Source organism: Escherichia sp. E4930 (genome assembly GCF_005845405.1).
Lineage (GTDB): Bacteria > Pseudomonadota > Gammaproteobacteria > Enterobacterales > Enterobacteriaceae > Escherichia.
In genome coordinates this window covers 1-89,578 of the sequence record NZ_VCDZ01000020.1, presented here as the reverse complement: position 1 = coordinate 89,578, position 89,578 = coordinate 1, and the positions used below count along the sequence as shown (strand labels likewise).

The 89,578-nt window shown below is 50.7% G+C and carries 72 protein-coding genes and 3 pseudogenes; 31 read left to right on the top strand and 44 right to left on the bottom strand.

Annotation, left to right across the window (positions count from 1 at the left end):
- The 5 genes and pseudogenes from FFT88_RS20005 to tusE all read left to right on the top strand — a co-directional run.
- Positions 1-340: pseudogene (locus FFT88_RS20005) on the top strand (3'-5' exonuclease); the annotation flags it as partial.
- Positions 341-406: 66 nt separating this feature from the next.
- Positions 407-658, top strand: a complete 252-nt coding sequence (locus tag FFT88_RS20000) for a DUF4224 domain-containing protein (RefSeq protein WP_135404480.1) — start codon at positions 407-409, stop codon at positions 656-658.
- Positions 627-1,646 carry a tyrosine-type recombinase/integrase gene (locus tag FFT88_RS19995; protein ID WP_001372523.1) on the top strand — a complete coding sequence of 340 codons (1,020 nt, stop codon included), beginning with the start codon at positions 627-629 and terminating at the stop codon, positions 1,644-1,646. Before FFT88_RS20000 ends, FFT88_RS19995 begins: the two co-directional genes overlap by 32 nt.
- Before the next feature lie 399 nt (positions 1,647-2,045).
- Positions 2,046-2,705, top strand: coding sequence for an FtsH protease modulator YccA (yccA, locus tag FFT88_RS19990; RefSeq protein ID WP_000375136.1), 660 nt, complete (start codon positions 2,046-2,048; stop codon positions 2,703-2,705).
- A gap of 91 nt (positions 2,706-2,796) precedes the next feature.
- Positions 2,797-3,126, top strand: a complete 330-nt coding sequence (gene tusE, locus FFT88_RS19985) for a sulfurtransferase TusE (RefSeq protein ID WP_000904443.1) — start codon at positions 2,797-2,799, stop codon at positions 3,124-3,126.
- Here the strand turns inward: tusE and yccX are convergent.
- Positions 3,123-3,401: an acylphosphatase gene (yccX, locus tag FFT88_RS19980; protein WP_000048252.1), complete on the bottom strand. Its 279-nt coding sequence runs from the start codon at positions 3,399-3,401 to the stop codon at positions 3,123-3,125. The two genes, tusE and yccX, sit on opposite strands and share 4 nt — an antisense overlap.
- Before the next feature lie 93 nt (positions 3,402-3,494).
- On the opposite strand from yccX, the gene rlmI reads away from it, so the two are divergent.
- On the top strand, positions 3,495-4,685 hold the full coding sequence (gene rlmI / locus FFT88_RS19975) for a 23S rRNA (cytosine(1962)-C(5))-methyltransferase RlmI (RefSeq protein WP_064528417.1): 1,191 nt from the start codon (positions 3,495-3,497) through the stop codon (positions 4,683-4,685).
- Positions 4,686-4,742: 57 nt separating this feature from the next.
- On the top strand, positions 4,743-5,060 hold the full coding sequence (gene hspQ / locus FFT88_RS19970; RefSeq protein WP_001295356.1) for a heat shock protein HspQ: 318 nt from the start codon (positions 4,743-4,745) through the stop codon (positions 5,058-5,060).
- 45 nt (positions 5,061-5,105) lie between these two features.
- Here the strand turns inward: hspQ and FFT88_RS19965 are convergent, their stop codons facing one another.
- Entirely contained in the window at positions 5,106-5,519 is a 414-nt protein-coding gene (locus FFT88_RS19965; protein ID WP_130258316.1) for a CoA-binding protein, read from the bottom strand.
- A gap of 172 nt (positions 5,520-5,691) precedes the next feature.
- On the opposite strand from FFT88_RS19965, the gene FFT88_RS19960 reads away from it, so the two are divergent.
- Together FFT88_RS19960 and mgsA are read left to right on the top strand one after the other, a co-directional pair.
- The gene (locus FFT88_RS19960; protein WP_130205387.1) at positions 5,692-6,354 is read left to right on the top strand and encodes a DUF2057 family protein; all 663 of its coding nucleotides are present in this window, start codon (positions 5,692-5,694) and stop codon (positions 6,352-6,354) included.
- A gap of 95 nt (positions 6,355-6,449) precedes the next feature.
- Positions 6,450-6,908: a methylglyoxal synthase gene (gene mgsA, locus FFT88_RS19955; protein WP_064528411.1), complete on the top strand. Its 459-nt coding sequence runs from the start codon at positions 6,450-6,452 to the stop codon at positions 6,906-6,908.
- Positions 6,909-6,939: 31 nt separating this feature from the next.
- On the opposite strand, the gene helD is transcribed toward mgsA, so the two are convergent.
- Positions 6,940-8,994, bottom strand: coding sequence for a DNA helicase IV (helD, locus tag FFT88_RS19950; RefSeq protein WP_135404500.1), 2,055 nt, complete (start codon positions 8,992-8,994; stop codon positions 6,940-6,942).
- A gap of 122 nt (positions 8,995-9,116) precedes the next feature.
- Here helD and FFT88_RS19945 point away from each other — a divergent pair, with 122 nt between their 5' ends.
- Positions 9,117-9,563: a YccF domain-containing protein gene (locus FFT88_RS19945; RefSeq protein WP_032161476.1), complete on the top strand. Its 447-nt coding sequence runs from the start codon at positions 9,117-9,119 to the stop codon at positions 9,561-9,563.
- Between the two features lie 9 nt (positions 9,564-9,572).
- On the top strand, positions 9,573-11,735 hold the full coding sequence (yccS, locus tag FFT88_RS19940) for a YccS family putative transporter (protein WP_135404481.1): 2,163 nt from the start codon (positions 9,573-9,575) through the stop codon (positions 11,733-11,735).
- Here the strand turns inward: yccS and sxy are convergent.
- On the bottom strand, positions 11,698-12,327 hold the full coding sequence (gene sxy / locus FFT88_RS19935) for a CRP-S regulon transcriptional coactivator Sxy (RefSeq protein ID WP_130222097.1): 630 nt from the start codon (positions 12,325-12,327) through the stop codon (positions 11,698-11,700). The genes yccS and sxy overlap by 38 nt on opposite strands.
- A 217-nt stretch (positions 12,328-12,544) precedes the next feature.
- Here sxy and sulA point away from each other — a divergent pair, with 217 nt between their 5' ends.
- Entirely contained in the window at positions 12,545-13,054 is a 510-nt protein-coding gene (sulA, locus tag FFT88_RS19930; protein WP_064528402.1) for an SOS-induced cell division inhibitor SulA, read from the top strand.
- 356 nt (positions 13,055-13,410) lie between these two features.
- Positions 13,411-14,463, top strand: coding sequence for a porin OmpA (ompA, locus tag FFT88_RS19925; protein ID WP_064528817.1), 1,053 nt, complete (start codon positions 13,411-13,413; stop codon positions 14,461-14,463).
- Between the two features lie 73 nt (positions 14,464-14,536).
- Here ompA and matP read toward each other — a convergent pair whose 3' ends face one another.
- Positions 14,537-14,989: a macrodomain Ter protein MatP gene (gene matP / locus FFT88_RS19920; RefSeq protein WP_064528401.1), complete on the bottom strand. Its 453-nt coding sequence runs from the start codon at positions 14,987-14,989 to the stop codon at positions 14,537-14,539.
- Positions 14,990-15,174: 185 nt separating this feature from the next.
- On the opposite strand from matP, the gene FFT88_RS19915 reads away from it, so the two are divergent.
- A complete protein-coding gene (locus FFT88_RS19915) occupies positions 15,175-16,935 on the top strand; it encodes a Lon protease family protein (protein ID WP_135404482.1) in 1,761 nt (586 codons plus the stop codon).
- A gap of 68 nt (positions 16,936-17,003) precedes the next feature.
- Positions 17,004-17,522, top strand: a complete 519-nt coding sequence (gene fabA, locus FFT88_RS19910) for a bifunctional 3-hydroxydecanoyl-ACP dehydratase/trans-2-decenoyl-ACP isomerase (protein WP_000227926.1) — start codon at positions 17,004-17,006, stop codon at positions 17,520-17,522.
- 69 nt (positions 17,523-17,591) lie between these two features.
- On the opposite strand, the gene rmf is transcribed toward fabA, so the two are convergent.
- The 6 genes from rmf to rlmKL all read right to left on the bottom strand — a co-directional run bounded on the left by rmf (position 17,592) and on the right by rlmKL (position 25,700).
- Entirely contained in the window at positions 17,592-17,759 is a 168-nt protein-coding gene (gene rmf / locus FFT88_RS19905) for a ribosome modulation factor (RefSeq protein WP_000828648.1), read from the bottom strand.
- Positions 17,760-18,014: 255 nt separating this feature from the next.
- The gene (pqiC, locus tag FFT88_RS19900; protein ID WP_064528397.1) at positions 18,015-18,578 is read right to left on the bottom strand and encodes a membrane integrity-associated transporter subunit PqiC; all 564 of its coding nucleotides are present in this window, start codon (positions 18,576-18,578) and stop codon (positions 18,015-18,017) included.
- Entirely contained in the window at positions 18,575-20,215 is a 1,641-nt protein-coding gene (gene pqiB, locus FFT88_RS19895; RefSeq protein ID WP_130205377.1) for an intermembrane transport protein PqiB, read from the bottom strand. The genes pqiC and pqiB overlap by 4 nt, the downstream gene beginning before the upstream one ends.
- Positions 20,216-20,219: 4 nt before the next feature.
- The gene (gene pqiA / locus FFT88_RS19890) at positions 20,220-21,473 is read right to left on the bottom strand and encodes a membrane integrity-associated transporter subunit PqiA (protein ID WP_130222101.1); all 1,254 of its coding nucleotides are present in this window, start codon (positions 21,471-21,473) and stop codon (positions 20,220-20,222) included.
- A gap of 199 nt (positions 21,474-21,672) precedes the next feature.
- Entirely contained in the window at positions 21,673-23,580 is a 1,908-nt protein-coding gene (locus FFT88_RS19885) for an ABC transporter ATP-binding protein (protein ID WP_135404483.1), read from the bottom strand.
- Positions 23,581-23,591: 11 nt separating this feature from the next.
- The gene (gene rlmKL / locus FFT88_RS19880) at positions 23,592-25,700 is read right to left on the bottom strand and encodes a bifunctional 23S rRNA (guanine(2069)-N(7))-methyltransferase RlmK/23S rRNA (guanine(2445)-N(2))-methyltransferase RlmL (protein ID WP_135404484.1); all 2,109 of its coding nucleotides are present in this window, start codon (positions 25,698-25,700) and stop codon (positions 23,592-23,594) included.
- A 242-nt stretch (positions 25,701-25,942) separates the two neighbouring features.
- On the opposite strand from rlmKL, the gene ycbX reads away from it, so the two are divergent.
- Complete coding sequence (gene ycbX / locus FFT88_RS19875; RefSeq protein WP_135404485.1) at positions 25,943-27,052, top strand: 6-N-hydroxylaminopurine resistance protein YcbX; 1,110 nt, start codon at positions 25,943-25,945, stop codon at positions 27,050-27,052.
- On the opposite strand, the gene zapC is transcribed toward ycbX, so the two are convergent.
- Together zapC and pyrD are read right to left on the bottom strand one after the other, a co-directional pair.
- Positions 27,049-27,591 (bottom strand): cell division protein ZapC, encoded by a 543-nt coding sequence (gene zapC, locus FFT88_RS19870; protein WP_064528385.1) that lies wholly within the window; start codon positions 27,589-27,591, stop codon positions 27,049-27,051. The genes ycbX and zapC overlap by 4 nt on opposite strands.
- A gap of 172 nt (positions 27,592-27,763) precedes the next feature.
- On the bottom strand, positions 27,764-28,774 hold the full coding sequence (pyrD, locus tag FFT88_RS19865) for a quinone-dependent dihydroorotate dehydrogenase (protein ID WP_130205367.1): 1,011 nt from the start codon (positions 28,772-28,774) through the stop codon (positions 27,764-27,766).
- Between the two features lie 235 nt (positions 28,775-29,009).
- Between pyrD and ssuE the strand changes: the two genes are divergently transcribed.
- Genes ssuE through ssuB form a run of 5 tightly spaced genes read left to right on the top strand, consistent with a single transcriptional unit; the run spans position 29,010 to position 33,246 of the window.
- Positions 29,010-29,585, top strand: coding sequence for an NADPH-dependent FMN reductase (ssuE, locus tag FFT88_RS19855; RefSeq protein ID WP_135404486.1), 576 nt, complete (start codon positions 29,010-29,012; stop codon positions 29,583-29,585).
- A complete protein-coding gene (gene ssuA / locus FFT88_RS19850; RefSeq protein ID WP_135404487.1) occupies positions 29,578-30,537 on the top strand; it encodes an aliphatic sulfonate ABC transporter substrate-binding protein SsuA in 960 nt (319 codons plus the stop codon). Before ssuE ends, ssuA begins: the two co-directional genes overlap by 8 nt.
- The gene (ssuD, locus tag FFT88_RS19845) at positions 30,534-31,679 is read left to right on the top strand and encodes an FMNH2-dependent alkanesulfonate monooxygenase (protein WP_135404488.1); all 1,146 of its coding nucleotides are present in this window, start codon (positions 30,534-30,536) and stop codon (positions 31,677-31,679) included. The genes ssuA and ssuD overlap by 4 nt, the downstream gene beginning before the upstream one ends.
- Positions 31,680-31,690: 11 nt before the next feature.
- Positions 31,691-32,482 carry an aliphatic sulfonate ABC transporter permease SsuC gene (gene ssuC, locus FFT88_RS19840; RefSeq protein ID WP_135404501.1) on the top strand — a complete coding sequence of 264 codons (792 nt, stop codon included), beginning with the start codon at positions 31,691-31,693 and terminating at the stop codon, positions 32,480-32,482.
- On the top strand, positions 32,479-33,246 hold the full coding sequence (ssuB, locus tag FFT88_RS19835) for an aliphatic sulfonates ABC transporter ATP-binding protein (RefSeq protein WP_135404489.1): 768 nt from the start codon (positions 32,479-32,481) through the stop codon (positions 33,244-33,246). Before ssuC ends, ssuB begins: the two co-directional genes overlap by 4 nt.
- Positions 33,247-33,551: 305 nt before the next feature.
- Here ssuB and pepN read toward each other — a convergent pair whose 3' ends face one another.
- Complete coding sequence (gene pepN / locus FFT88_RS19830; RefSeq protein WP_135404490.1) at positions 33,552-36,164, bottom strand: aminopeptidase N; 2,613 nt, start codon at positions 36,162-36,164, stop codon at positions 33,552-33,554.
- A 265-nt stretch (positions 36,165-36,429) separates the two neighbouring features.
- Here pepN and pncB point away from each other — a divergent pair, with 265 nt between their 5' ends.
- The 4 genes from pncB to aspC all read left to right on the top strand — a co-directional run bounded on the left by pncB (position 36,430) and on the right by aspC (position 42,249).
- Positions 36,430-37,632, top strand: coding sequence for a nicotinate phosphoribosyltransferase (gene pncB, locus FFT88_RS19825; protein WP_130215769.1), 1,203 nt, complete (start codon positions 36,430-36,432; stop codon positions 37,630-37,632).
- 168 nt (positions 37,633-37,800) lie between these two features.
- Positions 37,801-39,201 carry an asparagine--tRNA ligase gene (gene asnS, locus FFT88_RS19820; protein WP_130215767.1) on the top strand — a complete coding sequence of 467 codons (1,401 nt, stop codon included), beginning with the start codon at positions 37,801-37,803 and terminating at the stop codon, positions 39,199-39,201.
- Between the two features lie 603 nt (positions 39,202-39,804).
- The gene (ompF, locus tag FFT88_RS19815) at positions 39,805-40,875 is read left to right on the top strand and encodes a porin OmpF (RefSeq protein ID WP_130205353.1); all 1,071 of its coding nucleotides are present in this window, start codon (positions 39,805-39,807) and stop codon (positions 40,873-40,875) included.
- A 183-nt stretch (positions 40,876-41,058) separates the two neighbouring features.
- Positions 41,059-42,249, top strand: coding sequence for an aspartate transaminase (gene aspC, locus FFT88_RS19810; RefSeq protein ID WP_130205351.1), 1,191 nt, complete (start codon positions 41,059-41,061; stop codon positions 42,247-42,249).
- Between the two features lie 221 nt (positions 42,250-42,470).
- On the opposite strand, the gene gloC is transcribed toward aspC, so the two are convergent.
- The 7 genes from gloC to cmoM form a co-directional block, all read right to left on the bottom strand.
- Positions 42,471-43,118 (bottom strand): hydroxyacylglutathione hydrolase GloC, encoded by a 648-nt coding sequence (gene gloC / locus FFT88_RS19805; RefSeq protein ID WP_130205349.1) that lies wholly within the window; start codon positions 43,116-43,118, stop codon positions 42,471-42,473.
- 26 nt (positions 43,119-43,144) lie between these two features.
- Positions 43,145-43,693: a YcbK family protein gene (locus FFT88_RS19800; protein ID WP_130205347.1), complete on the bottom strand. Its 549-nt coding sequence runs from the start codon at positions 43,691-43,693 to the stop codon at positions 43,145-43,147.
- Positions 43,694-43,873: 180 nt separating this feature from the next.
- Positions 43,874-45,721 (bottom strand): L,D-transpeptidase, encoded by a 1,848-nt coding sequence (gene ldtD, locus FFT88_RS19795; protein WP_130222111.1) that lies wholly within the window; start codon positions 45,719-45,721, stop codon positions 43,874-43,876.
- 257 nt (positions 45,722-45,978) lie between these two features.
- Positions 45,979-50,439, bottom strand: a complete 4,461-nt coding sequence (gene mukB / locus FFT88_RS19790; protein ID WP_135404491.1) for a chromosome partition protein MukB — start codon at positions 50,437-50,439, stop codon at positions 45,979-45,981.
- Entirely contained in the window at positions 50,439-51,143 is a 705-nt protein-coding gene (gene mukE, locus FFT88_RS19785; RefSeq protein WP_001602111.1) for a chromosome partition protein MukE, read from the bottom strand. Before mukE ends, mukB begins: the two co-directional genes overlap by 1 nt.
- Positions 51,124-52,446 (bottom strand): chromosome partition protein MukF, encoded by a 1,323-nt coding sequence (gene mukF / locus FFT88_RS19780; RefSeq protein ID WP_130205341.1) that lies wholly within the window; start codon positions 52,444-52,446, stop codon positions 51,124-51,126. Before mukF ends, mukE begins: the two co-directional genes overlap by 20 nt.
- Entirely contained in the window at positions 52,443-53,228 is a 786-nt protein-coding gene (gene cmoM / locus FFT88_RS19775) for a tRNA uridine 5-oxyacetic acid(34) methyltransferase CmoM (RefSeq protein ID WP_130258243.1), read from the bottom strand. Before cmoM ends, mukF begins: the two co-directional genes overlap by 4 nt.
- A 135-nt stretch (positions 53,229-53,363) precedes the next feature.
- Between cmoM and elyC the strand changes: the two genes are divergently transcribed.
- On the top strand, positions 53,364-54,143 hold the full coding sequence (gene elyC / locus FFT88_RS19770; RefSeq protein ID WP_135404492.1) for an envelope biogenesis factor ElyC: 780 nt from the start codon (positions 53,364-53,366) through the stop codon (positions 54,141-54,143).
- Here the strand turns inward: elyC and FFT88_RS19765 are convergent.
- From FFT88_RS19765 to FFT88_RS19700, 14 genes and pseudogenes are all read right to left on the bottom strand, one after another.
- Entirely contained in the window at positions 54,120-55,013 is an 894-nt protein-coding gene (locus tag FFT88_RS19765) for a YcbJ family phosphotransferase (protein ID WP_130205335.1), read from the bottom strand. The genes elyC and FFT88_RS19765 overlap by 24 nt on opposite strands.
- A 154-nt stretch (positions 55,014-55,167) precedes the next feature.
- Positions 55,168-55,914, bottom strand: coding sequence for a 3-deoxy-manno-octulosonate cytidylyltransferase (gene kdsB, locus FFT88_RS19760; RefSeq protein ID WP_064528339.1), 747 nt, complete (start codon positions 55,912-55,914; stop codon positions 55,168-55,170).
- The gene (gene ycaR, locus FFT88_RS19755) at positions 55,911-56,093 is read right to left on the bottom strand and encodes a protein YcaR (RefSeq protein WP_000350058.1); all 183 of its coding nucleotides are present in this window, start codon (positions 56,091-56,093) and stop codon (positions 55,911-55,913) included. Before ycaR ends, kdsB begins: the two co-directional genes overlap by 4 nt.
- Before the next feature lie 51 nt (positions 56,094-56,144).
- Positions 56,145-57,377 carry a crosslink repair DNA glycosylase YcaQ gene (ycaQ, locus tag FFT88_RS19750; RefSeq protein ID WP_135404493.1) on the bottom strand — a complete coding sequence of 411 codons (1,233 nt, stop codon included), beginning with the start codon at positions 57,375-57,377 and terminating at the stop codon, positions 56,145-56,147.
- 36 nt (positions 57,378-57,413) lie between these two features.
- On the bottom strand, positions 57,414-58,400 hold the full coding sequence (lpxK, locus tag FFT88_RS19745) for a tetraacyldisaccharide 4'-kinase (RefSeq protein ID WP_135404494.1): 987 nt from the start codon (positions 58,398-58,400) through the stop codon (positions 57,414-57,416).
- Positions 58,397-60,145: a lipid A ABC transporter ATP-binding protein/permease MsbA gene (msbA, locus tag FFT88_RS19740; RefSeq protein ID WP_130205329.1), complete on the bottom strand. Its 1,749-nt coding sequence runs from the start codon at positions 60,143-60,145 to the stop codon at positions 58,397-58,399. The genes lpxK and msbA overlap by 4 nt, the downstream gene beginning before the upstream one ends.
- Before the next feature lie 36 nt (positions 60,146-60,181).
- Positions 60,182-62,445, bottom strand: a pseudogene (locus FFT88_RS19735) (ComEC family protein).
- A gap of 205 nt (positions 62,446-62,650) precedes the next feature.
- Positions 62,651-62,935: an integration host factor subunit beta gene (gene ihfB / locus FFT88_RS19730; protein WP_000167336.1), complete on the bottom strand. Its 285-nt coding sequence runs from the start codon at positions 62,933-62,935 to the stop codon at positions 62,651-62,653.
- 159 nt (positions 62,936-63,094) lie between these two features.
- Positions 63,095-64,768 carry a 30S ribosomal protein S1 gene (gene rpsA, locus FFT88_RS19725; RefSeq protein WP_000140327.1) on the bottom strand — a complete coding sequence of 558 codons (1,674 nt, stop codon included), beginning with the start codon at positions 64,766-64,768 and terminating at the stop codon, positions 63,095-63,097.
- A gap of 110 nt (positions 64,769-64,878) precedes the next feature.
- A complete protein-coding gene (gene cmk, locus FFT88_RS19720; RefSeq protein ID WP_000125014.1) occupies positions 64,879-65,562 on the bottom strand; it encodes a (d)CMP kinase in 684 nt (227 codons plus the stop codon).
- A 172-nt stretch (positions 65,563-65,734) separates the two neighbouring features.
- Entirely contained in the window at positions 65,735-66,499 is a 765-nt protein-coding gene (ycaL, locus tag FFT88_RS19715; RefSeq protein WP_130205325.1) for a metallopeptidase YcaL, read from the bottom strand.
- A gap of 165 nt (positions 66,500-66,664) precedes the next feature.
- A complete protein-coding gene (gene aroA / locus FFT88_RS19710; RefSeq protein WP_135404495.1) occupies positions 66,665-67,948 on the bottom strand; it encodes a 3-phosphoshikimate 1-carboxyvinyltransferase in 1,284 nt (427 codons plus the stop codon).
- Positions 67,949-68,018: 70 nt separating this feature from the next.
- A complete protein-coding gene (gene serC, locus FFT88_RS19705; RefSeq protein WP_022645462.1) occupies positions 68,019-69,107 on the bottom strand; it encodes a 3-phosphoserine/phosphohydroxythreonine transaminase in 1,089 nt (362 codons plus the stop codon).
- Positions 69,108-69,305: 198 nt separating this feature from the next.
- Complete coding sequence (locus tag FFT88_RS19700; protein ID WP_130205321.1) at positions 69,306-69,998, bottom strand: DUF421 domain-containing protein; 693 nt, start codon at positions 69,996-69,998, stop codon at positions 69,306-69,308.
- Positions 69,999-70,127: 129 nt separating this feature from the next.
- On the opposite strand from FFT88_RS19700, the gene ycaO reads away from it, so the two are divergent.
- From ycaO to pflA, 4 genes are all read left to right on the top strand, one after another.
- Entirely contained in the window at positions 70,128-71,888 is a 1,761-nt protein-coding gene (gene ycaO / locus FFT88_RS19695; protein WP_135404496.1) for a 30S ribosomal protein S12 methylthiotransferase accessory factor YcaO, read from the top strand.
- Between the two features lie 405 nt (positions 71,889-72,293).
- Positions 72,294-73,151: a formate transporter FocA gene (gene focA, locus FFT88_RS19690; protein ID WP_000642546.1), complete on the top strand. Its 858-nt coding sequence runs from the start codon at positions 72,294-72,296 to the stop codon at positions 73,149-73,151.
- 54 nt (positions 73,152-73,205) lie between these two features.
- Entirely contained in the window at positions 73,206-75,488 is a 2,283-nt protein-coding gene (gene pflB / locus FFT88_RS19685) for a formate C-acetyltransferase (RefSeq protein WP_130258236.1), read from the top strand.
- Positions 75,489-75,679: 191 nt separating this feature from the next.
- On the top strand, positions 75,680-76,420 hold the full coding sequence (gene pflA / locus FFT88_RS19680; RefSeq protein WP_000111043.1) for a pyruvate formate lyase 1-activating protein: 741 nt from the start codon (positions 75,680-75,682) through the stop codon (positions 76,418-76,420).
- Positions 76,421-76,498: 78 nt separating this feature from the next.
- On the opposite strand, the gene FFT88_RS19675 is transcribed toward pflA, so the two are convergent.
- A complete protein-coding gene (locus tag FFT88_RS19675) occupies positions 76,499-77,929 on the bottom strand; it encodes an amino acid permease (RefSeq protein ID WP_135404497.1) in 1,431 nt (476 codons plus the stop codon).
- Between the two features lie 210 nt (positions 77,930-78,139).
- Positions 78,140-79,288 carry an MFS transporter gene (locus tag FFT88_RS19670; RefSeq protein WP_135404498.1) on the bottom strand — a complete coding sequence of 383 codons (1,149 nt, stop codon included), beginning with the start codon at positions 79,286-79,288 and terminating at the stop codon, positions 78,140-78,142.
- Between the two features lie 314 nt (positions 79,289-79,602).
- Between FFT88_RS19670 and ycaC the strand changes: the two genes are divergently transcribed.
- Positions 79,603-80,229 (top strand): isochorismate family cysteine hydrolase YcaC, encoded by a 627-nt coding sequence (gene ycaC / locus FFT88_RS19665; protein ID WP_012133028.1) that lies wholly within the window; start codon positions 79,603-79,605, stop codon positions 80,227-80,229.
- A gap of 35 nt (positions 80,230-80,264) precedes the next feature.
- On the opposite strand, the gene dmsC is transcribed toward ycaC, so the two are convergent.
- From dmsC to ftsK, 7 genes and pseudogenes are all read right to left on the bottom strand, one after another.
- Positions 80,265-81,128, bottom strand: coding sequence for a dimethyl sulfoxide reductase anchor subunit DmsC (gene dmsC, locus FFT88_RS19660; RefSeq protein WP_130205291.1), 864 nt, complete (start codon positions 81,126-81,128; stop codon positions 80,265-80,267).
- 1 nt (position 81,129) lies between these two features.
- Positions 81,130-81,747 (bottom strand): dimethylsulfoxide reductase iron-sulfur subunit DmsB, encoded by a 618-nt coding sequence (gene dmsB / locus FFT88_RS19655; RefSeq protein ID WP_000213094.1) that lies wholly within the window; start codon positions 81,745-81,747, stop codon positions 81,130-81,132.
- A 10-nt stretch (positions 81,748-81,757) separates the two neighbouring features.
- On the bottom strand, positions 81,758-84,202 hold the full coding sequence (dmsA, locus tag FFT88_RS19650; protein ID WP_135404499.1) for a dimethylsulfoxide reductase subunit A: 2,445 nt from the start codon (positions 84,200-84,202) through the stop codon (positions 81,758-81,760).
- Between the two features lie 239 nt (positions 84,203-84,441).
- Positions 84,442-85,734 carry a serine--tRNA ligase gene (gene serS / locus FFT88_RS19645; RefSeq protein ID WP_000886683.1) on the bottom strand — a complete coding sequence of 431 codons (1,293 nt, stop codon included), beginning with the start codon at positions 85,732-85,734 and terminating at the stop codon, positions 84,442-84,444.
- A gap of 90 nt (positions 85,735-85,824) precedes the next feature.
- The gene (rarA, locus tag FFT88_RS19640) at positions 85,825-87,168 is read right to left on the bottom strand and encodes a replication-associated recombination protein RarA (RefSeq protein ID WP_130205287.1); all 1,344 of its coding nucleotides are present in this window, start codon (positions 87,166-87,168) and stop codon (positions 85,825-85,827) included.
- A gap of 10 nt (positions 87,169-87,178) precedes the next feature.
- The gene (gene lolA, locus FFT88_RS19635) at positions 87,179-87,790 is read right to left on the bottom strand and encodes an outer membrane lipoprotein chaperone LolA (RefSeq protein ID WP_001295343.1); all 612 of its coding nucleotides are present in this window, start codon (positions 87,788-87,790) and stop codon (positions 87,179-87,181) included.
- Positions 87,791-87,948: 158 nt separating this feature from the next.
- Positions 87,949-89,578: pseudogene (ftsK, locus tag FFT88_RS19630) on the bottom strand (DNA translocase FtsK); the annotation flags it as partial.

Below are 89,578 nucleotides of genomic sequence, written 5' to 3'. Positions count from 1 at the left end.
ACCGATGAAATCCCGTTAGATGACGCTCTACTGCAATTACGGGAATTTATCAACGAAACTCCGGCGAAAGTTTTGTCCAAATCTGGGGAAATGGAGCCAACTTCGACAATGTGATTTTACGCCGTTCATATGAACGGCAGGGACTCCCTGCCCGTGGCGTTACTACAACGATCGCGATGTGCGCACAATCGTTGAGCTGGGAAAAGCCCTGGACTTCGATGTCAGGACGGCTATTCCATTCGAAGGTGTACCTCACAATGCACTCGATGATGCACGCCACCAGGCAAAACAAGTTTCAGCAATCTGGCAAAAACTGATCCCAAATCAGGCTGATTTTTAATGTTCAACCATGACCGCCATCTCCGGATTATATTGACGGCGGTCATGCTGTAAGGCACGTGACCACATGTACGAATTAACGCTATCGCCAGCAGAGATTCAAGAGATCACGAGATACGAGCGATACACAAGACAGCAACACCAGCTAAGGCTGCACGGCATCCCGTTTGTAATCGGACCTAAAAACGAACCAATAGTTCTTCGCCGGGATGTTCCGCACGGGCTGACAGCGATGTCGAAAGTATCTGAACTGGTTTCTGCTGAACCCGATTTTGAGGCGCTGAAAAATGGGAAGACCAAGAAAAAACAAAAAAGATAATGCACTGCCACCGCGTGTTAGATCGAATGGTTACAGTTACGTATGGAAACCCGAAGGAAGTACAAGAACTATAGGGCTCGGTAGAGTGCGGGAAACCAGCGTGGCTAAAGTCTGGCAAAATTATGAACTGGAAAAAGCGAAACTTCACAACATAATGACCGTCGCTAAATTATGGCACATGTTTATGGACTCCCCTGCATTTACAGAACTGGCACCCCGAACCCAAAAAGATTATCGGCAACATCAAAGGGCGTTGCTGGCGGTATTCGGAAAAGTACTTGCTGATAATGTAAAAATTGAGCAGGTAAGAATTTTCATGGATAAACGAGGACTTGAGAGTAAGACCCAGGCAAACCATGAACTGGCAAGTCTGAGTCGTGTATACGGATGGGGGTATGAACGAGGGTATGTGAAAAATAATCCATGCAAAGGAGTCAGAAAATTCACGCTTAAAGCCCGTACTGTTTACATCACTGATGAACAGTATGCTGCGATATATGCGGAAGCAATTCCACAGTTACGAATTGCAATGGAGATATCCTATCTCTGTGCGGCAAGGCTCGGTGATGTGCTCGAGCTGAAATGGCAGGATATTATGGACAAAGGGATTTACATTGAGCAAAACAAGACCGGCACCAAACAAATCAAGGAATGGTCTCCACGATTACGTACAGCGATCCAGTTAGCCCGAAATGTATCTTCCGGTACATGCGAGTATGTGATCAACACAACCAAAGGCGGGAAGGTCATAGCTAAGACGCTGAACAACTGGTGGAATCAGGCCAAACGTGCAGCCGAGCAAAAAGCCGGCGTTCCGTTTGGGTGCAACTTCCATGACATAAAAGCCAAAGGGATTTCAGATTACGAAGGCAGCAGTCGCGACAAACAAATTTTCAGTGGACACAAAACAGAAAATCAGGTGTTGATTTACGATCGTAAAACCAAAATCACACCAACACTGGATTTGCCGCTTGTGGTCAGTAAGTAGGCAATATAGAAAATTTTCAGGCAAAAAGACTTGGTATATTAACTCTGAATAACTCCCTAATATCTTGATTTTTCTTGGTGTTAAGTCTGATTAACTTTTCAGCTATTTTGCGTATTATACTGATTTTCCTTTATTTTTCTTCGGTCTTGAAAACCGGCGACCCGAAAGGGTTCCAGAGTTCGAATCTCTGCGCTTCCGCCAAATAAGATAAGGGGTTAGCTAAATGCTAACCCCTTTTTCTTTTACCTGTCAAAATGCTATACCACACTCAGTGGCTTAACCATCCTCTGCTAAACCTGTTCCAGATCAAATGCGTAAAGATGGGTAAAACCTCTGGGTAGCTTTCGGCATTATCATTATGCTGCTTCATTAATTACATCTGTCATAGAGAGTGACTCAATGGATCGTATTGTTAGTTCTTCACATGACCGTACATCGCTGCTTAGCACCCATAAGGTGCTGCGTAATACCTATTTTCTCCTGAGCCTGACACTGGCCTTTTCGGCGATTACCGCGACGGCCAGTACGGTTCTGATGCTGCCATCTCCGGGGCTGATTCTGACGCTGGTGGGTATGTATGGTTTGATGTTCCTGACCTATAAAACGGCGAATAAGCCGACCGGGATTATCTCCGCGTTCGCGTTTACCGGTTTTCTGGGTTATATCCTCGGGCCAATTCTGAACACCTATCTGTCAGCCGGAATGGGTGACGTAATTGCCATGGCGTTGGGCGGTACGGCATTAGTGTTCTTCTGCTGCTCTGCGTATGTGCTGACCACTCGCAAAGATATGTCGTTCCTCGGCGGTATGCTGATGGCGGGTATTGTTGTTGTCCTGATCGGGATGGTAGCGAATATCTTCCTGCAACTGCCTGCTCTGCATCTGGCGATCAGCGCGGTGTTCATTCTGATCTCCTCTGGCGCAATTCTATTTGAAACCAGCAACATCATCCACGGCGGTGAAACGAACTACATTCGTGCCACTGTGAGCCTGTATGTGTCGCTGTATAACATCTTCGTTAGCCTGTTGAGCATTCTGGGCTTCGCCAGCCGCGATTAATCTCGCCCGCTATCTCTTTCTGAGCCTCGCTTTATGCGGGGCTTTGTTTTTTGTTACACTGCCGCCAGTCTGACTAAGGTAGTAAATAATTATGCTGATCTTCGAAGGTAAAGAGATAGAAACCGATACCGAAGGCTATCTCAAAGAGAGTAGCCAGTGGAGCGAACCACTGGCGGTGGTCATTGCAGAGAACGAAGGTATTACACTGTCGCCAGAACACTGGGAGGTGGTGCGTTTTGTGCGTGACTTCTACCTGGAATTTAATACCTCTCCGGCAATTCGTATGCTGGTTAAAGCGATGGCGAATAAATTTGGTGAAGAGAAAGGCAATAGCCGCTATCTGTACCGACTGTTCCCGAAAGGCCCGGCAAAGCAAGCCACCAAAATTGCTGGCCTGCCTAAACCGGTAAAATGCATTTAACGAATACGGAAATCCGTTAACTCCCCGGAGGGATGATGCGGCTCGCTAAGCACCCGTTCCACACGCGCTGAACGCGGGCCGCCGCTTTTTAACCACTGCATTAATTTTTCCACCTGCCCTTCTTCACCGCAGGCAACGACTTCCACGCTGCCATCGTCAAGATTTTTGGCGTAACCAGTTAATCCCAATCTTTTCGCTTCGTACTGGGTGGTATAGCGAAACCCTACGCCCTGAACCCGGCCGTATACCCAGGCAATTATGCAGACTTTCGACATGACTGCTCCCCTTATCCTTATGGACGCGTTGCAAATCCATGGAAAACTCCGGACAATGGCGCCCATTTCTTTGCATCGACAGAATAGTTAATTATGAGTGTACGTTTAGTGTTAGCCAAAGGGCGCGAAAAATCATTACTTCGTCGCCATCCGTGGGTCTTTTCCGGCGCCGTTGCCCGAATGGAAGGTAAAGCCAGCCTCGGAGAAACCATCGATATTGTTGATCATCAGGGAAAATGGTTAGCACGCGGCGCTTATTCGCCAGCATCGCAAATCCGTGCGCGCGTCTGGACGTTTGACCCGTCAGAATCCATCGACATTGCCTTTTTTACTCGCCGTTTACAACAGGCGCAAAAGTGGCGCGACTGGCTGGCGAAAAAAGATGGCCTCGACAGCTATCGTTTAATCGCTGGCGAATCTGATGGCCTGCCTGGCATTACTATCGACCGCTTCGGCAATTTTCTGGTGCTGCAACTGCTGAGTGCTGGCGCAGAGTATCAGCGCGCGGCATTAATTAGCGCCCTGCAAACGCTCTATCCGGAGTGCGCAATTTACGACCGCAGCGACGTCGCTGTACGTAAAAAAGAAGGTATGGAGCTGACCCAGGGTCCCGTTACCGGCGAGCTGCCGCCTGCCCTGCTGCCGATTGAAGAACACGGTATGAAGCTGCTGGTGGACATTCAACACGGCCACAAAACGGGCTACTACCTGGACCAGCGTGACAGCCGCCTGGCTACCCGCCGCTACGTTGAAAATAAACGCGTACTCAACTGTTTCTCCTATACCGGTGGTTTCGCCGTCTCGGCATTAATGGGTGGATGCAGCCAGGTAGTCAGTGTCGATACTTCGCAGGAAGCCCTGGATATCGCGCGGCAGAACGTTGAGCTGAACAAGCTGGATCTGAGCAAGGCTGAGTTTGTCCGTGATGACGTCTTTAAATTGCTGCGTACCTATCGCGATCGCGGTGAAAAATTTGACGTTATCGTGATGGACCCGCCGAAGTTTGTTGAGAATAAAAGCCAGTTGATGGGCGCATGCCGTGGCTATAAAGACATCAACATGCTGGCCATTCAGCTGTTGAATGAAGGCGGAGTTCTCCTGACTTTCTCATGTTCTGGCCTGATGACCAGCGATTTATTTCAGAAAATCATCGCTGACGCCGCAATTGATGCCGGTCGTGATGTACAATTTATAGAGCAGTTCCGTCAGGCCGCCGATCACCCGGTGATCGCTACCTACCCGGAAGGGCTATATCTGAAAGGGTTTGCCTGTCGCGTCATGTAACTTGAAAAGTGAAATTTTGCCCATATATCAAAGGTAAAGATTTCCCGGGAGGTGACTATGATTGCCAGCAAATTCGGTATCGGCCAGCAGGTCCGCCATTCCCTGTTAGGTTATCTCGGAGTGGTCGTGGATATCGACCCGGTTTACTCGCTCTCTGAACCGTCGCCTGATGAGCTGGCGGTGAATGACGAGCTTCGCGCCGCTCCGTGGTATCACGTGGTGATGGAGGATGACAACGGCCTACCGGTTCATACCTACCTGGCTGAAGCCCAGCTAAGTAGCGAATTGCAGGATGAACATCCAGAGCAACCGTCAATGGATGAGCTAGCGCAGACTATCCGCAAACAACTCCAGGCGCCGCGTCTGCGTAACTAATCCTCATAAACATGCCCGGAAGGTTTTCGCCTTCCGGGTATTTTTTTATTTCGCCAGGCCCAGACGAGGGATCTCAATCGCCGGGCAGCGATCCATCACCACGTTTAGCCCTGCATCACGCGCCAGCACTGCCGCCTGTTCATTTATAACACCCAGTTGCATCCATAAGGTTTTCGCCCCAATAGCGATCGCCTCCTGCGCCACGTCCCATGCTGCTTCTGAATTACGGAAAACATCGACCATATCCACTTTTTCCGGAACCTCCGCCAGCGTGCCGTAACCTTGCTGGCCTAACAGCGTTTTACCGGCGACCTTTGGCGAGACGGGAATAACGTGATAGCCCTGATCGAGCAGATACTTCATTACGCGATAACTTGGACGATCGGGTTTGTCACTTGCTCCCACCAGCGCAATGGTGCGAGTGGACGTTAAAATGCCTGCAATATCGGTTTCTTTCATCATTTCCTCCAGACTATTTACCAAAGTGTACGACAATCCCGACATGCCAACCATGTAGCTACTACGAATGTATGAGAGCAAAAGCAGAAAACATGTCTATATGTTAGTAAGTATGATTAAAGAAAAATTTTGATACATTATTAGTCGGGCGGTCTTTGGACAGGAGCTACCTATGAAAACCGGCATTATGACCACCTTGATTGCACTGTGTTTGCCGGTATCCGTTTTTGCCACCACACTGCGGCTATCCAGCGATGTTGATCTCCTGATACTCGACGGTAAAAAGGTTTCCAGTTCTCTGCTTCGCGGTGCTGATAGCATCGAACTGGATAATGGACCACATCAGTTAGTGTTTCGCGTTGAAAAGACAATTCATCTTTCCAGTAACGAAGAACGACTTTATATCTCCCCGCCGCTGGTCGTTAGCTTTAATACCCAGCTCATTAGTCAGGTGAATTTTCGTCTCCCTCGCCTGGAGAATGAACGAGAAGCGAACCATTTTGACGCAGCGCCGAACCTTGAATTGTTAGATGGCGATGCGACGCCGATTCCGGTGAAGCTGGATATTCTCGCCATTACCTCTGCCGGGAAAACAATCGATTATGAGCTGGAAGTCGAACGCTATAACAAATCCGCGAAACGCGCTTCGCTACCGCAATTTGCCACTATGATGGCGGACGACAGTACACTGCTCTCCGGCGTTTCGGAACTGGATGCAATTCCTCCGCAGTCACAGGTGCTCACTGAACAACGGCTGAAGTATTGGTTTAAACTGGCTGACCCACAAACGCGTAATAACTTTCTGCAATGGGCGGAAAAACAACCTTCTTCCTGAGATTTTTGTGCCTGTGCGCAGGCTTTTTCAGTCTTTATCTTGCAGCGATAAGTGCTTACAGTAGTCTGTAGGAAAGTTAACTACGGATGTAAATTATGGAACTGACAACTCGCACAATGGCGGCGCGTAAACATATTGCGCTGGTGGCACATGATCACTGCAAACAAATGCTCATGAGCTGGGTGGAAAGGCATCAACCGCTTCTGGAGCAGCACGAACTTTATGCAACGGGCACCACGGGTAACTTAATTTCCCGCGCGACAGGAATGAACGTCAACGCGATGCTGAGCGGCCCGATGGGCGGCGATCAGCAGGTTGGCGCATTGATCTCAGAAGGGAAAATTGATGTGCTGATTTTCTTCTGGGACCCGCTGAATGCTGTACCACACGACCCCGACGTGAAAGCGTTGCTGCGTCTGGCGACGGTGTGGAACATTCCGGTCGCCACCAACGTGGCAACGGCTGATTTCATCATCCAGTCACCACATTTCAACGACGCTGTAGATATTCTGATCCCGGATTATCAGCGTTATCTCGCAGAACGCCTGAAGTAAGTTCGCACAGGCGGCACTCGCCGCCTGCTTCTTACGGTTTCCTTGCTACCGGTACATCCAGTTTTTTCAGGTCGTCCACAAAGGGAGAAGGATTCTCTTTGCTGAACAGTACCCAAACCCGATGCCGTGCGCGAGTGAGCGCAACGTACATCAATCGCCGTTCTTCGGCGTCCGGGTAGTCCTCTACTGGCGGCAGTAGCGCCTCTTCCATAATGGACTCACGCGCCACAGCCGGGAAGCCATCACTCCCCTCCTGCAAACCAACGATGATGACGTAGTCGGCCTGTTGCCCTTTGCTGGCATGAATGGTCATAAAGTCGATTTGCAGCTTCGGCCAGCGCGTCGTGGCTTTATCCAGAGTAACGGGCTTCAGATGATGGTAACGCGCTAGTACCAGAATGCGCTCTTCGGGTTTGACATAACCAGATAGCTTGTCCAGTAAAGCGTCAAGCTGACTCTCATCCAACAAGGTGACGGCTTTTTTGTCACCATTCGTTAAGCTATTCAGCAGTTTTTTCAACTGATTAGGGTTCTGCTGAATAAAACGGTTTGCCACCTCTCCGATACGGCTATTGAAACGGTAAGTCGTGTTTAAATCACAGCGATCGCCTTCACCGAAGTTTTCATGGAAGGCCGTGGTGAGCGACATTTGCGCGCCGCTGAAGCGGTAAATAGCCTGCCAGTCATCGCCAACGGCAAACAACGTTGTCTGACTATTTTGTTTACGCAATGCTGCCAGCAAGGCCGCTCGCTGTGGGGAGATGTCCTGGAATTCATCAACCAGAATATGTTTCCACGGGCTGATAAACCGCCCTTTCTCAAGGATAGCAATCGCCTGATGAATCAGACCTGAAAAATCGACGGCATTTTCCGCTTTCAGCGCACCTTTCCAGGCTTTCAGCAACGGTGCCATCAATTTGATTCGTTTACTGAACAGATCCCGAATCTCTTCTGGCGCACTGGCAATCATTTCAGCCTGCGCGCCACCGTGCATCCGCATCAGACTGACCCAGCGATCGAGGCGAGATGCGAGACGACGCTGCAATTTTTCATCATCCCAGAAGTTGCCTTCTGGCACTGACCACTGCAGTTCTTCCATCAACCATTGTCGCCAGCCCTTCGCCTGTGCTTTCTTTTCACTACACTGCTTGCGCCACTCAGCAATAAAGAGTTCATGGCGGGCTGCGGTGTCATTTTCCAGGTTGCTGACTGTCGGTACTTTTTTGCTGCCTTGCTGAATAATATGCAGGGCCAGAGAATGAAACGTGCGCGCGGTAATCTCTTCGGTATGCAGCCGTTCGCGGATCCGCTCGTCCATCTCTTCCGCCGCTTTTCGGCCAAACGCCAGCAATAAAATTTGCTCGGGAGATGCTTCACCACGCGCCAGTAACCAGCCTGCGCGCGCCACCAGCACAGACGTTTTTCCGCTTCCTGCGCCAGCCAGCACTAACAGGGAATGCTCACCATTAACCACCGCCCGGGCCTGCGCCGGATTAAGCGGTGAAGACTCAACCTGACGGAAAAAATCCGCATATTCGTTAAGCATGGTTTCGGTATACGCCTGATTATGCTGCAACCGACTGCCTTCAATATCTTTCAGCCAGGCCTGACATTTGCGCCACGCCTCACGACAGTTATCAAATTCCTCCAGGCGATTAACCGGTAATGGCAACGCTGACAAAGCCTGACGAATTTGTTTCTGTACCCCAGTGGTTTGCTCCCGCGTCAGCCATTTATTTTCTCCAGTGCGGGCAGCAATAAGATCCAGTTGTTGCTGCAATACGCCAGCGGCAATTTCGCTCATTTCCTCGCTCCAGCGCCGCCAGTGAGCATCAAGATGATGGTGAAAACGCTGCGTCTCTGCCCATTCAGTGCCATGCAGACGCACGACTTTTTCATCAGGCAATACAAATTCCAGCTCACCCCATACCAAACCACGTTTGCAGTGAATAGCCAGTAATTGATTGAAAGGAATAAGGTATTCGTGGCGATCGCCGGAAACTTTTATCCCGGCATTGAGGATCACCGCCCGATCGTAAGGGTGCTGTGCCAGACGTTTGCCAAGAGTTGTCGCTTTCAGTTCCATGTCTCTGTAGATCCACACGATGTCATTTCTTATCAGTGTAACCGCCAGAGAAAACGTGCTCCAGCCCAAAAAAACGTTACAATTGCCGCCCATTACTGAAAACCACAGTAAAGCGAGGTTTTATGCGTACCGTTTTGAACATTCTGAACTTTGTGCTTGGCGGATTCGCCACCACTCTTGGCTGGCTGTTAGCGACCCTGGTCAGTATTGTGCTGATTTTCACCTTACCGCTGACACGGTCCTGCTGGGAGATAACCAAACTGTCTCTGCTGCCTTATGGCAATGAAGCTATTCATGTCGATGAACTAAACCCGGCAGGCAAAAATGTGCTGCTTAACACTGGCGGTACGGTGCTGAATATTTTCTGGCTGGTTTTCTTCGGCTGGTGGTTATGCCTGATGCATATCGCAACAGGTATCGCGCAATGCATTTCCATCATTGGTATTCCGGTTGGTATTGCGAACTTTAAAATTGCCGCTATTGCACTGTGGCCGGTCGGACGCCGCGTGGTATCGGTAGAAACAGCTCAAGCTGCGCGTGAAGCCAATGCACGTCGCCGTTTCCAATAATCCAACATTATGGCCTTTATGCTAAGTCCTTTGCTCAAACGCTATACCTGGAACAGCACCTGGCTGTATTACGCGCGCATTTTTATCGCACTTTGCGGCACTACTGCGTTTCCGTGGTGGCTGGGTGATGTAAAACTTACGATTCCGCTGACTCTCGGAATGGTGGCGGCAGCGCTGACCGATCTCGACGACCGACTGGCGGGACGTCTGCGTAATCTCATTATTACGCTGTTCTGTTTTTTTATTGCCTCGGCTTCAGTAGAGCTGTTATTTCCGTGGCCCTGGCTGTTCGCCATTGGTTTAACGCTCTCCACCAGCGGCTTCATTTTGCTCGGTGGTCTGGGTCAACGCTATGCGACCATCGCTTTCGGTGCATTGCTGATTGCCATTTACACGATGCTGGGAACCTCCCTGTATGAGCACTGGTATCAGCAGCCTATCTATCTGCTTGCTGGTGCGGTTTGGTACAACATCCTGACGCTTATTGGTCATTTGCTGTTCCCTGTCCGCCCGTTGCAGGACAACCTGGCACGTTCTTATGAACAACTGGCGCGGTATCTGGAACTCAAATCACGTATGTTTGATCCTGATATTGAGGATGAAAGCCAGGCTCCGCTGTATGATTTGGCGCTCGCCAACGGGCAACTTATGGTGACGCTGAACCAGACGAAAATCTCGTTGCTGACCCGCTTACGCGGCGACCGCGGTCAGCGGGGAACGCGTCGTACACTACATTACTATTTTGTAGCGCAGGATATCCACGAGCGAGCGAGCTCTTCACATATTCAGTATCAAACGCTGCGAGAACATTTTCGCCACAGCGACGTGCTGTTCCGCTTCCAGCGCCTGATGTCGATGCAGGGACAAGCTTGCCAACAATTGTCACGCTGTATTTTGCTGCGTCAGCCTTATCAGCACGATCCACATTTTGAACGCGCTTTTACGCATATTGACGCCGCACTTGAGCGGATGCGCGAAAACGGTGCGCCCGCCGATCTGCTAAAAATACTGGGATTCCTGCTGAACAATTTACGTGCCATAGATGCCCAACTGGCGACTATTGAATCAGAACAAGCCCAGGCGCTGCCCCACAATGCAGACGAAAATGAACTCGCCGACGACAGCCCTCGCGGGTTTAGCGATATCTGGCTGCGTCTTAAACGTAACTTAACGCCGGAGTCTGCACTCTTCCGCCATGCAGTGAGAATGTCGCTGGTATTGTGTGTTGGTTACGCCATCATTCAGATAACCGGAATGCATCACGGATATTGGATCCTGCTGACAAGTCTGTTTGTCTGCCAGCCAAACTATAACGCCACGCGCCACCGTCTGAAGTTAAGGATTATTGGTACGTTGGTGGGTATTGCGATTGGTATTCCTGTGCTGTGGTTTGTTCCGTCACTGGAAGGACAACTGGTGCTGCTGGTGATTACCGGCGTGCTCTTTTTTGCCTTCCGTAACGTGCAATACGCTCATGCAACGATGTTCATTACGCTTCTGGTGTTACTGTGCTTCAACTTGCTGGGTGAAGGTTTTGAAGTCGCGCTGCCTCGCGTAATCGATACACTGATCGGCTGTGCAATAGCATGGGCGGCGGTGAGCTACATCTGGCCCGACTGGCGGTTTCGCAATCTGCCGCGAATGCTTGAACGCGCGACGGATGCTAACTGCCGTTATCTCGATGCCATTCTTGAGCAATATCATCAGGGGCGTGACAACCGTCTGGCGTATCGTATTGCCCGTCGCGATGCTCACAACCGTGATGCTGAACTGGCGTCGGTGGTGTCGAATATGTCCAGTGAACCGAACGTCACACCGCAAATTCGCGATGACGCATTCCGTTTACTGTGCCTTAACCATACGTTTACCAGCTATATTTCTGCCCTCGGCGCACACCGCGAGCAGTTAACCAACCCTGAAATTCTGGCGTTTCTTGATGACGCAGTTTGCTATGTTGATGACGCGCTACATCATCAACCTGCCGATGAAGAACGCGTCAATCAGGCATTAGCTGGCCTGAAACAGCGGATGCAACAACTTGAACCGCGGGCAGACAGCAAAGAACCTCTGGTCGTACAGCAAATCGGGTTACTGATTGCATTACTACCAGAAATTGGCCGTCTGCAACGTCGGATTACTCAAGTTCCTCAGGAAACTCCTGTTTCGGTGTAATAGAATCTGCCCATTCTGCAAGCTCCTGGCGGCGTGCCACCGGGAGCGCAGCTTCATGAATACCGATAATTGCGCCTTCAAGCATGAACAGAATCTTTTCTGTCACCAGACTGTTATGCTGCCGTAGTCGCAACCAGCACATTTTCGCCCCAAGTATACGTAGCGCCCGAACATCCTTAATCCCCACTTCCCCGAGAATCGCTTCCAGGTGATAAGACATATTGGGCAAATCTTTCAGCCGTTGCTGGGTGTCGCGCGTACTTTTCTCTTTAAGCGCAGCGTCCAGCGAATATTTCGACAGCCGCACCAACTTCTGTTGATTCCGCCATAAGCTTTCATCAACCCGGTAGTAATTGAGAGTAACGGGACGGCCACACTTTTTGTATGTCAGCCAGACTGGTGGATGTTTTACACAGTACTGTGCGCTTTGCTCACAAGCCCGAAGATACAACTCACCATCAGAAACCATCGCAAACACTGTATCGTCAACGGTCAGACTGTAACTGCCAAACAACGATCGATATTCAATAGTGCCTAACATCGATAGATATTCTTGTGACTTATAGATCCGCTTGTAGGAGAGGCTTTTCATAAAATTCCTTTTAAAATCATAATATAAAAGAATAATTCACATTAACGGATCCGTTAAATACGAAAATAGGCAACTTATTCTCAAGGGGCAAGATTAATTTAAGTTTTCAGGTCACCAACGACAAAAATTGCGAGGCTCTTTCCGAAATTTGTGTTGATCTTTGTTGTCACTGGATGTACTGTATATTCATACAGTAACTCACAGGGCTGGATTGATTATGTACACTTCAGGCTACGCAAATCGTTCTTCGATGTTCTCCTCCACTGCAAGCAAAATTGCGCGTGTCTCTACGGAAAACACTACAGCCGGGCTAATTAGTGAAGTTGTCTATCGCGAAGATCAGCCCATGATGACGCAACTCCTGCTTTTGCCATTATTACAGCAACTCGGCCAACAATCGCGTTGGCAACTTTGGTTAACGCCGCAACAAAAACTAAGTCGTGAATGGGTGCAGGCAGCGGGACTACCCTTAACTAAGGTGATGCAGATAAGCCAGCTTTCCCCTTGTCACACCGTGGAATCAATGGTTCGTGCTTTGCGTACGGGAAATTACAGCGTAGTGATCGGTTGGTTGGCAGACGATCTGACAGAAGAAGAGCATGCTGATCTTGTCGATGCCGCCAATGAAGGTAACGCAATGGGGTTTATTATGCGTCCAGTAAGCACACACTCTCACGCCACGAGACAACTTTCTGGGCTAAAAATTCACTCAAATTTGTATCATTAAGTAAATTTAGGATTAATCCTGGAACTTTTTTTGTTAACCCGTAGACGCTTTCACTTGTCACTAATTTTACTTGTGGAGGCTTGTCTGAAGCGGTTTCCGCGATTTTATCCTGTAAAGTATCGTTAACAAAAAAGGTTAAACGTACCTTATACAAGTCTTTTTTTTCATATGCCTGACGGAGTTCACACTTGTAAGTTTTCAACTACGTTGTAGACTTTACATCGCCAGGGGTGCTCGGCATAAGCCGAATTTATCGGCAGAGTTACAATTGAGCAGATCCCCCGGTGAAGGATTTAACCGTGTTATCTCGTTGGAGATATTCATGGCGTATTTTGGATGATAACGAGGCGCAAAAAATGAAAAAGACAGCTATCGCGATTGCAGTGGCACTGGCTGGTTTCGCTACCGTAGCGCAGGCCGCTCCGAAAGATAACACCTGGTACACTGGTGCTAAACTGGGCTGGTCCCAGTACCATGACACTGGTTTCATTCCTAACAATGGTCCGACCCACGAAAACCAACTGGGTGCAGGTGCTTTTGGTGGTTACCAGGTTAACCCGTATGTTGGCTTTGAAATGGGTTACGACTGGTTAGGTCGTATGCCGTACAAAGGCGACAACATCAACGGCGCATACAAAGCTCAGGGCGTTCAGCTGACCGCTAAACTGGGTTACCCAATCACTGACGATCTGGACATCTACACTCGTCTGGGTGGTATGGTATGGCGCGCAGACACCAAGGCTAACGTACCTGGTGGCCCATCCTTTAAAGACCACGACACCGGCGTTTCTCCGGTATTCGCAGGTGGTGTTGAGTACGCGATCACTCCAGAAATCGCTACCCGTCTGGAATATCAGTGGACCAACAACATCGGTGACGCTAACACCATCGGTACTCGTCCGGACAACGGTCTGCTGAGCCTGGGTGTTTCCTACCGTTTCGGTCAGGGCGAAGCAGCTCCAGTAGTTGCTCCGGCTCCGGCTCCGGCTCCAGAAGTACAGACCAAGCACTTCACTCTGAAGTCTGACGTTCTGTTCAACTTCAACAAAGCGACCCTGAAACCGGAAGGTCAGGCTGCTCTGGATCAGCTGTACAGCCAGCTGAGCAACCTGGATCCGAAAGACGGTTCCGTAGTTGTTCTGGGTTACACTGACCGCATCGGTTCTGACGCTTACAACCAGGGTCTGTCCGAGCGTCGTGCTCAGTCCGTCGTTGATTACCTGATCTCCAAAGGTATCCCGTCTGACAAGATCTCCGCACGTGGTATGGGCGAATCCAACCCGGTTACTGGCAACACCTGTGACAACGTGAAACAGCGCGCTGCACTGATCGACTGCCTGGCTCCGGATCGTCGCGTAGAGATCGAAGTTAAAGGCATCAAAGACGTTGTAACTCAGCCGCAAGCTTAAGTTCTCGTCTAATAAAAAACCCCGCTACTGCGGGGTTTTTTTCATCTGTAGTAAAGTAAATGACCTTCGCCAGTTATTCCTTACCAAGTAATGCCTGCAAATCCTGCTTCAAAGAAGACATTTTATTCGCATACTTCTCTTTGTTTTCCGCATCTTCAATCAGCTGGACAATCGTTTCGGATAGCGTTTTACCACGACGTTGCGCAAGCCCTGCTAACCTTTGCCAGACAATAAATTCCAGATCGATAGATTTCTTGCGCGTATGCTGATGCTCCGCATTAAAGTGCCGTTTTCGTCTGGCCCGAATCGTCTGTTTCATGCGATTAAGCAGCTCTGGATTCATATGTTTTTCAATCCAGCCATTTACGAGTACAGGTTCGTTCTCCAGCGATAGCAACACATCGACGGCTTCCTGGGCGGCACTGGCCTCTATGTAACGGGTGATCAACTCACCTTCACGGTGCTTCTTCACCAGATATTTCCATTTCCAACCACTTTCAAGATTTTCAAGTTGTTGATATTTCATAGCGATCTCAATGTTACCGTGTAACTCTTTACAGAATATCAGCTTTTTACCTGTGTGATGAAAAGAATCTCTGTCCTGTGAGCTTTAACGCGCATGCCGGGACTTTTGTCGGTGCTTTCTACGTGTGCTGCAGTGCCGGTTACGGTATAATCGCGCCTTTGACAACAGACTAAAAAACATCGACTTTGACCATTACGAAACTTGCATGGCGTGACCTGATTCCTGATACCGAAAGCTATCAGGAAGTATTCGCACAGCCACATTTGATTGACGAAAACGATCCTTTATTCAGTGACACTCAACCGCGACTGCAATTTGCGCTTGAGCAGTTGCTGCACGCGCGGGCATCATCCTCTTTTATACTGGCAAAAGCGCCGGAAGAATCCGATTATCTGAATCTTATAGCCGATGCTGCACGCACGCTACAAAGCGATGCAGGCCAACTGATGGGCGCTCACTATGAGATTTCCGGCCACACCATACGCTTACGGAACGCAGTTAGCACTGACGATAATTTTGCGACCTTAACCCAGGTTGTTACTGCTGACTGGGCTGAAGCCGAACAGCTTTTTGGCTGTTTGCGCCAGTTTAATGGCGACATTACCTTGCAGCCAGGACTGGTACATCAGGCCAATGGCGGCATTTTGATTATCTCCTTGCGTACACTGCTGGCCCAGCCATTGCTGTGGATGCGTCTGAAGAACATCGTCAACCGCGAACGCTTCGATTGGGTAGCATTTGATGAGTCGCGCCCTCTCCCCGTCTCTGTACCTTCGATGCCATTGAAGCTGAAAGTCATTCTGGTAGGCGAACGCGATTCATTGGCCGATTTCCAGGAGATGGAGCCAGAACTGTCTGAACAAGCGATCTATAGCGAATTTGAAGATACTCTGCAGATAGTCGATGCCGAATCCGTACGCCAATGGTGTCGCTGGGTGACTTTTATCGCCAGACTTAACCACTTGCCAGCGCCAGATGCCGACGCCTGGCCGGTACTTGTCCGCGAAGCAGTACGCTATACCGGTGAGCAAGAAACGCTGCCACTTAGTCCGCAGTGGATCCTCCGCCAGTGTAAGGAGGTCGCTTCATTGTGCGAAGGTGATACCTTCTCCGGCGAGCAGCTAAACTTAATGTTACAGCAGCGGGAATGGCGCGAAGGTTTCCTCGCCGAGCGCATGCAGGATGAAATCCTTCAGGAGCAGATCCTGATTGAAACCGAAGGTGAACGCATCGGGCAAATTAACGCCCTTTCGGTCATTGAATTTCCAGGCCATCCACGCGCATTTGGCGAACCTTCTCGCATTAGCTGCGTTGTGCATATTGGCGATGGTGAATTCACCGACATCGAACGCAAAGCGGAGCTTGGCGGCAACATTCACGCTAAAGGGATGATGATCATGCAGGCGTTTTTGATGTCGGAACTTCAGCTTGAGCAACAGATCCCTTTCTCGGCGTCACTGACCTTTGAACAATCTTACAGTGAAGTGGATGGTGACAGCGCATCAATGGCCGAGCTCTGCGCTCTGATCAGCGCCCTTGCTGATGTCCCGGTGAATCAGAGTATCGCCATTACAGGTTCAGTGGATCAGTTTGGTCGCGCCCAGCCTGTGGGCGGTCTGAATGAGAAAATCGAGGGCTTCTTTGCTATCTGCCAGCAGCGTGAGTTAAGTGGGAAGCAAGGTGTGATTATCCCCAGCGCTAACGTTCGCCATTTAAGTCTTCACAGTGAACTGGTGAAGGCGGTAGAGGAAGGCAAATTCACCATCTGGGCAGTGGACGATGTGACTGATGCACTGCCGTTATTATTAAATCTGGTGTGGGATGGCGAAGGCCAGACGACGCTGATGCAAACTATCCAGGAACGTATCGCGCAAGCATCGCAACAGGAAGGGCGTCACCGTTTTCCGTGGCCACTACGTTGGCTGAACTGGTTTATTCCGAACTGATCGGACTTGTTCAGCGTACACGTGTTAGCTATCCTGCGTGCTTCAATAAAATAAGGCTTACAGAGAACATGGTAGATAAACGCGAATCCTATACAAAAGAAGACCTTCTTGCCTCTGGTCGCGGTGAACTGTTTGGTGCTAAAGGCCCACAATTGCCAGCACCGAACATGCTGATGATGGACCGTGTGGTCAAAATGACTGAAACGGGCGGGAACTTCGACAAAGGGTATGTAGAAGCAGAGCTGGATATTAATCCGGATCTGTGGTTCTTCGGTTGCCACTTCATCGGCGATCCGGTAATGCCGGGCTGCCTGGGCCTGGACGCGATGTGGCAGCTGGTAGGGTTCTACCTCGGCTGGCTGGGCGGCGAAGGTAAAGGCCGCGCCCTGGGCGTTGGCGAAGTGAAATTCACAGGCCAGGTGCTGCCGACGGCGAAAAAAGTGACCTATCGTATTCACTTTAAACGCATTGTTAACCGTCGTCTGATTATGGGCCTGGCGGATGGCGAAGTGCTGGTTGATGGTCGTTTGATCTATACCGCCAACGACCTGAAAGTGGGTCTGTTCCAGGATACGTCTGCATTCTGATTTTAATCAGACAGAGTATATAAAGGCGAAACCTCCGCAATGCGGAGGTTTCTTTTTAAAGAGACAGAATCAGGCCATTACTACCCTGTCCGCCATGGCTTCTCGCCAGCCTCCCAGCCATTGTGACCTTTGATTCAGCGTCTGATAGGGACACATTTCTTTTGAGCGTCCGGCGATGCCGGCCTGATAACCACGTTGATGTGCCCGTTCCAGGCGATCTCGTTTTTGTCTCTTCATGCCTCGTTTCCCTCATACTGGTTTCTGGTGGAAAAGAAAACAGTGATTACTAAATGTGCAATCACAGTTAAGCAATACCGCGAATCATAACTGCCGTCAATGCGCAAAATTCACGCCACTGCCATATTTGTGAGCTACACGGGCATGTCGGTTGTACAAAAAATGTGAAGCGGAACAAGTTTTCTCATGGCTTATAAACAAAAAAACCGCCTCAGGCTACATGCCGGAGACGGTTATATTTACAAATCTTTATAATTAAGGTAGACGCTTTATCTCTTGCGCAATAGTCGCGGCTTCCTGACTCCAGACACTGGCCAGCACTTTGACCATTTCATCGTAGCCATCCTGATTCTGCACACCTTCCACACGGAACGGACGTTTTATCAGTTGTCCCTGATGGTTTAGTAGCCATTCGCCACTCACAATCACCTTACCATCGTAACGGCCGTTAAACTCCGTCACAGTCACATTAAGCGTGTCCTGGGTACTTCCCAAAGGCTGGGAGGCTACGACCCAACCGGGCAGTTGCGCACTCAGGTTAGCGACCAGGGTATTGCGCAACTGTTGATCCAGCGGGCTGGCCCACAGGTTGTTATTGGCAATCACATACTTCACATCACTGGTCTGGTATACCACACCATTCCCTGCCAGATAATCAGGTACGGAAACCTGCTCGACCCATAGCAGGCGGTTACCCTGGCTGGCGGTACTTTGCGTACCGCTCTGCACCACAGGTAATTGGTAATAGTTTTTGTTAATTTCACCGGAGCTGCATCCGGCCAGCCACAGTGCCGCTATCGTCACTAGCCACTTTTTCATTGTTTCGCCCTCTTCGGCTCTGGATCTTTTTTATCCTTCGCTTCAAATACCAGCGCGTTGCTCTTCTCGTTGAGCGTTTTCAGAACCGGTTGCAGTTCACGCAATACCTGATCAAGACGCTGCATATCCGCCACCATCTTGTTATAAGCTGCGGAACCCGGCTGGAAGCCCTGCATGCTGCGGTTCAATTCGCGCAGTGTCGACTGCATATCCGTCGGCAACTGTTGCATCGACTGGCTGGCAAGGATCTTGTTCATACTATCCAGCGTAGTCTGCAGGTTTTTCATCGTGCGCTGACTTTCCGACAACGTACTGGTCGCCTGTTCAATCATCGGGTTCAACGGCAGTTTGTTAATCTTATCCAACGCTTCCATCAGACGTTGCTGGATTTGCGCCAGACCACCGCTAACGGTCGGGATTATTTGATAGCCATTAAACTCACGCACACCGGTAATTGCCGGAGCATTTGGATAGAAGTCCAGATCGACGTACAGCGCTCCCGTGACCAGATTCCCGGTTTTCAGTGAACCGCGTAAACCGCGCTTCAGCAATTCGGCCAGGTGTTCTACCACATCAGCATTTTCACCTAACTGCATTTTCAGTCGTTCTGGTTCAATACGCACCATGACTGGAATGCGATAATCATCGTTAAAGACCTGACGCATATTCGGCGCAAAGAATGGCACTTTGCTTACCGTACCGAGACGAATACCGCGGAATTCCACTGGCGCGCCAGGTTGCAGACCGCGTACCGAATCTTTAAAGAACATCAGATAATCAATGTGATCTGTGTACAGTGAATCCTGGATACTCTTCTGATCATCATACAAAACGAATGACGTTTTTGGCGCAACCGGCTGTCCCAAATCCAACCCTTCAGGCACGTCAAAGCTGACACCACCACTTAGCAACGTCGTCAATGACCCCATCTCTACGCGCATCCCCGCCGAGGTCAGATCCACCGCTATGCCGCTATCTTTCCAGAAGCGAACGTTGCTCGTTACCAGGCGGTCATAAGGCGCATTGATGAACAGTTGATAGCTGATATTACGCTTCTGGGTATCGAAGGTGCTGGTTTCAACCGACCCTACGCGATAACCACGAAACAGCACGGGATCTCCCGCCGTAAGTTGCCCAGCTTTGTTGCTGTCAAGAATGACACGGATCCCTTTGGCATCTGGTGGGGCCAACGGTGGAGAATCAAGCAAATCATATTTTGTTTGCTTGCTGCCGGCAGCCCCCGGTTGCAACTCGATATACACACCGGAAAGCAACGTACCAAGGCCACTAATACCTTCACGACCAATTTGTGGTTTCACTACCCAAAAGACAGTATCTTTGTGCAGCAGTTTTTCCATACCGGCGTTGAGACGCGCTTTGATTTCAACATGCGTTAAATCATCAGCCAGCGTGGCACTTTCGACCACACCGACGTCCACGCTACGACTTTTAATGGTAGTCTTGCCGCCTTCTATTCCTTCCGCATTAGCAGTGATCAGGGTAACTTCCGGCCCTTGATGACTGTAATGATAAAAAAGTACCCAGGCCCCGATGAGTGCCGTAACGATGGGAAATATCCACACAGGGGACCAGTTCTTCACTTTCTGGATTTTGGCTTCCCCACTATTAGATTCCATACTGTCAGGACTCCTCATGCTCTGGTTCAGGTTGACGATCCCACGACAAACGTGGATCAAACGTCATCGCAGAAAACATTGTCATAATGACGACTAAAGCAAACATTAATGCACCCATTGCCGGATAAATACTCATTAAGCCTCCCATACGCACCAGCGCCGAGAGCACCGCTATCACGAAAACGTCAATCATTGACCAGCGGCCTACAAACTCAACAACTTCGTAAATCAAATGCATTCTTTCACTATCACGCTTGCCGTGCCCTTTCGCATCCCAGCACAGCCAGGCTATGGCGATCATCTTTAAAGTTGGCACCATGATACTGGCTAAAAAGATGACGGCGGCAACCGGATAAGAGCCTTCGCTCCATAATAAGATAACCCCGGCGAGAATGGTCGACGGCATCTTAGAGCCTAAAAAATCGGTCACCATAATGGGTAAGATGTTCGCCGGGAGATATAACATGATCGACGTAAAAAGCAGTGCCAGCGTCCATTGCAGACTGTTTTTGCGTCGAACATATCCTTTGGTGCCACAGCGCGGACACACTGGATCATCGGCAGGAAGAATTGCCGTACAGCATGAGCAAGAGCGCAGCCCCTGGCGTATTCCCGTTATGCCCGGTTTCAGCGTCTGGTGAAGCTCTGGCATCGGGGCAATATCATCCCATAACCAGCGGCGATCAACGCACTGAAAGGCGCGTAATTGCAGCACACAAAATAAACACCAGGGAATGAAACTACTGCCCACGCCAATGCTGCCGTAAGCCATCAGTTTGACAAAACTGACCAACACACCGGCAAGGAAAATCTCCGCCATTCCCCAGGTTTTGAGCTGAAAAAGTACCCGCCCCAGTTGTTCTTTTAAACGAACTGGTATTTCCGCGCGATTAACCAACAGTAAAATAGTGATCAGGCAAAACGCAGGGACCAGTTGCACAAACAACAGGAAAAAAGTACCGAGGCTGGCATAGTCCTCGGAAAACAGTACGCCCGGGATTTCCAGCAACGTAATCTCACTGGTTACCCCTGCAACGTTCATATTGACAAAAGGGAACAGGTTGGACAGCAGCAGCATGAACAGTGCAGCCAACGCATAAGCGGTAGGACGCTGTCGAGGGGCATCCCACGCAACGGTTAACGTTGTGCCACACCGAGGACATGCCGCCTTCTGACCATGCTCAAGGTGGGGTAAAACCACCAGCATGTCACACTGCGAACACAGGATGTGCTTCGCGGCATGATGATGTTCGCACATTGGTACTCCTTAATGATGCGCTATTCTACAGAATGCTGACATAGCACTCGCTTGCCGGATGCTGAACTACCGCATTATCCGCTCAGGGAGCTCGTGGAAACGCAATAAATTGACGTTTCCACCCAGGCCAGACAAGCGTAGCGCATCAGACAATTTGGCCGTTGTCAGCAGTCTCTCTTTTCACTTAACTGATTAGCGATCAGCCACCATTTTTTAACGCTTCAAGATACTCCCAACGTTCAAAAGCCTGCTCCAGTTCCTGTTCAGCGGCAGTCAGATCAGCGAGCACTTTTTGCGTATGCTCATGGGGCTGGCTGAAGAAAGAGGCATCTGCCACCTGCGCCTGTAAGGCTTCCAGTTTTGCTTCCAAATCTTCAAGCAGTTGCGGTAGCTGTTCTAATTCGCGCTGCAATTTATAGCTTAGTTTGCTACTGCTGCGTTTTACAGTTTCTGCTTTCGGCGCAGCTACTTCTTCGTTTTTTTTCACCGCAGGCTGTTTTAACGCCACATACTGTTCTTGCTGTCCGCGCGCGTCGTGATAACCGCCGACATAACGGCCAATTTTGCCGCCACCTTCGAAGATCCAGCACTCTGTTACGGTGTTATCAACAAACTGACGATCGTGACTAACCAGCAATACTGTACCCTGGTAGCTGTCGATCAGCTCTTCAAGCAGTTCCAGCGTTTCAACATCGAGATCGTTGGTCGGTTCGTCGAGGATCAGTAAGTTACTGGGTTTCAGGAACAGACGCGCCAAAAGCAGACGGTTACGTTCCCCGCCAGAGAGCGCGCGCACCGGCGTCATCGCCCGTTTCGGATGGAACAGGAAGTCCTGTAAATAACCCAGTACATGGCGCGGTTTACCGTTAACCATCACCTCTTGCTTACCTTCAGCAAGGTTATCCATCACCGTTTTGTCGGGATCGAGTTCCGCACGGTGCTGGTCAAAATAGGCGACTTCCAGTTTAGTGCCGACATGAATGCGTCCGCTGTCCGGCTGAAGTTGACCAAGCATCAGTTTCAGCAGCGTGGTTTTGCCACAGCCATTCGGGCCAATCAGGGCAATTTTATCGCCACGTAGTACCTGGGCAGAAAAATCTTTCACCAGTTGCTTACCGTCAACCTGGTAGCAAACGTCTTCCATTTCGAAAACGATCTTACCGGAGCGACTGGCCTCTTCTACCTGCATCTTTGCGGTACCCATAACTTCGCGACGTTCACCGCGTTCGCGACGCATTGCTTTCAGCGCACGCACGCGGCCTTCATTACGGGTACGACGCGCTTTGATCCCCTGACGGATCCACACTTCTTCCTGTGCCAGTTTGCGATCGAACTCGGCATTTTGTAGTTCTTCCACGCGCAGGGCTTCTTCTTTTTCCAACAAATACTGGTCGTAATTACCCGGATAGGTGACCAGCTTGCCGCGATCGAGATCGACAATACGCGTCGCCATATTGCGAATAAATGAACGGTCGTGGGAGATGAAAATAATCGTACCGTTGAACGTTTTCAGGAAACCTTCCAGCCAGTCGATGGTTTCAATATCCAGGTGGTTAGTCGGTTCATCGAGCAGCAACACGCGCGGATTACTCACCAGCGCTCGCCCTAATGCGGCTTTACGCAACCAGCCGCCGGAAAGCGACGACAGCGCAACGTTAGGATCTAATCCCAGCTGTGCCAGCACTTCGTTGATGCGGTTTTCCAGTTGCCACAGGTTGTGGTGATCCAACTGTTCCTGAACCTTCGCCAGTTCGTTGAGATTCTTCTCGCTCGGGTCGTTCATCACCAGGCGCGAAATATCGTGATAGCGTTTCAGGTATTCCGCTTGTTCTTCAATGCCTTCGGCAACGAAATCATAAACGCTACTCTCAACGTTACGCGGCGGATCCTGCTGCAAACGCGCAACGATCAAATCTTGCTCGTAAATAATGCGACCGTCATCCAGCCCCTGTTCACGGTTGAGGATTTTCATTAACGTCGATTTGCCTGCACCGTTACGGCCCACCAGACAAACACGTTCGTTATCTTCGATATGCAGTTCTGCGTTATCGAGAAGCGGCGCGTCGCTGAACGACAGCCATGCGCCATGCATACTGATTAATGACATTACTATTCCTTTCAGGCTGCGGTAATCAGCCAGCAGTTGTGGATCTGGCGGTTACGGGCGAAATCCTGGGAGAGCGTTTTTTGCGTAATTTCTTGTGCTTTCAGTCCCAGTTTTGCCAGTCCGTCAAGATCCATACGGAAACCACGTTTGTTGTTCGAGAACATGATCGTCCCACCTGCACGCAGCAGACGTTTCAAATCTTTCATCAGCGCCAGATGATCGCGCTGAACATCAAACGCATCTTCCATTCGTTTTGAGTTAGAGAAGGTTGGCGGATCGATAAAGATCAGATCGAACTGTTCATTAGCCTCACGCAACCACGCCAGGCAGTCGGCCTGAATGAGGCGATGCGCACGACCGGTTAAGCCATTAAGGCGCAGGTTTCGTTCTGCCCACTCCAGATAGGTACGCGACATATCCACCGTAGTGGTGCTGCGCGCGCCGCCTAATCCCGCGTGCACGGTGGCGCTCCCGGTATAGGAGAACAGGTTGAGGAAATCTTTGCCTTTGCTCATCTGACCGAGCATACGACGGGCGATACGGTGATCGAGGAACAAACCAGTATCAAGATAATCCGTCAGGTTCACCCACAGGTGAGCGTTATATTCGGTGACTTCAAGAAACTCGCCCTTCTCGCCCAGTTTCTGGTACTGATTTTTGCCCTTCTGGCGTTCACGGGTTTTCAGCACCAGTTTGTTTGGCGCAATCCCGAGTACCGAAATGGTCGCCGCGATAATATCGAACAGACGTTGACGCGCTTTGTGCGCATCAATGGTTTTCGGCGGCGCATACTCCTGCACCACCACCCAATCGGCGTAGCGGTCAACGGCAACGTTGTATTCCGGTAGATCGGCGTCGTACAGGCGGTAGCATTCAATGCCTTCCTGACGCGCCCACTTCTCGAATTTTTTGAGATTCTTACGCAGGCGGTTGGCGTAGTCTTCTGCCACCATTGCCGGTTTGCTGTCTGGAGTGCTTTCGGCAACGTGGTAATTTTTCTGCACGCAGTCTAATGGACCGTTTTTCGCTTTGTACTGTTTGTCTGCACGCAACTGCAGGCAACTTAACAGATCCGGCGAGGCACTGAATAAAGAGAGATTCCAGCCACCGAACTGGTTTTTCATGATTCGGCCCAGCAGACTATGCAGCGCAATCAGCGCCGGTTCGCTGTCCAGACGTTCACCGTATGGCGGGTTGCTCAACACTGTACCGTACGGCCCTTTCGGCAGCGGATTGGTCAGTTGCGCGACATCTTTCACCTCAAAGGTGATCAGTTCACCAATCCCCGCAAGACGGGCGTTAGTGCGCGCACGTTGAATCACACGTGCGTCACTGTCCGAACCGTAGAAATGGGAGCTATACTCCGCCAGGCCTTTACGGGCACGAGTTTGCGCTTCCGCTTTCACTTCCTGCCAGATAGCTTCATCATGTTGCGCCCAGCCGCTAAAGCCCCAACGCCCGCGGTGCAAGCCCGGTGCGCGGTCGGTCGCCAGCATCGCCGCTTCAATCAACAACGTACCAGAACCACACATTGGATCGAGCAGCGGTGTTCCTGGCTGCCAACCGGAACGCATCACAATTGCCGCCGCCAGAGTTTCTTTGATCGGCGCAATACCCGCACGATCACGATAGCCGCGCAGATGCAAACCATCACCACTTAAATCGAGAGCGATGCTGGCGGTTTCTTTATTTAGCCAGACGTTCACGCGGATATCCGGCGCATCGCGATCGACATTCGGGCGCGGCAGATTCTTACGGGTGAAAGCATCAACGATCGCATCTTTGACTTTCATCGCGCCGTACTGGCTGTTGCGGATGGTGTCATTCAGACCGCTGAAGTGGACAGCAAAGGTCGCGCCAGGATTAAACATCTCTGTCCAGTTGATCGCCTGAACGCCGAGATAAAGGTCTAAGTCGCTGTAAACCTTACACTCGCCCAGCGGCAACATAATACGCGAGGCCAGGCGACTCCACATCAGGCTCTGGTAAACAAGCCGCGTGTCGCCCTTGAAATGGACCCCACCCTGAACCACCTGGCATTCAACGGCCCCCAGGTTTTCCAGTTCAGTTTTTAACAGCTCTTCCAGCCCACGGGCCGTACTGGCAAACAGAGAATTCATATCGTCACTTTTACTCTAAGGCCTACCGCAGTAGGCGTAATTGTTGCAGTCAGTTTGGACATGGACAGCACGGAGAAACCGGAACGTACACCAGTACGTGAGGATTTCGAGCACTGCCCAGGGCTAAACTGACAAATAAAATAGCCTAACGGGATAGGCACTAAGAAAATTGTTGCGCATTATAGCTAATAAGCGCGTCATGTCATAAAGTTGAGGGCTTATTTTCATTTGAGGACCGCACCGTGACGATATTAACCCGGCTTTTTATTCATCCTGTTAAATCGATGCGCGGCATCGGTCTGACACATGCTCTGGCTGATGTCAGCGGTCTGGCCTTCGATCGCATCTTCATGGTCACAGAACCTGACGGTAGGTTTATTACTGCCCGCCAGTTTCCGCAGATGGTGCGGTTTACCCCTTCGCCCGTGCATGACGGCTTACATCTCACCGCGCCAGATGGCAGCAGCGCATACATCCGTTTTGCTGATTTCGCTATGCAGGACGCGCCAACCGAAGTGTGGGGTAACCATTTTACTGCACGCATTGCGCCAGATGAGATCAACAAATGGTTAAGCGGCTTTTTCTCCCGTGAAGTGCAACTGCGCTGGGTAGGACCGCAGATGACACGGCGCGTAAGACGCCATAACACTGTACCCTTGTCGTTTGCTGATGGCTATCCGTATCTGCTCGCTAATGAAGCCTCACTGCGTGATGTGCAGCAACGCTGCCCGGCAAGTGTAAAAATGGAGCAATTTCGCCCCAATCTGGTGGTTTCCGGCGCGGCAGCCTGGGAAGAAGATACCTGGAAAGTGATTCGCATTGGCGATGTGGTGTTTGACGTGGTAAAGCCCTGCAGCCGCTGTATTTTCACCACTGTCAGCCCGGAAAAAGGACAAAAGCATCCGGCAGGCGAACCGTTAAAAACGCTGCAATCATTCCGCACTGCCCAGGATAATGGCGATGTCGATTTTGGTCAGAATTTAATTGCCCGCAATAGTGGCGTTGTTCGTGTTGGTGATGCAGTGGAAATTCTTGCAACTGCACCGGCGAAAATCTACGGCGCGGCAGCCGCAGACGATACTCTCCCGACAACGCAGCAAATGGATGCAAATGTAGATATCGACTGGCAAGGACTGGCATTTCGCGGTAATAATCAACAGGTTTTGTTGGAGCAATTAGAAAATCAAGGGATTCGGATCCCCTATTCTTGCCGCGCGGGCATATGCGGAAGTTGTCGGGTTCAGCTTCTGGAAGGCGAAGTCACCCCGCTGAAAAAATCAGCTATGAGCGACGACGGGACAATTCTTTGCTGTAGTTGTGTACCGAAGACTGCATTGAAACTGAAAGGTTAAACGGCCTGTTCAAGGCTGAAGCTGTCATAACTCATATGAGGTTTCAGTCTGTCATTCATAATTTTGATGGCGTCACCCAGTTGCATGGCGCGACCAGCGATGACAACACAAGGCTGCGCAAGGAGACACAGCGCGGCATTTTCGCCAGATTCAACAACCAGCAGGCTGACTTGTTCATTGGTATCGCTTAACCAGACACAGGCTGCATCACCCGGCACTGGCGACCACATTTCACCATGAGAAACAAAATGCCAGCTTTTCGGCATTTGCGGTTTGAGATAACGAACTGCCACCAGCGCATTAAGCACCAGTTCAGCTTTTTGTTCTTTTGATAAGTTAAGGTCGCGGCATTTTTCTTCAAACGAGAAATAGAGCGCGGCGTCATCAACGCAGAATCCCGCTGGAGAAAAGGCATCTGGTGTCAACATTTTGCGCGCAAAACGTGAGCGAAATAGCATGCCATTGGCTAAATCAAGCATCATTCGATCATGCTCTTCATCATAATACCAACGCCAGTTATCGTCTGGTTTAATTCGCATATGCGTCTCCTCTACCCTATAAATCCACTGCAACATATTCCATTGTCGCTTCGCTTAATAACCTCAACAAAAAAGTACAAAATGTCTAAATAAGTAACAGCAATGAATATAAAACAACCAGGGCTGAAAATAAAGCCCTGATTATCTTATAAAGAGAAAATGAAAGAAATAATTAGATATGGTTAACGATTTCTTTAATCAGCGGCGGACCTTTAAAAATAAAACCGGAATAAATTTGCACCAAAGAAGCTCCCGCAGCTATCTTCTCGCGAGCAGCGATTACCGAGTCAATACCACCAACACCAATAATCGGTAAGCGGCCGTTTAATTCCTGCGACAAGCGACGAATAATTTCCGTACTTTTTAATTGTAAGGGACGACCACTTAAGCCACCGGTTTGATCGCAATTTTTCATTCCCTGAACTAAAGAACGATCGAGGGTAGTATTAGTTGCAATGACGCCATCAATATTATGGCGAACTAAACTATCGGCAACCTGGATCAACTCTTCTTCAGAAAGATCCGGCGCGATCTTCACTGCTATTGGTACATATTTATGGTGGTGCGCTTGCAGATCATTTTGTTTATTTTTAATTGCCGTTAATAAATCATCCAGTGCTTCGCCATATTGCAGAGTGCGTAATCCCGGGGTATTTGGTGATGAAATATTGATGGCAATATATCCTGCATAGGCGTAGATTTTTTCCATACAAATCAGATAGTCATCTTTGCCTTGCTCAACCGGCGTATCTTTATTTTTGCCGATATTGATTCCCAGAACACCGTCGTAGTGGGCTTTTTTAACGTTCTCTACAAGGTTATCAACGCCGAGGTTATTAAAGCCCATACGGTTTATTAAACCTTCAGCATCGACCAGGCGAAAAAGACGCGGTTTGTCGTTTCCTGGTTGTGGACGCGGGGTGACAGTACCGATCTCGATCGATCCAAATCCCATTGCACCAAGGGCATCAATACACTCCCCGTCTTTATCAAGACCGGCAGCCAGGCCAAGCGGGTTTTTAAAGGTCAGTCCCATACAGTTAACCGGCTTCGCTGGAACATTTTGCCGAACAAGCGCTTCAAACGGTGTTCCGGTGATGCGGCGTAATTGTTGAAAAGTAAACTCGTGTGCGCGCTCTGGATCGAGCTGGAAAAGGGCTTTACGAACGAAGGGGTAGTACATGAACTCTCCTGGATTCCCGGTGTGCAAACCGGGGGCGTATTATGTGCGAGTTCGCAGCAAAAGGGAATTGACCTGCGGCAAAAAATAGCAAACGTTTTCTTGTTGCGCTTTTTTATGCTTTTTTTGGCTTTCCTTCTTCAGATAAATCATTTCGACTCACGAACGCCCTCTGTCAGACTGACCGAATTGTTATCAATGTTAACAAAACAAGAACAATTGGTTATAAGGAGAGAGTATGCGTGTCATCACCCTGGCGGGTAGTCCTCGCTTTCCTTCTCGCTCCAGTTCCTTACTGGAATATGCGCGGGAAAAACTGAATGGCCTGGATGTTGAGGTTTATCACTGGAATCTGCAAAACTTCGCCCCGGAAGATCTGCTCTATGCCCGTTTCGATAGTCCGGCACTCAAGACCTTCACCGAACAGCTACAACAGGCCGATGGGCTGATTGTCGCCACACCTGTGTATAAAGCCGCCTATTCCGGCGCGCTGAAAACCCTGCTCGACCTGCTACCAGAACGCGCTTTGCAAGGCAAAGTGGTACTGCCACTGGCGACGGGCGGCACGGTGGCTCATCTGCTGGCGGTCGATTACGCCCTTAAACCAGTTTTAAGTGCGCTGAAAGCCCAGGAGATCCTGCACGGCGTGTTTGCCGATGACTCCCAGGTGATTGATTACCAGCACAAGCCGCTATTCACGCCAAATCTGCAAACCCGTCTTGATACCGCCCTGGAAACTTTCTGGCAGGCGCTGCACCGTCGGGATGTTCAGGTTCCTGACCTTCATTCTCTGCGAGGTAATGCCCATGCGTAACATCATTAAACTGGCGCTGGCGGGATTACTTAGCGTCTCAACACTTGCAGTTGCTACGGAGTCGACTCCAGAAGCGTTACATATTGGCTACCAGAAAGGTAGCATTGGTATGGTGCTGGCAAAAAGCCACCAGTTACTGGAAAAACGCTATCCGCAAACAAAAATCTCCTGGGTGGAGTTTCCCGCAGGTCCGCAAATGCTGGAGGCGTTAAACGTTGGCAGTATTGATCTCGGCAGTACGGGGGATATTCCACCCATCTTTGCTCAGGCCGCCGGGGCTGATTTGGTGTACGTGGGCGTCGAGCCGCCGAAGCCAAAAGCCGAAGTGATTCTGGTTCCAGAAAACAGTCCGATCAAAACCGTAGCCGATCTTAAAGGTCACAAAATTGCCTTTCAGAAAGGTTCCAGTTCGCACAACCTTTTACTGCGCGCCCTGCAACAGGCCGGGCTTAAATTCACCGATATCCAGCCCACTTACCTGACGCCCGCCGATGCCCGCGCCGCGTTCCAGCAAGGTAACGTCGACGCCTGGGCTATCTGGGATCCCTACTACTCCGCCGCGTTATTACAGGGCGGCGTGCGGGTGTTGAAAGATGGCACTAGTCTCAATCAAACCGGATCGTTTTATCTGGCAGCTCGTCCCTATGCAGAAAAAAACGGCACCTTTATTCAGGGTGTGCTCACAACCTTTAGTGAGGCCGATTCATTAACCCGCAGCCAGCGCGAGCAAAGCATCGCTTTACTGGCAAAAACAATGGGCTTACCGGCTCCGGTAATTGCTTCGTATCTGGATCATCGTCCTCCCACCACCATCAAACCGGTTAACGCCGAGGTTGCCGCCTTACAGCAGCAAACGGCAGATCTGTTTTATGAAAACCGTCTGGTGCCGAAAAAAGTCGATATTCGCCAGCGCATCTGGCAGCCCACGCAACTGGAAGGAAAACAATTATGAGTCTGAATATGTTCTGGTTTTTACCGACCCACGGTGACGGGCATTATCTGGGAACGGAAGAAGGTTCACGCCCGGTTGATCATGGTTATCTGCAACAAATTGCGCAAGCGGCGGATCGTCTGGGCTATACCGGTGCGCTAATTCCAACGGGGCGATCGTGTGAAGATGCGTGGCTGGTGGCGGCGTCGATGATCCCGGTGACGCAGCGGCTGAAGTTTCTTGTCGCCCTGCGCCCCAGCGTAACCTCACCTACCGTTGCCGCCCGCCAGGCCGCCACGCTTGATCGTCTCTCTAACGGACGCGCGTTGTTTAACCTGGTCACAGGCAGCGATCCACAAGAGCTGGCAGGCGACGGCGTGTTCCTTGATCATAGCGAGCGCTACGAAGCCTCGGCGGAATTTACCCAGGTCTGGCGGCGCTTATTGCTGGGGGAAACCGTCGATTTCAACGGTAAACATATTCATGTGCGGGGAGCCAAACTGCTCTTTCCACCAATTCAACAGCCCTACCCCCCGCTTTACTTTGGTGGATCGTCAGACATCGCCCAGGATCTGGCCGCCGAACAGGTTGATCTTTATCTCACCTGGGGCGAACCGCCGGAACTGGTTAAAGAGAAAATCGAACAAGTGCGTGCGAAAGCTGCCGCGCATGGACGCAAAATTCGTTTCGGTATTCGTCTGCATGTGATTGTTCGTGAAACTAACGACGAAGCGTGGCAGGCCGCCGAGCGGCTAATCTCGCATCTTGATGATGAAACTATCGCCAAAGCACAGGCCGCATTCGCTCGGACGGATTCCGTAGGACAACAGCGAATGGCGGCGCTGCATAATGGCAAGCGCGACAATCTGGAGATCAGCCCCAATTTATGGGCGGGCGTTGGCTTAGTACGCGGTGGTGCCGGGACGGCGCTGGTGGGCGATGGTCCGACGGTCGCTGCGCGAATCAACGAATACGCCGCACTTGGCATCGACAGTTTTGTGCTTTCGGGCTACCCGCATCTGGAAGAAGCGTATCGGGTCGGCGAGTTACTGTTCCCGCATCTGGATATCGCCATCCCGGAAATTCCCCAGCCACAACCGCTGAATCCGCAAGGCGAAGCAGTGGCGAATGATTTTATCCCCCGTAAAGTCGCGCAAAGCTAAGGAACACGATGATGGTAACGCCAGTGAAGAAGTGGTTATTGCGCGTTGCCCCCTGGTTTTTACCGGTGGGCATCGTGGCGGTGTGGCAACTGGCCTCCTCGGTTGGCTGGCTGTCGACGCGTATTTTGCCCTCACCGGAAGGGGTGGTGATGGCGTTCTGGACGCTCTCCGCCAGCGGCGAATTGTGGCAGCATCTGGCGATCAGCTCCTGGCGGGCGCTGATTGGCTTTTCAATTGGCGGATCGCTGGGGTTGATTCTGGGGCTGATTAGCGGACTGTCGCGCTGGGGAGAAAGGCTGCTGGATACCTCAATTCAGATGTTGCGCAACGTGCCGCATCTGGCGCTGATCCCGCTGGTGATTTTGTGGTTTGGCATTGATGAATCCGCAAAAATCTTTCTGGTGGCGCTCAGCACGCTTTTCCCCATTTATATCAATACCTGGCACGGCATCCGTAATATCGATCGCGGGCTGGTGGAAATGGCGCGAAGCTATGGCTTATCCGGATTACCGCTGTTTATCCATGTGATCCTGCCTGGCGCCCTGCCCTCAATTATGGTCGGCGTGCGTTTTGCGTTGGGCCTGATGTGGCTGACGCTGATTGTTGCCGAAACCATTTCTGCCAATTCCGGTATTGGTTATCTGGCGATGAATGCGCGGGAGTTTTTGCAAACGGACGTGGTGGTAGTCGCTATTATTCTTTACGCCCTGCTCGGCAAACTTGCTGACGTCAGCGCGCAGCTGTTAGAGCGTCTCTGGTTGCGCTGGAACCCGGCTTATCATCTGAAGGAGGCCACGGTATGAATACGGCTCGTCTGAACCAGGGCACACCATTGTTGCTCAATGCAGTAAGCAAACATTACGCGGAAAATATCGTCCTGAACCAACTGGATTTACATATTCCGGCAGGTCAGTTTGTGGCGGTGGTGGGCCGCAGCGGTGGTGGCAAAAGTACCCTGCTGCGCCTGCTGGCCGGGCTGGAAACGCCAACCGCAGGCGATGTGCTGGCAGGCACAACACCGCTGGCCGAGATTCAGGATGATACGCGAATGATGTTTCAGGATGCGCGTCTGCTGCCGTGGAAATCGGTGATTGATAACGTTGGGTTAGGCCTTAAAGGCCAGTGGCGCGATGCCGCGCGTCGGGCGTTGGCTGCGGTAGGACTGGAGAATCGCGCCGGGGAATGGCCTGCCGCACTTTCAGGCGGGCAGAAACAGCGAGTGGCGCTGGCAAGAGCGTTGATTCATCGACCGGGTTTATTGTTGCTTGATGAACCGCTCGGGGCACTGGACGCCTTAACGCGACTCGAGATGCAGGATTTGATTGTGTCACTTTGGCAGGAGCACGGCTTTACCGTACTGTTGGTGACGCATGATGTGAGCGAAGCGGTAGCAATGGCTGACCGGGTGTTGTTAATTGAAGAGGGAAAAATTGGTCTGGATTTGACAGTGGATATCCCCCGTCCGCGCCGGTTAGGGTCAGTGCGATTAGCGGAGCTGGAAGCGGAAGTGTTGCAAAGGGTGATGCATCGTGGGCATTCTGAACAACCGATTCGGCGTCAAGGTTAATATGCCGGATGCGGCGCACAAAACCAGCAGTTTCAACGGGCTTGTAGGCCTGATAAGACGCGTCAAGCGTCGCATCAGGCAGTTGGACACGGTTGCCTGATGCGGCGTGAACGCTTTATCCAGCCAACAAAACCAGCAATTTCAACGAGTTTGTAGGCCTGATAAGACGCGTCAGCGTCGCATCAGGCAGTTGAACACGGTTGCCGGATGCGGCGTGAACGCTTTATCCAGCCAACAAAACCAGCAATTTCAACGAGTTTGTAGGCCTGATAAGACGCGTCAGCGTCGCATCAGGCATATTTGTATCAAGCCAGAGCTTTAGTTATCTTCTCGTACAGATCGCCAGAGAGATTTTCCAGCCCTTTCAACTGTTCCAGCGCCGCGCGCATTTTCTCCTGACGTTTGGCATCGTAACGTTTCAGGCGAATCAACGGCTCAATCAGACGTGAAGCCACCTGCGGGTTACGGCTGTTCAGGTCGGTAAGCATTTCCACCAGGAACTGGTAACCGCTGCCATCTTCGGCATGGAACGCTGCCGGGTTGCTGCCCGCAAACGCGCCGATCAACGAACGAATACGGTTCGGGTTACTCATGGTAAATGAGCGATGCTGCAACAGGCCTCGCACCGTCTCCAGCACATTCGCCGCCGGGCTGGTAGCTTGCAGGATAAACCATTTATCCATCACCAGACCGTCCTGATGCCACTTATCGTCGTATTCCTGCATCAACTTGTCACGGCATGGCAACTGCGCAGCAACCGCCGCAGAGAGCGCCGCCAGCGCATCGGTCATATTGTTCGCTTCGTGGAACTGCTTGCTCACCAGCACATCAGCCAGATGCGTTTCACCAAAAGCGAGGAAGCGCAGGCAGGCATTACGTAGCGTCCGTTTCGCAATATCTTCATGCTCAACGCGATACTCGCTCTGGTAATTCGCGTTATAGATTGCCAGCAGCTCATCCGCCAATTCAGTCGCCAGAGTACGGGTGAGTGCTTCGCGCACTTCGGCAATGGCAATCGGATCAATGATATCGAACAGTTCCGCCATTTCATTGACGGATGGCAGCGTGAGGATTTCTGCCGCCAGTGCCGGGTCAATCTTCTCATCGAGTAGCACCGCGCGGAAAGCATCAGCCACATGCACCGGCAGAGACAGCGGCTGTCCTTGCTGATGACGGGCGACGTTCAGCTTGATGTAGGTCGCCAGCAGGCTTTGCGCCGCATCCCAGCGGGAAAAATCATTACGCGCATGACGCATCAGGAAGGTCAGTTGCTGATCGCTCCACTTATATTCCAGTTTCACTGGCGCAGAGAATTCGCACAGCAGCGCAGGCACCGGCTGGAAGTAGACATTATCAAAGACAAAGGTCTGTTCTGCCTGAGTGACGTTCAGCACGGAATTGACCGGATGACCGCCTTTCTGCAACGGGATCACTTTGCCTTCGTTATCATACAGTTCGATGGCAAACGGAATATGCAGCGGCTGTTTTTCTGCCTGATCCGGTGTGGCTGGCGTGCGCTGGCTGATGGTCAGGGTGTACTGCTCAGTTTCCGGATTGTAGTCGTCTTTGACGGTCACAACTGGCGTGCCGGACTGGCTGTACCAACGGCGGAAATGGGAGAGATCGACATTCGACGCATCTTCCATTGCCTGAACAAAGTCGTCACAGGTCGCTGCACTGCCATCATGGCGCTCGAAATAGAGCTGCATCCCTTTCTGGAAGTTTTCTTCGCCCAGCAGGGTGTGGATCATACGAATCACTTCCGCGCCCTTCTCGTAAACGGTCAGGGTGTAGAAGTTGTTCATCTCAATGACCATATCCGGGCGGATTGGGTGCGCCATCGGGCTGGCATCTTCCGCAAACTGCAATCCGCGCATGGTGCGCACATTATTGATACGGTTTACCGCGCGGGAGCCGAGGTCAGAGCTGAATTCCTGATCGCGGAAGACGGTTAAACCTTCTTTCAGGCTGAGCTGGAACCAGTCGCGGCAGGTCACACGGTTACCGGTCCAGTTGTGGAAATACTCGTGACCAATAACGCGTTCAATATCGAGGTAATCTTTGTCGGTGGCGGTGTCGGTGCGCGCCAGTACATACTTGGAGTTAAAGATATTCAGACCTTTATTCTCCATTGCGCCCATATTGAAGAAATCCACCGCAACAATCATATAGATGTCGAGGTCATACTCCAGGCCGAAGCGTTCTTCATCCCACTTCATGGAATTTTTCAGCGAGGTCATCGCCCACGGCGCGCGATCAAGGTTGCCGCGATCGACATACAGTTCCAGCGCTACTTCGCGACCAGAACGCGTGGTGAAGGTGTCGCGCAGTACATCAAAGTCGCCTGCCACCAGCGCAAACAGGTAGCACGGTTTCGGGAACGGATCCTGCCACTGCACCCAGTGACGTCCATCTTCCAGCTCGCCTTGCGCAACGCGGTTACCGTTGGAAAGCAGGAATGGATATTTGGTTTTATCGGCAATAATTTTGGTGGTAAAACGCGCCAGCACGTCCGGGCGGTCAAGATAATACGTAATATGGCGGAAACCTTCGGCTTCACACTGGGTGCAAAGCGCATCGCCTGACTGATAAAGTCCTTCCAGCGCGGTATTCGCTGCCGGACTAATTTCATTAACAATCTTGAGCGTAAAACACTCCGGTAAATTACTGATGACCAGTGCGCCCTCTTCTTCTTTCCAGGCGGTCCACGGCTCATCATTAATATGAATAGAAACCAGTTTAAGATCTTCGCCATCAAGACGAAGCGGTGCATCTGATGCACCGTGACGGACAGCCTGGCTGACTGCGGTAACTACCGTCTTTTGCGCGTCCAGGTCAAAGGTCAAGTCAATATCAGTAATCTGGTAATCCGGCGCACGATAATCGTGACGGTATTTGGCTTGTGGCTGTTGAGTCATAAATAACCTTTAGCATCTTTTATAGAGTCTGGTGTTCAGTCTATTCCTGTTGCGTAAATCTCGCTACGCAGAATCTTCATCTTTTCAGGTACAAACGCTTTTATTGCTACATTTGTATAACATACACAGCGCAACGCTATCGACCATAAAGGTGGCATATGGTGTGATCGGGGTTCAATAAATTGCGAAACAAGGTATACTCCAGCAGTTTCCTAAGATGTTTATTGTACTAAACGCTCCCGTAAGAGGACGCTACTGCGCACCTATGACACAATTCGCTTCTCCTGTTCTGCACTCGTTGCTGGATACAGATGCTTATAAGTTGCATATGCAGCAAGCCGTGTTTCATCACTACTATGATGTGCATGTCGCGGCGGAATTTCGTTGCCGTGGTGACGATCTGCTGGGTATTTATGCCGATGCTATTCGTGAACAGGTTCAGGCGATGGAAAACTTGTGCCTGCGGGATGATGAATATCAGTGGCTCTCTGCCCTGCCTTTCTTTAAAGCCGACTATCTCGACTGGCTGCGTGAATTCCGCTTTAATCCGGAACAGGTCACTGTTAGCAACGATAACGGTAAGCTGGATATTCGTTTAAGCGGTCCGTGGCGTGAAGTCATCCTATGGGAAGTCCCGTTGCTGGCGGTGATTAGTGAACTGGTACATCGCTATCGCTCACCGCAGGCCGACGTTGCGCAAGCCCTCGACACTCTGGAAAGCAAATTAGTCAACTTCTCGGCGTTAACCGCCGACCTTGATATGTCGCGCTTCCATCTGATGGATTTCGGCACTCGCCGCCGTTTTTCTCGCGAAGTACAAGAAACCATCGTTAAACGTCTGCAACAGGAAAAGTGGTTCGTTGGCACCAGCAACTACGATCTGGCGCGTCGTCTTTCCCTCACGCCGATGGGAACCCAGGCACACGAATGGTTCCAGGCACATCAGCAAATCAGCCCGGATCTTGCCAACAGCCAGCGAGCTGCACTTGCTGCCTGGCTGGAAGAGTATCCCGATCAACTGGGGATTGCGTTAACCGACTGTATTACGATGGATGCATTTTTACGTGATTTCGGCGTGGAGTTTGCCAGCCGCTATCAGGGCTTGCGTCATGACTCTGGCGACCCGGTAGAATGGGGCGAAAAAGCGATTGCACATTATGAGAAACTGGGGATTGATCCGCAAAGCAAAATACTGGTTTTCTCCGACAATCTGGATTTACCTAACGCGGTTGAGCTTTATCGCCACTTCTCTTCTCGCGTGCAATTAAGTTTTGGCATTGGCACACGCCTGACTTGTGATATTCCTCAGGTAAAACCCTTGAATATCGTGATTAAACTGGTGGAGTGTAACGGTAAACCGGTGGCGAAACTTTCTGACAGCCCTGGCAAAACTATCTGCCATGACAAAGCGTTTGTCCGCGCGTTGCGTAAAGCATTCGACCTTCCGCACATTAAAAAAGCCAGTTAATATCATCAGGGAGCCATAACGGCTCCCTTTTTTGCCTTTTATTCCGAAATCTTTTGTCCCATCTGCGAATTCTGCTTGTCTGATTGCAGATGCCAGGTAACATAGGTATCCCCCCATTGACGGGTGGACAAGTGTTTATTTTTTCCGACTATTAACAGAGAGAATATTATGAGCGTTGTGCCTGTAGCCGACGTACTCCAGGGCCGCATAGCCGTTGACAGCGAAGTCACCGTGCGCGGATGGGTACGTACCCGCCGAGATTCAAAAGCTGGCATCTCCTTCCTCGCCGTTTATGACGGTTCCTGCTTTGATCCTGTACAGGCTGTCATCAATAATTCTCTGCCCAATTACAATGAAGACGTACTGCGTCTGACCACCGGTTGCTCGGTCATTGTGACGGGTAAAGTCGTGGCATCGCCGGGCCAGGGGCAACAATTTGAAATTCAGGCCAGCAACGTTGAAGTTGCCGGTTGGGTTGAAGATCCAGACACTTACCCGATGGCCGCAAAACGCCACAGCATCGAATATCTGCGTGAAGTCGCTCACCTGCGTCCGCGTACCAACCTGATTGGCGCAGTAGCGCGCGTTCGCCACACGCTGGCACAGGCGCTGCATCGCTTCTTTAACGAGCAGGGCTTCTTCTGGGTTTCTACGCCGCTGATTACCGCGTCCGATACCGAAGGCGCTGGCGAAATGTTCCGCGTTTCAACGCTGGATCTGGAAAACCTGCCGCGTAACGATCAGGGCAAAGTCGATTTCGATAAAGACTTCTTCGGTAAAGAGTCTTTCCTGACCGTATCTGGTCAGTTGAACGGCGAAACCTATGCCTGTGCGCTGTCGAAAATTTATACCTTCGGCCCGACCTTCCGTGCTGAAAACTCCAACACCAGCCGTCACCTGGCGGAATTCTGGATGCTGGAGCCAGAAGTCGCGTTTGCTAACCTGAACGATATCGCCGGTCTGGCTGAAGCCATGCTGAAATATGTCTTCAAAGCAGTTCTCGAAGAACGCGCTGACGACATGAAATTCTTCGCTGAACGCGTAGATAAAGATGCCGTTTCACGTCTGGAACGCTTCATTGAAGCAGACTTCGCCCAGGTTGATTACACCGACGCAGTCACCATCCTTGAAAACTGCGGCAGGAAGTTTGAAAACCCGGTTTACTGGGGTGTAGATCTCTCTTCCGAGCACGAGCGTTATCTGGCGGAAGAACATTTTAAAGCACCGGTAGTGGTTAAAAACTATCCGAAAGACATTAAAGCGTTCTATATGCGTCTTAACGAAGACGGTAAAACCGTTGCCGCAATGGACGTTCTGGCGCCGGGTATCGGTGAGATCATTGGTGGTTCGCAGCGTGAAGAGCGTCTGGACGTGCTGGATGAGCGTATGCTGGAGATGGGCCTGAACAAAGAAGATTACTGGTGGTATCGCGATCTGCGTCGCTACGGTACTGTTCCACATTCCGGTTTCGGTCTTGGCTTTGAACGCCTGATTGCCTACGTGACCGGCGTACAGAACGTGCGTGACGTGATTCCTTTCCCACGTACTCCGCGTAACGCCAGCTTCTAATTCACTTCCTGAAAGAGCCAGCGCACGCTGGCTCTTTTTTTATCCCCTTCTGTCAAGTTATCTGTTTGTTAAGTCAATCAATCTATTTGCAACCCCTCAAGGCCCCTCTTCCTGTTACGGAATATTTCTCTGAAATATTTGCGAACAAAAAATTAACCCACAGTCTTATTGCGGATTAGCAATTTCTTATCTGATAGCACAATTTTTATACTTATTTTTGGCTTTCTGGACGCCTGAAAGCGTGATTCAGTGTGAATGCGGGGATAAATGATCAGAAAGAAAATTTTCGTTTAGTTAATTTAAATATAAGAAAATCATATAAATAGATAAAATCCACTGCAAATATCATTAAAGTCCAATGGAAATATGACGGCGTTCACAAAGTTCCTTAAATTTTACTATTGGTTACACATTTTTGCTTTTTGTAACTATATCTTTATCTTTGTAGCACTTTCACGGTAGCGAAACGTTAGTTTGAATGGAAAGATGCCTGCAGATACATAAAACACCAAACTCTCATCAATAGTTCCGTAAAGATTCATTGACAGAACTTATTGGCGGCAGTGGCAGGTGTTATAAAAAAAACCATGAGGGTAATAAATAATGATGAAGCGCAATATTCTGGCAGTGATTGTCCCTGCTCTGTTAGTAGCAGGTACTGCAAACGCTGCAGAAATCTATAACAAAGATGGCAATAAAGTAGATCTGTACGGTAAAGCTGTCGGTCTGCATTATTTTTCCAAGGATAACGGTGAAAACAGTTACGGTGGCAATGGTGACATGACCTATGCCCGTCTTGGTTTTAAAGGGGAAACTCAAATCAATTCCGATCTGACCGGTTATGGTCAGTGGGAATACAACTTCCAGGGTAATAACTCTGAAGGTGCTGACGCTCAAACTGGCAACAAAACCCGTCTGGCATTCGCTGGTCTGAAATACGCTGACGTAGGTTCTTTCGATTATGGTCGTAATTACGGTGTTGTTTATGACGCACTGGGCTACACCGATATGCTGCCAGAGTTCGGTGGTGATACCGCATACAGCGATGACTTCTTCGTAGGTCGTGTTGGCGGCGTTGCAACTTACCGTAACTCCAACTTCTTTGGTCTGGTTGACGGCCTGAACTTCGCTGTTCAGTACCTCGGTAAAAACGAGCGTGATACTGCACGACGTTCTAACGGCGACGGTGTTGGCGGTTCCATCAGCTACGAATTCGAAGGCTTTGGTATCGTTGGTGCTTATGGTGCAGCTGACCGCACCGACCTGCAAGAAGCTCAGCCTCTCGGCCAGGGTAAAAAAGCTGAACAGTGGGCAACTGGCCTGAAGTATGATGCAAATAACATCTACCTGGCAGCAAACTACGGTGAAACCCGTAACGCTACCCCGATCACTGGTGGCTTTGCCAACAAAACGCAAGACGTTCTGTTAGTTGCGCAATACCAGTTTGACTTTGGTCTGCGTCCGTCCATCGCTTACACCAAATCTAAAGCGAAAGACGTAGAAGGCATCGGTGATGTTGATCTGGTGAACTACGTTGAAGTGGGCGCAACCTACTACTTCAACAAAAACATGTCCACTTATGTTGACTACATCATCAACCAGATCGATTCTGACAACAAACTGGGCGTAGGTTCTGATGATACCGTTGCTGTAGGTATCGTTTACCAGTTCTAATAGCAGACCTCTTTGTTAAATGCCGAAAAAACAGGACTTTGGTCCTGTTTTTTTATGCCTTCCAGAGCAATCTCACGTCTTGAAAAAACAGCCTGCGTTTTCATCAGTAATAGTTGGAATTTTGTAAATCTCCCGTTACCCTGATAGCGGACTTCCCTTCTGTAACCATAATGGAACCTCGTCATGTTTGAGAACATTACCGCCGCTCCTGCCGACCCGATTCTGGGCCTGGCCGATCTGTTTCGTGCCGATGAACGTCCCGGCAAAATTAACCTCGGGATTGGTGTCTATAAAGATGAGACGGGCAAAACCCCGGTATTGACCAGCGTTAAAAAGGCTGAACAGTATCTGCTCGAAAATGAAACCACCAAAAACTACCTCGGCATTGACGGTATTCCTGAATTTGGTCGTTGTACTCAGGAACTGCTGTTTGGTAAAGGTAGCGCCTTAATCAATGACAAACGCGCACGTACAGCCCAGACCCCAGGTGGTACCGGTGCATTACGTGTAGCTGCCGATTTCCTGGCAAAAAATACCAGCGTTAAGCGTGTATGGGTGAGCAACCCAAGCTGGCCAAACCATAAGAGCGTATTTAACTCTGCGGGTCTGGAAGTTCGTGAATACGCTTATTACGATGCGGAAAATCACACTCTGGACTTCGACGCTTTAGTTAACAGTCTGAACGAAGCTCAGGCTGGTGACGTTGTCCTGTTCCACGGCTGCTGCCATAACCCTACCGGCATCGATCCTACACTGGAGCAATGGCAAACACTGGCGCAGCTTTCTGTTGAGAAAGGCTGGCTTCCGCTATTTGACTTCGCTTACCAGGGTTTCGCCCGTGGTCTGGAAGAGGATGCTGAAGGTCTGCGCGCTTTCGCGGCTCTGCATAAAGAGCTGATCGTCGCCAGTTCCTACTCTAAGAACTTTGGCCTGTACAACGAGCGTGTTGGCGCTTGTACTCTGGTTGCCGCAGACAGTGAAACTGTCGATCGTGCATTCAGCCAGATGAAAGCAGTAATTCGCGCAAACTATTCTAACCCACCGGCTCACGGGGCTTCGGTTGTTGCCACGATCCTGAGCAACGAGGCTTTGCGTGCGATCTGGGAACAAGAGCTGACCGATATGCGCCAGCGCATTCAGCGTATGCGTCAGTTATTTGTTAATACACTGCAGGAGAAAGGCGCAAACCGCGACTTTAGCTTTATCATCAAACAGAATGGTATGTTCTCTTTCAGTGGCCTGACAAAAGAACAGGTACTGCGTCTGCGTGAAGAGTTTGGCGTGTATGCTGTTGCTTCTGGTCGCGTAAACGTGGCCGGAATGACGCCAGATAACATGGCGCCGCTGTGCGAAGCGATTGTGGCTGTGCTGTAAGCGTTAAAACCGATGAAGCCCGCTGAAAGCGGGCTGAGACTGATGACAAACGCAACATTGCCTGATGCGCTACGCTTATCAGACCTATGCGTCCCCTGCAATATTTTGAATTTGCACGATTTTGTAAGCTGGATAAGGTGCTCGCGCCGCATCCGGCATAAACAAAGCGCACTTTGCCAGAAATCCAGGCCCGCATTAAAAGCGGGCTTTTTTATGTGCTTTTACCAGACGGGCATTTCGTCTTGCAGGAAGGGATTATGCAGGCGCTCATAACCAAGAGTGGATAATGGTCCGTGACCCGGAATAAATGTCACGTCATCCCCCAATGGCAGCAATTTATCTTTGATTGAAGAAATCAGTTGATTGTGATCGCCTCGTGGGAAGTCACTGCGCCCTACTCCGCCTTTGAAAAGGACGTCGCCAGAAATCAACAGTTTTGCCTGATTATCAAAGAAAACCACATGGCCTGGCGTATGCCCTGGGCAATGTAACACCTGTAAAGTCACATTCCCTATGCTGATAGTGTCGCCTTCATTCAGCCAGCGATCTGGCGTTAATGGCTGACACTCTTCCAGGCCAAACATGCGACTCTGCGCAGGCAAGCCTTGCAGCCAGAACTCATCTTCTTTTTCCGGGCCAAGCACTGGCACGCCGTAGTGTTGTGCCAGTTCCGCCGCTGCGCCAACGTGGTCCAGATGACCATGCGTCAGCAGGATCTGCATTAGCGTCAGACCGCTGGCGTCAACTTCCTGTTTGATTTTTTCCGCATCGCCGCCCGGATCAACCAGTGCGGCCAGGCGAGTTTGCTCACACCAGATCAATGAACAGTTCTGGGAAAATGCGGTGACCGGAATAATACGATAGTTCATACTGCCCCTGTTTCGTTAAGCGATTGTTACCAGTGCCGTGCTGGCCCGGTATCAATATGCACAAAGTTACTGCGTGGGTAATATCCTACACCACCTGCGCGCATAGATAACGCTGCTTTGCGTATATTGCTTAACGCAATACCTTCAATATGGAAGTCCATCGCCTGCCCTTTAGTGTGATAGCTTTTCTTTGCTACTCCACGGCTGTGGGCGCGTAATTCGTTATTGGTGTCAATCGAACGGTAGCCAGATATGAGCTGTACTGGCTTGCGAGTGCCTAACAACCCTTGCAGGCGATATAACTGGTCGAATAATCCTGGGTCGATGGACCTTATTTTGTTCGCGCGGAAATCGCGGAAAAAATGGTTTAGTTTTGCCAATTCTTCCTGAATATAGCCTCTGCCATCGAAAAACTCCGCCTTAATTGACTCTCCGGTGTGGAGATTGTTAAGTGTCAAAATGCGCGGACGTGGGGTAGAGAGTGTCGCAAATGAAGGCGTCGGCAGGATGGCGGCACCAAGTGCAACGCCACCAAGCGCCAGTAGTTTGCGGCGATTAGCGTCGAATTTGTCCATGATAATCAAGTCTACAGGTCAATGTTATCGTTTATATGCACTTCTGGCGCACAAGAGGCACCTTAACCGCCCATAAAGCTGACGTCAAGATGACTCACCCCCAGCAGCGACGGGGGCTACAGAGAATAGCCCCCGAACATGCCAATTATTACGACAACAGATTTTCCCGAACTACTTCATTTATCTGATTAATTGTTCCGCTTTTGAGACAATTTGCGAGCTGGATCGTGCAGGCAGATCATAATTGTAAATATCTGTACGATATTGGGTACGACCATCTGCACCAACAAAGGCGGTCAGATAGTAAAGATTAACCGGTATCGATTGACGAATATTAACGTAACGGGTATCACCCCGCTTCAGAGCATCGGAGATACGCTTGTCATTCCAGCCAGCATCCTGCAGCAGCATGTTTGCCAGATCCGACGCCTTGTTCACCCGCACACAGCCAGAACTCAACGCGCGCGTTTCACGTTTGAAAAGATTGTGATTCGGCGTGTCATGCAAATAGATAGCGTCTGAACTCGGCATATTAAATTTATACCGTCCTAGCGAATTTCGCGGACCAGGAGCTTGCTGGAAGCGGAACGGCAAATTCGATGCGGTTATCGTCGACCAGTCAATCTGCCACGGGTCAAGCGCATCTTTGCTGTTCCAGCCGCGCATCACCGTATAGCCATGACTTTCCAGATAACCAGGATCGTTACGCACCTTTGGCAGAATATCTTTGCGTGCCAGCGTCGGTGGTACGTTCCACGGCGGGTTTACCACCACATTGTTTAAGGCACTGCTCATCATCGGCGTTTTGCGATCGGGACGACCGACAATGACCCGTGAATCCAGCACTTGATTGCCGTTCTGATAATAGACCAGCGAATAGGCCGGAATGTTAACCATGATGCCAGTAGAAAGCTCGGATGGTAGCAAGCGCAATCGCTGGATATTGAGCGCCAGCACGCCCGCTCGCTGTGCAGGCGTGACGTTTAACCAGTCTCGCGTTGCCGGACCAATAGAGCCATCTGCCCCTAAGCCTTGCCATGCCTGAAAACGTTTCACGGCTTCCACCAGCTCATTATCATAAGCAGCTCGGACGGCTGGCGCTGGTTTACTGCGAGCTGTAGTTTGCTTATCCATCGGCTTAGTTTCGGCTGTTTCGATTGCAGCGGCAGACGGACTAACTACCGCGCCTGTCGATGTTTCATCGCCCGGCAGTGCTATTTTCGGCCCACCTTCGAGCATACCTGTACGCTGCAAAATCTCGCGCAGCGCCGGGACGTCGTTACTCCATTGACCAGGGCGTAGCGTTGCTTTACCGGTCAGTTGCGGCCACGGTTTGGAATCACTCAATAAGGTCAGCAAAGATTCATGCATTGCTGAATATTGCGGATGCTGTGGTGCCAACCCTGAGACAAACGTGGTCAATTGACCGTTATCCAGCGCCACCTGCCAATGGTTAATGACCGAGAGCGGCGGTGTTGAGAGCGCATAAGGTTTACTGCTGTACAGCCAGCGGGTACCTTTGACCGGAATGTTTGCGACGAAATGGAGATACCCCATCATTGCATCCGATAGCACCACATCACGTGCCATACCGTTAACGCCAGGGTCAGTCAGTAACTCCACCCATTTGTTAAACTGCGGTTGAAAACCGGCAATCGCCACTTCCGCCAACTGCTGCTGGAAAGCTTTAACTGCATCACGATTTTCCCACATCGGCTGCATATCGCGTGCTGCATACAAGAGTTGAAGCTGGTTAAGATAAACCGGCTTATAACCTGCAGGTAATTGTGATTCAATTTGCGTGCGGGCCTTTTCTGCCGCACCTTCAGGTAGCGGTTGGATCCCCGCCATTATTGCCGTGGCTTGCGCCTGCGGCAGTACATCTCCCTGTTCACTTACAGCCACCGGGCTGTCACCAGGGATAACCTCAGGCTCATCAGCCTGCACACTGAACAGTGGAGCGAATGTTACGGCCAGGCACAAACTGATTGCCGAAAGCCGACGACCACACATCATGTTAAGCAACATCCCTTGCCCCCTGTTTTTATCATACTCTGAATAGCCAGGCTGTTTTATCTTAACTGCCTTTACAACGCCAATACTCATGAAAGTATGACGAGCAAGCCTGTTACTTATCAAGCTTACCTTCAGTATATAAACGTCGGTACGTTTTTACACAACCTAATGTAAAGAAGTTTAAAGAAAAGCGCGCCATAATGCGGCATTTTTTTAGTGCAGAAACGGAGTTTTTCGAAAAAAAAGGCGGCATCGCTGCCGCCTTGAACTTAACTTGCCTGAGAAGGCGCTTCATCTGTTCCTGGAAGCGTTTCAGGGAGTTGCGGCGCAAATCCTCGCAGGCCGACTACGTGAACGTGTTCGGTATTCTGGAAGACTTTACGCACCAGTTTATAGGTGGTGCCTTTCTCCGGGCTGATATTTTCAGGTGCCGCGATGATGAGCTGCATTTGCAAACGCTCACACAATTCAAACAGCGTGGCGATGGAACGGGCATCCAGTCGCGCAGCTTCATCGAGGAATAGCAGACGGCAAGGAGAGATATCTTTACCGCGCAGGCGGCGAGATTCATCTTCCCAGCTCTGTACTACCATCACCAGAATCGACATACCCGTACCGATAGCCTCACCGGTCGACAGTGCGCCAGACTCCGCGCGCAGCCAGCCATCGGAACCACGGTTAACCTCAACTTCCATCTCCAGGTAGTTACGGTAATCCAGAAGTTCTTCACCAATGGTCTGCGGCGTGCGCTGGCCCATATCAATTTGTGGGTTAAGTCGCTGATACAGTTTTGCCAGAGCTTCCGAGAAGGTCAGGCGGTTGCTCTTGAACAGATCCTGATGTTGCTCATGCTGTTCTGAAAGCACGTCAAGCAGCATGGCGTGGGTTTCACGCACGTTCACGTTCAGACGCACGCTGTTCACCTGACCGAACGATACGCTCTGCAAGCCCTGGTTGAGCATGCGGATACGGTTCTGTTCGCGCTGAATGGTTTTGCGAATGATGTTCGCCACACTGCGGGAGCTGATCGCCAGTTTCTGTTCGCGAGAAGTTAACTCTTCGGTCAGACGGCTAAGTTCGATTTCCATCTGCTCGATAGCTTCCACCGGATCATCGGTACGAATAATATCCTGGCGAATACGTTCGCGCAGATGCTGATAAACCGCCACGAAGAACTGGATTTTGCGCTCAGGTCGTTTTGGATCTTCCGACATGCGCAGCACGTCGCGCAGATGTTCGTTATCCGCCACCGCCAGACGCAGCGCACCTAAGGCCTTATCCGACATGGAACGTAAATCATCGGCAGAGAGATAAGCCAACTCACGACGGTGTAAGCGGCGTTCAACGCCATTATCTTTCACCATGCGCATGACTGCACACCAGCCCGCTTTGGCGGTCACTACCTGCTCGCGCATCTCGAAGTAATCACGCTCCAGCTTGCGCAGTTTGCGGGTCAGGTTGTCCATCTCCGCTTCGCAGAAGGTCAGCGCTTTTTCCAGTTGATTGCGGCGTGAACGGTTATTGCTCAGTTGCGCATGCAATTCGTCACGACGAATACGCGCCCGCTCTTCTGCCCCGCTATCGGCGCGCACGCCGATATCCTGCAGTTCACGTTGCAGATCGTTGAGCAGCTCTTTTTTGGTGTCGTAAGAACTTTTCAGCGAAGCCAGTACCTGGTTGTACTGACTCAACTGCGCAGCGTGGCCGCGCAACGCTTCACGAGCACGAGTACGTTCCGCTTCCGCCTGCTCCAGACGTTCGCGCAGTTTTTCGTTGAGATCGCTGTTCCCACTAAGCATTTCTGCCGAGTCAGAGTAGCTAAAGTGCGCACGACGCTGCACCACTTCAGTCAGGGCAAATGCCTGTTGACGGGCATCGCGCTGCATCTGCTGAGAATACGCGTAATCTTCTTTTAACTGTTCGAACTGTTCCGGGTCGCTCTGCAACACAGAAACGATCGGCTCCAGTTTCGCCAGTTGGTTGCCAAACTGCTGAACAAAACGCGCAGCTTCCTGAGCTTCATCAAGACGTTCGCGAATTTCATCGACACGATCCGCCAGTGAGTCATCCGCTAACAGGTTGAGACGCGGCAGGATACGGTTCAGTGCCGCAACGCCCTCTTTCGCCTGCTCAAACTGAATTCGCTGCTGCTGGTTATCATTTTCATGATTACTCAACGCCCGCTCCAGTTCGACACGACGGCTGTTCAGTTGGCGAATTTCGGCTTCCGGATCAGACTCAAACGCCACTGCCAGATGGCTGCCAATAAAGCGGCTGAATGCCTGATGCAGTCGCTGGGTTTTCTGAACATCAAAGGAGAGCGTAGCAAAGCGTTCAGAGAGCAATTCGCGCTCGGCGTGCAGGCTTTCGATCCGGCTTTCACGCGCCGCGCGACCAAACAGCGGCACTTCCGGGAAACGTGAATAACGCCACTGACGCTCGGCGGTTTTCACCACCACCGCTTTTTCCAGCTCATCGACGTTGAACACGCTATCATCGAACGACTGCGGATCTCCCTCGATCAAGTAGAGATCTTCCGGGCAATCGGTTAAGCCTTCCAGCTGTTCGGCCACCTGTGACAGATCCGGCACCACAATGGCGTGGCGAGACGGGCCATACAACGCCGAGAAGTACGGCGCATCGTCCAGGCTAACGTCGTCATAAATTTCTGACAGCAGCACGCCGCCAAAGCGTTCCGCCAGCGCATTCAGACGCTGGTCTTCGGAGCCGCCTGGCTGGCTTAAACGTTCGATCTCTTCATCGACAGCGTTTTTGCGCGCGCCCACTTCATCACGTTCAACAATCGCTTCGCGCTCACGCTCCAGCAGTTGTTGCAGATATTCGGTGACGTCCTGGCTGCAGGTGAACTCTTCACCGCACTGCTCGCTCAACTGATTGAGGCTGTTTTGCGCTGCCAGCCAAACCGGCGCACGCTGCATCAGGCTCTGAATACGGGATTGCAGCTGTTCCTGTTCCTGACGCAGTGCCATACGCTCTTCACGGGCGTTGGAAACGCTGTCAGAAAGAGAGGCAATACGCGCTTCCAGTTCCTGATGCAGGGCTTCCAGTTCGTCGATATCAAAATTCTTGCCCTGACGTTTGCAGAAATCTGCCAGCAGACGCTCAGCTTCTTGCTGCTCGCGCAGACGCTGTTCCAGTTCGCTTAAACGCATCCGCAGTGGCTGAACCTGCTCTGCCAGGTGACGCTGATCGACCCCTTCGCGCAGCAGTTCGCGGGCGACATCCCACGCCTCGTTACGCGCCAGCGGACCGTTGATTGCAACCACCAGCTGATAAGCCTGCTCAAACTGGCTGTGCGCGGTTTGCGCCATGCTCATTTTCTGCTCAAGAGAGAGCATTTTTTCAGTCGCTTCCAGCTCTTTCGCCTGGAAGGTTTCCAGCCATTCGGCGGCGCTGTCGGCGGTTAAGTCTGGCAGATGGCACAGTTCTTTGGCACGATTAAGCGCAGCAATCGCCTGGTTGTACTGGATCGCGCGCGTTTGCTGGACGTCCAGCGCCTGCTGGTAGTCGGCAAGCTGGCTTTTCAGCTCGTCCACTTCCAGTTCGGCGGCTTCTGCGCGCGCTTCGTTCTCTTCCTGGCTTTCGATGGCTTCTGCCACCACTTCGTTTTGCTCTTCCAGACGGATCTGCAGCTCATCGAGATCCGCTTCGTAGCGTTCGATCTTCTCCTGCTGACGCAGTGCGGTTTGCACCAGGTTCAGGTGATCGCTGGCCGCCTGATAATCCGCTTCCAGATCGCCCTCGGCACCGTTGTGCTCTGCCAGTTCACGCGCCATATCGACGTGTTTGTACTGCTCCGCCGCCAGTTGCTGACGCGAAGTATGTAGTTCGCGACGAAACTCCAGCGCTTTATCGAGATGGACACGGCGCTCGTTGGCGTGACGCATGTAGTCCGCTGCCACGTAGTTGGTGGCTTCGCTGATCAGATGCTTAAACAGGTCACGGTCAGACTGGGTGACGCGAATCGCTTCCAGCGTCATGCGGTTTTCGCGCAGCGCCGCTTCCATGTCCTGGAACGCTTTACGCACGCCGCTGTTTTCCGGCAACAGGTAGTCGCGCAGAGAACGGGTAATGGCGCTGGAGATCCCGCCATACAGCGAGGCCTCGATCAGACGATAGAATTTACTACGATCAGACGCTGAGCGCAGACGACGCGCGATGATGCCCAGATCGAACATCAGCGAGTGGTAATCGGTAATGGAGTTGAACTGTTTAAACTGCACGCCTTCCATCGCCTCGAGCTTGTCTTTCAGCTCGTTAAGCGGCAGCACGCGCGCCTGACGTTCGTTCAGGGATTCGGTCACCAGCTGTGTCGGCTGCACCGACATCGGCAGTCCCTGAATGGCAAACGGCTTGATATCCACTTTACGATCGCGTCCGGCAACCTGTTGCAGACGCACACCGACCACCACGCGCTGGTGGCGCGAGTTAATGGTGTCGAGCATCGAATAACAGACACCCGCTTTCAGCTTACCGTGCAGACCTTTATCGCGCGAACCACTGGTAGCCCCGGCTTCCGTGGTGTTACGGAAATGCAGCAGGGTCAGGTCGGGAATGAGCGCCGTAACAAACGCCGCCATAGTAGTGGATTTGCCCGCCCCGTTACCGCCGGAAAGCGTCGTAACCAGCTCATCCAGGTCAAAAGTTCGGGCAAAAAAGCCGTTCCAGTTAATCAGCGTCAGTGAGCGAAATTTACCGCGTTCAATCATTATTCTTCCTCTCCGCTATCTGGCTGACTCTCTTCGGTTTCGTCATTGAGTTGCAGGTGATTTTCAATCGGCATTGCTTCACCATCGCGAATCAGACGACGTTGTGCTTCACGCGGATCGTCGCCCGCACGCACATCGGCACCAAAGCGGAACACCGATTCGGTAATGCGGAACTTGCTGCTGTCGTGGCCCATAAACCACACCATGCCTAAGCGACGCAGACGGTTGAGCGAAGAGCGTACTTTTTCCTGCAACTTCTGGCGGTCAACGTCTGAACCGGTAGAACGATTGTTCACCAGTTTCAGCAATTTTGCTTCATCGGCCAGGGTGAGCAGTTCGTCATACAGTTCCTGCTGGGTAAAGATCCCCTCGTTGGCCAGCCGTTCCGGGCTGAGATAGAGATAACAGAGGATTTTCCCGACCATCATGTCCAGTTCAGACAATACAGAACGTGGGATGATGGTGGTGGAACGTGGACGTAAATAGAAGAAACCTTCCGGCGCGCGGATTAACTCCACGTTATAACGCGCGTAAAACTCTTCCAGATATTCCTGAAAATCCATCAGGAAAGCATGATTATCCAGTTCGTCGAGGCCAATATGGCGGCCTGAACGTAAGGCGCTATCCAGCGCCGGAAATAACGGATTCGCCAGCGCCTGCGCCAGCTTAACCGGCATCACTTGTTCAATATTTGTCGATGACATGCGCCTGTACCTTGGCTCCGTAATCATTAATCGGCTGCCATTTCGCTGGCAGTCCGGTGAAGTCTGCTTGCGCTACGCCGAGGCGTACCGCCTGATCAATAACAATGCGCGCGACGTCAAAGTGACGCGCACGCGGATACTGCGCCAGATATTCGCGTACCACCAGACCAAGATCCAGCGGTACTTGTCTGGTTTTATAGACGGCGAGCTGCTCTTCGATAATCGCGGCGAGTTGTTCGCGGATCTCGTTAAACTCTTCGTACTCTAAATCTGGCGGAAGTTCCCCGGTCACTTCTTCATCGCGCAGTGCCATCTCTTCGTCACGCATATCCAGCAGACGATCGGCATTGGCGTAAGTCAGCGCCCACGGCTCATCAAAATAGGTTTGTACCGACTGACGTAAACGCTGGGCAAAGACGCGGTTTTTATCCATATCGATAGCGGTACGAATAAATTTGTGTACGTGGCGATCGTAGCCAATCCACAAGTCGATGGATTGCTGGCCCCAGCTGATAATACGATCGAGCTTGCTTTGCAGATCGAACACCAGACGATCGACAAAATGCAGGTCGTCATGGGTCATCGTCGCATCCTGAATGCGCAACAGGTTGGCCTGCAACTTGTCGCCTGCTGCTTCCAGCGTATCCTGCAATTCACGCAGCGTTCCGGAAGTTTCTGAAAGCAACAATTCACAGCTGGAGATCGCCGCCCGCCAGTCTTTATTCAGCAACTGAGCGATATCGTCCTTCACCTGCTGCTGCTGTTCGTCCATCAGACGTTGCGTCAGGTCGATACTGTCGAAAATTTCCGCTACCGAATATTTCAGCGGCGCATAGACGTTGCGGTGCCAGTGAAATTCATCACCGCCCTCTTCGGCGGCATCGGCGGCACGTTTTAACTCACCCGCCACAATCGACAACTGCATAGAAAGGCGCAACGTAGAAAACTCGCGCTGACGGATGTAGTAGTCAGTAATGCCGATGCCGAGCGGCGTCAGGCGATAAATAGCATTCCCTTCCGCCTGCTCGCTGGTAAAGCGGTTCAGCAGACGTTGACGTACCATATCGTTGATCGCGTTGTTGGCGCGCACGCCGATGGTTTCGCTGGTTTGCTCAAACGCATCACTCACATGGCGGAACGCATCCACCAACTCGCCTTCACTCATCTCACCATCAAGACGCTCGCCATTCAGCGTGGCAACCGCCAGCAGAAAAGAGAGTCGGTCTACCGGCAGCGAGATGGAGAAGTCATTTTTTCTGGCCCAGGCAACCAGTTCGGGGACTGTCTGGGATAATTCACTCATACTTTATCCTTGCTCTGCGGTTTGTGCGCGGTGACATGAATATAACGCCCCAGGTTAATATACGGTTCCTGACGGCAATAACGCGTTTCTAATTCAAGTAATGCTTCATAGCTGTCGCGCTGTTGGTGCTTTTCACGCAGATAATCATGAAACACGCGAACGCCTGTCTTACCCATAATTTGCCAACCAGCTTCTTCCAGCCACAGATAAACCTGTGCCGGGTCGCGTGGATAATCTGGCGAAAGCGTCCGTTTTTTCTTTTTCGGCATTCCCGCCTGCACGTAATCAAAATTCCCGGCGACCATGTTATGCATCAGCAAGCCGTGCGCATTGTAGAACATTAATGACAACACGCCGCCTGGACGCAACACTGACCACAGGGTCTGCAATACGCTGCGGGGATCGGCCACCCACTCCAGCACCGCATGGAACAATATCAGATCAACGGGCGTTTCCAAATGTGAAGCAACATCCTGAGCGGCGCAATGTATAAATTGCATGTTGTCGCTCACACCTTTTACTTCTGCCGCCTGTTTTGCGCGGTCGATCATCTGCGCAGAGAGATCGCATAAAATGACCTGATGCCCGCGCTCGGCCATTTTGATTGCGGTCTGCCCTTCTCCACCGCCAGCATCCAGCACACGCAGTTTTTGCGGGCCCATTTCCGCCAGCACGCGATCGAGATCCTGCCACAGAATAGCCTGTCGAAGCTGCCCTTTGGTGGTGCCGTAAATGTTACGGGAAAACTTTTCCGCAATATCATCAAAATTGCGATCCTGCATTGCTTTCTCCACCGGTTGGCTAAGACGTTTTCTGATAAAGACGCTATTTTGTCACAGCCACGGCGAGAATGAACCCGTCTGGTGTAATATCGCTGGCGATCCCTTGCTATATGGTCAAAAAAGGAACCAGAAAGGATGCTTTTTACACTGAAAAAAGTGATTGGCGGCATGCTGCTGCCACTTCCGCTGATGTTGTTGATTATTGGTGCTGGCCTGGCGCTGCTGTGGTTTAGCCGTTTTCAAAAAACCGGGAAGATTTTTATTAGCATTGGGTGGCTGGCGCTCTTGTTATTGAGTTTGCAACCGGTAGCCGACCGCCTGCTGCGTCCCATCGAAAGCACCTATCCGACATGGAATAATGCGCAAAAAGTGGACTATATCGTGGTGCTCGGAGGTGGTTATACCTGGAACCCACAGTGGGCACCGAGCTCTAATTTAATCAATAACAGTTTGCCGCGCCTGAATGAAGGTATTCGCTTATGGCGCGAAAATCCGGGATCAAAGCTGATCTTCACGGGAGGCGTAGCAAAAACCAATACGGTGAGTACAGCGGAAGTAGGTGCCAGAGTGGCGCAATCGCTGGGTGTCCCACGCGAGCAAATTATCACACTGGATTTACCAAAAGATACCGAAGAAGAAGCTGCCGCAGTGAAACAGGCGATTGGCGATGCCCCTTTCCTGCTGGTGACATCTGCGTCTCATTTGCCACGCGCGATGATCTTTTTTCAGCAGGAAGGGCTAAATCCGCTGCCAGCCCCGGCGAACCAGTTAGCAATCGACTCGCCGCTTAATCCTTGGGAACGGGCAATCCCGTCTCCGGTCTGGTTGATGCATAGCGACCGCGTTGGCTATGAAACGCTTGGCCGCATCTGGCAGTGGCTAAAAGGTTCGTCAGGCGAGCCACGGCAGGAGTGATTTAGTCGCCAGATCAAAGTTGCTACGGTTAAACCGCCCGGTATTGACCAGTTGTGCAACTTCATCCCATAACACATACAGCCAACGCCGCCAGATGAAAGACTCCGCCACTGGCGCGCGTTGCAGGTAACTCCAGAGCAAATCTTCCGCCAGGGTGTTATCCATCAACCGGAATAATTCATACTCACGCGGCGCCCAGAGCATTAACCCCGGTCCGACCATCGCCAGGAGCTGATCGCTACGGGAATCTTTCAGCATGCTACGCAAACAGAAATTGCCGTGAATCAGCACACAATTATCGTTAAAACCTTCAAACAACACCGGCAGACATTCACGAGTGCGAAACAGAATCCGCTTATCCTGCATGGTTAAACCTGTGTTATTGAACTGATTGAGCGTCGCCCACAGCATTTCAACGTGCTGACGATACCAGGAAGGCCAGAAATTTTCCTGAGTATTGTCAACCGCGCCAACACATCCGCGGCTGTCCTGACGGTGCCAGGCCAGCAACGCTTCAACAATTTGATCTTTCAGATGTTCCCAGCGCTCTGGCGTTCTTGCGGGAGCTTCCACAGAAACACCGCGCATCCGCTCCAGCAACAAGACATCGGGACCGGGATGTTCTTCATGCGTCATCACGCCATAGATAGTCGGCATGCGAACAGTCCCGCTCCGAGCCAGCATGGTGGTTTTCCATGCCAGCTGTCTGGCCTGCCCCGGGGTAGAAAAACTTCGCGCCATGAGCGGCATCGGGTTTCCCTGGCTGTCATACAACGCCCACAGAGTTGTGTCTGCTTTTTCATTCACACACTCTATACGACTCAATCTTTCGCCCAGTAAATGGCTTAGTTCGGCACGCAGCTGTTCCATTCAGATTACCCTCATAAAAGCTACTGCTTTCATAATGAGCGCCAATGTAAAAGATGTCACCTGAATGAGATCAATTGTTGAAGGGAAAAAATGAAGAGAATCGTAACGCTACGACACTCCTCCCAAAATTGAGATGGAGTGTCGTGGGGAAAAATTAAGCCATTTCAGCGCGAACACGCTCAAGATCTTCGGGAGTATCTACACCGGTGCCAGGAACCTCCTGGGCGACAGCAACATGGATTTTTTCTCCATACCACAGCACACGAAGCTGTTCTAACATTTCGATATGTTCTAACGGGCTTGGCTGCCAGTTAACATAGCGGCGGATAAAACCTGCACGATAGCCATAAATGCCGAGATGGCGCAGAAAGTTATCTCCTACGGTTTCCAGACCTTTCGCAAAACGGTCACGATCCCACGGAATAGTGGCACGCGAGAAGTAGAGCGCATAACCTTCGGCGTCGAGAACAACTTTAACCGCATTCGGGTTAAAGGCTTCTTCCGCACTGTGGATAGGCACAGCCAGGGTCGCCATTCCAACCTGACGCTGGGCAAGGTTATCGGCAACCTGACGAATGATTGTCGCGGGGATCATCGGTTCATCCCCCTGCACATTCACAATCACCGTGTCGTCGCTGAACGCGCATTTTTCGACAACTTCCGCCAGGCGTTCTGTACCTGACTGGTGATCTGCACGCGTCATGCATACTTCACCGCCAGCAGCTTCAACAGCGCGGGCGACATCCTCATGATCGGTTGCGACGATGATGCGCTCGGCACCTGATTCGCGCGCGCGTTCGAGTACATGAACAATCATGGGTTTGCCGTTAATATCGACCAGCGGCTTACCTGGCAGACGCGTGGAAGCATAGCGCGCGGGAATAATGACCACAAAACTCATGATTTACTCTCATCAGCAGTCAGCACGCGGGCTTCCGTTTCCAGCAGCACTGGAATGCCATCGCGCAGCGGAAAAGCCAGGTTGTCCAGTTTGCAAATAAGCTCTTGTTTTTCCTGGTTATACCAAAGTTTGCCATTGCAAACCGGGCAGGCAATGATTTCAAGCAGACGATGATCCATAGTTCCTCCAGATGGATCGGGTTATGAATGCATAAATCTTATCATAATCATTTATGCGTCGGGGTCTATTTCCCAGCCGGTGCGGCAATCAGTAAAGAAACCGTGCGGGCAGCGCCCTATTGTTACTCGCGTTGCCTGCTGCCAGTGAGCAAAATCAGTAATCGCCTGACGCAGCCCTTTTTGAAGGGTCACTGTTGGTTTTACCCCATCCTGTAACCAGAGAGAGAGCACTTCAAAGATGCCAGTCTGGCGATGCATCTTAGAATCCATTCGCCCAACTAATTGCCCACGATGCAATAACGGTAAAACGAAATAACCATACTGGCGTTTGGGCGCTGGCGTGTAGCACTCCAGCCGGTAGCTAAAATCAAAAAGTTGCTCTGCCCGTTTACGATCCCAGACAACAGGATCAAAAGGCGAAAGTACCGCGCTGTGCGTTGCAGTGAGCTTTCCGGCGAGCGCACGTTCGAGTTGCGGCAGCAAATCAGCATGCAGCCAAAGATTACCCAATTTTTCAACATGCACAGCAATGATTTGCTGCTGTTCAGCCCTCGCTTCGCGCCACACTGCCAGCGCCGGACGTTTCAGCCGGTAGTAATCCGCCAGCCACTGTTCGCGAAATATTCCCAGGCTGCGCGCACTGTTATCCAGCATGATGATTTCTGCTTCTGTTTGCGAAACGAGATCGCGCTCATCATCCCAGTCAGGCATGACACGGTGGGTTAAATCATAAACGCGCTGGAAGTTGCGCCGTTCAATCACCATCACCTTTCCGGCGGTAAAGAGCCCTTCCAGATGCCGTTTATGCGGCTTCCATTCCCACCAGCCGCTCGCCCCTTTACGAGGATGCTCAAAATCGGCTGAACGTACCGGCCCCTTATCATGAATATGCTGAATTAACTGTGCAATTTCCGCCGCATGTTCCTGCATCCAGGCATCTCTGTATTTCCAGCCCATTTTTTCAGGTGCCAGCATGCGGTGGCGAATAAGACGAAAATCGCTACGCGGCATAAAGCAGGCTTCATGCGCCCAGTATTCCATTAATTCGCCACACGCCAGAGACTCATCCAGCCACTGCGCAGGATAATTTCCCAGACGACTGAAAAGCACCAGATATGGACTACGGGCAACAATATTGATGGTATCGATTTGCAGCAAGGACATGCGGGAGATCGTTGCCGGAATATCCTCCAACGACGCTCGACGGCGGGGTTTGTTTAACAGGCCTTGCGCGGCAAGGTGAAGATTACGCGCATCAGCAAGGGAGAGGTGCGGCAGCGACATTCATGACTCCATCAATCGAACGCTGCCGCGGCGTAACTAGTTGCCAGAAGCCAGCGAGGTTAGTTGCGCAAGCAGTTTCGCTGGTTCATCACCTGAAAGCTGTGCGTCTACAGGCAAATACCACCAATTTTCTTCTGCAAAGGCCCGGCATTTCACCGCATCTTTTTCTGTCATTACCAGCGTTTGCCCGGCGCTTACCAACGCGCTGACATCCGCATGGTTCAAAGACTGATGATCGGCCAGCGGTACACATTTTTCCGGTTGTACGCCGCACATCTTCAGCGTGGCAAAAAAGCGCGGCGGATGCCCAATCCCCGCCATCGCCACCACATGTTCAAGCTGAGCAACGTCACAACGCGTACCGGTACGTAACTTCACCGCCTGACCCGGCAGCAGATGCATGGGGATTTCACCGCTGCGGGGGACACCGCCGTTGACGATTACCGCATCAACCGATTTTAAGCGCCCCGCGCGCTCGCGCATTGGCCCCGCAGGCAACCACCAGCCATTGCCAAAGCGACGCACGCCATCGATGACGACGATTTCCACATCACGCGCCAGACGATAATGCTGTAAACCGTCATCAGTCACGATAATCTGCACATCGGGATATTGCGCCAGAATGGCTTTTACCGCATCTGAACGGACAGGAGAAACTGCAACAGGTGCACCCGTACGCTGATAAATCAGCACCGGTTCATCGCCCGCCTGTGCGGTGGTGGTATCTGCCGACAATAACAGCGGATACGACTCAGCTTTACCGCCATAGCCCCGGGACACTACGCCAACACGAATACCGCGTGTTTGTAGTTGTTCCACCAGCCAGACAACCACCGGAGTTTTTCCGTTGCCGCCTGCGGTGAGATTACCAACCACGACAACCGGTACGGGGGCACGCCAGGCGCGCTTCAGTTTTAGTTTATAGCAAAGACGGATAACGCCACTCACCAGACCATACAGCCAGGAGAGTGGCAGCAGTAGCCGCCACAAAGGCGACTCGCCAGACCAGATTTTTTCGATCATTGGCCAAACTGCATTTTATGAAGTTGTGCGTAGACTCCACGGTGCTCTAGCAAATCGTTATGCGTACCGCGTTCCACAATGATCCCGTCCTCGACGACCACAATTTCGTCTGCCTTTTCAATGGTAGACAAGCGGTGGGCAATCACCAGAGAGGTACGGTTTTTCTGCAACTCGTCCAGCGCCGCCTGAATCGCGCGTTCGGATTCGGTGTCCAGCGCCGAGGTGGCTTCATCCAGAATCAGAATTGGGCTATCACGCAGCAAGGCACGGGCAATGGCAATACGCTGGCGCTGACCGCCAGAGAGCAACACGCCGTTTTCACCAATCACCGTATCAAGACCGTTATCCATCTTATTGATAAAGTCCATGGCATAGGCCATACGTGCCGCTTCTTCAATCTGCTCACGGCTGTACTGTTCAGTACGGGCGTAAGCAATGTTGTTGGCAACCGTGTCATTAAACAGATGGACATTCTGCGACACCAGAGCAACCTGGTTACGTAAAGACGCCAGGGTATACTCGCGCAGATCGTGACCATCCATCAGGATCTCGCCTTCATCGATATCATAAAAACGGGTGATCAGGCTGGCGATGGTCGATTTACCCGACCCCGAACGCCCTACCAAAGCCACTGTTTTCCCTGCCGGGATCTTCAGGTTGATATTACGCAGCGCAGGGACTTCACGCCCTGGATAGGTAAAAGTGACATTGCGGAATTCAACGTCACCAGTAGCACGCTCAATCTCGCGTTTACCTTCGTCTTTCTCCTGTTCACTATCCAGAATGGTAAACAGCGTCTGACATGCTGCCATCCCGCGTTGGAACTGGGCGTTAACGTTGGTCAGCGATTTCAGCGGACGCATCAGTGCAATCATCGAAGAGAAGACGACAGTAATCGTACCGGCTGTCAGGCTATCCATCACGCTTGGGAAGCTCGCAGCGTAGAGAACAAATGCCAGTGCCAGAGAGGCGATCAGCTGAATGATCGGGTCAGAGATGGAAGAAGCAGAAACCATCTTCATCCCCTGCAAACGCATCTTGTTGCTGACCTTATCAAAACGCTTTGTTTCTACTTCCTGGCCGCCAAAAATCAATACTTCTTTGTGGCCTTTCAGCATCTGTTCAGCACTGGTGGTCACCTGCCCCATGGTGTTCTGCATGTTTTTACTGATGCTGCGAAAACGCTTCGACACGATACGAATCGCAATCGAGACAATCGGCGCCAGCACAATCAAAATGATCGACAGCTGCCAGCTGTAATAGAACATCATGGCGAACAGACCGATAATGGAAGCACCTTCACGCACCACCGTAATCAGCGCGCCGGATGACGACGAAGCAACCTGTTCAGAATCGTAAGTAATACGTGAAAGCAGTGTCCCGGTTGACTGTTTGTCAAAAAATGACACTGGCATTCCCATCATGTGGCCGAACAGACGTCGACGCATGGTCATGACCACTTTTCCTGATACCCAGGAGATACAGTAGCTGGAGATATAACTGGTGATACCACGTAAAATCATCAGGCCGATAACCACCAGCGGCATCCACATCAGCACGGAGCGATCTGTTTTACCAAAGCCATCATCGAGAAGCGGCTTAAGGAGCGATAACATGAAGGTATCGCTGGCTGCGTTGAGAATTAACGCTATGCCCGCCACGATCAGACCCGCTTTAAAAGGCGCAATGGTTGGCCACAGTCGGCGGAATGTCTGCCACGTAGAGAGATCTTTGTCGTTATGCATTCAAAAAACCAGCATTTGTTGAAATAGCCGCATATTCTACCCGTTATCCACTGGCACGCCAAACCACTGATGATACCAACGAGGTAAAATTTGCTCCCTTAAGCTGCTCACCCGCCAACCTTGCGCTGAAAAATAGACCGTTATTTGCCCCTGATGTGGGGTGTCAATCCATTGATATCCTTGTAGTTGATAGCGAAGTTTGACTTTACTGGAGGGTAATCGCCATGCGTTATAGCGCGATGCCGATGCCAGTGCCATTTTTCCATTTACCCGCTGAATCAATGGCACTGATGACGAGGTATTACTACCGTGATGGGGTACCTGAATCAAAGTTGCCTGAACCTGTTGCCAGTAATGACTTAGCATTTTTTGTTCAGCGGGGGCTTCAATATCGCCAGTCAAAAGAATGCTATGTGTTCCATCATCAACCTTAATCACACAGGAATGGTTATTTCCCTTTTCGTTACTCCCTTGCAAAGGCCAGTGCACGCTAAACTGCAATCCTTGCCACTGCCACGCTTCGCCACGCACGCAGGCTGATGATGCACCCAGTTTAAGGGGCTTCTTACCCATAACGTCGGCCAGGCATGTAATATCGAGTCCAGTCCACCCCGATGATCAAGATGTTCATGACTAAGAATAACGCCTACCGGTTCAAGGTCATGCCAGCGGAGCCAGGGAATAATCAGTTGTTGCCCACTGTCCCCCTCCGGCCAGGCGAGCCCTGTATCATAGAGAACCGCTTTACCGTTTCGAGCGATCACCATTGCCAGCCCTTGCCCGACATCAAGCATATAAACCTGCCACTCATCAGACCGTGGTTTTTGCCACAGTGGCCAACACATTATAATTCCTCCAGCCATACACACCGCAGGCAACGTTTGCCATGCGTTTAGTCGCCATATCACCAGTAATAACCAGGGCGAAAATGATAGCCATTGCCAACGTTCAGCAATGCTTATCCACCCTTCAGGCAAACTCTTTAACCCCCAAAAAAGTAAAGCTAAGGACCGATCGGCAAGAAACCATAACCCTTGTTCCAGGATTAATGGCCCGCTTAAATGCACAACCATCGCGGCGAGGATCAACGGAACCGAAATAAATGTCACTAAGGGAATAGCGAACAAATTTGCCATAAATGAAGTCAGACTAATGCCATGAAATATGACTATTTGCACCGGCATTAGCAGGAGTGTTATACCAAGTTGCAGATGGATAAGTGAAACAATAGATTGCAATACAGGCGGCAATGGCCAGACTGGGCAGGGAAACCACTGATACCAAAATATCAGCGCTGCCACCGCTGCGGCAGAGAGCCACAAACTTTGCGAGAGGATAGCGACAGGATCCATCAGCAGAATTGCTGCCAGGCAGCATATCCACACATCCCAACCACTCCATTGCCGGCCGCTCAATTTGAGCGCTCCCCAGGTCGCAAGCGCCACCACGGTACGCAATGCAGGCGGCTGCATACCGGTAAGCCAGGCATAAAAAGCAGCGCAGCAAACTCCACCGATTAATGGCATCTGCCAGTAAATCCAACGCCCGGGGAGGAAAATTTGCCCGCCACGAATTAGCCCCGCAGCCAGTAATGCTGCAAAAGCGATGTGTAAACCCGATATCGCCATTAAATGTGCCGTACCGGTATCGCGCATTATATTTTTAATTTCTTTAGATACCGATAACCGTTCACCCATTCCTAAGCCAAGCATCACCGTCTGCCATGAATACGGCTGCAGCGTCGTTTGCAGGGATGCCAGATATTGCGCACGTAGGCTACAACCTGGTTCAATGACGCTTGCTTGCAGAAAACGTCCGGTAAGTGGCTGATGCTGGGCAATGGCATAACGCTGGCTGTCAAAGCCGCCATCATTAAGTTGACCATGAACAGCACGCACTTTCAGTTTCATCGACCATCGTTGCCCGGCGCATACCGATTGTGGCAAATATTCGCCATATAGCGCGATGCCTGGCGCGGGAAATAACCGCCGCCCTTGTAGATGAGTAATTTGCCCGTAATGCGTGGTCATGCCGTCAGTGGCGGTAATCTCGACGACTGCATCCTGCGTCGCGCCAGTTAAGTTTTCTCCTGCCCACAGAATTTGCTTCGCCGCCAACACGCCCCAAAGAAAAAACAGCAATGTCAGCGTGAAATAACGGACGACTTTAACAGGAATAAATGCCAGTACGCAGACGAATACAGTCAGACTCGCGAGAGTTAATGTCCCAGGCAACTGCGGCAAAATCAGCAGCGGAAAAATCCCGCAAATTATGCACAGGCTAACCGTCGTTATTTTCATGCACTCCTCCCTGTTTTTGGAAAGTGTGCAACTTTGTTGAGTAGTTGTCTGGCGGGAGTTTTGCGTTGCCCGAGGCACGTTCAGAAGAATTTAGCAGGATGATGAAAACTGTACACAACTCTGCGAGACAGCTTCCAGAACCATATTGCAGAAATGAAAAAAGCACCCGTCAGGTGCTTTTTCCGCGTTCAAGTTTTACTAAAACTTAACCGTAAATATTGGCGCGATCGCGCAGTTCTTTACCAGGTTTAAAGTGAGGAACGTATTTTCCTTCCAGCTCTACTTTATCGCCAGTCTTCGGATTACGTCCGGTACGCGGTGCGCGGTAGTGCAAAGAGAAACTGCCGAAACCGCGGATTTCAATACGCTCGCCCTGCGCAAGAGTCGAGGCCATATGCTCCAGCATCTCTTTTACTGCATCTTCAACCGTCTTGGCGGGAATGTGCGATTGCTGGGTGGCAAGTCTTTCTATCAATTCTGACTTGGTCATGATTCCTCCGGTTCCTTAAAGGCAAATTTAACGGCTGCTGTTGCTGCATTGATTAAGGGCGGCCGTAGCCGCCCTTAGTGCTTGATTACAGGACGAAACCTGCAATCTGTCAAGTAAACTCAGCAAACTTCGGAATAAAAATCCCGAAGAGTCAGAGAATTACTCGCCTTTAGCTGCTTTGAAAGCTTCAGCCATTGCGTTGTTGGAGAAGTTTGCATCTTCCTGTTTGTTAACAGTTGCGATTGCATCTTTCTCGTCAGCTTCGTCTTTCGCACGAACAGACAGGCTGATTGCGCGGTTTTTACGATCAACGCCAGTGAATTTAGCTTCAACTTCGTCGCCAACGCTCAGAACCAGGGTAGCGTCTTCAACGCGGTCACGGGATGCTTCAGAAGCACGCAGGTAACCTTCAACGCCGTCAGCCAGTTCTACGGTTGCGCCTTTAGCGTCAACTGCAGTTACTTTACCGGTTACGATAGCGCCTTTCTTGTTCAGAGCAACCCAGTTGTTGAACGGATCTTCTGCGAGCTGTTTAACGCCCAGGGAGATACGTTCACGTTCTGCGTCAACCTGCAGAACAACTGCAGCGATTTCGTCGCCTTTTTTGTATTCACGAACTGCTTCTTCGCCTGCAACGTTCCAGGAGATGTCAGACAGGTGAACCAAGCCGTCGATGCCGCCGTCCAGGCCGATGAAGATACCGAAGTCAGTGATAGACTTGATTTTACCTTCAACACGGTCGCCCTTGTTGTGGGTTTCCGCGAACTGCTGCCACGGGTTAGCTTTGCACTGTTTCAGACCCAGGGAGATACGACGACGTTCTTCGTCGATATCCAGAACCATAACTTCCACTACATCGCCAACGTTAACAACTTTGGACGGGTGGATGTTCTTGTTGGTCCAATCCATTTCGGAAACGTGTACCAGGCCTTCAACGCCTTCTTCGATTTCAACGAAGCAGCCGTAGTCGGTCAGGTTGGTCACGCGACCAGTCAGTTTGGTACCTTCCGGATAACGTTTAGCGATAGCTACCCACGGATCTTCGCCCAGCTGTTTCAGGCCCAGGGATACACGGGTACGTTCGCGGTCGAACTTCAGCACTTTAACAGTGATTTCGTCGCCCACGTTGACGATTTCGCTCGGATGCTTAACGCGTTTCCAGGCCATGTCAGTGATGTGCAGCAGGCCGTCAACGCCGCCCAGATCAACGAATGCACCGTAGTCAGTGAGGTTCTTAACGATACCTTTAACTTCCATGCCTTCCTGCAGGTTTTCCAGCAGCTGATCGCGCTCTGCGCTGTTTTCGGATTCGATAACGGCACGACGAGAAACAACAACGTTGTTGCGCTTCTGATCCAGCTTGATTACTTTGAATTCAAGCTCTTTGCCTTCCAGGTGCAGAGTGTCACGCACCGGACGAACGTCTACCAGAGAACCTGGCAGGAACGCACGAATACCGTTCAGCTCAACAGTGAAGCCGCCCTTAACTTTGCCGTTGATAACACCGGTAACAGTTTCAGCATCTTCGTAAGCTTTTTCCAGCGTGATCCAGGCTTCGTGACGTTTAGCTTTCTCACGGGACAGCAGAGTTTCACCGAAGCCGTCTTCTACTGCGTCCAGAGCAACGTCAACTTCGTCACCTACCTGGATTTCCAGTTCGCCCTGGGCGTTTTTGAACTGCTCAGCCGGGATGGCAGACTCAGATTTCAGACCAGCGTCAACCAGTACTACATCTTTGTCGATAGCAACAACAACGCCACGAACGATAGAACCCGGGCGGGTTTCGATTTCTTTTAAGGACTCTTCAAAGAGTTGAGCAAAAGATTCAGTCATGTTTAATCTTCAGGTTTATATTTAACGTCCACCTGGCTCCGTGCCGGATGGGGTTGTTTAACATACCCGCTGTCATTCCATTGCAACGGGGGTACTGCAAATTCGGTCGCTTATGCGAGAGCCAATTTTTGGCGCGCGTAGTGTAACGCTTTTTCAATCACTTGCTCAATGCTTAAGGTGGTGGAATCCAAAACTAAAGCATCGGCTGCCGGAACCAAGGGCGCTACCGCGCGATTACGATCGCGGTCGTCGCGTTCTTTGATCTCGGCCAAAAGGCGCTCAAAGTTAACACTAAAGCCCTTCTCCTGCAACTGTAGCATGCGGCGATGCGCACGTTCTTCCGAGGAGGCGTCAAGGAAAATTTTTACTGGCGCATCAGGGAATACCACTGTCCCCATATCGCGACCATCGGCGATCAAACCGGGTAACTCCCGGAATGCGCGTTGGCGACGCAATAATGCTTCACGAACGCGTGGGAATGCAGCGACTTGTGAAGCCGCATTCGCCACTTCCTGAGTACGAATTTCGCCGCTGACATCTTCCCCTTCGAGGATCACTTCCAGATTGCCATTGGTCGACACAAAACGTACATCCAGATGGGATGCCAGCGGCACCAGCGCATCTTCCGACGCAACATCAACATGGTGATGTAATGCCGCCAGTGCCAGTACGCGATAAATTGCACCCGAGTCCAGCAGATGCCATTGCAACGCTTCCGCCATAGCCTTACACAAGGTGCCTTTCCCTGCACCGCTTGGGCCATCAATGGTAATAACCGGGGCAATTGCCGTCATCTTTATCTCCTTAAAACAGGCGTACCGTTAACATAACCGCGCGCATTATACGCGTCGGCGCCACAAATCGTTAACGTTGTGTGCAAAAACCAGTTTTGTCTGTATTCAGATGGGGATTTATTGCGCAATTATAGCGGGCTGGCGAAAGACCAGCCCGAAAGATGACAATGATTTACTTACCGGAGGCGATACGATCGCGGATGTGCTGTGCACGCTCTGCTGATGGTGGATGAGAGTCAAACATAGATTGAGTACGACCACCATCCAGGCTGGCCAGTTTTTCAAAGCTACCGACCAGTCCCTGGGTGTTAATGCCACGTTTCTTCAGCAGATCAAAGGAGAAATCATCTGCTTCAGACTCTTTATCGCGGGAGTACTTAGCATTGATAGCGCCTTCTGCGATATCGCCCAGTTGCGAGCGAGAAAGCTGGGAAGCAACACCGCTGGTGGCGGAAATTGCATCGCGTGCGGCAACAATCGCATAAGATGCTTTCATTTCAGCCAGAGAGTGACCCAATGCAACGTGTCCCAGTTCATGACCCAGAACGCCTTCAATTTCGTTGTCGTTCATCATGTCCATCAGGCCACTGTAGACACGGACACAGCCGTTTGCCATCGCCCATGCGTTAACGTCGCTGGTCATATAAACCTTATAGTTAACCGGCGTACCGTTAATGTTGTTACCCAATGCTTTGGCGATTTTTGCCAGACGTTTACCGTACTTGCTGGATTTGCTTGCAACTTGATTGCCGCTGTCCATTTCGGTACAGCCCTGATTGGCAATGGCTTTTGCATCGGCGTCGCTTAACGTTGCAGCTTTATAGGCATTTAAACCGGAGCTGATAGCCATATTGGTATCAATACCGTGCGTATTTTGACACCCTGTCAGTAGTGCTGCAGAAGTCGCAATCGCCAGCAGTAATTTAGTATTCTTCATGTGAATCATCCGTTGATTAATCATATATAAATATTATGTATCAATAAGTTACATTGATAATCGACGTTACCACTGTTCAAAATGACTCACAAGGTCCGAAAAAAAAACGCCGGCAATGTGCCGACGTTTTTAGAAAGAAATATTTGTCTATTTATCGCCCGTTATTCAAGCTGGTTGGCTTATCCGCGCCAGTTGTTCGAAGTAATCCGGGAAGGTTTTAGCCGTACATTTGGGGTCAAGAATCGTCACTGGCGTATCTGACAATGCCACCAGCGAGAAACACATCGCCATCCGGTGATCATTGTATGTCGCGATCTCGGCAAAGTTCAGTTTTTCCGGTGGAGTTATGCGAATGAAATCGTGCCCCTCTTCAACTTCTGCACCGACTTTACGTAGCTCTGTTGCCATCGCGAACAGGCGATCCGTTTCTTTTACGCGCCAGTTATAAATATTGCGCAGCGTGGTTGTGCCTTTTGCAAATAACGCCGTCGTGGCAATGGTCATCGCCGCATCGGGAATATGGTTCATATCCATATCGATGGCGTTCAGTTCGCCACACGTGCAGGCAATATAATCATCGCCCCAGCTAATGGTCGCCCCCATTTTTTCCAGTACATCAGCAAATCGAATATCGCCCTGCATACTGTTGCGTCCAATGCCGGTCACTTTTACCGTGCCGCCTTTGATTGCTGCTGCTGCAAGGAAGTAAGAAGCTGAAGATGCATCTCCTTCGACCAAATAAGTACCCGGAGACTGATAAGACTGCCCCCCTTTTACGACAAATTGTTGATAGTGCTGATTTTCAATCTCAACACCAAACGTTTTCATCAGGTTGAGCGTGATATCGATATAAGGTTTAGAAACCAGATCGCCTTTAATACGAATAACTGTATCTTTCGGCGCAAGAGGCGCAGTCATTAACAGTGCGGTGAGGAACTGGCTGGAAACGGAGCCATCAACGTCAACGTTGCCGCCAGTAAAGCCGCCCTGTAAACGCAACGGCGGATAATTTTCTTGTTCCAGGTAAGTGATCTTCGCCCCGCCCAGGCGCAGCGCATCCACCAGATGACCAATCGGGCGCTCTTTCATACGCGGCTCACCGGTCAGCACAATATCATTGCTACCCAGACAAAGAGCTGCCGCCAGCGGACGCATTGCCGTTCCGGCGTTACCGAGGAACAACTCCAAGGCACCTTCTGCGTGTAATGGACCGCCGTTACCGATAATTTCGCAACGCGTACGATCGGCTGAAAGCGTATAGCTTACCCCTAACGCTGTTAATGCATTCAGCATATGGCGCACGTCATCGCTATCCAGCAGATTAGTTAATACTGTTTTGCCGTGTGCTAATGCCGCCAGCAATAAAGCGCGGTTAGAAACGCTCTTGGAACCAGGCAGATTAATAGTGCCATCGACACGGGCGATGGGGTGCAACGTCAGGGATTCCATGAACTCAACTCTCTACAACAGAAATAAAAACCCCACAGTCTGGCTGTGGGGATTACGCAAAATGTCGGCATTAGCCGTGACGACGTTCGAACTCAACCATGAAGTCTGTCAGTGCTTTAACGCCTTCCAGCGGCATGGCGTTATAAATAGAAGCACGCATTCCGCCGACCACACGGTGACCTTTCAGCGCATGTAAGCCCGCAGCGAAAGACTCTTCGAGGAACAATTTATCAAGCGCGCTATCCGCCAACTGGAACGGCACGTTCATCCGCGAACGGTTAGCTTTCGCCACATCATTGCGGTAGAAATCGCTGTTATCAATCACCCCATACAGCAGTTCTGCTTTTTGCTGATTGATCTTATCCATTGCAACCACACCGCCGTTCGCTTTCAGCCATTTGAAGACCAGACCAGACAGATACCAGGCAAACGTTGGCGGCGTGTTAAACATGGAGTCGTTATCGTTGAGGATGGAATAATCCAGAATCGACGGACAAGCGATATTCGCTTTGCCCAGCAAATCTTCACGAACGATGACGATTGTCAGGCCAGCCGGGCCGATATTTTTCTGTGCGCCAGCGTAAATTACGCCATAACGGCTGACATCAATCGGACGGGAAAGAATGGTTGAAGAGAAGTCGGCAGCGACCACCACATCTTTGCCGAAGTCTGGCGTTTCGTCGATGGCGATACCATCAATGGTTTCATTCGGGCAGTAATGCATATAAGCAGCATTATCAGAGAGCTGCCATTCACGCATTGGCTTAACCGCGCGCAGACCATCAACAGTCACTTTGGCGTCAAAGACATTAGGCGTGCAGTATTTTTTCGCTTCTTTAATGGCACTTGCCGCCCAGTAACCGGCATCAACATAATCTGCGGTGGTTTTATCACCAAGAATATTCAGCGGTACAGCAGCAAACTGACCGCGACCGCCGCCGTGGCAGAACAATACTTTGTAGTTGGAGGGGATATTAAGAAGATCACGAAAATCCTTCTCGGCTTCCTCTGCAACCTGAATGAACTCTTTGCCACGGTGACTCACTTCCATCACCGACGTACCAAGACCGTTCCAGTCGCGCAGTTCCTGTTGAGCCTGTTTAAGCACCTCTGCCGGCAGCATTGCCGGACCAGAACTAAAATTGAAGATTTGAGCCATTTCCCCTCACCACGTTGCGTTGCTATTAACCCGCGGTCAATCGATTGCGACCACAGGTAATACATTATTCCTGTGGCTATCGGTTTTATCATTCAGTGACACACATCGCAATGAGTAAAACCGTTGAGGGCAAAAATGTGGCTTGCATCACACAAAAGAATCTCTCGGATTATTAGCAAAAAGCCGATGTTTTTACTGTCAGGTCACCCGTTTTGCCCGACTTGCCTTCGTCCATTCTGGATTTGCACAGCGCGGACATAATTGTTTTTCCCCCGCGTTCATATGAATGATTTCACTGCAACGGATGCATGCATAGTCCGCCGACTCCGGCACCACTTTGTAACGCTGAGTACAGTCACTGGGTAAAATAAGTAAGCCTGGTTTTACTTTGTCATTTTCAAAGAAATAGACGCTAATTTGGCCATTGGTTTCGAGAATAGCCAGACGCACCTGCCCCAGTTGTTCCACGCCACGCAACCGTAGTTCCATAAAGAACTCAAATTCCGTCATGTTGGAGTTATTGAGTTTCGACCAAGCCAGCTCGCCATCTTCAATAATGACAACCGGTTTACCTTCCAGCAAATCTTCCAGTTTTTCACTGTGCGCCATCAACCACATTACCAGGCGGTATAACAACGCCAGAGTAATAAAGACGATAAGCACCGGGACCATCGGCACATCATCATAAAACGCCACATCCCCTGCCGCCGACCCCAGCGTCAGAATGATTAATACTTCAAATAGCGACATTTGCCGCACGCCGCGTCTCCCTGTCATTTTGAGGAACAAAAAGACCAACACAAAGGTATAGAGACTGCGTAGTGCAACTTCGCCAAGGAAATCAAAAGGCACTTTATCGAATGCCATACGGTGGAGATCGAACGCCTTCATTTTTATGCTCTTATCGTAGTTTATCCGCTAAAAGCATAGCTAACAGTTCATCAGCGTGGCGGCGGTGATAGCACCTTTGAGATAAAACCCGTATTATTGCGCGCTTTCCGTACGACTAAAGTGATTTTCATGACGCAAACATTTATCCCCGGCAAAGATGCCGCACTGGAAGATTCCATCGCTCGCTTCCAGCAAAAACTCTCCGACCTCGGTTTTCAGATTGAAGAAGCCTCCTGGCTGAATCCGGTCCCTAACGTCTGGTCTGTGCACATTCGCGACAAAGAGTGCGCCCTGTGTTTTACCAACGGCAAAGGCGCAACCAAAAAAGCGGCGCTGGCTTCTGCCCTCGGTGAATATTTCGAGCGTCTGTCTACCAACTACTTTTTTGCGGACTTCTGGCTGGGCGAAACCATCGCCAACGGTCCGTTCGTGCATTATCCCAACGAAAAATGGTTCCCACTGACCGAAAATGACGATGTGCCAGAAGGGCTGCTCGATGACCGTCTGCGCGCATTTTACGATCCGGAAAATGAACTGACCGGTAGCATGCTGATTGACCTGCAATCCGGTAACGAAGATCGTGGTATTTGCGGCCTGCCGTTTACGCGTCAGTCCGACAATCAGACCGTTTATATTCCGATGAATATCATTGGTAACCTGTACGTCTCCAACGGTATGTCCGCAGGTAATACCCGCAACGAAGCACGCGTTCAGGGATTGTCTGAAGTTTTCGAACGCTACGTGAAAAACCGAATTATTGCTGAAAGCATCAGCCTGCCAGAGATCCCGGCAGACGTGCTGGCGCGTTACCCAGCGGTGGTTGAAGCCATCGAAACACTGGAAGCAGAAGGTTTCCCAATCTTTGCTTATGATGGTTCGCTTGGCGGTCAATATCCGGTGATCTGCGTGGTACTGTTCAATCCAGCTAACGGCACCTGCTTTGCCTCTTTCGGTGCGCATCCTGATTTTGGCGTTGCTCTAGAACGTACCGTGACCGAACTGCTGCAAGGCCGCGGTTTGAAAGACCTGGATGTGTTTACTCCGCCAACATTCGATGATGAAGAAGTCGCTGAACATACCAACCTCGAAACGCACTTTATCGACTCCAGCGGTTTGATCTCCTGGGACCTGTTCAAGCAGGATGCCGATTATCCGTTTGTGGACTGGAGCTTCTCCGGCACCACGGAAGAAGAGTTCGCCACGCTGATGGCTATCTTCAAAAAGGAAGATAAAGAAGTTTATATTGCCGATTACGAGCATCTGGGTGTCTACGCTTGCCGAATTATCGTGCCTGGCATGTCCGATATTTATCCGGCTGAAGATTTATGGCTGGCAAATAACGGTATGGGCAGCCATTTACGGGAAACAATTCTGTCACTGCCCGGTAGCGAGTGGGAAAAGGAAGATTACCTGAACCTCATCGAGCAACTGGATGAAGAAGGTTTTGATGACTTTACCCGCGTGCGTGAGCTGCTGGGTCTGGCGACCGGACCGGATAACGGTTGGTACACCCTGCGTATCGGTGAATTAAAAGCCATGCTGGCGCTGGCTGGTGGCGATCTGGAACAGGCTCTGGTCTGGACCGAATGGACGATGGAGTTTAACTCATCAGTATTTAGTCCGGAACGCGCCAACTATTATCGTTGCCTGCAAACGTTGTTATTACTGGCACAGGAAGAAGATCGCCAGCCGCTGCAATATCTAAATGCGTTTGTTCGCATGTACGGCGCAGATGCCGTAGAAGCCGCCAGTGCGGCAATGAGCGGCGAAGCGGCGTTTTATGGCCTGCAACCAGTAGATAGCGATCTGCACGCGTTTGCTGCACATCAGTCGTTGTTGAAGGCCTACGAAAAGCTGCAGCGCGCCAAAGCAGCATTCTGGGCAAAATAAAATCAAATAGCCTACGCAATGTAGGCTTAATGATTCGTCTGAGTTATATTACGGGGCGTTTTTTTAATGCCCCGCTTTACATATATTTGCATTAATAAAATAATTGTAATTATAAGGTTAAATATCGGTAATTTATATTTAATAAATACGATCGATATTGTTACTTTATTCGCCTGATGCTCCCTTTTAATTAACTGTTTTAGCGGAGGATGCGGAAAAAATTCAACTCATTTGTTAATTTTTAAAATTTATTTTTATTTGGATAATCAAATATTTACTCCGTATTTGCATAAAAACCATGCGAGTTACGGGCCTATAAGCCAGGCGAGATATGATCTATATCAATTTCTCATCTATAATGCTTTGTTAGTATCTCGTCGCCGACTTAATAAAGAGAGAGTTAGTGTGAAAGCTGACAACCCTTTTGATCTTTTACTTCCTGCTGCAATGGCCAAAGTGGCCGAAGAGGCAGGTGTCTATAAAGCAACGAAACATCCGCTTAAGACTTTCTATCTGGCGATTACCGCCGGTGTTTTCATCTCAATCGCATTCGTCTTCTATATCACAGCAACCACTGGCACAGGCACAATGCCCTTCGGCATGGCAAAACTGGTTGGCGGCATTTGCTTCTCTCTGGGGCTGATTCTTTGTGTTGTCTGCGGAGCCGATCTCTTTACTTCCACAGTGTTGATTGTTGTTGCCAAGGCGAGTGGGCGCATCACCTGGGGCCAGTTGGCGAAAAACTGGCTAAATGTCTATTTTGGCAACCTGGTCGGCGCGCTGCTGTTTGTACTTTTAATGTGGCTTTCTGGCGAATATATGACCGCGAATGGTCAATGGGGACTAAACGTCCTACAAACCGCCGACCACAAAGTGCACCATACTTTTATTGAGGCCGTCTGTCTTGGTATCCTGGCAAACCTGATGGTATGTCTGGCAGTATGGATGAGTTATTCTGGCCGCAGCCTGATGGACAAAGCGTTTATCATGGTGCTGCCGGTCGCGATGTTTGTTGCCAGCGGTTTTGAGCACAGTATCGCAAACATGTTTATGATCCCGATGGGTATTGTAATCCGCGACTTCGCATCTCCGGAATTCTGGACCGCTGTCGGTTCTGCACCGGAAAATTTTTCTCACCTGACCGTGATGAACTTCATCACTGATAACCTGATTCCGGTTACTATCGGTAATATTATCGGCGGTGGTTTGTTGGTTGGGTTGACATACTGGGTCATTTACCTGCGTGAAAACGATCACCATTAATGGTTGTCGAAGTACGCAGTAAATAAAAAATCCACTTAAGAAGGTAGGTGTTACATGTCCGAGCTTAATGAAAAGTTAGCCACAGCCTGGGAAGGTTTTACCAAAGGTGACTGGCAGAATGAAGTAAACGTCCGTGACTTCATTCAGAAAAACTACACTCCGTACGAGGGTGACGAGTCCTTCCTGGCTGGCGCTACTGAAGCGACCACCACCCTGTGGGACAAAGTAATGGAAGGCGTTAAACTGGAAAACCGCACTCACGCGCCAGTTGACTTTGACACCGCTGTTGCTTCCACCATCACCTCTCACGACGCTGGCTACATCAACAAGCAGCTTGAGAAAATCGTTGGTCTGCAAACTGAAGCTCCGCTGAAACGTGCTCTTATCCCGTTCGGTGGTATCAAAATGATCGAAGGTTCCTGCAAAGCGTACAACCGCGAACTGGATCCGATGATCAAAAAAATCTTCACTGAATACCGTAAAACTCACAACCAGGGCGTGTTCGACGTTTACACTCCGGACATCCTGCGTTGCCGTAAATCTGGTGTTCTGACCGGTCTGCCAGATGCTTATGGCCGTGGTCGTATCATCGGTGACTACCGTCGCGTTGCGCTGTACGGTATCGACTACCTGATGAAAGACAAACTGGCACAGTTCACCTCTCTGCAGGCTGACCTGGAAAACGGCGTAAATCTGGAAGCAACTATCCGTCTGCGCGAAGAAATTGCTGAACAGCACCGCGCTCTGGGTCAGATGAAAGAAATGGCTGCGAAATACGGCTACGACATCTCTGGTCCTGCTACCAACGCTCAGGAAGCTATCCAGTGGACTTACTTCGGCTACCTGGCTGCTGTTAAGTCTCAGAACGGTGCTGCAATGTCCTTCGGTCGTACCTCCACCTTCCTGGATGTGTACATCGAACGTGACCTGAAAGCTGGCAAGATCACCGAACAAGAAGCGCAGGAAATGGTTGACCACCTGGTCATGAAACTGCGTATGGTTCGCTTCCTGCGTACTCCGGAGTACGATGAACTGTTCTCTGGCGACCCGATCTGGGCAACCGAATCTATCGGTGGTATGGGCCTCGACGGTCGTACCCTGGTTACCAAAAACAGCTTCCGTTTCCTGAACACCCTGTACACCATGGGTCCGTCTCCGGAACCGAACATGACCATTCTGTGGTCTGAAAAACTGCCGCTGAACTTCAAGAAATTCGCCGCTAAAGTGTCCATCGACACCTCTTCTCTGCAGTATGAGAACGATGACCTGATGCGTCCGGACTTCAACAACGATGACTACGCTATCGCTTGCTGCGTAAGCCCGATGATCGTTGGTAAACAAATGCAGTTCTTCGGTGCGCGTGCAAACCTGGCGAAAACCATGCTGTACGCAATCAACGGCGGCGTTGACGAAAAACTGAAAATGCAAGTTGGTCCGAAGTCTGAACCGATCAAAGGCGACCTCCTGAACTACGATGAAGTGATGGAGCGCATGGATCACTTCATGGACTGGCTGGCTAAACAGTACATCACTGCACTGAACATCATCCACTACATGCACGACAAGTACAGCTACGAAGCCTCTCTGATGGCGCTGCACGACCGTGACGTTATCCGCACCATGGCGTGTGGTATCGCTGGTCTGTCCGTTGCTGCTGACTCCCTGTCTGCAATCAAATATGCGAAAGTTAAACCGATTCGTGACGAAGACGGTCTGGCTATCGACTTCGAAATCGAAGGCGAATACCCGCAGTTTGGTAACAACGATCCGCGTGTAGATGACCTGGCTGTTGACCTGGTAGAACGTTTCATGAAGAAAATTCAGAAACTGCACACCTACCGTGACGCTATCCCGACTCAGTCTGTTCTGACCATCACTTCTAACGTTGTGTATGGTAAGAAAACCGGTAACACCCCAGACGGTCGTCGTGCTGGCGCGCCGTTCGGACCGGGTGCTAACCCGATGCACGGCCGTGACCAGAAAGGTGCTGTAGCTTCCCTGACTTCCGTTGCTAAACTGCCGTTCGCTTACGCTAAAGATGGTATCTCTTACACCTTCTCTATCGTTCCGAACGCACTGGGTAAAGACGACGAAGTTCGTAAGACCAACCTGGCTGGTCTGATGGATGGTTACTTCCACCACGAAGCGTCCATCGAAGGTGGTCAGCACCTGAACGTTAACGTGATGAACCGTGAAATGCTGCTCGACGCGATGGAAAACCCGGAAAAATATCCGCAGCTGACCATCCGTGTATCTGGCTACGCAGTACGTTTCAACTCGCTGACTAAAGAACAGCAGCAGGACGTTATTACTCGTACCTTCACTCAATCTATGTAATTAGATTTGACTGAAATCTTACAGTAAAAAGCGTACAATAAAGGCTCCACGAAAGTGGGGCCTTTTTTAGCAAGAGAGCCTTTTTTGTCAGCTATCTATACTTTAGGGTAACTGCCAAAACAGACTCGACGTAGCCTTCGAGCTGCGCACCAACACGGCCTCAGATGGGCCACATCTGGAGAAACACCGCAATGTCAGTTATTGGTCGCATTCACTCCTTTGAATCCTGTGGAACCGTAGACGGCCCGGGTATTCGCTTTATCACCTTTTTCCAGGGCTGCCTGATGCGCTGCCTGTATTGCCATAACCGCGACACCTGGGACACGCATGGCGGCAAAGAAGTTACCGTTGAAGATTTAATGAAAGAGGTGGTGACCTATCGCCACTTTATGAATGCTTCAGGCGGTGGCGTTACCGCATCCGGCGGTGAAGCAATCCTGCAAGCTGAATTTGTTCGTGACTGGTTCCGCGCCTGCAAAAAAGAAGGCATTCATACCTGCCTGGATACCAACGGCTTTGTTCGTCGTTACGATCCAGTGATTGATGAACTGCTGGAAGTGACCGATCTGGTAATGCTCGATCTCAAACAGATGAACGACGAGATCCACCAGAATCTGGTCGGCGTTTCCAATCATCGTACGCTGGAGTTCGCCAAATATCTGGCGAACAAAAATGTGAAGGTCTGGATCCGCTACGTTGTTGTCCCAGGCTGGTCTGACGATGACGATTCAGCGCATCGCCTCGGTGAATTTACCCGTGATATGGGCAACGTTGAGAAAATCGAGCTTCTCCCCTACCACGAGCTGGGCAAACACAAATGGGTGGCGATGGGTGAAGAGTATAAACTCGACGGTGTTAAACCACCGAAAAAAGAGACCATGGAACGCGTGAAAGGTATTCTTGAGCAATATGGTCATAAAGTAATGTTCTAATTTCCCCGTAAAGCGGCAACTTTATTGAGTTGCCGCTTTGTTATTCCGCGCTTCATTCTGCAGAACTAACCACAATGATTAGTTCGTATTCGCTTTACGAGCCAATAGCGGGAATATCAACCCCAACCCCACCAGCACAAATGGTGTAGCGATATTCAGCGCTAGCTGGAAGGTCCACTCTGCAGTGAAGGCTTCCATTTTCGGGAAGATCCCCGTCAAACAGGCAAAAGCAGTAAAGGCAAAACACCAAATCCCGACAGTCATCGCCAGAGACTTATTACGAATAAATACATATTCCGGTTTATATTTCTGCGCCAGTCGAACTACTGCAATAAACGCCACGAACACCCACAAATAACGCAGTGGCATCACTACTGAGTTCAAATTGAGCAGCCATTTGTAGAGATTATTCATGTCACCAATACCCAGTGTTGGCAGCATAATCAGAATCGCCACCAGCACCAGGGTCAGTAGATAACCATTAACCGGTGTACCTGAATCATTGGTCCGGCACAATCTGGCAGGAATATATTTACTATCCGCATCACCTAATAACACTTTCAGAGGAGCATCGATGGAGAACACCAGAGCGGCGACTTGTCCCAGGGTATTTGCAATGGCGTAAATCACCATTAGGGTATTCCCCATGTTGTAATACTCGCCCAGCTTCTGAAAAGCGTAATACTGACCGTTAGTCATTAAGTCATCAGGAATATTACGCGAGTCAAACATCATCCCCATTGCGAGAGAGCCCAGAATGGCACAAACCGCAACCATCACCGCCAGGCATAGCATCCCTTTTGGAAATTCTTTTCCTGGGTTGCGCGTTTGATTAACGTAGGGAGAAATCTTCTCTGCACCGCCAACCGCGAAAACCAGCATTGAAATAGTGGTAATGTAGGTAAAATCGATATGGGGAATGAACGTCTCCCAGGTAATGTTCGTGGTCGCAATATGCACTTCAGTAATCACAGGCGCGGTTACTGCCATCGCCACATACAGGAGCGACATGATAAACATCGCAATCCCTGCCACAGAACCGACGATTTTCAGCGATTTCATACCACGTGAAGCGATCCACATAAAGAAGACAAACAGCACCAGCGTTAACCCCTGTAACGCTACGACTGAATATTCTTTGATTAACGAACCGTCACCTTTCATCGCCCAGCCGAGCGCAATCAGAATGGCCTGTGGTTTTTGTGCCAGATAGGGTATATGCACCACCCAATAGGTCCACGCGGCAAGATAAGCCAATCCGGGGCCCATTGTGTGTTTAATCCAGGTACTGACTCCGCCTTTCCCATCTTTAAAAGTCGACCCCAACTGACCGACAATCAATGCATATGGTGTAAAATAGAGCGCAAATATAAACAGCCATGAAAAAACAACGACCAACCCCTGGTTGGCATAATTATTAACAACATTGCCAAATCCCCAAACCGTAATAAAAGACATCAGTGCAATGTTGTACCAGCGCAACTGTTTTTCCTGAACGTTCCCAGCCATAGATCGATCCTTCGCTATTTTTTTAATAGATATCTGTAAAACGAGGGATTATGCGCGGCTAATAAGAAGTACGAAAATAGCGGAATGAAAAATTATAACCTGCTGCACAATTTATTTTTCCATAAATGAAATTTGGTAAAAGCAAGTTGTATAGAGGAAACAAAAAAAACAGAGTGCGATACAGCATGTTCACACTCTGCACTAATTCATTTACACATGAGCGACAGGTTTGGGTGTATGACTGGCGTTACGCAGCAGCATCAACAAGTAGATAAATGACACACTGGCAATCATAATAAATAACAGTTTATCGGAAAAATTCTGCATCAGTATGGCGGTAAAAGACGGACCAAGCAGACTACCGACTGTATAACTCAACAGTAAAGCCTGATTCATCGCCACCAGTTGATGATGTTCAACCTTCTCACAAGCCCAGGCCATCGCTACTGGATACAGCGTGAACCCCGCAGCACCAAGAATAAACAATGAAGGCGCCATCGCGGCCTGGCTTAACATTGCAATACTACCAAGAATGACAACAAAAACCTGAACGCGCAGTACCAGTAGACGACCAAATTTATCCGCCAGACGCCCAATAGGCCACTGCCCAAGGATTCCTGCGCTGACCAGTACAGCCATCCAGAAACCGATGCTGGCGTTATTGATCCCCTGATGGTTAAGATACAATGGCATCAGACCATACAGAGAACCCAGGACAATCCCGGAGATAATACAGCCATTGACCCCAAGCCGTGCCTGACGGAGTTTAAGCATTGATGTAATCGGCGTAGCCGGATGTTTTTCCGTTTGCTGATTCAGAATACGCGTAAACAACAACGGTAAGATACCTGCCAGTATCAGACCCGTTGCCCACGGTAACACGGCCATCAGCTCAGTCGACACTTTGCTGACCAGTAACTGGCCTAAAAACGTCCCCACGTAATAAACCATCATATACGCAGCAAGCAGCCGCCCACGGTTACGGGACGTCCCACTGCACATCAGCGCGCTTTCAACCACGACCCAAATCATTGCGCAACCAACGCCTGCAACGAAACGCCAGGCAAGCCAGCTCCAGAAGCCAATCATAAGGCCAAGCCCGGCACATCCAGCCGCAAAAATAAACGACGCCAGATAGTAACTACGATTAAACCCAAATCGTTTAATGACATACCCTGTTAGCAGGGTACCAACGAGGTTACCTGTAAAATATGACGAGCTGACAACGCCGACCTGCCATGTGGGCAAGTGTTCCTGAGCGAGCCATAGAGGCACGAGCGTATTCAGCACCGCAATCGCCAAAGTCAACAAAAGCAGGCCAGACAGCAAGAGCATGACAGGCCGGGTATACGTGGACATGAATTAAAACCGTGAGGAAGTTCAAATTTCATGCGCATCATGCCACCAACCAAAACATTGTCAATGGGGGAAAATACGTACATAACGCAGCGGCTGTATTATCGATTTATATTACTCATTCATAACACTAATAACGAAAAGATAATCAGTCTCATCTAATTGTTTTTATTGATCTAACATAAAGTTCATATGGTTAGTTCAGTCGAAAAATTTCATGGTCACAGCAAACCTGAATTTCCCGTCTATGCTTTCAGGGCAACGCATCGCGTCTGAACGCTTTCAGGCGTACCACTGACTCTCAAAAGGAGAAGAGAATGACCAAACCGTATGTTCGTCTCGATAAAAATGATGCTGCTGTTTTGTTAGTTGATCACCAGGCTGGTTTGCTTTCCCTTGTGCGGGATATTGACCCCGACAAATTCAAAAATAACGTGCTGGCGCTGGGTGACTTAGCAAAATATTTCAATCTCCCCACCATTCTCACCACCAGTTTTGAAACCGGCCCTAACGGCCCATTAGTCCCCGAGCTGAAAGCACAGTTTCCGGATGCGCCTTATATTGCGCGTCCTGGAAATATTAACGCCTGGGATAACGAAGATTTTGTCAAAGCAGTTAAAGCGACAGGTAAAAAACAACTGATTATTGCAGGGGTGGTAACCGAGGTTTGCGTAGCATTCCCGGCGCTTTCGGCTATTGAAGAAGGGTTTGATGTCTTTGTGGTAACCGACGCTTCTGGAACCTTTAACGAGATTACCCGGCATTCAGCGTGGGATCGTATGTCACAAGCTGGCGCTCAATTGATGACATGGTTCGGCGTGGCTTGTGAACTGCACCGCGACTGGCGTAACGATATTGAGGGACTGGCAACGTTGTTCTCTAATCACATTCCTGATTATCGTAATTTGATGACCAGTTATGACACGTTAACGAAACAGAAATAAGAGATAACCGGGGCCGAAACCCCGGTTATTACACCTTAACTGGCAACAGCCATGCCAACGGTCATATGCAAACCGTAGAATACCCCGCGGCCGATTAATTCCCCTGCGAGAAGCAGGATGAATGATACGGAAAGCAGAGGCACCGCAGGCTGAAAGCCTTTCACCTGCGGTGCAATCCACAAGCACAGTGCCACGGCCAAAAGCACAATCCGCCAGGACATCAGCGCACCGTAGTCAGGCACCAGTGCAGCAGCCTGTTGCACTGAACTATGAATGGTCGCCAGTTCTGCGCCCTGCATTACTGACATCACGCCACTCACCACCAGTGCCAACACGGAAATTGCAGGCAGCAGACGCATCGCCCAGCCATCAACGCCAGCAAGACTCAGCAACAGGTAACCCAGCAACGGGCCGCCCATAAACATGGTCAGGAAGAAGCCCATCGGCGTCCAGATGCTGTACCAGGTCGGTACGGTATCGATGCTGTTATAGACACGCACCATCATCCAGACAAAGACCACGCCGAGAACCATCGTCACCACCAGCCAAAGCGTGCGTAATGCCGGTGACAATTTTTTCAGCATCGCCAACAACCAGCCGATTCCACCTACGGCAAAAAAGATCGAACCGCTGGCGATTTCGTTACTCAGTGCTGAAGCCCCTACCCGGTTAAGCGAGTTAAAGGCGCGCATTGGTGAGCCAAGATGGAGCATAGAGGCGATAAACCCAATGCCCATCAGAACCCATAAACCAAACATGCAGGCGATAACACGCTGCTGGGCTTCTGCTCGCAGGTCACCTTTGAGCAGTGCCAAAGCCAGAACGATAAAACCGCCCGCCACACATTGCCCGAAGACCGTGAAGATCATCAACGGCCATTCATGCCATCCACTTCCCATCTCACACCTCCTTCGGGTTTGCCAGATAGCCAGTGGTATCCCCGGTTGGGCGGCTATTGGCGTTAGGTTTGATCACAATATTCGGTTTGGTGAAGTGCGCACGCGGCAACGGCGCAACAGCCGCCAGATCGCCGTGTTTTTTACGCAGCTCGTCGATAGGTCCGAAATCCAGCGCCCGTAGCGGGCAAGATTCGACGCAGATCGGTTTTTTACCTTCTGCGACGCGGTCATAGCAACCATCACATTTGGTCATATGACCTTTGGTTGCGTTGTACTGCGGTGCGCCATACGGGCAGGCCATATGGCAGTAACGACAGCCAATACACACATCTTCATCGACAACGACAAAACCATCTTCACGTTTATGCATCGCACCGCTTGGGCAGACTTTGGTACAAGCCGGATCTTCGCAGTGGTTGCATGAAATCGACAAATAGTAGGCAAATACGTTTTGATGCCAGACGCCGTTATCTTCCTGCCAGTCTCCACCAGCATATTCATAAATGCGGCGGAAACTAACTTCCGGCGTCAGATCTTTGTAGTCTTTACAGGCCAGCTCGCAGGTTTTGCAACCGGTGCAACGGCTGGAATCAATAAAAAATCCATACTGGGTTGTCATCGGTTACTCCTTACACCTTTTCAACCTGAACAAGGTTCGTATGTGATGGATTCCCCTTGGCAAGAGGAGACGGACGTTGAGTGGTCAGTACGTTAATACAACCGCCCTTATCGACACGTTTCGCATCCGGGTCATACCAGGCACCTTCGCCCAATGCGACCACGCCCGGCATCATTCGTGGCGTCACTTTCGCCTCAATATGGACTTCACCACGATCGTTAAAGATCCGCACCTTATCGCCGTTGCTGATACCACGTTTTTGCGCATCAAGTGGGTTGATCCACATTTCCTGACGGCAAGCTGCTTTCAGCACGTCTACGTTACCGTAAGTCGAGTGAACACGAGATTTGTAATGGAACCCCGTAAGCTGCAGCGGATACTGTTTGTTGAGCGGATCCTGATAACTTTCAAAGCCCGGTGTATAGATCGGTAGCGGATCGATCACATCGCCTTCCGGCAATTCCCAGGTGGCGGCAATATCAGCCAGCGCCTGTGAATAGATCTCAATTTTGCCCGATGGCGTGGTCAATGGATTAGCCTGCGGATCTTCACGGAAGGCTTTGTAAGCAACGTGATGCCCTTGCGGATCGCGCTTTTTAAAGATCCCCTGTTTGCGGAACTCTTCAAAGGTTGGCAGTTCCGGAATCGCTTCGCGCGACTGGGCATACAGGTGACGCATCCACTCTTCCTGGGTACGACCTTCTGTAAACTGTTGCTCGACGCCAAGACGTTTTGCCAGTTCGCTGGTCATCTCATAGATAGTCTTACATTCAAAGCGCGGTTTAATGACCTGGTCGTTGAAAATGACGTAAGACATATTCCCGCAGGAGGCATCCAGCGCAAAGTCCATCTGTTCGGAGGCAGTGCAGTCCGGCAGCAGGATGTCAGCATATTTTGCCGATGAGGTCATGTGGCAGTCGATAACCACAATCAGCTCACACTTCTTATCATCCTGGAGGATTTCATGGGTACGGTTGATTTCCGAATGCTGGTTAATCAGGCAGTTACCGGCATAGTTCCAGATCATCTTGATCGGAACATCCAGCTTATCTTTCCCGCGCACACCATCACGCAGTGCCGTCATTTCCGGGCCACGCTCAATGGCATCGGTCCACATAAACATGGAAATGCTGGTCTGAATCGGGTTTTCCAGAGTAGGCATCCGCACAAACGGTAAGCTGTATGAACCTTCTCGCGCACCGCTGTTACCACCGCTAATACCGACATTCCCGGTGAGGATTGCCAGCATCGAAATGGCACGCGTGGCGATTTCGCCATTGGCATGGCGCTGCGGCCCCCACCCCTGGCTGATAAATGCCGGTTTGGTGCTACCGATTTCACGAGCAAGTTTGATGATTTTATCTGCCGGGATACCGGTAATTTGCGAGGCCCATTCCGGTGTTTTAGCAACACCGTCTGGCCCATCACCCAGAATATACGCTTTGTAGTGACCATTTTTCGGCGCGCTGGCAGGCAACGTTTTTTCGTCGTAGCCGACACAATATTTGTCGAGGAATTCCTGATCAACCAGGTTTTCGGTGATCATGACATACGCCAGACCGTTAACCAGTGCCGCATCTGTTCCCGGACGAATCGGGATCCATTCATCTTCGCGTCCGGCGCCCGTATCGGTATAGCGCGGATCGATAATGATCATACGTGCATTTGATTTTTGCCGCGCCTGCTCCAGGTAATAAGTCACCCCGCCGCCGCTCATACGCGTCTCGCCAGGGTTGTTACCAAACAGCACCACCAGTTTACTGTTTTCGATATCTGACGGACTGTTGCCATCGGCCCAGCCGCCATAGGTATAGTTCAAACCTTCGGCTATTTGCGCCGAGGAGTAGTCACCATAATGGTTCAGATAACCGCCGCAGCAGTTCATCAAACGCGCTACCAGAGTATTTCCCGGCGGCCAGGAACGGGTCATGGTACCGCCCAGCGTACCGGTACCATAGTTCAGATAGATGGATTCGTTACCGTACTCTTTTATCAGGCGCTGCATATTCGTGGCGATGATATCGTAGGCTTCTTCCCAACTAATACGCTCAAACTTACCTTCACCGCGAGCACCTACTCGTTTCATCGGATATTTCAGGCGGTCGGGATTGTAAACGCGGCGACGCATAGAACGCCCACGCAAGCACGCGCGCACCTGGTGCAGTCCTTCGTAATTGTCATCACCGGTATTATCCGTTTCGACATATTTGATTTCGCCGTCCACTACATGCATACGCAGCGGACAGCGGCTGCCACAGTTAACTGTACAGGCGCTCCATATCACCTTTTCGTCTGAATTTGCCGGAGCGACACTATTAGCAGCGTGCGCAATCCGGCTAAAGGGTAATGTTAACGCGCTGCTGGCCATCGCCAGGCCGCCGATCGCTGTCGTTTTTACCAAACCACGGCGACTCACCTCAGCAGCCAATACCGCATCAGGAATTTTCGTTTTCATAATGGCTCACTCAAGCTTGCTTACGATTGATTCCAGTAACAAACCGTCTTGTGTAATTATTTTCATAGCGGTGCGCTATATAGGTTTGTATACATCGAATAATTTGAAAATCAACGGGATAGGTAGATTTTCACTCGAAAGTAGTATTGCGCTTAAGTCAGCTGTAATTATTGTTTGGTATCAAAGGGAGATAAAAAAAGCGCCCGCAGGCGCTTTTTTAGATTCAGAATAGTTGGATATTAGCCGATATATTCCAGTCCGTTCATATACGGGCGCAGAACTTCTGGTACTTCAATACGACCATCAGCCTGCTGATAGTTTTCCATTACCGCAACCAGCGTACGACCAACAGCCAGACCAGAACCGTTCAGGGTATGAACCAGACGGGTTTTCTTGTCAGACTTACTGCGGCAACGTGCCTGCATACGACGCGCCTGGAAATCCCAGACGTTGGAGCAGGAAGAGATCTCGCGGTAGGTGTTCTGTGCCGGGATCCATACTTCCAGGTCGTAAGTTTTGCAAGCGCCAAAGCCCATGTCGCCAGTGCAAAGGATGATTTTGCGGTACGGCAGGCCCAGCAGTTGCAGGACTTTCTCCGCATGACCAGTCATCTCTTCAAGTGCCGCCATTGAATCTTCCGGACGCACGATCTGAACCATTTCAACTTTGTCGAACTGGTGCATACGAATCAGACCACGGGTATCACGACCATAAGAACCGGCTTCAGAACGGAAGCATGGGGTATGAGCGGTCATTTTGATCGGCAGATCATCTTCATCGATGATTTCACCGCGAACCAGGTTGGTCAGCGGAACTTCTGCAGTTGGGATCAGCGCGTAGTTACTGGTATCAGCTTCTTCTTCCAGCGGACGAGTATGGAACAGATCGCCAGCAAACTTCGGCAACTGACCCGTACCGTACAGCGTATCCTGGTTAACCAGGTACGGGACATAGTTTTCGCTATAGCCATGCTGCTCGGTGTGCAGGTCCAGCATAAACTGCGACAGTGCGCGGTGCATGCGAGCGATCTGCCCTTTCATCACCACAAAGCGCGAACCTGTCAGCTTAACCGCTGCCGCAAAGTCGAGGCCGGAGTGCATTTCACCCAGCGTCACGTGGTCACGAACTTCGAAGTCAAATTCACGCGGGGTACCCCAGCGGCTGACTTCAACGTTGTCATTTTCATCTTTACCAACCGGCACTTCATCTGCAGGCAGGTTAGGGATTGTCAGCGCGATATCGCGAATTTCAGCCTGTAAAGCATCCAGCTCGGCTTTTGCTGCATCCAGCTCTTCGCCCAGTTTGTTCACTTCCAGACGTAAAGGCTCGATATCTTCCCCGCGCGCTTTCGCCTGGCCGATGGATTTCGATCGAGAGTTACGCTCTGCTTGCAGGTTTTCCGTTTTGACCTGCAATACTTTACGACGCTCTTCAAGAGCGCCCAGCTTATCTACATCCAGCTTAAAGCCCCGGCGTGCCAGTTTTTCAGCGACTGCGTCTGGCTCATTACGCAGCAGATTGGGATCGAGCATGCTTATCCTGTGCTTATCGAATTAAATGGGAGATGTGGCCACAGCCTGCGACCACAGGGATACAGTAACAACATTACCGCAACGATAACATTAACGGTAGCGTTTTATGGGGCTATTTTGATCCTGTTCAGCCAGCCAGGCGAGCTTTTCGCCAATCTTGCCTTCAAGGCCTCTGTTTGTCGGGAAATAATAGCGCGTTTGTGCTATTTCCGGCGGGAAGTAAACCTCACCGGCAGCATAAGCGTTTGCTTCATCGTGGGCGTAACGATATTCCTGCCCGTAGCCCATTTCCTTCATCAGTTTGGTTGGCGCATTACGCAGGTGTACCGGCACGTCATAATCCGGACGTTCACGGGCATCAGCTAACGCGGCTTTAAACGCGGTGTAGACAGCGTTACTTTTTGGCGCACAAGCGAGATAAACAATCGCCTGGGCAATGGCGCGTTCACCTTCTGCCGGACCTACGCGGGTAAAGCAATCCCAGGCAGCAATCGCCACCTGCATCGCCCGCGGATCGGCGTTACCGATATCTTCTGAAGCAATCGCAAGGCAGCGACGAGCGACATATAACGGATCACCGCCCGCAGTAATAATCCGCGCATACCAGTACAGCGCCGCATCAGGTGCGCTACCGCGTACCGATTTATGCAGCGCGGAAATCAGATCGTAAAAGCGATCACCTTTGTTATCAAAACGAGCGCTACGCTCACCAGCAATTTCGGTGAGTAACTCAGGCTTCAGGACACGTTTGCCGCTGTCATCGACTTCGGCCATATCCGCCATCATTTCCAGCGTATTTAACGCCCGGCGCGCGTCGCCATTCACCAGTTCAGCAATCGCGCGGCGTGTTTCATCTGGCAGAACAATATCCTGCCCACCGTAGCCGCGGGTTTTGTCTTCCATCGCCTGAGTCAGTACTTGCTCTATATCTTCGGTGGTCAGGGATTTGAGCAAATAGACACGAGCACGGGAAAGCAGCGCCGAATTAAGCTCAAACGACGGGTTTTCAGTGGTTGCGCCAATAAACGTGATGGTGCCATCTTCAATGTGCGGCAGAAACGCATCCTGTTGGCTTTTATTAAAGCGATGCACTTCATCGACAAACAAAATGGTACGGCGACCGGCATTGCGGTTTTGCCGCGCGCGCTCTATCGCTTCGCGAATTTCTTTCACGCCAGAAGTGACAGCAGAAATACGTTCCACATCAGCATTTGCATAGCGGGCGATCACTTCGGCAAGGGTAGTTTTACCGGTACCTGGCGGCCCCCAGAGGATCATGGAATGCAGATGTCCGGCTTCGATAGCGCGCGGCAACGGCTTCCCCGCAGCCAGCAAATGTTGCTGGCCAATATACTGTGCTAAATTTTCTGGCCGCATACGTGCGGCCAGAGGTTGAAAAGTATTATCCGAAAAATCGAGCGACAGATTGCTCACTCAGGTGCCTCTACTTACGTTGATCATCTACCGTTACGCCTTGCGGCGGGGTGAAGGTAAATTTCGCTGCATCCACAGCCCCATTTTGCTGGGATTTCAGCTGATAACTGCTGCGTTGATCGTCCTGTTCCACTGCGCTGAATTGATGGATGGTGCCATCACGGCCCACGTTAATAGTGAACTGCTTCAGATTGCCATTGCTGGCTTTCGGCGTCAGGACAAAATCATCGCCGTTCTGTTTGATGTTGTACTGCTGCCAGTCGCTGGACTGGTTACGTGCGATCAGCATAAATGGCGTATTCCCGGTGGCATCTTTCAGCCAGGTCGCCGTAGCCTGTTCAACAAACGGGTTATAGAACCACAGTGTTTTACCATCAGAAACCAGAATGCTTTCATCAGGTTGAGTCATATGCCAGTTGAATAAGTTTGGACGTTTCACCCACAGATCGCCCTGACCTTCCTGCACCGCCGCGCCGCTACCGTCAGTCACTTTTTGTGTGAAGCTGGCGTGGAAGCTGCTGACTTTATCCAGACGGCTTTTCAGATCGCTTGCGGCATCAGCCCAAACACTGGACGCCACTAAACTTGAGAGTAATGCACAGGTGATGGCAATTTTTTTCATCATTGTTCCTCAAATTACGTCACTCCCGATCGGGAGTTCCCTCTACTCTCTATTCCAGGCTAATAATCAGCTTGAGGAAAGAAGAAAATACTGAATTTTCAGTTGATAGAGTGCCGGATGCGACGCTATTGCGTCTTATCCGGCCTACGATGCACTAATTAGTCAAACGGTGGCGGAGCCAGTACTTCACGATTACCGTTGTGACCCTGTTCGCTGACGATCCCTTGCGCTTCCATCTGTTCAACAATGCGTGCAGCACGGTTGTAACCGATGCGGAACTGACGCTGAACACCAGAAATAGACGCTTTGCGTTTTTCAGTGACAAACGCCACCGCCTGATCGAATAGCGGATCCAGTTCTTCAGCACCGTCGAAACCACCAGCTCCGCCTTCGCTTTCGCTGTCGGAGGTGATGCCATCTACATACTGCGGACGACCACGCGCTTTCCAGTCCTGCACCACGGCATGAACTTCCTGATCGCGAACAAAAGCACCATGGACACGTACCGGCATGGTTGAGTTCGGCCCGGAGTAAAGCATATCCCCCATACCAAGCAGTGATTCCGCGCCAGCCTGATCAAGAATGGTACGTGAGTCGATCTTGCTGGATACGGTAAAGGCGATACGGGTTGGAATGTTCGCTTTAATCAGCCCCGTAATAACATCCACCGAAGGGCGCTGCGTTGCCAGCACGAGGTGAATACCTGCGGCACGGGCTTTTTGCGCCAGACGCGCAATCAACTCTTCCACTTTTTTACCTACCGTCATCATCAGGTCGGCAAATTCATCCACCAGCACTACAATGTACGGCTCTTTTTTCAGCACTGGATGCTGGGCATCCATACTGTCACCTGGCTTCCAGTACGGGTCTGGAATCGGACGCATCATTCGGTCCGCTTCAGCAATTTTTTCGTTATACCCCGCAAGATTACGCACTCCCAGTGCCGACATCAGCTTATAACGGCGTTCCATTTCATTTACGCACCAGCGCAGAGCGTTGGCAGCATCTTTCATGTCGGTAACGACTTCCGTTAACAGATGCGGGATGCCTTCATAAACCGAAAGCTCCAGCATTTTCGGGTCGATCATAATGAAACGAACATCTTCCGGCTGCGCTTTATAGAGCATGCTCAGGATCATGGCGTTTACTCCCACCGACTTACCGGAACCAGTGGTCCCCGCAACCAGCAAGTGAGGCATTTTAGCCAGATCGGCTACGACCGGATCGCCTGCGATATCTTTACCCAAAACAATCGTCAGCGGCGATGGGTTATCACGGAACTTCGCGTTATCCAGCACTTCGCGCAGATAAACGGTTTGTCGTTTTTTGTTCGGCAACTCCAGACCTACGTAAGGTTTGCCAGGAATGACTTCAACCACACGCACCGCCACGGTCGACAATGAACGGGCAAGGTCGCGTGACAGGTTAGAAATACGTGCGGCTTTTACGCCCGGCGCCAGGTTCAATTCAAAACGGGTGATTACAGGCCCTGGTGAATAATTGACCACATCAGCTTTAATGCGGAAATCGGCCAGCCGTGCTTCTACCAGACGCGCCATTTGCTCAAGCGCAAAGGTATCTACTGGCTCAACTTCGCTTGGCGGTGGTGTCAGCAAATCCAGCGAGGGTAGTGGCGTCGTTGGTTTATGCAACGGACGGCTATCACCGTTGCGCATTAACAACGGATGAAGCAGGGTATCCTGCGGCTGTGGCGCTACCGGTTGCTGCGGCTGCTGATATTGCGGCTGCTGATACTGCGGCTGCGGCGCCACCGGTTGTTGCGGCTGC

Bases quoted from the DNA above. Each gene is read 5' to 3' on its own strand.
- FFT88_RS19670 (WP_135404498.1), bottom strand. From the start codon at position 79,288: ATGTCCACGTATACCCGGCCTGTCATGCTCTTGCTGTCTGGCCTGCTT.
- ycaQ (WP_135404493.1), bottom strand. From the start codon at position 57,377: ATGTCGCTGCCGCACCTCTCCCTTGCTGATGCGCGTAATCTTCACCTT.
- ycaC (WP_012133028.1), top strand. From the start codon at position 79,603: ATGACCAAACCGTATGTTCGTCTCGATAAAAATGATGCTGCTGTTTTG.
- mgsA (WP_064528411.1), top strand. From the start codon at position 6,450: ATGGAACTGACAACTCGCACAATGGCGGCGCGTAAACATATTGCGCTG.
- rpsA (WP_000140327.1), bottom strand. From the start codon at position 64,768: ATGACTGAATCTTTTGCTCAACTCTTTGAAGAGTCCTTAAAAGAAATC.
- aspC (WP_130205351.1), top strand. From the start codon at position 41,059: ATGTTTGAGAACATTACCGCCGCTCCTGCCGACCCGATTCTGGGCCTG.
- pflB (WP_130258236.1), top strand. From the start codon at position 73,206: ATGTCCGAGCTTAATGAAAAGTTAGCCACAGCCTGGGAAGGTTTTACC.
- fabA (WP_000227926.1), top strand. From the start codon at position 17,004: ATGGTAGATAAACGCGAATCCTATACAAAAGAAGACCTTCTTGCCTCT.
- dmsB (WP_000213094.1), bottom strand. From the start codon at position 81,747: ATGACAACCCAGTATGGATTTTTTATTGATTCCAGCCGTTGCACCGGT.
- yccX (WP_000048252.1), bottom strand. From the start codon at position 3,401: ATGTCGAAAGTCTGCATAATTGCCTGGGTATACGGCCGGGTTCAGGGC.
- FFT88_RS19700 (WP_130205321.1), bottom strand. From the start codon at position 69,998: ATGAAGGCGTTCGATCTCCACCGTATGGCATTCGATAAAGTGCCTTTT.
- matP (WP_064528401.1), bottom strand. From the start codon at position 14,989: ATGAAATATCAACAACTTGAAAATCTTGAAAGTGGTTGGAAATGGAAA.
- lpxK (WP_135404494.1), bottom strand. From the start codon at position 58,400: ATGATCGAAAAAATCTGGTCTGGCGAGTCGCCTTTGTGGCGGCTACTG.
- tusE (WP_000904443.1), top strand. From the start codon at position 2,797: ATGCTGATCTTCGAAGGTAAAGAGATAGAAACCGATACCGAAGGCTAT.
- dmsC (WP_130205291.1), bottom strand. From the start codon at position 81,128: ATGGGAAGTGGATGGCATGAATGGCCGTTGATGATCTTCACGGTCTTC.
- pqiC (WP_064528397.1), bottom strand. From the start codon at position 18,578: ATGAAAAAGTGGCTAGTGACGATAGCGGCACTGTGGCTGGCCGGATGC.
- ompA (WP_064528817.1), top strand. From the start codon at position 13,411: ATGAAAAAGACAGCTATCGCGATTGCAGTGGCACTGGCTGGTTTCGCT.
- zapC (WP_064528385.1), bottom strand. From the start codon at position 27,591: ATGCGAATTAAACCAGACGATAACTGGCGTTGGTATTATGATGAAGAG.
- cmk (WP_000125014.1), bottom strand. From the start codon at position 65,562: ATGACGGCAATTGCCCCGGTTATTACCATTGATGGCCCAAGCGGTGCA.
- gloC (WP_130205349.1), bottom strand. From the start codon at position 43,118: ATGAACTATCGTATTATTCCGGTCACCGCATTTTCCCAGAACTGTTCA.
- rlmKL (WP_135404484.1), bottom strand. From the start codon at position 25,700: ATGAATTCTCTGTTTGCCAGTACGGCCCGTGGGCTGGAAGAGCTGTTA.
- FFT88_RS19675 (WP_135404497.1), bottom strand. From the start codon at position 77,929: ATGGCTGGGAACGTTCAGGAAAAACAGTTGCGCTGGTACAACATTGCA.
- ldtD (WP_130222111.1), bottom strand. From the start codon at position 45,721: ATGTTGCTTAACATGATGTGTGGTCGTCGGCTTTCGGCAATCAGTTTG.
- asnS (WP_130215767.1), top strand. From the start codon at position 37,801: ATGAGCGTTGTGCCTGTAGCCGACGTACTCCAGGGCCGCATAGCCGTT.
- ihfB (WP_000167336.1), bottom strand. From the start codon at position 62,935: ATGACCAAGTCAGAATTGATAGAAAGACTTGCCACCCAGCAATCGCAC.
- aroA (WP_135404495.1), bottom strand. From the start codon at position 67,948: ATGGAATCCCTGACGTTGCACCCCATCGCCCGTGTCGATGGCACTATT.
- pepN (WP_135404490.1), bottom strand. From the start codon at position 36,164: ATGACTCAACAGCCACAAGCCAAATACCGTCACGATTATCGTGCGCCG.
- ompF (WP_130205353.1), top strand. From the start codon at position 39,805: ATGATGAAGCGCAATATTCTGGCAGTGATTGTCCCTGCTCTGTTAGTA.
- pncB (WP_130215769.1), top strand. From the start codon at position 36,430: ATGACACAATTCGCTTCTCCTGTTCTGCACTCGTTGCTGGATACAGAT.
- pqiA (WP_130222101.1), bottom strand. From the start codon at position 21,473: ATGTGCGAACATCATCATGCCGCGAAGCACATCCTGTGTTCGCAGTGT.
- rmf (WP_000828648.1), bottom strand. From the start codon at position 17,759: ATGAAGAGACAAAAACGAGATCGCCTGGAACGGGCACATCAACGTGGT.
- FFT88_RS19965 (WP_130258316.1), bottom strand. From the start codon at position 5,519: ATGAAAGAAACCGATATTGCAGGCATTTTAACGTCCACTCGCACCATT.
- FFT88_RS20000 (WP_135404480.1), top strand. From the start codon at position 407: ATGTACGAATTAACGCTATCGCCAGCAGAGATTCAAGAGATCACGAGA.
- mukF (WP_130205341.1), bottom strand. From the start codon at position 52,446: ATGAGTGAATTATCCCAGACAGTCCCCGAACTGGTTGCCTGGGCCAGA.
- FFT88_RS19765 (WP_130205335.1), bottom strand. From the start codon at position 55,013: ATGGAACAGCTGCGTGCCGAACTAAGCCATTTACTGGGCGAAAGATTG.
- FFT88_RS19995 (WP_001372523.1), top strand. From the start codon at position 627: ATGGGAAGACCAAGAAAAAACAAAAAAGATAATGCACTGCCACCGCGT.
- FFT88_RS19945 (WP_032161476.1), top strand. From the start codon at position 9,117: ATGCGTACCGTTTTGAACATTCTGAACTTTGTGCTTGGCGGATTCGCC.
- elyC (WP_135404492.1), top strand. From the start codon at position 53,364: ATGCTTTTTACACTGAAAAAAGTGATTGGCGGCATGCTGCTGCCACTT.
- ycaL (WP_130205325.1), bottom strand. From the start codon at position 66,499: ATGAAGAATACTAAATTACTGCTGGCGATTGCGACTTCTGCAGCACTA.
- lolA (WP_001295343.1), bottom strand. From the start codon at position 87,790: ATGAAAAAAATTGCCATCACCTGTGCATTACTCTCAAGTTTAGTGGCG.
- ssuC (WP_135404501.1), top strand. From the start codon at position 31,691: ATGGTAACGCCAGTGAAGAAGTGGTTATTGCGCGTTGCCCCCTGGTTT.
- dmsA (WP_135404499.1), bottom strand. From the start codon at position 84,202: ATGAAAACGAAAATTCCTGATGCGGTATTGGCTGCTGAGGTGAGTCGC.
- ycaO (WP_135404496.1), top strand. From the start codon at position 70,128: ATGACGCAAACATTTATCCCCGGCAAAGATGCCGCACTGGAAGATTCC.
- helD (WP_135404500.1), bottom strand. From the start codon at position 8,994: ATGGAACTGAAAGCGACAACTCTTGGCAAACGTCTGGCACAGCACCCT.
- FFT88_RS19960 (WP_130205387.1), top strand. From the start codon at position 5,692: ATGAAAACCGGCATTATGACCACCTTGATTGCACTGTGTTTGCCGGTA.
- ssuE (WP_135404486.1), top strand. From the start codon at position 29,010: ATGCGTGTCATCACCCTGGCGGGTAGTCCTCGCTTTCCTTCTCGCTCC.
- yccS (WP_135404481.1), top strand. From the start codon at position 9,573: ATGGCCTTTATGCTAAGTCCTTTGCTCAAACGCTATACCTGGAACAGC.
- cmoM (WP_130258243.1), bottom strand. From the start codon at position 53,228: ATGCAGGATCGCAATTTTGATGATATTGCGGAAAAGTTTTCCCGTAAC.
- FFT88_RS19885 (WP_135404483.1), bottom strand. From the start codon at position 23,580: ATGTCATTAATCAGTATGCATGGCGCATGGCTGTCGTTCAGCGACGCG.
- kdsB (WP_064528339.1), bottom strand. From the start codon at position 55,914: ATGAGTTTTGTGGTCATTATTCCCGCGCGCTATGCTTCCACGCGTCTG.
- sxy (WP_130222097.1), bottom strand. From the start codon at position 12,327: ATGAAAAGCCTCTCCTACAAGCGGATCTATAAGTCACAAGAATATCTA.
- sulA (WP_064528402.1), top strand. From the start codon at position 12,545: ATGTACACTTCAGGCTACGCAAATCGTTCTTCGATGTTCTCCTCCACT.
- serC (WP_022645462.1), bottom strand. From the start codon at position 69,107: ATGGCTCAAATCTTCAATTTTAGTTCTGGTCCGGCAATGCTGCCGGCA.
- mukB (WP_135404491.1), bottom strand. From the start codon at position 50,439: ATGATTGAACGCGGTAAATTTCGCTCACTGACGCTGATTAACTGGAAC.
- ycaR (WP_000350058.1), bottom strand. From the start codon at position 56,093: ATGGATCATCGTCTGCTTGAAATCATTGCCTGCCCGGTTTGCAATGGC.
- ssuB (WP_135404489.1), top strand. From the start codon at position 32,479: ATGAATACGGCTCGTCTGAACCAGGGCACACCATTGTTGCTCAATGCA.
- msbA (WP_130205329.1), bottom strand. From the start codon at position 60,145: ATGCATAACGACAAAGATCTCTCTACGTGGCAGACATTCCGCCGACTG.
- yccA (WP_000375136.1), top strand. From the start codon at position 2,046: ATGGATCGTATTGTTAGTTCTTCACATGACCGTACATCGCTGCTTAGC.
- FFT88_RS19800 (WP_130205347.1), bottom strand. From the start codon at position 43,693: ATGGACAAATTCGACGCTAATCGCCGCAAACTACTGGCGCTTGGTGGC.
- serS (WP_000886683.1), bottom strand. From the start codon at position 85,734: ATGCTCGATCCCAATCTGCTGCGTAATGAGCCAGACGCAGTCGCTGAA.
- pqiB (WP_130205377.1), bottom strand. From the start codon at position 20,215: ATGGAATCTAATAGTGGGGAAGCCAAAATCCAGAAAGTGAAGAACTGG.
- mukE (WP_001602111.1), bottom strand. From the start codon at position 51,143: ATGTCATCGACAAATATTGAACAAGTGATGCCGGTTAAGCTGGCGCAG.
- ssuA (WP_135404487.1), top strand. From the start codon at position 29,578: ATGCGTAACATCATTAAACTGGCGCTGGCGGGATTACTTAGCGTCTCA.
- ssuD (WP_135404488.1), top strand. From the start codon at position 30,534: ATGAGTCTGAATATGTTCTGGTTTTTACCGACCCACGGTGACGGGCAT.
- pflA (WP_000111043.1), top strand. From the start codon at position 75,680: ATGTCAGTTATTGGTCGCATTCACTCCTTTGAATCCTGTGGAACCGTA.
- rlmI (WP_064528417.1), top strand. From the start codon at position 3,495: ATGAGTGTACGTTTAGTGTTAGCCAAAGGGCGCGAAAAATCATTACTT.
- pyrD (WP_130205367.1), bottom strand. From the start codon at position 28,774: ATGTACTACCCCTTCGTTCGTAAAGCCCTTTTCCAGCTCGATCCAGAG.
- hspQ (WP_001295356.1), top strand. From the start codon at position 4,743: ATGATTGCCAGCAAATTCGGTATCGGCCAGCAGGTCCGCCATTCCCTG.